Origin of the sequence: Acinetobacter wuhouensis (assembly GCF_001696605.3) — a bacterium.
GTDB classification, from domain to species: domain Bacteria; phylum Pseudomonadota; class Gammaproteobacteria; order Pseudomonadales; family Moraxellaceae; genus Acinetobacter; species Acinetobacter wuhouensis.
The window spans coordinates 1,095,757-1,211,099 of record NZ_CP031716.1; the positions used below are offsets into that span (position 1 = coordinate 1,095,757).

Genomic DNA, 115,343 nt, shown 5'->3' on the forward strand with positions numbered 1-115,343 from the left:
CGGAACTAACAACCAAGAAGTTGACTTTCAATTTTCAAATGGGAATTGGTCAAGATTTAAAAATGGTAGTTGGGATATTAGTCGCCCTGAGATTCTTGTTTTTGATTCTGATTTTGTTGAGCAGAATGTTTATGCAGGAGGGCAAGTATCAACAGATCAAAGGAAAAATTTATTAAAATTTGCTATAGGTGCAACAGCAGTTACTGCTCAACAAGAATATGATCAAGCTGATCAAGATTTGAGGAGTGCCATGGGGGTTGTTAGTAGTATAACTAACCAGTTGGCTCTCATTCATCAGGGACGTACTTTACTTCAGTTTAGACAGCTTCAAGATATACCTGATGCTAATGAGCAGATTATTGAACTTAATGGCAAAATTGCTGAAGCTCGTAATATTGTATTGATTCAAGCCAAAGCATTACCACAGTTACTTGAATCTCCAAGTATTGATATTAATCCCATTATTGAAATTATGGGAACTTCAATTGCTAACATTAACCAGACTGCTGAACAACAAGTAAAAGCACATTTAGATAAGCATCAGAAAAATGGTTTGGAGAAATGGATAAGTGATGGACAAGGTTATATAGAGTCGGATAATTGTCCGTTTTGCGATCAATCACTTGAGGGGGTCGAGATTATTCAAGCATATCAAAGCTATTTTAATCAAGAGTATAGAGGCTTAAAATCTGATGTGGCGCGGTTAGGGAGCTTAATTAATCAAGTCTGCTCGGATGGGATAATTGACAGATTGAAGACACGTTGTGAAACAACTAACGCTGTTATTGGTGGTTGGCAAGAACATCTAGAAATCGCCTATCCAATTTTTAATGAAGCAGAAGCCCGTGGAGCTCTTTCAAATATTAGATGTATATTAGAGACCTTAAAACAGCAAAAAGAATGTAATTTATTAGAATCAGTCGATATCGCGGAGCAGTCAAATCAAATTCATGATGAATGGCAGGTGATCATCAACGCTGTAAATTCATGCAATGACAACATTAATAGTGCGCTCCAACAAATTACTCAATACAAGGAAAGTTTGGGTGGGTTGAATATTGGGCTACTAGAGCAACAAATTAAAGAATTGGAATTAGTAAAAATTCGCTTTAGTGCACATACTATTGACTTATTTAATCAACTTGACACTAGTAAACAGGCTGAATCTACTGCTCAAAGTGTGAAACAAGCCAAAAAAGAAGCGTTAAATCTAGTCATGGAAACCACTTTAAATAGTTACAAAGACCGTATTAATCAACTACTGCGGAGTTTTGGAGCGCAATTTCTCATTCCAAGTATCGATTTTAATTATCGCAGTGGTTTGAGAAGTGACTACTCTTTGGAAATGCGTGGAGCAAACATTGCATTAAGCGGCGGTGTTCCAGACTTTAAAACATCACTAAGTGAAGGTGATAAGAGAACTTTAGCATTTGCATTTTTCATTGCATCAACGGAGTCTACTTCTGATCTGGCTAATAAAATTATCATTATTGATGATCCGATGTGTAGTTTTGATTTGAATAGAAAGCAGCAAACACGAACAGTATTAAAGAGATTGTTCAATAGCAGTAAGCAGCTAGTGATTATCGCTCATGATATTCATTTTTTGAGGAACTTACGTGATGATCTGATTCGCAGTAATATTCCATCTAATAACATTAAGTTTCTTACATTGAAAGCCGTTACTAATCGTTATAGTAATTTTGATCAGATAGATATTGATCAGGAATGTGAGAGTGCATATTTCAAAAGTCATCGGCTACTAGAGGAATATAAGGCTGGTAATGCTCAAAGTAGTATGGAAGTCGCAAGATCAATTAGACCTATGCTTGAAGGCTATTTGCACAGAAGATTCCCTGGACTTATAACTCAAGGTCATTTATTTGGCACTATCATTCAGCAGATAAACACTGCTCAACATCCTAATCCATTAGTTTATGCTCAAAATATTACCAATGAATTGAATGAAATAAATAGCTATGCTGGCCAATTTCATCATGACACAAACCCTGCTGCTGATCAGGTCCAAATTGTAGATGGTGAGCTGCTAACTTTTGTGGAACGAGCAATTAAAGTAGTCCATGCTGGTTTAGTTTAGCTTTCTGATATACAGATAAAGAGAAGTGTTGATTTCTAGTCCTCTCTTTAGTGTTTATTACCTAGTAAAGCTATAGGTATATTTGCGATTGGCTGTGGTTATAGATTTAGAATTATTGTTTATATTTAATTGATTATGTGCTATTGAGTCAACAGTTTGAATAGTTAATTCAAGAACGTCATCAAATTGAGAAGCATCAGGATTAAACATCAACTGCAAGTCAAGATGCAGCAGGCGGCAGTCTATCACTGCATCTGATACTTCGAGGCAAGTTATAATTCACTCCGCCTAGTAACGTCTGTAAAGATGTAGTTGAGTAAACTTGGTCATATATCTATATTTAAAACCCTGAGAGTCGAAACTTTCAGGGTTACACGAATGTTATTAATCATAAAATAATTGATTAATATGAACTTTTTTCGACTTTAAACGTTGTGTTGGTGTACTTGAACCGAACCCAATATTCCGGACCAATCAAACTGTATTTTAAAGTGGTAAGACGCATACCAATGTAGTTCTGATTTGTATCGTAAAAATTGGATTCTATACCATAAACTAAAGATTCTACCCCTGAGTTCATGCAGGCAATATCACTCCACGCAACACTGGTTTTCCCTTCTCGGAATTCAAAAGGTTCAACATCTGTATAAAGTTGAGATTCAGCAAAAGGGGTAAAGTCGGTATCTTCGCGTGCTACAAAAAATATGAGCCGAATACTCTTAAAACCTCGAATAGTCGTTTCCTGTTTCGACAAAATACCTAGAGTGTGATTTTCAGCATTGTTAGCCCAGACTGCTTCGATAATTTTACTCGACGTGGCCCGCAGCATATCCTCAACAGTTACAGGACTAAATGTTTTCTGATCCATTGAAAAATCATCAACATTCATAAACTCAGCAGAAACAAGCAATGAATGAACCTGAAACATTGGATTGTTACATAAGACAGCTTCTTCAAAACGATTATAAGCCTTCCTAGAGTTGCTAAATGAAGAATCCCAGTGATTTTTCAAGCTCACAAAGTCTCGTGTTTTAGACCTCACTTTCAAGTCCTGACAGAACCCATCAACAACTGCTTCAAACTGTTGATACAATCCAAGTGGAAAGTTGATGAGTGCATGCTTATACAGCAAATCAACCATCAGCTTGATCTCTGGTCTGATGATCACGTCTGAAAATTTACCCGTCAGAAAAGGATTAATCGGAATATCTTGAATAATCTTGAGTAAATTAACACCCTTGGGCGTTAGATAAACATGAGGCACCAGATAGTCGTAAGTTGGTTGTTTGGAGATAATCTTAAAAGTCTTATTTTCGGTAATCATGAGATACAACTTCAGATAATCATCCAAGCCAACAGGAGGGCGATTATTGGGTATATAGCCAATAAAAGGCTGGATATACGCTTGAGTGATATGGTGAGTACTGAGTAGAGATGCATAGGATTCGTCAGGCTGTAATCTAATCATGCTTCATCTCCCGCAAAGGCATTGAGTTCTAGGTGGTTTTTTCTCGGACGGCCACGAGTCTGTGGTTTTAAAGGCTGACTAATCTGGAAACGTCTTCCATTTTTCATATTGCTGAAAATGAATAACTGACTGGTTTTACAGTGATATTCAAAACTCTCTTCAAGCCACTTTCTTTTCTGCGTTTGGTTATATTCAATCGTGCCTAAAAAACAGTTTTCGTAAGTATGCTTCCGCATATTACAGATGTAGGCATAACCTTGATCATTGGTCACTTTTTTCCATAGTTTCTCAATTCCTTGTGCGAGGCTAATGTCTTCCTGATTTTTATTCCCATTGAAAAACCAGAATGTATGCAAGTGGAATCCACGTCTTGGCGTATATTCAAAACGAAAAATATAACCGATGGCTTGTTTCAACACAGGATTATGCCGCTTGTTTTCTAGTAGTTGTTCAACACACTTTTTAAATGCATCAAAATCATTTTTAGATAAACAATCTTCAGCTTTGAAACAGGTTTGCAGTAATGTTTCAGGTTTATGTTTGAGATATAAATCAAGTCGAACAACGACTACACGCGAATACCGTTCAATTAAAGAGTTGAACATTTCGATCATTCGAGACTTATTTTTTTTCAGATTCTTCCGCTCATCATAAACTTTGCGTCTGATGTTCGGGCGACGAAAAAAGGCACGAATTAATCCAATAAACTTATTTATTGCATTAATGTACGGGAGCAAATTCTCCTTTAGACTGGAAGGTAGAGGTGTGCCATTACGTAGAAGATCTAATTCATCCTCTGACATCTGGCTTAGTGCATAATCAAATGCTTGAATGTCAAGACCCTTTATAATGTCTGAAAGCGTAGAATAGTTTATAAGTTCTGCAATATCAGAAGGTAAATTACTCATTTGAGCAGGGTGTTTGACGGCAAAGCCATAGCGACCATTCGATAGTCTTTTCGTTTCAGTTGTGACTTCAGGGAAGTTACGTTTTTTGAACTGTTTGACCAGTTTAGCTTTCCCTATAGCAGGAGCTAGGATGTTATCCTGTGAATTTAATAAAAAGGTTGTTTTATAACCATTGTTGACTGGAGTAATTTGCAGTTCGGTTTCAAATTGCTGGAGCCATTGGTCATGTGTTCCCATATGCCGACCAGCATTTACATTTATAATGCGCATATAAATTAAACTCGATTTAAAGTTAAAAGCGCAACTGTGATCAGTATTCTGGGTATAAGCATCCAATGGATACTGTTTAGCGCAGTATCCATGATGGGATGTAAGTTGGTTAAGTTAACTTAGGATGAGTTTTAGTCATATTTACTACACCAGTACGTCTATACACCAACAACCTATATGGTCATATGAGTATTGATGTATCTGAATACTTTAAAACTACTGATCATCTATAAATCACAGAATATTCTATGTATTTATAGATATAGAGTAATAGTAAATATATAAGACCGTAATTCATTGAAAATTAAAATGATAGCCTAGCCATACTTATAATTTCAGAATGCATTGCACAGCTGCATTATGTTTTGAATTTACAAGTACAGTGTTAGCTCTCAGTATTTCCTTGATCGCGTGTTGAAATTTTGCTTTCAATCCACGCTTCAACTTCAGAGAGTAACCACCGTGAGGCATTGTTAAGCTTTAACGGCCGGGGAAATTTAGGATCATAGCGTTTAGACCGCCGGTTGAGTCGGTCATAAATGGATGACCGAGATAAACCGATCAGTTTAATCAGCTCAGGTAGACGCAGCATTTGAATTGTGTTTTGGATAGTAGACATTTAGATTTCCTTCTATAGAGTTGGTTCAATCTGGAAGGTGTTGAACCAACTAATAGACGGTACTTGATTGAAAATGCACTTGATGCAGGAAGTGCGTGGAGCCAATATATTTCTCAGTGTGAAATGATGAACTTAATCATTTAAAAGGTTTTTCAAAGACTGATAGATTTCATGATTCTTTTTGAGCATCCTTTTAGTATCACCAATAAAATTTCTTTTAGGCTGAGTAGTTGGATGCTCCTGATTCTGAAAACCTTTCTGCTTTTTAGCAGATTTATTTCGGGTGACTTTTGTTTTAAGTTCAGTTAGAGCATTTGTGCCATGGATAGATGCAGTAGGAGTAAATAAGTACGGGTCATAAACAGGCTCACTGCTTATAGTTCCTGTTGACGAATTTGTCAGATTTCGCACAATGTGCTCTTGCAGTTGCACTTTAAAATCAAGCTGTTGCTGTTTTTTCTCCTGTTTGTCTTCTAATATTTGTATTATTTGAGGTGTAAATTTAGTTTTAATCTTAGCAATAATTTTAGCCTGTTGTTTTCTGTTTAATATCTTTGTCTGATATTTTTTAAAGTTAGTCCGTAAAAGTTTGTCAATATTTCCTTGTTGTTTTATATATATTTTTTCTTTGTGATCATACGTTTGCATTAAAATCTCACGTACATATGCTGTCGCTTTTTTGTCCAGATACTCCATAAGTTGTTCGAACAGTATATTTTTTTTGGGTTTCAGGGACCGGATCTTTGAATTGCGTTGGCGTATAGCAAACTTATTTTTTAATGGACCAATGAATCGAAATGAAAGAAAAGACAATTCCTTGAGCGTATTCTGATCCTGTCTTGAAAAATTTAACGCATTCCAAAGTGACACATGATCATATTCGTATTTCTTGATAAATTCTTTAACAAAGTCGATATAAGCTTTTTCTTTGATTTCATCAGGTTCTTGTGAAAGATAGCTGAGTTGAATTTTATCGATCGTGTTTTGAAAGCTTTCAGGTAATAATTCGACTACGTAACAATCACGATGTTTTGAGTATTGCTGGAGTAAGCTTTTATAAATAATTTTTGCTTGCGTATGATTTTTAGTTTCGATGGCGGAACGATAGCTTTTTATGTCTGAAATGATTTCATGATAATGTTTAGGCAAATATTCAAAGTCCAGTTTTTCAACTTTATTATCACCTTTTTTACAAGGAATAGGTACTTGGACAGGATCCTTACATAATCTTTTTACTCGATCTTCATTCGATTCTTTAAATAGCCCTTCATCGTGTAATGCATATATTATTGTTTTAAGCATTTCGAAATCAACGGCCATCCTGATAGACTTGTTGAAATTGAAGGGTGGAGTAGAGTAGATTTTTTCAAATATATACCTTTCCAGGTCATATACGATTTTGATTTGATCCCCTACCGTGGTATTTTCAGAATGTTCCACTACGGTATCCATGATTTCTCTATCCTAATATTTTGGTTGATTATTCTTGTAAAATTTAGCCTACATGCTCCGATCCAAAGTGTACATACTTATGCGTTATTTCAGTACGGACTTTTTGGTAATTATTAGATATATCATTAATATACACGAATATAATATCCTGTAAATATACAGGGGTGAGTTGTAGTTGAATGGGTATTTTTATTGTGTGAATTTTCAAAAAAACTAATCGTAATTTACAAAAAAACAGATTCCAATCAGTCATCAATCCTTTTCTATTTTCAAGTTAAACTCCACGTAAATAAGCTGCTTCAACTTCATCAGGCAGTTTATGTGTAAGGACATGTTCGCAGAATTCGCGAGAGTAATTTATTTTGTCAGTTGACCAATCGCGGAAAGTAGAGCGAAAACCATATGTAGTAATCCCTCTATTTTGTTTAGGGTCCATATAGCCTATTCGTCTGAGAATTATATTATTCAATTTGATTTTTTGGATAGAACTGAATTTAAGAATATAGAATCAGATTTTATAACTTGAATAATAAGAGATTATTTAATAATCTAAGGCTAGAAAAGAATAATCATAAGGACAATTAAAAGGATGACACCATATAAAATTGCGATTGACGCCTTTATACGATCTATAGATATTAATAAAAAAAGGCCGATTTGCTTATTATTAGGTGCTGGAGCATCAATATCTTCTGGTATGCCATCCGCAGAGCGTTGTATCTGGGAGTGGAAGCGTGAAATATTTATAACTAAAAATCCACTTCTAAGGGATGAACCGTACCGGGTTTGTCGGAGAGTCAATATTCTGAGAGACTATCCCGATGACAAAATTAAAATATGCCCCTGAAATCAGAGAAAGAGCGGTTCAATTATTGATTGAATCTGAAAAAGATTATCCATCGAATTGGGCTGCGATCACCGCTATTGCTCCCAAGATAGGTTGTACTCCTGAAACACTACGTGTTTGGTATCAAAAATATTTAGATAAACTAAATCCAGTTAAAGTACAGCAGCTTTCAGACCAAGAACGTATCAAACAACTCGAACGCGAAAATAAAGAACTGCAACGCGCCAATGAGATTCTACGTAAAGCAGCCGCTTTTTTCGCCCAGGCGGAACTCGACCGCCCACACAAATAATGGTGGATTTTATCCATAATAATAAAGAGCTGTACGGAGTCGAGGCGATTTGTAGAATTTTACCGATCGCACCCTCAACCTATTACCGGACTCTAGATCTCTGCGAAAACCCAGAACATCGAGCAAAGCGAGATCTACATGACTTGCATCATGCTGAACAAATTAAACGAATTTGGAAGGAAAGTTCAGGTCGATATGGTGTACGTAAAGTTTGGCAAAAACTGAAACGTGAAGGCTATATTATTGCACGCTGTACAGTTGCTCGATTGATGCAAAAGCTAGGTATACAAGGTGTTTGGCGAGGTAAGAATAAACAAACTACCCATAGCCGAGATGATCAAAAACGAGCAGATGACTTGGTGAAACGCAATTTTAGTGCTGATCACCCTGACCAGCTGTGGGTCGCTGACTTTACGTATATTCAAACAAATTCAGGCTGGGTCTATACCGCCTTTATTATTGATGTGTTCTCGCGAGCAATTGTTGGATGGAAAGTATCAACACGGATGAATACAGACATGGTGCTCGATGCACTGGAGCAAGCATTGCATGATCGAGGCATGCCAAAGAACGTGATTCATCATAGTGACAGAGGTGTGCAATATCTTTCCATTCGTTATACCAATCGTTTAGAAGCAGCAAATTTACGAGCATCAGTCGGTACGACCGGTGATTCATACGATAATGCTTTGGCTGAAACAGTGAATGGCTTATACAAAACAGAGGTGATTGAATATTTAAAAGCAGATTGGCAAGGTTTAGCGGATGTACAACTTGCGACATTAAATTGGGTAGATTGGTTCAATAAAGAGCGTGTACATAGTGCACTAGGTTATGTGCCACCTTTTGATTTTGAAGCAATGTACTATGATAAAATTAATCCGTTAGGTCAGGTGGCCTAACTTAAATAAAAAAGTCTCCGACAAACCCGGTACGGTTCAGGAAACAGTTGGAGAGTTATCTCTACAAGGTACAAAAGATCGAATTCAAAAATGGTTGGATCAAAGAGGAGAATATCCCATTTTGAATAGTCCAGAAGAATACTCTTTTTATGCAAAAGAATGCTATATCACAGAACAGGATAGAAGAAGTTTCTTTCAGCAATATGTTGAGATGGCTAAGCCGCATATCGGGTATAAATTATTACCACTGCTTGCTCAAGCAAAAATAATAAAAACTGTGTGGACTACAAACTTTGATGGTTTGGTTGCTCGGGCTTGTCATTCGAATGATGTTGTATGTATTGAAATTGGGCTGGATAATACCCAACGTATTACCAGACAACATAGTGAGGGCGAGATAAGGGTAGTTTCATTGCATGGAGATTATCGTTACGATGAGCTTAAAAATACAGATGAACAATTAAGACATCAGGAAGAAAATTTAAAAAATAATATTGAACATGAGTTACAGGACTATGATCTTGTAGTTATTGGTTATAGCGGTCGAGATAAATCTTTAATGACAGTTTTAGAAAATATTTTTTCTAAAACGGTTAAATCAAGATTATTTTGGTGTGGGTATGGTGAAACAATAAGCCAGTCAGTGATGGAGCTATTGGAACTAGCAAGAAAAAACAATAGGGATGCTTTTTATGTCTCAACAGAGGGATTTGATGACACCGTAGAGCAAATTTCTAGAAAATTATTGAATGACAACATGTTGAGTAAAGCATTGTCAATGCTACAGGAAATTCCTTGTATTGCTAAGAAGCCAGCTAAATTTACAGCTCCAGAAAATGATATTTCTTCACTTATTAAAAGTAATGCTTACCCTTTTGTTAAACTTCCTAGCCAGTTTCTTAAAGTTACATTGAAATATCCTGAAGGGAGCTTAAATTATATTGATTGGCTTAATAGTAAAGTGGACTTTAAAGAAGTAGTACTTTCAAAAATAGGAAAGGAAATTATAGCTTTCGCGGATGTTGATAAACTTAGGAAATATTTAGGAGAGTTCTATCTAAGTACGCCAACGGTAGTAAATTTTTCAAAAACTGATGTATTGAACGATACAAGGATTCAGTCTCTCATTAGACGTGGGTTAATCCAAAGTATTGTCAAAAATTTAGAGTTCAGTTCAGATCAAAATAAACGGATATGGAATCCAGATGTAAGTTCTATCGAATTTCACAATGGGAAAAAATATAAGATAATAGATGCTTTGATTCTAAATTTAAATTTTATTAAAGATGATATTTATTTAACATTTAAACCTGATTTGCTTGTATTAAATTTAGATGAATCTTTGCCTGATCATGATGTTGTAAAAACTATAAAGAATAAAAAATTCGGTTATCAACATAATAAAGAATATAGTCAGATATTAGAAAAGTGGGCAGATATCATTACAAAAAAAGACCTTATAGTCAGTGGTGGCGGTATATTTAATTTAGGTAAAAAGCCACTTTATGCTGGTTTAGTTAATTATGCTACACGAAAGCTTCCTACTGATTTCAATAAGCATGCAACTCAAAAAGGCTTGATCATTCAGGATGCAAAATTAATTTTTGGTTCAAATTCTATATCTAATGAAATATCTCATATTAACCCTTTAAAAGGATTAGTTGAAAATCGCCCTTGGGATTATAAAAATACCAGTTCTGGTTTATGCCCTGAAATTTGTATCAATGTAATAAGTACACGTCAGGATGCAGGGATTGTAAATAATCTTTTACGGGGAATTCATGAAAAGTCATTACCAGAAAAATCAGAACAAGATTATTTACATCCATTTCATGGATTTACAAATGCATTTGGCGTACCGATAACCTTTCCTAAAATAGGTGAAAATACATGGCGATTTGTAGATGAAGCTCTTTCAGCACAAAAAGCTATTGATAATGCAAAAAGTTTAGCAAATAGAATTTGTTATGAGCTCGATGCTTTGAAAAAATTAGAATTGCGTACGGGTACAGTTGTAATTATTTATATTCCTAAAAGATGGGAATTATTAACTTCAATAAAATCAGAACATGAATACTTTGATTTACATGATTATATTAAAGCATATGCCGCTCAGCAGGGAATAAGTACCCAATTTGTAAGAGAGAAAACGGTTAATAGTTCCCAAAGTTGTAGAGTGAAGTGGTGGTTATCATTAGCATTTTATGTCAAAGCTATGCGGACACCTTGGCGATTGGAATCTATAGATAATCAGACAGCTTTTGTGGGGATAGGCTACAGTATCAATAGGAACACGTATCCTGAAAACTCTAAAAGGATTGTTCTAGGTTGTAGTCATATTTATAGTGCTAGGGGGGAAGGCATGCAATTTCAACTTGGTCGGATAGAGAACCCTATAATTCACCATCATAATCCTTATATGTCTGAAGAAGATGCAAGGAGAACAGGTGAGAAAATTAGACAAATGTTTTTTGATGCAAAAATGCAATTACCACGACGTGTTGTGATACATAAGAGGACAGCATTCACAGCAGAAGAACAGCGTGGGTTTATACAAGGATTAGAAGGCGTGGAAGATATAGAATTGATCGAAATTAACTTTGAGGATTCTTTTCGATATTTGTCATCTAAATTGGTTAATAATAAACTAGAAATAGATGGTTTCCCTATTGCTAGAGGCACGGTAATTGTCCAAAGTTCTGATACAGCATTATTATGGGTGCATGGAGCTACGCCAAGTGCTCAAAATCCAAGTTTTAAATATTTCCAAGGAAAAAGAAGAATCCCAGTTCCATTAGTTATTAAACGTTATGTTGGGCAATCAGATATTAGCCAGTTAGCGAATGAAATTTTAGGTTTATCTAAAATGAATTGGAATACTTTTGATTATTATTCTAGATTACCTGTTACTTTGGAATCGGCAAATGACATTGCTAGAATAGGAGTTTATTTTAATAACTTTAGCCCTATGTCGTATGACTATCGGCTTTTAATTTAGTAATCAGTTATAGGAAACATGATTTAAATATGTCTCAAGATAGAGAAAATTTAGCCAAAGAAAAATTAATTGAGATGTTAGGTGATCTCTTCTATATTCAAGAAGAAGTTGCAGGGAGATGGGTTATTGATGACTCTCCTTTAAGATTGGATTTGCTACTCCGCCCAAATGAAAAAGCAAAATCGATGGGATTTGATGTAGACGCTATAGGTATTGAGATTAAAGATCCTCAAAGTAAGGAGAGTGTAAAAAAGTTATTAAACTGTGTGATGCAAGCATATACATATAGCTTTTGTGAGTTTGATGGGGTGCGTCCAGCGTTTATTTTGATTTATCCTGATATTGAGAAATTTTTTGACTACGATTGGCATAATAAATACAACTCTGAATTTACGGAAGAGCCTACCAAACGTGAAAAAAATTTATTACGAAGATTGATGCAAAGAGCAAATGTTGGTGAACTCATAATTCAGCAGAGGGACTCAAAAAATTACGTTTTTAAATTTCATGGTGGCCCATACTTTTCCTCTACAAAAGGTCGTTCAAAGATAAAAGGTATCGGTCTAAATCGTTTTATTGGATCACAGAAAATTAGAAGTCAGGAATAGGTATAAAAAATAGTAACTAAATTTTGCGTAAAATATTTTTGTCTAGTTTCGTTTTTAACGAATGCAGTCTAATAAAACTGTGTACTACAGAATTTAGCCCAATCAGCCATTAAAGATTTACGTTTTTCAAGATAAGCTCCACGTAAATAAGCAGCTTCAACTTCATCTGGCAATTTATGGGCAAGCACGTGCTCACAGACTTCACGAGGATTATCTGTTTTATCGGCTGACCAGTCACAAAAAGTGGACCGAAAACCGTAGGTAGTGATTACTTGATTTTGTTTTGGATCAATATGGCCTAAGCTATTTTCTTTGATTTTTTATTTATGCATTGGTTTGATCAATTTTATTAAATATGTTTCAGACAGTATTTTCAGTCAAATATAGAAAGTATATGGAAGCTGATTGAACTATTTTAGCAAGTAAATGGAAAAGTAGTTAAATGTCATCTTGCTTAAATATAGGTAGTGTATGGTTCAGCCATCTTTAGATGGGTTGATGCAATGCTCGGTTCTCTTGAAAAATTCCAATTAAAAACAATCCGTGTGGCATGTATAAGTTTCAGTGCTTTATTGCTTACAGCTTGTCAAAGTACTGCGCTAATGCGAACTCAATCGACCCATACAGCACAACAGTTCCAACAACAAAAAGTCCAACAACCGAAACGTGTGGTGTTTTTCTTGGGTGATGGTATGGGCATGACCACACTTACCGCTTCACGTATTTATGCTGTCGGTGAAGATGGTCAGTTAGCAATTGATCGGTTACCTGAGTCTGCCTTTGTTCGTACCTTTTCTGAAGATGCGCAAGTCACTGACAGTGCACCTTCGATGGGTGCATACATGACCGGTGTGAAGATGAAAAATGAGGTGATCTCGATGCAGACAGGCACGATTGCAGTTGAACCTGATTCAGTAGGGAATAACCAGTGCGGGACTAACCCACAAAATAAAAATAAGCAAAACACACAAACTTTACTTGAATTAGCCAAAGCGAAGGGTTGGGGGACAGGGATTGTAACCACGACGCGTATCACGCATGCCACGCCAGCATCGACTTATGCGCATATTTGCCACCGTGATGCGGAAAATGACATTGCATCACAGCTGGTGCCGAGTTCAAAAGGGGATATCTATCAGCATTATAACCAAAAACTCAAAGATGGAGTGGATGTGGTTTTAGGTGGCGGCAAGCGTCAATTTTTGCCTAAAGATGCAGGTGGAGAACGTACTGATGGGCGCAATCTAATTACCGAGATGCAAAAGGCAGGCTACCGCGTGGTTTTTGATGAAAACCAACTGTCCCAAGTGCAACTGGCGAAAAATGAAAAATTATTGGGTTTATTTAATCACAGCCATTTAAATTACGACTTGGATCGCACCAAGAAAAACTTGGCAGAGCCGAGTCTCAAGCAAATGACGCTGTCTGCTTTAGACATCCTGACGCAAAATAAAAAAGGTTTTTTCCTGATGGTGGAGGGCGGGCGTATAGATCATGCGCTGCATGACACCAATGCCAAACGTGCTTTACAAGACACGATTGCCTTAAATGATGCTTTAGAAGCAACCATTCAAAAGCTTAAACAAAGTGATCCTGAACTTAAAAATACACTGATTGTAATCACAGCCGACCATGATCACACCTTGGTTTTAAATGGTTATGCCAAGCGTACAGGAAAATACGTCGAAGGTAAGGAAACCAGTGTGCTTGGATTGGTAAAAAACTATGATCAAGCGGGCTTTGCTCAAGATATTCATGGTCAACCTTATCCGATTATCGGTTTTGGTACGGGCAAAAAACGCCCCACTCAAAACCGTATGGATGACTTGGTACTGAACTTAAAAGACACTGATGTCTGTCATCCTGTACAAGGGCCAAAGGCACCACAAGGTGAAAAATATAGTTTCACCTATCCTTTGGCTGAAACGGGTTGGTGTACGGGCACTGCTGCGGATGATTTCCAACAAGAAGCTGTGATTCAAACGGGCTATAAAGATAAAGAAACGCATGGCGGTGCAGATGTGTTTTTAGGTGCGATTGGTCAGGGAGCCGATCAGTTCTCAGGTAGCCTTGAAAATATTGAGGTCAATCACCTCATTCGTAAGATCACAGGCTTATAGCAGAGGGATATCACATGAAACATACTTTAAAAACCATCCCATACATGATGCTTCTGCTTACAGCGTCGATTTCTTCAAGTGCTTTGTATGCTGCGGACACCACAGTTACACCGACGAAAAGCGTTATATTCTTTTTAGGCGATGGCATGGGACCAACCACAGTGACAGCAAGTCGTATTTATGCTGTGGGGGAAAATGGTAAACTGGCCATGGACCGCATGAAGCACGCAGCACGGATTAAAACCTATTCTGAGGATGGTCAAACCACAGATAGCGCTCCCTCTATGGGCGCCTATATGACTGGGCAGAAAAATAAAAATGAAGTGATTGCCATGACAACAGGAACGGTTGCGGTCGAACCTGAAGAAGGAAAATTGCCGAATGGCAAAAGCTTAGCGAAAGCCATCAATCGTTGTCCAGAACAGGGCAGTAGTATGGTCGCAGGGATGCCTGCGTTAAGTATTTTAGAACTGGCAAAAAAGCAGGGTAAAGCGGTTGGCGTAGTGACGACGACCGAACTCACCCATGCCACACCTGCGGCAACCTATGCACATATCTGTCACCGTGATGCGCAATACGATATCGCGCTTCAAGCTGTTCCAAAAGGTAAAGCTTATAATCCAAACTTATTGGATGGCATTAATGTCCTTATGGGAGGCGGCTTAAATCATTGGACGCCTTATGATGCAGTCTCTAACCCCAAAGGGCGCTTGGATGGTCGTGATTTATTGGCAGAGTTTAAACAGCAGGGTTATCAAACCGTTTTAAGCCAAAGTGATTTGGCACAGACGGTCAATACTCAGAAAATTTTCGGCGTATTCTCCACACAGTCGCATTTAAATTTTGATTTGGACCGACTCAAGAAGAATATAGAGACTGAACCGAGTCTGGCGGCGATGACCAGTAAAGCGATTGATGCACTGCAAGCACAGAGTCATGGACAAGGCTATTTCTTGATGGTTGAGGGTGGGCGTATTGACCATGCGCTACATGCCAATAATGCCAAACGGGCATTGCAGGAAACCAAGGCATTTAATGATGCAATTCAAACTGCACTGGATAAAGTGGATTTGAGCAATACCTTGATTGTAGTGACGGCAGACCATGACCATGTGATGACCTTTAATGGTTATGCCGCACGAACGGGTCAAACGACGGAAACTAATCCAGGTATTTTGGGGCTGAGCTATGACTATAATATTGCAAAAGAGCAAAATGCTTACAGCAAAGTGCTGGCTGATGGCCAAGTACATAATCCATACCGCGATGTAAATGGGGCAACAGGAACGACGCTTGTTTTTGGAAATGGTACGGGTAAACGTTTAGATATTCGTGACAGTATTAGCAACGAGCAAGCCTTTGCTGACGACTATAAACAAGAAGTCGGGGTACAACTGACGAAAAGCGAAACACATGGCGGCGGAGATGTGATGCTGTTTGCTGAAGGAAAGAATTCAAATCTATTCAAAGGCACACAAGAAAATACATGGGTATTTGAGCAATTGAAAAAGGCGTTTGGATTCTAATGGATACAAGATTTATACGGCCGTTCAAATTCAAAATGAAATTCTTAGCATTGTCTTTCAGTTTGCTCAGTCCATGGGTATGGTCGGCCGATGAATATCGTATTGATTATCAGATTGAACGGTTGGATGCCAATGGGGTCACGACCATTCAAAAATACAGTGAGAAAATAATTCGAGATGAGCAAAATATTTGGATTGAACGTTTAAACACACAAACGCATGCTGACGAAGCCCAGACACATAGCAACGCTCATGTGTCTGCCAAAACAGACACCCATGAGCATGTGAGTTTTGACAGTGCAATTCAGTGGATGCAGCGCAAAGATGTAGTCGGGCAAGCAAACGTAGAAAGTCCGTTTCAGCGTTTTTATATTTTGCCAGATGAAAAAATGCGGGTGCAATTGCAGGATGTCGATCAAGAAATGCTAGGGATGAAAAACTGTTGGCGCTGTGAATATAGTTTGATTCATCCTGACATTTTAAAGCGAGCACAATTGATTCAACGTGATCCGAAGTTAGCGCATTATCAAATACGCAGTGCTGGGCAAACGTTGAATATTATATGGAGTGAACAGGATCAACTGGTTCAAAAATATGAATTGCTCAAACCGACCTCAGGCTATGCCAAAACCTTTACCGTGCGCAAAATTGGCCAACATGTTGCTACACCTTGGACACAAACAGAAAAATACAGCGAACGTGACTATGCGGACTTTAGTGATTAGCCGATGAGTTTTTGACTTTTAATTTCGACGTTACAATAGAAATACCCGTGATTTTTTTGGGAAAAATAAGCGCTTAGGACTGTGCCGCTTGTACGGTTAAACCACTCCACCGCTTAAACGCACGTCGAAAATTAGTGGCATCGTTAATTTGTAAATACTGAGAAATCTGTTCAGTTTTAAAACCATGTACACGATATAAAATGATGGCAGTATGCAAACGACTTTGATCGAGTTGCGCCTGAAAATGGGTCTGATGCTTTTTCAGTTTACGTTTTAAGGTGGCAGAACTCATTTGAAAATAGTCAGCGGTTTGTTCAAGTTGAATATTATTTTGAATATTCTGCATTAAATATTGGTGCAAACTGAGCAAAAAACTCTGTTGAATATTTTGAGCTGTCATTTCTTTCAGTGCATGTTGATAACTGATTGCAGCTAAGGTCGAAGAGGCATTGGGAAGTTTTTCATGGACCAAGTCACGAGGTAGGCTCATCATGTTGATCGGGCGATTAAACTCTAAAGCACTGCCTAAATGCGTCCAATATTGTTCAATATAATCCGGTTCAGAAAAATTAAATTCGAATTTCCACGCTAACTTGGTTTGATACAGTTGACGGCTAAACGCTTGTATTGCACTCATTGCACTTTCGATTAAAAAGCGATTTTCAAGCTTGTTTTCATCTAACCAATAAATATGAATATGGCTTTGACTATACATGAGTCGAGGGCATAACCATGGTGAAACGGACGCGGAAAATTCTAAATAACGGCTAAGCGCCTCATCGAAGGTCGATGCATAAAGCATGGATTTAATGGCGTCATTAAAGGGAGTGGTTAAACTGCGCTGACCAAATAAGAAACTGATGTCCTGATTGCGAAAACACTGTTCAGCATTTTTTAAAACCTGTTGTAACTGTTGTTGACTAATTAGTTTTTGCCCTGAAAAAATATCTTCTAAGAAAATACTACTGCCACTGAGCAGGACGTGATGTTCGACTTCATGACTCGCTGCCAAATCAATTAAAATAGACAATTGATGATGCGCAGGAATGTAGTTGTAGTCGCATTCAAAGCTCATACCATGACTCGCTTCGGCGAATAGTACTGCTTCACTTGGAGCAATTGCTGATTTAAGGCACTCAAGAGTTGTTGGGCAGTTTGGTATTGTCCGACAGCGCAGCAGGTCGTGAGTGCATTTAGAGGAATGTGCATAGACTGATCACGTTGATAATATGCACTGACCATAAGCATGCGTTCAAGTTGAGCAGCCATTTTTTCAGCCTGTTGTAGCTTAGTCTCTGGTAACAGCATAATAAAACGATCTCCTGCGAAGCGGCAGAGCAGGTCATGTGGTCGTAAGTTTAAGCTAATCAATTGTGAAACATGCTGTAAAATAGATGTGCCTTCATCAAAGCCATGTGTTTGATTAATCTGATTAAAATTATGCATATCTAACAATATGACGGACATATCGCTGGGTTCATGCAAGTTTTGCTCAATTGCAGCTTTGAGCTGTGTTTTAAAATAATGAGCATCGGCCAAAGGGGTGAGTCCATCGAATAAGCGATGATCCCGATAAATACGTTCTCGTTTTTGCATGTGTTTAGAAATCGCCAGTTCTTCTTGATGCCAAAAATAAATCCCGATGGTAAATAGGCACAGTCCAATTGGAAAAGGAATGGACTCAAGCCATGCATCCCATATGATTTCTTTAGGCAGACGAATAAATTCATCTAAACTGTCCATCCACATATGGAAAAAAATAAAGCACAGTCCATAAAAGATATAATTAGTTACACGACCCAAAGGACGGCTTTTAATAATAAAGAAAATCCAGATGCCAATAAAAACAGTTGCCCCTCCTTCACCTAAAATATCGACCCAGTTCCATTCAGCGAATGATTTGACCTGACCAAGCAGAATAAATAGCCATAGAGATAAACTACAGGCAATCGCTATACAACATAGAGGCCAGCGGTAGTAAGCAAAGTATTTAGGCATAGCATTTGGGAAATGATTTATTTTCGCCCAAGCTAAACAGATTCAGATGACAGTTTCATGGCAAGGGCTGGAGTCAAAACAGATCAGACTATTTTTAATTCTGGTCGAGAGAAATACTGAAAAACCCTGCCTTTAAGGTGAATATGCATCATTCTGTCAGCTAAAAAAATTCTCTGTGCAGATCAAATCAGCTCATTAATTCAAAAGAAAGCCTCGAAAACCTGCAAATTGAAGGGTTTAAATTTTGACTGTCACATCATGTTCACATTCAGTTTTTATTGTGCCTCCAAACCATGCCACTTTGGCTTGAGGGGATACACAAAATGAAAAATGCGAATAACCGTTCAGTGAGAAATAAACGTGCGGCTTTCCAGCTCAGCACACTGGTCCTGTCAATGCTCAGCATGACTCAACTGTATGCTGACGATAATGCAGTGGAATATGTACAGGTCATTGGTCAAGCCGCAAGTATGGATAAAGCACTCAAAGAACAGAAACGTGCTGACCAGATCAGTAGTGTGGTACATGCTGATGGCATAGGACAGTTACCCGATGACAATGCAGCAGAAGCTCTGCAACGGATACCAGGGGTTTCTACAGAGCGTGATCAGGGTGAAGGACGTTTTGTTTCAGTTCGTGGTTTAGGGGCAGACCTGAATGCAGTGACCATCAATGGTACTTTGGTTCCTGCGCCTGAAAGTGACCGCCGTGGCGTGGCACTGGATGTTTTGCCCTCAGAGCTGGTGCAGTCTTTGGCTGTGGTGAAAACACTGACACCTGATATGGATGCCAATTCATTGGGTGGTACGGTTCAGGTCGAAAGTTTATCGGCCTTTGACCATGACGGTTTGTTTTATACAGGAACGGTTGAAGGTGGTTATGATGAAAAACGGGAAAAATATAGCCCGAAAGCATCTGGTGCCATCAGTAACCGTTTCAGTGTCGGTGAGGGAAAAGATAATCTTGGGGTAGCACTGGCACTCAGTTATCAAAACCGAAAATTTGGCTCAGACAATGTCGAGACAGGTGGTGCCTGGGATGGCGATGCACTTGAAGAAACTGCAATGCGTCAGTATGACATTGAGCGTGAACGTATCGGTGCGGGTTTAAACTTTGACTACCGCCCGAATGACACAGGCGAATACTATTTAAGAACTCTATACAGTCGTTTTAAAGATACCGAATCGCGTCAGGAAGTGTCTGCTGAATTTGCCGATCCACAACTTGCAGGGCAACAGGGTGATGCCGAAGCCGCTCGTGCTTTAAAAAGCCGTGTCGAAACGCAGGAAATACAGTCTTTTGTTCTAGGCGGCAAACAAGGTTTTGGCACATGGACGGTAGAAGGTCAGCTTGGTTATAGCGAAGCATCGGAAGAAAATCCAGGTGGTATTTCTGGAGCAAAATATAAAGGTGAGTTCAGCAATGTCGGTTTTAACAGTACCCAAAAACCTGTTATTTCCGCGGATCAGGATTTTTATGATGCTGCCAACTATGAGCTGGATTCGGTGTCATGGGAAAAGTCTAAAACCACCGATAAAGAATACAACGGTAAATTAGACTTTTTAAAAGACTATATGCTGGGAAATTATGCTGCTGCATTGAAGTTCGGTGGCAAGATCAGTCAGCGTGAAAAAACCAGTAATACTGATGAGTGGGAGTATGAAGATCTAAGTACATCCGGTTCAGACTTTAATCACAACAGTCATTATGAACTGGGTCAGTTTGGTCCCACGATCAATGAAAATGCCATCAAAGACAAAATCAGCGGATTAAATCCAAACGACTATGTTGTTGCAGACGGCTCAATCATTAACGATTTTAAGTCGAATGAAGACATTCAGGCAGCTTATGTCATGAATACGGTTGATTTTGATCAACTGCGTGTAATTGCGGGTCTGCGTTATGAAAACACCAGTTTTGAAGCACGTGGGTTTGAGTTTAATGATGATGTGATTACTGCAACCAGATATGAAAATGACTATGATCACTGGTTGCCAAGCTTACATTTGCGCTATCAGCTGGCAGATAACGCTTATCTTCGTGCGGCATGGACGAACAGTGTCGTGCGACCAAATTTCGCACAAAGTGCGCCAGGTGTTTATATAGATGGTGATGAAGCAGAATTTGGTAATCCAATGCTGAAGCCACTTGAGTCTTCCAATTTTGACTTAGGGGTAGAAAAGTATTTTGGCAAAGCCAGCATGGTGAGCTTCTATGCATTCTATAAAGATATTGATCACTTTATTTACAGTACCAATATTGCAGGTACGGGGCAGTGGGCTGACTTTGATGAGGCAATTACCTATAAAAATGGTAATCAAGCCAAACTGTATGGAATGGAGTTTGCTTACTCGCAAAAGTTCGAGCATTTAAGTGCGCCATGGAATGGTCTTCTGTTAGGTTTCAATACCACATTCAGCAAGTCAGAAGCAGATATTGATTCAATGAAAGATGGTGAGTTGTTGAGCCGTCGTATTCATATGCCAAATCAATCAGATATTGTGGGCAATGCCATGATTGGCTGGGAAAATGAACGCTTTGGTGTCCGTCTTTCAGCAAACTATAAATCAAATTATTTATATGAACTGGGTGACATTGATACACCTGAAAAAGACATCTATACCGATGATCAGGTATTCCTCGATTTGAGTAGCTATGTGAATTTATCGAAAAACTTACAGCTTAAGTTTGATGTGCAAAATATCACGGATGAACACTATTACAACTATGCGGGTTCTAAAGCTCATAACTCGCAATATGAAGAATATGGTCCAGCCTACAAACTGGCACTGACTTATACCCACTTTTAAACCGAATTAAATTTCAGTACTCAGGTTTTCTCTCCAGCAGAAAGCCTTGAGGATTTTTTTGCCAGATTTTGAGTATTTCTATGAATGTTTCATTGTTTAAACTGTCTATTTTAAGCAGTTGTTTGCTGCTGTTGACTGCATGTAGTCAACATAACATGCCTCAAGCTACACAGGGCAGTCATCCGCTCACATCCGCGGAAGTGCAGATTGACCTGCCGAGCGAACCTAAGCTGCAATTGCGTGAATTCGAAACGGATGAGGCGAAAACTGAGGATGTGCAATGGTTGAGCTTGAGTGAATGGCCTGAAGTCTCAGTTTTACTGAGTAGTAAGAACAAAGGACTACAGTTTTTAGATAGTGAACAGGCTGTACTTCATCAGATTCAGGGTCAGTTTGGACGCTTTGATTATCGGATCGGTTCGGAGCATTTATTGATTGCTGCATCGGATTTGCAACAACAGCAAATTCAACTGATGAGCATGAATTTAAAAAATAAAGCATGGGATAAACCAGGATTCATTCCAAAACGCTCATTTAAGTCTGAGGATGTCTGTCTGTATACCGATGTTCAAGGGCTGAGTTTTGCTTTTTTAGTGGGTGAGGAAGGCATTGGAGAACAGTGGCTTGTGGCAAAGCAGGAAAAAGTTCTGACTCAACCACAGTTGGTACGCCGTCTCAGTTTTCCACCTGCCAGTACTGTGTGCAAAGTGAATGATGCCACTGCGGAACTGTTCATTAATGAAGAGAATACAGGCGTCTGGGCATATCCAGCACATTCTGAAGCTGACATGGTGCGTCAGGCGGTGGATCTTGTGCAACCTTTTGGTTCGATTCAGGGTTCACCGTCTGCAATTGCAATCACAGATAATCAGATTGCAGTACTGGATGCAGAAAAACCTTTGCTTTACCGTTATCAAAAGCAGGATCAGCACTGGAAAGCTTTAACTCCTTTACAACTGGATCATTTAAAAGAAGCAGAGACGCTCAGTATCCGAGGTGATTTTAGCAATAAATCCCTGCTGATTTTAGATGATAAAACTGTAAAAGTGACAGAGGCAGAGTGGGAAACACAGGCAAATACGAAGTCTAAAAATATCATCACCATTCCTGCAGAAGTGCAGACAGAAGGTGTGCCGAGTACAGGTGACGCAGCTGATGATCCAGCGATCTGGCATAACGCAGCACAGCCGAGTCAATCGCGCATTTTAGCCACAGATAAACAAGGTGGCTTACAGGTAAATGATTTAGAAGGTAAAACTGTTCAATATTTGCCAGTAGGGCGCTTGAATAATGTTGATGTACGCCACGGTTTTAAATGGGGCAATCAAACCGTCGATCTGGCGGTGGCATCAAACCGAGATCATAACAGCCTGCATGTTTTTGCGATTCAACCGAAAACGGGCAAGGTGTCTGTGCTTGGCGAGCTTCCAACCACTTTGGAAGATATCTATGGCATTTGCATGTACCGTGATACTCAGGGTGAAATCTATGCAATTCCAAACGATAAAAACGGGACTTTCATTCAGTACCATATTACGGCAACACAACAAAAATTAAGTGCTGAAGAAGTGCAACGCTTTTCAGTGAAAACCCAACCGGAAGGCTGTGTTGTAGATGATGCTACAGGACGCATTTTCTTGGGTGAAGAAGATGTCGCGGTGTGGGTAAAAGATCTCAATCCAAAAACTCAGCTTCCTATGCAGCAGGTGATTGGTGTCGGAGACGTGATGCATGATGACATTGAAGGCATGGGGCTTTATCACGGCAAAAAACAAAGTTATCTGGTGGTTTCAAGCCAGGGCAATGACAGTTTTGTGGTGATGGATGCTGATGCGCCGTATACGGTTCGTGGTGTATTTCGTATTGGGATTAATACCGATAAAGGCATTGACGCTGTGTCTGAAACAGATGGACTGGATGTAAGTTCATTGAATTTTGGTGGCAAATGGAAGCAAGGCATATTAGTGGTACAGGATGGACGTAAACGCATGCCTGAAACCAATCAGAACTTCAAATATGTGCCGTGGGACAAAATCGCTCAAGCCCTGAACCTGGACTGAATAACGCTTCAGTACCTAGTTGAGTACATGGGCTGCTAAAAAATCTCAGCCCATTTTAAAAATATATGTGCTGCACAATGCAGTAAAAAAATTGGAGTGCGTTATGCAAGCAACAATGGATCAAATGTCAGTCTGGATGCTGATCAGTCATGCCAGTGTATTGGTTAAAGTGGTGATGTTGATTTTGGTTTTATCCTCAGTCGTAAGCTGGTATCTGATCGTGCGTCACGGCATGTTACTTCGTGGACAGGAACAGCTTTGGAACCGCTTTTTAAAGAATTTTAGACAGCAAAAAGATCTTAATCTTTTACATCAGGATTACCAGCAGCCTGAACAGCAAAAAGGTGTTGTCAGCATTTTTCATCATGGTCTGGATGAGTACAACCAATTGATCAAAGATGAACAACTCACCACAAGTGACGTGATTGATGGCGTAGAACGACGCTTACTCAGCAGCATCAGTGAAGAAGAAGAAAAGCTTCAGCAGAATCTGACCTTTCTCGCAACAGTGGGTTCAGTCAGCCCTTATATTGGTCTGTTTGGGACAGTCTGGGGCATTATGAATGCTTTCATTGGACTGTCTGGTGTTGAACAGGCGACTTTAAATACAGTTGCACCAGGGATTGCAGAAGCGCTGATTGCAACAGCCATTGGTTTATTTGCCGCTATTCCTGCGGTGGTGGCGTATAACCGTTTTTCGGCACGTGCTGATAAGCTTTCCAGCCGTTATTATGGTTTTGCCAATGAATTGCAGACACGTATTTATCGCTTGCTGGGGCACACTGAGCGCACTTCGCGTTAAGGAGCAAAAGCCATGATTAAGCGTCCTCAAAAATTAAAACTCAATGCTGAAATGAATGTCGTTCCTTATATAGATGTCATGTTGGTGCTGTTGGTGATTTTTATGGTGACTGCGCCAATGCTGACACAAGGTATTCAGATTGACTTACCCAAAGTCGATGCCAGTGTCATGCCTGCGTCACAACAGCAGCGTATCGTGACATTATCGATTCAGGCCAATGGTCAGTATTACTGGAATATTGGTACAGAAGTGAACACGGGAAAAGTCACTGATCAAGCCATTGATTTAGCTGGTATGCAACAAAAGCTGATTCCGATGATTCAAAAAGATAAAAGCCTGCAGTTTTATATACGTGCTGATCAGGATGCTGATTATCAACTGGTTGCTCAGGCGATTGCATCCTTGCAAAAAAGTGGTGTAACGAACTTGGGACTGGTGACAGAGGAACCACAATCATGATGGCAACCATTTCCAGAATCAGGTTCCGTGATCAGGGTCTGGCACTTTCGGTCACAGCTGGATTGCATATTGCGTTAATTGCATGGTTATGTACGGTTGAGATGCATGAAACATTGGCGGAACCCAAGCCGAAAACCATTCAATTGCAATTTGTGCAAATACCACCTCCTGCCAAACAACAACCTGAACCTAAAAAGCCTGAACCGATAGTCGAAGAAAAAGTTGTAAATAAGCCTGTCCCCAAAAAACAGAAAGAAATGCCTGCCGAAGCCCAGCAGAAAACCAGCAAAAAGTTTGTAGAGTCGCAGAGTAATAAGACTGCAACTACAGTAAAAAAACAATCACAGCAAGTTGTGACGGAAGAGCAAAGTACAACGACAGAAACAAAGAAAGTTGTTGAGAGCCAGGCGAAGACAGAAACCTTAACTCAGACGAAGACCCCGAAAACAGTAGAACCTAAAGCACAAACTCAGCCTGAATCATTTGATATTAAAAATTATCAACCTGTTTCAAAAATTGCACCTGCATATCCTGAATCGGCACTGGATCGTAAGCTGGAGGGGGATTGTACAGTGGTGTACAGCGTGAATGAAAAAGGGCGGGTAGAAAATCCAAAGGCACAAGGTGACTGTCATCCGATGTTTGTACGACCTTCGATTCAGGCTGCGCTCGCTTTTAAATATCAGCCTCGTTTAGTCGATGGCAAACCGATCAGCGTATCGAATGTTAAAAATACCTTCCAATATCGTATTGAAAGTTAATTTTATTGAATGAATATTCAGGGGGCATTGATATTTTAAGCATAGAATTTACCCGTGAAAATGAGTCAAATAAAAATGTTACTAATGCAACAACCCCCTTTATAACTATATTTTAGCTTATCATATCTAGTAGCAATTCCTCTGAATTGCTTCAACCCACAAAATGCATTTTTAACTAAGTGTCTGATTTTTTATAAATGCCAAACTATATGTTTATTATGTGATTTCCTTGGAATATTAGCTTTTGTTTCTAAAACAGATGGGGTGAAATAAGAACTAAAGTTTGGATACGGGGCAAACGTCTGTCAGGTTACTCCGTCCAAAAATTATCATCCCCTTTAGGCCCAAAATAATTCTTTATCATCTCTTTTGTACTATACCCAAGGTAACACAAAAATAACCTCTTGCCCAAAATGACGGCCCCCAATTTCATTTCTTAAAATCTAAAAAACGCTCAAACAATTTCTGTATATTTATCCTTATATTTATCGTCTGTAGATATAGTCTTTTAGAAGACTTCATGTCCCATATGCTTAGTACAATTAAATTTAATGGCCCTTAAAAGCATAAAAAACTAAAAACCCCTCCCCATATGGGGATATGTGCAAGCTACACAATTTCGATAATATAAGCAAATAACTTTGCAATTTTGTGGGGAAATGCAAATGTTGGCAGAACATGAGAATAAAATCATCGGCATGATTTACGATGCCGCGCTTAATCCGATGTTGTGGCAAGATGTCTTGTCTGAAATTGCAGATTTTACAAAAAGTACGACGGCTATATTTACTGCAACGGATCAGCTCAGTCCAAATTATGACTTTGTATTTACACATAATATTCCTGCTGAAAGTATTCATGCGTATCAGGATGAGCAAGTTAAAGTATTGGATATGCGTTTACATACACCATATTGGACGGAAAAAGCGTTAGGGGATACTGTGCTGAATTCCTTTGCCCATTATGCGAATATGCCAGAGGGGACAGATGAATTTCTTTTCTATCAGAAATGCGCCAAACCGACCAATATCAGTCACTTTGCAGCAGTGCTATTAGAGCATAGCGTATACAGTTGGGCTGTATTGGCTGTACATCGTGCGCCACATTTAAAAGAATATAGTGAAACAGAAGACCTGATTCTTAAGAGATTAGGTATCCACATGCGACGTGCATTGCAGATTTATCGTCAAATGACGTTTTTGAAAGATGATCGAGATAATATTTACCATGTCTTAGATCATTTTAAAGTAGGCGTGATTCTGCTAAATCAAGATTATGGTCTAAGTTATAGTAATGCCATTGCTCGAAAAATTTTGGAACGTTCAAGCTTATTACAGCTTGATCAAAAGAATCATTTAAAAACGTGCTTAGAATTTCAACAAAAATTGGCTGATTTGATTCGTAGTTCATTATTCGAAATAGGCGATGTAACTCATGAGTCTGGTGGTGTTTTGGCACTTTATGATCATAATAATACAGCGTCATTAATGTTGAGCATATTGCCATTCTCGGAAATAAATATCAGTCATCATCCTAAAAAAGTGATTATTTTTATAACACAAACAGATCAACCACAATGTTTGGCAGAAGATTATTTACAACAAAAATATAAATTGGCGAAAAGGGAAATAGAAGTCTGCAATTTATTTGTCAATGGTATGGATCTTGAGCAAATCAGTCTTCAAATGAATATTACCTATGGCACGGTTAGAATGTATATTAAAAATATTTTCGCCAAAACAGCATGTAGTTCTCAGACTGAACTGATGCAGTTGCTCATGGGACTTACACTTGATTTTGAGCATATTTAACCTTTTCTCATTTTATTATTTTCCTTAAAGCTTTGATATTAAGCGCAGTATGTATTCATGTGGGGGAAATGCTGAATAGCATACTGCTTAACTAAAAGAATTTAGTCTTAAGTACTGTAGCAATGTTTTTTTATGCATGACATTCCCATTTGGGAGTGTCTGAGAATTTGCATGGTGAATATACTTGTGATATTCCGCAACACTACAAAAATCAATGAAAAAGGTAGTTCATAATTCCATTTTTGGAATTGGAATAAAGTTATATCTTTCTGATATAAATATATATTTTAATTAATACTGTTTTTAAAAATATCAATGATGGATTTGAAAATAACTATTTAAAGGAACGTAATATGAATAAAAAATCAGATGTTGGCAATTATATTCAAAAGTTCAAAAATAAACTTTTAAGACAGTACATTATCCGTATTTTTACAATTTGTGGTTTTTTTAGCGTTTTGACAGGCTGTGCGGTTACAACAGGTATTTGGCCTTCAGAATGGAAGAGAATTACACCCCAAAATTTGAATATTGTTCGAGGACAGCCTTTAGAAATCTACTTTGATAGCATGTCTTATTTGAGTCAGGCAGATGCAGATATTGAAGCGTGGCAATCTACGCAGTTATTTTCTTCGGTGACCCGAACCAAGCTCGATCAGCCTTCAAATCATGGTTATTTTATACGTGTTGCTTGTGAAAGACAGACTACATATCCAGATGAGGATGGGTTAATCGTTTTTATGACCGCATTACTTTCAGCATTTATTATTCCATATTCTGAGACTGGAGGCGCATTTTGTAAGCAAACTCTATTTGAAAATGGGATAGAAGTTACACAGAGCAATGTAAACATAGAACATCAAACATGGAATAGTGGTTGGTTGCTTATTCCTCAATATTTACAACGTGGCAGTTTATATGCAACGCATGCAAAAACTGCTGCGCAAATTCGAGTACGTAGTCTCATGGCTGAGTTAACGAAGGGAGCTAAATAATGAAACAGAATTTGATTGTAATTTCGCTATTTGTATTGTTCACAGGGTGTACGACAACACCACCAGGAATTCCTGCATTCCCGCTTCAGGAAAAGAAAAAAGATGACGATGGTTATTATAAATATAGTACTTTTTGGTTTAATGGAAAGTTAAAAAACGGTGTTCCAGATGGGAAAGGACAGTGTCGTACGAAATATATGACTGGAGTTTATACAACGGAATGGTTAAAAGGTGCTTGTGAGTTTCGATTGGGTGAGCGTATAGATCGTTTAGATCAGAACCGTTCTGAGGCTAGTATGGCATTTACCAATCAAAAACGAGCTAAAGAATTGAAGGAGGAACGTGAAAAGCAAGATGAATATGAGCGTGCTGAAGCTGAGGAAAGGCGTGAGCGCGCACGTAGTAGAGCTGCGGCTGAACAGCAGCTCGCGGCATCAATTACGGGGATGAACCAACAGATGATACAGGATTATCAGCGTATGTCTGGTATGGTTCAAAAGGCGAGTACACCCCCAGTACGGAGTTACTCATCTACAAGTGTAACTCGATCATCAGCAAGCTCTACGACGAAACCATCTCCTGCTAAAAATAGTTCTTCGAGTACAACAACTGCGTCTAATACACGTAGTTCAAATAGCAAGCAAAGCACTACTCTTAACAATGATCAAAATGTGAAAAAAACAACGCAGTCGAAGTTAGACAAAACACAAGCTCTTAAATCAGATGATGTACAAAAGCAAAAACTTCAAGAGCAAGCGGAGAAAAAACATCAACAACAAGTTGCAGCTGAAGAAAAGCAACGTGAATTACAACTTGCCAAAGAAAAACGTGAAGCGGATCGAAAGGCTGAAAAAGAACGCAAAGAGCGTGAACAATTGGCACAGAAACAACGTGAGGAACAGGAGAAAAATAATTACCTGATGAATGTGAAAAATAGTTTACGGCTTAAAGCTGTGAGTTGCTATGGTAATAACTTTGCTGTAGGTCAGATTCCCAAAGGTCTAGGTTTTTCAAAACATGTTTCAGGTATTAATGTTCATTACCAAGCATCTTGTCCTGGTGGTGGTCGTTATAATGGGGTTTCTAGAAATTTTATCGGGATGACCACAGGATGTTTCGGTGGTGATACAAACCCTAATGAGGGGGCAGAAATTCCTAAAGATGTTTTGACTTGTGAAGCTAAGGATATGACAGTTGAAGTCACAGATGTAAGACCAACCCGTTAAAAATTGAGTCCTAAAAGTTTAGGGGGGAGATATGATAAAACAAGTGTTATACGAGAATAGTTTTCACTAAATATCTTAAAAAAGAGGTTGTGTCATAAGCCTTTAGATACTTGAAATTTACCGCAATAAGTTTAATTTAATAAGCATATTGCGGTTTTTATTTGAATAAATTTCTAGTAGTGAGACTCGCGCTTTTTATTTATAACGAATTGAAACTTTTTTGATTAAACTTTAATAAATAAAACTTTATAAAAGTCAACTCCTCATCTGAGGAATATTTTAATTACAAAAATAAATATAAAATTACAAACAAGAAATAATGAACAAACAATGGAAACAAGTAAATGAATACAAAACAATTAATCATTAAATTGGGGATGGCTTTAGTTACGTTTAGCTCAATGAATTTATATGCAAAAGATGTATTTACATCTGAAATCCAAGTCGATAACCAATCACAGGTGCTTGGTTATAGTAGTATTTCTGACGTGGCTGATCAGTATGATTCATACAATATGAAAGCTATGTTCCCAACATATACAGAAACTTCATTTGTAAATGCAAAAGTCAATTTACGTGATGTACCTGTGAATTTAAGCTATGCACAAAACTCTTCGACCTTAACATTTAAAATACCCTCACTTGGTATTGAACGTACTTATACAGGTGCAACTCGTGAAGAAAGTAAGGACATGTTCCTTGATGCGTTAAAAGGCGAAGATAAAGAATTATTAAAGAAACTTACTGCAGAATGGGTGAAAAACTCACCGATTGATCCAGTTGCAGGCAACCCAACCAGTTTACTTTCAATGATGGTAGGTTCTATGACCGATAATTTATCGGATATGGCATCTGATCAAATGTATGGATTAAAAGAAAACTCTTCATCAAATTTCGGCATGATGCCACGTTTTGGACGTTATACCCAGCAAGGACATGATATTAATGTCTATAACTTGCCACTAACTTATTCACATTGGTTTGAATCAAATAAAACAGGTTTAGTTTTAGATTTACCGATTACTGTTTCTAAAACATCGGATGGGGCATTATCAGGAAGTTTAAATCTTGGTGTCGGTTTAAATTTTAAATTAGCATCAACTGAATCAGTAAACTGGTACCTCATGCCACAAATTAGAGGTGGTGTAACTGGTTCTGAAGATTTTGGAACAGCGGCATTAATTTACGGTGGTGGTTTAAGTAGTAATGCTCAATTCCCTTTAAATGAAAATTCAGCAGTTTCAATCATCAATATGGTGTCTTATTATAAAACTGATTCAATCAAGGTCGGTGATTTTGACAGTGGATATGATTTGCAGAATACCATTTTGCGTAATGGCGTAGAATATAGTCATGTTTTGCATAAGTCAGTTGCAGGTAGTCCATTGATTGCAAAACTTGCATATGCACGTACTGATTTTAGCGGAGATCAACTATTTTCTGAATTGTCACATGATTTTTCTGGCTCTATAGGGTTTAAAAATAAGAAGCCAAAAGCTTGGATTGATGAATATCGTATCGGTTTTACTTATACCTATGCAGACAAAGATTTAAGAGGCTTTACTATAAATGCAGGTTATACTTTCTAAAGTTTGAAGAAGTTTATTTTTTGTATTTCCAAATAAATTTTAATCAGGCTCAGGATGCATCACTGATCGTATTCTGAATCTTTAATTAAAACTTAAGATGTGCTTTTGGCTACATTTAATCCTCAATGTGGCCTTTTTTTTTGAAATGGCCATTCATCGTATACATAATAATAGAGAAATTTGAAAACTTAATTTTAAAGTTTTGGGACTGTTTTATAGGCTTAAGCGATTATTGATAGATTTAAGTTGTGAATGACTGTTTGGAAAATGATTGTTATTTAAGATTTATAATAAAAATTCATATAGATTTTGCGGACATCTTTCATCTAAAACGATTCTGTAAATACATTTTTAATTTCAATAAGAGAAAATAATGTAAAAGGCTTATTCATAGAGAGTTATGAATAAGCCTTTTAAGTACAATTCAGTACCTTACATTTATTGTACAGCGTGAACGGATAGAGACTATCTAGCTAAGAAATTTTCCAAAGCTTGGTTAAATTCTTGAGGCATTTCTACATTGGAGATATGAGAAGCATCTATTTCAAATAGCTCTGCATTGGCAATACGATCGACCATGAATTGTCCATCAGCAACTGTGGTTACTGGGTCTTGTTGACCCGCAATCACCAAAACAGGCACGCTGATATTCTTTAAATCTTCACGTAAATCCGCCTTAGCCAAAGCCTCACAACAACTTGCATAACCTTCTGCGCTGCTAGCTGCGAGGTCGTTACTTAAAGATTGTACAATTTGAGTTTGGCTTTGGATAAAGCGTTCTGTAAACCAACGCAATGCTGCAGTTTCTGCAATAGGTTTTAAACCTTGTTCACGAACAAGTTTAGCACGGTCTAACCATGCTTGTTCCTGACCAATTTTTGCTGCGGTATTGCATACAATGACATGGTTAAAATATTCAGGTTTATGAATAGCAAGCCATTGACCTGTTAAACCACCCATGGAAATACCACAGAAATTGGCTTTTTCAATATTTAAATGGTCAAGTAAATTGATAACATCTTGTCCTAGTTGGTCAATTGTATATGGACCTTGAGGAGCAGAAGATTGTCCATGACCACGTGTGTCATAACAAATTACAAAATGATCTTTTTGAAAATGCTCAATTTGCACTTGCCACATGCTGTATTTTGTTCCAAGCGAGTTGGAAAATACAATCGCAGGGTTATTCGCATCACCAAAAGTTTGGTAATTGATTTCGGCATCGTTGGATGTAAATTTTGGCATGTATAAATCCTTCCCAACCTCCCTTTATAAAAGGGAGGGGATTATTAATTGTTTTAAACTCTTTCAATAATCAAAGCGATGCCTTGACCGACACCGATACACATTGAACATAGGGCATATTTACCATCAATAGCTTCAAGTTGATTCAATGCTGTTGTGACTAGACGTGCACCTGATGCACCGAGCGGATGACCAATGGCAATTGCACCGCCATTTGGATTGACGTGTGTTGCACCATCTTCTAAACCTAGATCACGAGTGACTGCCAAAGCTTGTGCTGCAAATGCTTCATTCAGTTCAATCACATCCATTTGACTTAAAGTTAAGCCTGTTTGTGCAAGTAACTTTTTGATCGCAGGTGCAGGACCAAAGCCCATGATGCGAGGTTCAACACCAACAGTAGTTGCACCAATGATTTTAGCGCGGGCTTTTAAATTGTACTTTTCAATCGCTTCATCAGAAGCAATCAAAAGTGCAGCAGCACCATCATTAATGCCTGAAGCATTACCCGCAGTCACTGTACCATCGGCTTTGACCACGGGTTTAAGTTTAGTCAAACCTTCAATCGTGGTAGATGCACGTGGATGTTCATCGGTATCCACCACAATAGCATCGCCTTTACGCTGTGGAATGGTCACGGCAATGATTTCTTTAGCAAAGAAACCTTTGGCTTGTGCAGCCGCTGTACGTTGCTGACTTTCTAAGGCAAATTTGTCTTGATCGGCACGATTGATATTAAATTGTTCAGCCACATTTTCAGCCGTTTGTGGCATGGTTTCAACACCATACATTTCTTTCAGCTTTGGATTGATAAAACGCCAACCCATCGTGGTGTCTTCAAGTTTTTGGCTACGACCGTATGCACTGTCAGATTTACCCATGACTAAGGGTGCACGTGACATACTTTCTACACCGCCTGCAATGATCAAATCCGCTTCACCTGCTTTGATTGCACGGGCTGCCATAGCGACAGCATCAAGTGATGAACCACATAAGCGGTTTACAGTGGTTGCAGGGACTTGGTAGGGAACACCTGCTAAAAGTGCAGACATCCGTCCCACATTACGGTTGTCTTCACCTGCTTGGTTGGCACAGCCGTAGATCACATCGTCAACCAATTCCCAATTAATAGATGGATTACGTTCCATTAGAGCTTTGATGGGTAATGCACCAAGATCATCTGCACGGATAGGGGCGAGTCCGCCTGCATAGCGTCCGAATGGGGTACGGATGGCGTCAATGATATATGCGTTTTTCATTGTTTATATAGTCCTTTTAACCTTAATCCCTCCCGACCTCCCTTTAAAAAAGGGAGGAGAACTGCATCTCAAATTTAGGATGTGGAAGTCCCCCTTTTTTAAAGGGGGGTTTAGGGGGATTCTATATATTTCTAAAGTGCCTTAAGCAGTTGCATCAATCAATTTTGCACCCGTCATCGACTGCAATTCGTCAAAGCTTAAACCATCCACTTTTTCTATGACTTTCATACCTTCAGCAGTCACATCAATCACGCAAAGGTCTGTATAAATACGATCTACACATTTCAAACCTGTCGCAGGATAAGACAGTTCAGCCACGATTTTCGGTTCGCCTTTTTTAGTGACATGGTCTGTTGTGATAAACACTTTCTTTGCCCCAACGGCTAAATCCATCGCACCACCCACCGCAGGAATCGCATCTGGTGCGCCTGTATGCCAGTTAGCTAAGTCACCATTTTCAGCAATTTGAAAAGCACCCAAAACAGCAATGTCTAAGTGTCCACCACGCATCATGGCAAAGGAATCACCGTGGTGGAAGAAGCAACCACCTGTGAGCATAGTGACAAATTCTTTACCTGCATTAATTAATTCAGGATCACGATCTTCTTCCGCAGGTGGTGGACCAAACGCTAATAAACCATTTTCAGAATGTAAAAATACGTCTTTATCCGATGGTAGGTAATTTGAAATTTTGGTCGGTAAGCCAATGCCTAGATTGACATAAGCACCATCTGGAATGTCTTGTGCCACACGTTCAGCAATTTGATCACGGCTTAATTTGGTATAACTCATTTTAAATTCTCCGTATCTTATTACTGTGCGTTATTGTCAGTGGAACCGACAGCGACAACGTGTTGAACAAAAATCCCTGGGGTAATGATATGTTCAGGATCTAGTGCACCGAGTTCAACCACTTCTGACACTTGTGCAATCGTCACATCTGCTGCCATTGCCATGATTGGACCGAAGTTACGTGCAGATTTGTTGTAGACTAAATTGCCCCAACGGTCGCCTTGATGTGCTTTGATTAAAGCAAAATCAGCTTTGATTGGATTTTCTAAAACAAAGTCTTTGCCTTCATAATTTAAGGTCGGCTTGCCTTCAGCAAGCATCGTTCCAAAACCTGTTGGGGTGTAGATTGGTCCTAAGCCCATGCCTGCAGCCTGGATACGACAAGCTAAGTTGCCTTGTGGAACAAGTTCGAGTTCAATTTTTCCTGCGCGATAGAGTTCATCAAACACCCAGGAGTCTGACTGACGTGGGAATGAACAAATGATTTTACGGACTGCACCTGTTTTTAGAAGTTTAGCTAAACCGTAATCGCCATTGCCTGCGTTGTTATTGATAATGACAAGGTCTTTCACACCTAGTTCGATCAAGCCATCAATGAGTTCAGCGGGTTGTCCTGCTGTGCCAAATCCACCAATCATGATGGTCGTACCATCTTTGATCTGGGAAAGTGCTTCTTTCAGTGAAGCTGAGCTTTTATCAATCATGTGATTAACCTTATCTGCATTTTCATGAATTTCTATGCATAAATATCGCTTCTGAATAGTTATGCGTAGAAATTGTGGTGTTGCGATAACTTTAGAAATTAAGCCTTAAATCTGAAGCATTGTTATTGAATCACTCAACTGACGTTACGTTCTAAAGTGGGTTCAAGCCACCCTAAGATGTTAGAGTGGCTTGATTTCTGATCAGGTATCATCTTCACGAATAGAAGACGGGTGACGGTTTAAGGCAGTCACCTGAATATCCATATAAGGGTAGAGGGGTAAGCCTTGTAAGATATTGTGTAATTCTTCATTACTTTCAACATCAAAAATACTGATATTGGAATACTGACCCGTTATGCGCCAAATGTGACGCCATTTCCCTTGTCGTTGCAAATCCTGAGAATATGCTTTTTCAACGGCTTTAATTTCATTGGCTTTTTCAGTTGGCATATCGAGTGGGATATGAACGTCCATTTTTACTTGGAAAAGCATGACGGCTCCTTCAATTATTGACGACGTAGGTTGTCGATTTTGTCTTCATCCAATTCAATCCCTAAGCCATGACCCGTTGGGATTTTTAGCTCAAAGTTTTCGTATTGAAGAGGTGTTTTTAAAATTTGTTCAGTAAGTAGTAATGGACCAAAAAGCTCAGTGCCATAAGCTAGGTTACTGAATGTAGAAAATACGTGTGCTGATGCAATTGTTCCTACAGGACCTTCAAGCATGGTGCCACCATAAAGGTCGATCCCTGCTAAATTGGCAATTTTTCCAACTTCGCAGCCTTCAATTAAACCGCCAGACTGTGCGACTTTGACTGCAAAAACAGAAGCAGCATTACGTTTAGCTAGTTCATAAGCGCTTTGTGGACCCATTAAAGATTCATCAGCCATAATGGCAATATCAAACTTACGCGTCAGTCGTTCCATTGCATCAATATTGTGAATGGCGCAAGGCTGTTCGATGAGATCAATGCCACCGTCTTGGAGCATTTGAATGCCTTTAATCGCAGTTAACTCAGACCAAGCACGATTGACATCGACACGAATTGAAATGTCATCGCCCAATGCTTTTTTAATCGCTAAAACATGTTCAACATCTTGTTCTACAGGACGAGAGCCGATTTTTAGTTTGAAGACATTGTGCCGTTTGCTTTCAATCATTTTTTGCGCTTCAGCAATGTCTTTTTCAGTATTGCCAGATGCAAGAACCCAAAGAACTGAAATGCTGTCACGTAAACGTCCGCCTAAGACTTCGCTTAAAGGTAAGCCTAAACGCTGTGCCTGGATATCCAGTAATGCAGTCTGAATTGCGCATTTAGCAAAACGGTTACCATTGATATTACGGTTAATCGTTTGCATCGTTTGTGCGACGTTTAAATTGTTTAAAGTTTTTAATAAGGGTGCAAAATAAGTTTCAATATTGGTTTTAACACTTTCTGGACTTTCTTCACCATAGCCTAAGCCACCGATTGTGGTCGCTTCACCCCAGCCGATAAAGCCATCTTCCGTGCTTACTTTGACCAGTACTAAGGTTTGTGTTTGCATTGTTGCAACCGCCATCTTGTGCGGACGGATGGTTGGAATCTCAACAAGCAATGTTTCTATGGATGTATACATTGCAAATTTTTCTTCAGTGTTTAACTATTTATATACCTTAATTTAATGTAATATCTTTAACTAGGCTGATAATGGTATTTTTAGATACTTATAAGGTATATAAAGGGGTTCTAGTCATGGAGTTAAGACATTTACGATATTTTGTTACTGTTGTTGAAGAGCAAAGTATTACCAAGGCTGCAGAAAAGTTGTGTATTGCTCAACCGCCTTTAAGTCGACAAATTCAAAAATTAGAAGAGGAGTTAGGCATTACCTTATTTGAACGAGGTTCTCGCCCAGTTAAAACTACTGAGGCAGGGATGTTCTTTTATGAACATGCTGTGCAAATATTGACCCATACTGCACAAGCAACTTCAATGGCTCGACGCATTAATGCGGTAGATAAAACGGTACGAATTGGCTATGTTAGTTCGTTGCTTTATGCCTTATTACCCCAAATAATTTATTTATTCCGACAGCGACACCCTGACATTCATGTGGAGCTTATTGAGTGCGGGACACGAGATCAGATCGAAGCTTTAAAAGCAGGAAAAATTGATATTGGCTTTGGTCGATTGAGATTAACGGATCCATCCATTAAGCGGCTATTCTTACGCAAAGAACGTCTTAAACTTGCTGTACATAAAAATCATCATTTGGCAGAATTTATTGATACAGGTGTGTATTTATCACAGATTTTAGATGAGTCGATATTCTCCTATCCAATCACGCCTAAACCGAACTTTTCAACATTAATTCAGTCTGTTTTTACAGAATTGGGATTAGTCCCGAAAAAGTTTACAGAAGTCCGTGAAATTCATTTAGCTCTTGGATTGGTATCATCGGGGGAGGGAATTTGCTTAATTCCTGAGAGTGCTAGTGATATTGGAATGAAGAATTTAATTTATATCCCAATTCTAGATTTAGAAGCATACAGTCCAATTTCTTTATCGGTTCGAAATATGGATCAAAGTGCATATATTCCCAATATTTTAGAGTGCATTAAGCAAGTATTTGAGGAAAATGAAATGCCAATTCAACTCAATGAGGATTAATACAGTTCATTGAGTTGAATAAGTTCATGATGATATTTACTCAATAATGATCATCTTTTATATCGTGATTAAATGCGTTTTTAATCCTTTATTCTTAAACAATGAGCAATCTGTTGTAAGGTTTGTTCATCATGGCTTAAGCCTTGTTGAATAACCTCAATTTGTATTTGAATATTGCTTAGCGTTTTTTGGCATTGTGAAATAACTTCATCTGTATGCACATCTAGTTTTTGCCATAAACTTTGTGAAATTTCAGTGTACAAACGATCATGTCCAATGGCTAAGATTTCTTTTGTATCATCAGCATAAATGACTTCATAGCTGAGATGCTTAGCAAATTTTAGAGGTTTAAATGGAAGACTCTGCAGTTGATAATCAACTAAGGTATCTGAAATCTGTTGAGACAGAAATTGCTCCGCCTGTTGTGTCAAAGTGTTGTAAAGCTCATCTACAGCTTGTTGCTCAGCAAATTGTTCCAATAGACTTGGTAGCGTTGCAATCATACCGCGCCAGGTTTGGGTCATGATTTGCTCTTTGCTTTGCACCAATGTATCACTAGCATGGTTCAGATTTTGTTGTAATTGATGCAATTGAGGGACAATTTCCACCTGTAATGGCATTAAAATCTGTTCTTGTAAATGGTGTAGTAAAGCTTCTGCGGGTTTACGTTGCTTATAAGCTAAAGCAGGTTGAATCAAATGCATTAATGCATTAAATAAACGATCAAAACCAGCACTTTGCATCGCTTGATCATTAAAGTCAGCATTTTTCAGCATCTGTGAGGATGTGGAAATCGGGGATTGTAGCAGGCTTGGATCAACGTGCATTTCTATGAGTTGATCCATCGCACGGGTATGTACATCGTTTTCTTGTAAATGACGTTGTCCAGGGCTTTTATTGCACAAAATCTGACAGATCTCACCATCCACCTCATCTTCTTCAAAATAATCACTGCGAGTGATCACAGGCAATAAAGGTTTATGTCGACGTAATTCTTGCCCCAGAGCGGCTAACTCTTTGACCTGACCAGGTGAAGATGAACTGCTTAACCACAGTACACCATCCGCACTGTCTAAAAAGCGCTGAGTCAAGTCTGCATTTTCAGGTGTTACTGAATGTAATCCTGGGGTGTCTAACAGGATTAAATTCTTACCTAAGCAGACACCTTGTAAACGTGTGGTGGTTTCTGTTGCACCTTCTTTAAAACGATCCTGGCTTTCAACAATTTCACCATCTTCAAGATAAAAATACTCAACACTTTGCTGATGTCTGTGAAAACATTCTGCCAATACATTGCATAATGAGCTTTTACCTGCATTGAATTTTCCAAAAATCAGCAAAATAATTTTGTCATCAAAGTGATCTGCAATGGATTGCGCAGCGTGTAAGGTATCTAACTGGGTTTCCCAATGGTTGAGGTAACGGTCAAGTTGAGCATTGAGTGTCGCAATATCCAGTGCTATTGAACTTTCTGAAGTTAGCCCATGACTGTTTAAACGCTGATCATTGAGATTGCGCGCCAGTTGTTGATGCCAGGCATGCATTTTATCTAAATGTGCAACAATATCTTTTTCAGGCTGATCAAAGGCTTCGGTGGCATGAATGAAAGTTTGAATTGAGTTATGGATCATGATGTTTGCTCCAGCGTCTTTGATGCCTGTTGAGCTTGCATGATGCGTTGAAGCTGTTGCTGTAAATCCTGTAATTGTTGTTTCAGATGCATTCGATCGGTGGATAATTCAAAATAATGGGCAAATTCATGGCGTAAACGTTCACGTCCTGATTCATCTTCAAAAATGAGCTTTAAGTCCTTACGAAGTTTGACTGAGATACCCAGTACTGCAACCATGACCGTGTCTAAACTACGCACATTACTTTTTTGTGTATCAGGTAAACCCACCACACCATAACGCACCAGATGACTGTTGATTTCAATACATGCACGGGAGTAAGCCACTTGAATGCGGTTACGATCACGTTTGCCAGCAGTTAACTTATACATATTGGCAAATGAATCTGGTTCTAATGAATCATCTAGTCCAGAAATATGCAGAATGGGTTGTAAGTCTTGACGTACTTTATCCAAGATTTGATTTAAATCATGTTCAAAGGCTTGGCGTTGCTGTTGTAGTGTATTGTCAAGTTGCTGAATATTCGTTTCGGTAGTTGCTTGTTGCTGTGACAGTTGTTTTTTGAGATCTGCAAAAATCTTACTTTTTTCGAATTGGCGTACGGTTGGAACTTTATCAACCATATTGCTGAGTTTTTGTTGTAACTCAGGGATACCACTACGCTCTACTAAAAGCTGTTTTGAGTTTTCTACACCTTGACGATGGCGTGTCGCAGATACAGGTAAAATAGTTGCAGCAGGGGCTTGTTTTTGAATACTGTCAATGATGTGAGCTAAGACAGTTTGATCTGGGATTTGGTCAATTTGTGTTAGTACCAAAATACTTTGGCGTTGTGTTTGCTCTGTATCTTGCTCGAATTGTTGAAATAATTGTAATTCAAAAGGATCAAATTCACCTTCACGCACAGAATGGATCATCAGGCGAATATCTGCTTTATTCCACATGGCATCTTGAGCATATTGATCATCAATAGCTGCAACATCGGCATCTAAGCCAGGTGCATCTAACCAACGAATATTATGTTGCAAATGTTCAGAGAGATTTACAGTTTCTCTTTTATCTGCCACAGAGAAAATATCGTTACCAATCAGTTCATTTAACAGTCGGCTTTTACCATGATTATACTTGCCAATAACGGTAACCGTTGGAATCTGACCTGCCTGTAATATGGCACGCAACCGAGCCAATGGCATATCGTATTCTGGGAGAATGGCTAAAATATCGTGGGTTGCAGCATCGAAAGTATGAATATCCATATTATTTTCTATCTTTCCATAAAATAAAATCAGGCTAAACTGTTACAGCCAGCCTGATTTTAATATTCAACAGATCAAGTTTGAGAATATCAAACTTCTAGGCGAGGACGGTCTACCACTTGGTTATCTACACCATCAACCAGACGACTCAGCTTAAGGTCAAATACCATTTCAGCAAAAGGACCTTCAACACCATTCGCTTGGCTTGCTGCCGCATCTGTATGTTCAATCGCATCTACAACAAGACCTTCACGCGTTGCATAAGCAAAGTCATCATAAGTGTACGGGTCGCCAGCAACGTTAATCTGCGTGGTAAGTTTACGATGACCATCTGCTGATACGAAGAAGTGAATATGTGCCGGGCGGTTACCATGACGACCTAACTGATTGAGCAACTGTTGTGTTGGACCATCTGGAGGGCAACCATAACCTGCTGGCAGAATTGTCTGTACACGATAATGACCTTGTGCATCTGTCATAATGGTGCGGCGCATATTGAACGGTGTCTGTTCGCCCGTTGGGTCAAAGTGTGAATAGAAACCTTTAGTATTGGCATGCCAGATTTCAACCTGCGCATTTGGAATAGGCTGACCATCTGCATTGTAAATTGTACCATGCAAAATCAGAGTATGACCATTTGGATCACTACCATCATCCATACGAGCAAAGCCTTGTGCAACAGGTGCGCCTGCAACATAAAGAGGACCTTCGATTGTACGTGGTGTTGGGTTGTCAATGCCTAAAGCAGCATCAGCAGCGTCCATACGTAGATCAAGGAAATGGTCGAAACCTAAACCTGGAGAAAGTAAACCAGCTTCATGACTTGTACCCAATTGGTTTAGATATGCAATCGCAGCCCAATATTCATCAGAAGTAATGTTTAAATCTTCAATAGTTTTAAATAAGTCAGAAACCACTCGATGAATGATTTGCTTAGTACGTGGGTTTCCACCTTCTTGCTCAAGTCCACTAAGCAAGTTGATGAAGTTTTGTACTTCTTCCGTCTCGAAAATTCTAACATTGTTGGCTGTCATGGCTATCTCCTTAATATTGCCATAATGCTGATTCACGTCATATTTTTAAAATCATCTTATGCGTTTGTTCAGCATTAATCCTGATATTGCTTTGTGAATAATCGTTATATATACCTTAATTTAATGTAATATCCTTAACCAGTCCGAATTCGGTATCTTTAGATACTTAAAAAGTATATTGTTGTGAAATTTAGCGATTTATACGACTTTGTGATAATGCCCGAAGAGTAAAGTATTACCAATGTCACATAAAAATGATGCCTGATCTAAATTTAAACAATTCATCAGATTTAAAAGTAAAAGATATTATTGAGAATTTAATGATTCTAGGACGATTTACGACCTGTAAAAATCAGAGAGTTAGGGAGAGTTCAAACAGTATATTGCACAGATTTGAATACAATCGTAGAAATTTGACGTGGTGGGGCGTAAGAGGGCTGTCAAAAAATCAAACATATGGTTTGGTGATTTATTGAAAATTACTAATACCATGAGAAGCAGTGAAAATTGAAATTAATCAATAAACACCACTAGAAATAACTTATAGATGTAATGATTTTTTTGACTGATTACAAGCATGTTGAAAGACTTAGGAAGAAGCATTGCGTTTATTTAAAATCAAATGTGCAAGTACACCAATACAAATGCCCCAAAATACAGAGCTTAGTCCTAGGAAATGCATTCCAGAGGCAGTCGCTAAAAAAGTAATCAGCGCAGCTTCACGTTGCGCTTCATTTTTCATTGCCACTGAAATATTCGTCGCAATCGCACCGAGTAGTGCCAAGCCAGCCAGTGCTGCCACCAATTCTTTGGGTAATAAACTAAACAGCATGACGATACTGCCTGCAAATAAACCCCCTAAAATATAAAATACTCCATTGGCAATGCCTGCAATATAGCGTTTGTCCTTTAATTCATGCGCATCTTTGCCCATACATAAGGCTGCTGTAATGGATGCCAATACAATGGTAATTCCTCCAACACATGCCACCGCAAAGGATGCAATACTGGTTACTGCAATGATGGGTTTTGCAGGTGTGTCATAACCACTCAAACGCATAATCGCCATACCTGGTAGGAATTGTCCCGTTAAACTCACAAGGATTAAAGGCAAGGCTAAATTTAACGTAGAGTTCAATGTCCATTCAGGCATAATAAATTGTGGAATGGCAAGGCTAAAATCAACCGTAACAGGATTCATTTTGCCCATGATTAAGCTAAGGGCAACACCTGAAACCAGTACCCATAGCATGGCATAGCGTGGTGTAAAGCGTTTGGCAATCAAAAATACTAACAACATGCCAAAGACGATGAGTGGCATGCTGTCCGTGGCTTTAAATAAGCCCAAACCAAATTGAAATAGAATGCCTGCCATCATTCCTGCGGCAACATCTTGAGGAATCCATTTCAATAATTTATCAAAATAGCCTGTAATCCCAATGATGAAAATCACAATGGCGGTCGTGAGATAAGCCGCGACAGCTTCATTCAATGAAACATGGGGAAAGAGTGTGACCAACAGTGCCGTACCTGGCGCAGACCATGCGGTGATTACAGGAACTTTAAACTTAATTGATAAATAAATTCCCGCAATCGCAGCGCCAATCGAAATGCCCCAAATCCATGAAATCATCATGGCAGTCGAAACGTGTGATCCTAGACAAAATAATGGACAGCACGTCCCTCTAAAGATAACGTAACTTTAATCTTTGGAGATTCAAGAAATGGCTAAACGTTTTAGTCCCGAATTTAAACAGCAAGCGATTGATTATGCACTTTCAAACTCACACGAGTCTGTAGCTGCAATCGCCCAGAAATTAGGTGTGGGTTATTCAACATTAGATAAATGGATTCGTGAAACCAATCCGGCAGGTTCAAGCAAACGTCAACTTTCACCAGAACAACAGCGGATCGTGGAATTAGAGAAAGAAGTCAAACAGCTCAAGGAAGCCAATGACATCTTAAAAAAAGCGCATGTGTACTTTCTAACAGATCATGCCAAGAAAAGTACACGGTAATTCAAGATCTAGATATGAATGAAGTCACCGTATCTTCTGCCTGTAAATACCTAGGTGTCAGCACTTCAGGCTATTATGCCTGGCGAAAACGTCAAGCCAATACGGCACAGAAATATAATGACTTAAAAGCCGTATATTGGCAGCATCATGCACGATTGGGTGCACCTTCATTAGTACATGACATGCATGATTTAGGTTACAACATGAGCGAACGTACTATTGGAAGGATGCTAAAAAAGCTTGGTTTACGTAGCAGGATTGCGCGTAAATACAAGCATACGACTGATTCAACCCATCGTTTGCCTACAGCACCCAACTTGTTGGATCGCCAATTTACAGTTACTCAGCCTAATAAAGTCTGGACAACAGACATTACCTATATCCGCACTAAAGAAGGTTGGTTGTATTTATGTGTGATGCTAGATTTATTTAGCCGTCGTATCGTGGGGTGGCAAACCAGCCATCGAATAGACCGCCAGTTGGTGTGTGATACGTTTAACTATGCAATGGCTCGTCAGGGTTATCCAACTGGTGTTATGGTTCATTCGGACCAAGGCTCACAGTACTGTAGTCGTGATTTTAGAGCGCTGTTACTGAAAAATGATTGTACTCAGAGTATGTCTAGACGTGGAAACTGTTGGGATAATGCAGTGACTGAAAGCTTCTTTCATACATTAAAAGGTCATGTGGTACATGGCAGTGTGTTTTCGACTCGAAAAGAGGCGAATGCGGTCTTGTTTGATTATATTGAGATTTATTACAATCGGGTCAGAAGGCATTCTGCAAACGGCTGGTTAAGTCCAGAAGCCTTTGAACAGAAATATTTCAAGAATTTAGAGGGATCGATTGTCCACGATACTGTCTAGGATCAGTGGGCTTGTTGTGCGGCTTGAAAGAAAATAATCAGTGGCCCTGAGTATGAAATCAGAACTGCTAAAAATCCTGCAACTGTGGCTGATAGTGACCAGTCTTCTTTTAAAGTCTGTAAAAGATTTGCCATTGTATGCATCCTTGCGTAATGGATTGAGTGATTGATTAAATAGATGAATTAACCTTGATCACCGCCACCGACTGGAACTACTGTACCTGTAATATATGAAGAATCATCGGAAGCTAGGAAAGTAATTGCATTCACTTGTTCTTGGATTGTGCCATAACGACCTAAGAAAGTACGATCTATGGTTTGATCAACCACTTCTTGCATCCATTGCGTTTCGTGTTCTGACATTGGATTACTGTTGCGAGGAACTTTACGTGGCGGTGCTTCTGTACCACCTGTGGCAATCGCATTCACGCGGATATTATCTTTGGCATGTTCAAATGCCAATGACGCGGTTAAACCATTCACACCACCTTTAGATGCAGAATAGGGAATACGGTTAATGCCGCGCGTCGCGATTGAAGATACATTGACAATCGTACCTTGTTGATTCTTGATCATCTCAGGCAAGACAGCACGACAGCACCACATAGTTGGAAATAAAGAGCGATTGACTTCTTTAATGATTTCTTCTTCAGTAAATTCCTGAAAAGGTTTCATCCAAATTGCACCACCGACATTATTGATGAGTACATCAACACGTCCATAGGTCGCAATGGCTTTTTCGACAACAGCTTGAGCGCCTGCGTAGGTTTCAAGATCTGCATTGATCGTAACTGCATTACCACCATTGCTTTTGATTTCTGCCCATACTTCTTCAACATATTCAGAACGATCTGCAAGTATGGCTTGCGCACCTTCTGCTGTGACTTGTAGGGCAACGCCACGACCAATGCCTTGAGCAGCTCCTGTAACGATGACGACTTTATTTAAAAATCTTTGACGATCTGACATTTTATTCTCCATTCCTTATATAGACCACGTGCGTAAGTCGATCTTTGAACTCTATTCAATTCATGATGGAAATCCCTTCTTTTGCGCTATATATGGCTCAGGGAGAAGGTTAGGATGAGGGGACACCCTTTATTTTACCCTCCTCATTTCAAACCATCTATGGCACAAGAGGAGGGAATTCCAATCTTCATTTGATTGTCAAGATTGATTAATTGATGTTACGCATTTGGAGAAGTGTTCACTCTAAAATCTTTTAATTCTCCTCGACGGAGTCTTACGTCAGAAGTCTTGATTTAGAGAGTTGCCTTCGGCTCGACCTACTTTTCTTTCGGGAAAAGTAGGCAAAACCATTGTCATCCACAAAACTCGTCCACTTCCGTCAAAATATTAAATACATCGCAAAAACATATCTAATTAAAAGTAGTCTTGCCTCAAACACTTGTGGATGACGTTATCGCGTATCCAATTTCATCGAGAAACAAAAGCTATTTTTATGTTACTGCGTAACATTAGTGATTAATCAATCTAAAAAACTTTAAAACCCCGTTCTAGGATTAAAACGGGGTTTGTTGGGATGACTCTATTTAATTCGCAGAGAATTTTTCAAAGAGGAAGTTTTTCGGTTTAACACCTTCAGTATCTAACCAACCACGCACTGCTTCAACCATTGGCACTGGACCACATAGATAGATGTCGACATCACCTTGGTTTAACCAGTCATTTTCGATGTGACTAGTGACATAGCCTTTACGTTCATGTTGGCTATCTGCATGTGCAACAACGGTACGGTATTCAAACCATGGTAATTTGTCTTGAAGTGCATTGAGTTTTTCAATCGCGACTAAGTCAAAATCATTGGTCACACCAAAAACTAGACGTACAGGTTGTGTTGAACCTTTTTCTTCAAGAACTTGGAGCATTGACATAAATGGTGCAATACCTGTACCACCTGCGAGCATGAGGATAGGGCGCGCAACATCACGTAAATAGAAGCTACCAAATGGTCCTGTAAAGGTCATTTTGTCGCCGGATTTAACTGTTTTACTCAGAAACTCACTCATTTTTCCATTTGGCACATTACGTACCACAAAACCAGTTAAACGATTGCCTGGTTTAGAACTAAATGAATATGAACGTGTTTCTGTTGTTCCTGGAATGCCGACATTGACATATTGACCAGCAAGGAAATTGATGTCTGGCTGACCTTCATCCAACTGAATATCAAAAGTAATGGTTGAATCAGACAGATTTTCAACGCGAGAGAGTGTGCCTTGGAATTGGTGAATTTGTGTTTTACATACATCCGATGATGCTGCAATTTTAAATACAGCGTCCGAAGTCGGTTTACATTGGCAAGCTAAAATATAGCCTTGTTCAGCTTCTTCTGGTGTAAGTGCATCTTCAATATAATTTTCTTCTGGCATGTCATAGCTACCAGATTCACAAAATGCACGACATGTTCCGCAAGCGCCATCACGACAATCCAGTGGAATATTAATTTTTTGACGATAAGCTGCGTCAGAAAGGGTTTCATCTTGTGCAACGGAAATAAAGCGAGTGACGCCATCTTCGAACTGAAGTGCAACATTATGGTTTGACATGGCAGAATCCTTTTAATGTATCTAAATCTTCTGCCGCCCAGTCAAATTTCCATATGGCTGAACGGCGACCTTGCTGAGTTGATCAACCCAGTCTTAGAGGTGGTTTTTGAAACGATTTTTGAGAAGAATCGCGTTCTAGAGGTGGTAAATATCAATCACTTGATTGATATAGTCATTTTTCAGTACGACATATTTACTGAGGATTTTTGGTTGTTCACCTGAAAAATCAATTTCGTATTTCGAGGTACCAAAGTAGCTGTATGAAGCTTTATAACGGAAACTGAGCGTGTTCCAATTGAAGCGTACCGTCACTTTATCACCATCACGTTCAATCACTTCTACATTGGCAATGTTGTGTGAAGTTCGTGTATCAGGCATGGTTGCAGATGAGCGTTCAGTTTTGATACGGAACACACGATCTTCAAGCCCTTGGCGATCTGGATAATAGATGAGTGAAATTTCAGACTGTGGGTCTTCTGTTAATTTGTCATCATCATCCCAAGCTGGCATCCAAAATGATGCACTTGGTGCATAACATGCCAACCAATCATCCCATTGTTCATCATCTAAAAAGCGAGCTTCACGATAGAGAAATTGACAGATATTCTCCAAAGAAGTTTTATCTTGTGTACTCATGCCACTTCTCCTTGTGTTGTCGCTTCTAATTCAGCCAGTTCTTTTTCAGCAGAAATTGCATGTTTCATGGTTTTTAACCAATACTGATGCTGTGCCAAATAAAGCCCTTCATCTTCCGTTTTGATACAACTAATTGCAGGTTTTAAACCAATTTCATTGGCTGCATCATCAGGTCCTTGAATCCAATGTTTAGAACCACGACACATATCGTTCCATTCCAATTCGATGCCTGCATAGCCCGCTTGGCATGCGCGGAATTCTTCTAAATCATCAGGCGTTGCCATACCAGAAGCATTAAAGAAATCTTCATATTGGCGGATACGACGTGCGCGCGCTTCAGGTGCTTCGCCAACAGGTGCGATACAGTAAATTGTGACTTCAGATTTGTTGACAGAAATCGGGCGAACCACACGAATTTGTGAACCGAATTGATCCATCAAATATACGTTTGGATATAAGCAAAGGTTACGTGAACGTTCGATCATCCACTTCGACATTGGCGCACCGAATTTTTCTGTATATTCATCCGCTTTGGCAAAGTTAGGACGGTCTTCAGGATTGCCCCATTGAGTCCATAACAACATATGACCATTGTCAAAACCGTAAGAACCACCACCTTGTTTGCCCCAAGAACCAGCACTCATGGCACGTACATTGTCACCGGCTTCTTTTTCTTTACGCTGTTGCGTGGTTGCTGCATAGTTCCAATGCACCGCAGAAACGTGATAACCATCTGCACCATTTTCAGCAGTCAATTTCCAGTTGCCTTCAAAGGTATAGGTCGATGCACCACGTAAAACTTCTAGACCTTGTTCAGATTGATCGACAATCATGTCAATCACTTTGGTTGTTTCACCAAGGAATTCTTCAAGGCTTGGCACATCTGGGTTTAAGCTACCGAATAAGAAACCTTTATAGTTTTCAAAACGAGCCACTTTTTTAAGATCGTGTGAACCATCTTTATTGAAACAATCTGAATAACCCGCGTCGGCAGGGTCTTTCACTTTCAATAATTTACCCGAGTTATTAAATGTCCAGCCATGGAAAGGGCAAGTATATGTTGCTTTATTGCCACGTTTATGACGACAAAGTTGTGCACCACGATGTGAACATGCGTTGATCATCGCATTGAGTTCACCATTGCGATTACGCGCAATCAGAATTGGTTGACGACCGATATAGGTAGTGTAGTAATCGTTGTTATTTGGGATTTGACTTTCATGTGCCAAATATACCCAATTGCCCTCGAAGATATATTTCATTTCAAGGTCAAACAGACTTTGGTCTGTAAATACTGAACGATGTAATTTAAATTCACCTGTTTCAAAATTATCGACAAGTAATTCATCTATACGATCAAGGTGACTGGTGTTTATCACTGGAATACGAGGCATGTCCGTTCTCCGACTATCCATGTGGTGGGCAATTCAAAGGATTTTTTGAGCGATGAATTGACAACGCTTTGAGTTTTGTTAAATGCTTTCGCGACTTAAATTCTGTGAGTATCGTTACTTTGCTAGCGGAGGGTGTGTAGCGAGCAAATAACGCATCCCTGTTTAAAAGACATAAGGTTTTCAGTTTCGAGTGATACTCAGTTGAGTCATATTTCAGCGTTAATTCTCAGACTGGAGCAATCGACTACGAACAAACTTGATTTACATCTTGTGTTTGATATACCTTAAAAGAATGGATGGTCGCTGTCTAAGATCAAATTTGCATTTTTTTATATCTTAAAGGTATGGTGTTGAGATGGAACTCAGGCATTTACGCTATTTTGTTGCTGTTGTGGAAGAGCAAAGTTTTACCAAAGCCGCTGAAAAACTCTTTATCGCGCAACCACCACTCAGCCGACAGATTCAAAACCTTGAAAGTGAGCTTGGAATCTCATTATTTGAGAGAGGAAGCCGCCCGTTGAAAACCACTGAAGCTGGGCAATTTTTCTATCAACATGCGGTTAAACTTTTGTCTAATGCGGAAGAGGTCAAAACCATGACCAAGCGCATTGGATTGATTGAAAAAGCTGTGACGATGGGCTTTGTCGGGTCATTACTTTATGGATTATTGCCCAAAATTGTCTATATGTTTCGTCAGCTACAACCACAACTGAAAATTGAATTGGTGGAAATGAGTACCAAAGATCAGATTCAAGCACTCAAAGAAGGACGGATTGATGTTGGATTTGGACGCTTACAAATTTCAGATCCTGCGGTACGACGGGTATTGCTTCGAGAGGAACCATTGATGTTGGCAGTACATACCAGTCATCCTTTGGCAGATTCAGAAGGTACATATTTTGCTGATATAGAAGATGAAAATTTGTTTCTGTACCCAAGCCATCCAAAACCTAATTTTTCAACTCAAGTACGAAATCTGTTTTCGGAACATGGTTTAGATCCTAAAAATCTAAAAGAAGTGCGTGAAATCCAGTTAGCTCTTGGCTTGGTCGCAGCAGGTGAGGGCGTCTGTGTTGTTCCTGAAAGTGCTAGAACTATTCAATTGCCCAATTTAAAATATATTCCGTTACGAGATAGTTCTGCGAAAAGCCCAATATTTATGGCGATTCGTTGTATGGATAAAAGTGAGGATATTCTTTCTTTATTTGATTGCATTTATCAAGTTTATGACTTGGAAGGCTTTCAATATGATCGGGCAAAGATTTAAATATCATTGCCAAGAATGATCAAACAATTGTTAAATCTTCATCAATTGATAAAGTAGATTTATTTAGCGCACTTAGTTACTCATCATGTAAATAAGAGTGACTAAATTGTGCGTTCAAAATTATATTCAATAAGATAATTTATGTGAAAATTAACATATTGAAAATTCAGAAGATCTAGTAAATTTCTATTTCAACAGTAAATATAAACACCAATTAAAAATAAATAACAAAATAATGATAGAAAAATAAGCATCCAAATTATGAATTATTTTTTTTAAAATACTGTTTCTTCAATATTTTTTAATAAACCGACCTTTAAGGTATGGATTTATATGTAATCGGTTTTGGACAAAAAAAAAGGCTTCATCCATTGTTTGGGAAATTTTTATCACGTTTCTCAGCAGGAGGCTGATTATGCAAACGAATAAATTAAATATAAATAGCATTGTGGATGACGCTAAATTTACACCATTTCATTGGAGTGTTTTATTATGGTGTTTGAGTATTATTATTTTTGATGGCTATGACTTGGTGATTTATGGAGTCGCTTTGCCATTACTCATGCAAGAATGGGGATTAACAGCAGTTCAAGCGGGATTGCTTGCCAGTACAGCACTATTTGGCATGATGTTTGGTGCAATGAGTTTTGGGACGCTGTCAGATAAATTGGGTCGTAAAAAGACCATTATGATTTGTGTCGCTATTTTCAGCGGTTTTACTTTTCTGGGTGCATTTGCTTCTACACCGATTGAGTTTGGAGTTTTACGTTTTCTCGCAGGGCTTGGAATTGGCGGTGTGATGCCGAATGTTGTTGCCTTAATGACTGAATATGCACCGAAAAAAATTCGTAGTACCTTGGTTGCAGTGATGTTCAGTGGTTATGCGATTGGTGGGATGACTTCTGCATTATTGGGTGCATGGTTGGTTGCGGATTATGGTTGGAAGATCATGTTCTATATTGCCGCTATTCCAATGATTTGCTTACCTTTGATTTGGAAATTTTTACCTGAATCATTGATGTTTTTAACTCAAAAAGGTGAAAGAGATAAAGTCGCTGAAATTGTTCAAAAAATTTCACCACAGCAAAATATCACAACAAGTACTGAATTTAGTTTAAATGAAGCAAGTAATGAAGATGAAGCACCGCTCAAAGCTTTATTTCAACAAGGTCGTACTTTTAGCACCATGATGTTTTGGGTGGCATTTTTCATGTGTTTGTTAATGGTTTATGCGCTTGGAAGTTGGTTACCGAAATTGATGATTCAAGCTGGCTATTCACTTGGCGCAAGTATGCTTTTCCTTTTTGCTTTAAATATTGGTGGCATGGTTGGAGCAATCGGTGGTGGCGTCTTGGCAGATCGGTTCCATTTAAAACCTGTACTTACGATTATGTTTAGTGTAGGTGCTGTGGCATTAATTTTACTCGGTTTTAAGAGTCATCAAATTTTATTGTATAGCCTGATTGCGATTGCGGGGGCTGCAACGATTGGATCACAAATACTACTTTACACTTTTGTCGCACAATTTTATCCAGCAGCAGTACGCTCAACAGGCATGGGCTGGGCTTCTGGTATTGGACGTATCGGTGCAATCGTTGGACCTGTCCTAACTGGTGCTTTATTGACTTTACAATTACCACATCAAATGAATTTTCTCGTAATTGCGATTCCTGGTTTTATCGCAGCACTCGCAATTTTCTTGGTGAATTTAAAAGCTTCAGTCGAAAAGCAGACAATTGAAAGTATAGATTACTCGAAAAGAACAGTGAGAGAGTTGTCTTGATTAGCCATTAAAAAAACAGTGTGAATTTGGCGGTCTGAATGATATTGATTTGAAGTATGATTTGCCCCCCAAAATTTTAAAATAGAATATTATTGAATTGATGTTCTGCAGTAATATTAATTCAATAATTAGGTTTTCCTGAAAAAATGATACACGAAAACGTATCCCAAAATTTCAAAGTATGAGTTATTTATGGTACAAAACTCTGATTGTAAATGTTTCTATGAGTGATTGAATAACTTAGAAAATCTGGTCGAGTGCGCTGTTTATTTTAAATAAAAACTTAATATTATGTTTAGTTGATATTAAAAATAAACATTATTATTCAAATATATATTTTATAAAATTGTTTTAAATTAAAACGAATTGTCTATAATATTTTTTCGCACATCATTAAACTTTCAATAGCGAAGAATATGACCTTAGAAAATGAAGTTGAAGATATTCAGAAAGAACGACATGAATTTGAAACTTTATTGGGTCATCAAAAAAAACAAATCGCATCACAATTTTCAGAAGAATTAGAAGAAAAGTTCTGGAATGATCGACAAGCACGAATTTGTAAGTTGATTATCAGTGCATTCATTCCAGCCAGTATTTTTTATTTGATTTTTGAAATCATTAGTTTACCGATCAATTATTTTACCACCGAAGCTCAATTTAGAAATCATGATGTATTCATGACCTTGATTTCATATACAACAGGATGGGTGGCTTTGTTGTGCATTTATATCATGGCGAAGCATCCGATTTGGAAAAATAATTATAGTGCTATCGTGAGTACCGTCATTTGTATCAGTTTAACTATCGTTCAAAGTGTTTTATTTTTAACGCAATCACTGGCTATGACATGGCGTGGTACGCTGATTATCATTTTCGCGTTGATGTTTGCTTATATGTGTTCTGGGCTAAGACCATTACATACTTTTGTTGCAGGGATTATTGCCGCGGTTTTGACATGTATTGTTTTGGGATTGACTGCTAAGCATGTCCCACCATGGGTATTATTTAATGTCATGATCTTGGGAAATTTAGTGGGCTTAGGGCTTGCTATTTTAACGGTCTCCACAGAACGAGTACGCTTTTTACAGTCACGAATTATTGAACTAGATAAAAAATTGTATGAAATTTTAAATAAACATCTAACCACGATTAGTCAACAAGATACTTTAACATTATTGGGAAATCGGCGTAGTTTTAAGTATCAAATGGAAGAAATGATTCAATGGACACAGCAATCTCAGAGTAGTTTAGCTGTACTGTTTATTGATGTAGATTTTTTTAAAATGTTTAATGATGTCTATGGGCATCAACAGGGTGATTTGGCTTTAGTACGTGTTGCTCAAACCTTAAAAAGACATATTTCAGAAGATGATTTGGCGATTCGTTATGGAGGAGAAGAGTTTGTCATTGTTTTGGTGAATACGAATTTACAAGAATCAAAACAGATTGCTGAAAACATTTTACAAGACATACGAGACCAAAAAATAGTTCATGAGAAATCAGAAATTTCTGCATATTTAACATTAAGTATTGGTATGACCTTATATAAAAATAAACAGATGGCGTATGATGAGATTTTAAATGTCGCAGATAATGCTTTGTATGAATCAAAGCGTTTAGGTCGAGATCGTTTGACCTACTTAGAAATTTAATTGGATATGATATTCAACACTTTTATTCGTAGAAAATCAGAGCAATTACAGCATCGATTTTAGAAGAACATCGCTTCTACATAGTTTTCACGTCTACAAAGCGGTATCATAGTTGCATCAATACCTTGGGCTATACTATGAAAATTGTTGCAGATGAAAATCTCGCATTTACCGAATATTTTTTTGCTGAATTTGGCGATATTCATCAAGCAGCAGGGCGTAGTTTAAGTCATGACAATGTGATAGATGCTGAAGCATTATTGGTACGGTCAGTCACAAAAGTGAATGAACAACTGATTCAAAATACACCACTTAAATTTGTGGGCAGTGCCACAATTGGTACCGACCATCTCGACATATCAGCAATCGAAGCACAGCAAATTGCTTGGTCAAATGCAGCAGGGTGTAATGCACAAGCTGTGGCAGAATATGTCATCACTGCATTATTAAAATTGAATCCAACACTTTTATCGCAGAATAACCAATTTACTTTAGGCATTATTGGTTTGGGGAATGTGGGTTCACGTTTGGCTTATATGGCGAAACTTTTGGGTTGGAATGTCATCGGCTATGATCCTTTTGTACAGCATCATGATATTCAACAGGTTGAATTAGAAGAATTACTCAAAAATTCAGATGCAATCACGACACATGTGCCATTAACAAAATTAGGTGATTACCCAACCTATCATTTGATCAATGCAGAAACTTTGGCAATGGTAAAGCCTGAAACTATTCTGATTAATTCAGCACGTGGCCCAGTTATTGAAGAAGCTGCTTTAATTCAAGATATTCTTCAAACAAAACGTAAAGTCGTACTGGATGTGTTTGAACATGAGCCTGAAATTTCACAACAATTATTAGATTTAGTGACCATCGTGACACCACATATTGCAGGTTACAGCTTGGAAGGCAAGGCACGTGGTACACAAATGATTTACGAAGCCTTTTGTAAAACTTTTGATTATCCTGCACATAAAAAATTTGAATCACAACTTCCTGCATGTGATCAGTATTTCTATGGCAATAGTATTAAACAAACTTTGAAGCATCATTTGTCTGATATTTATAATATTTCACGTGATGACCAAAATCTACGAGCATGTTTAAAAGATGGCAAGGTTGATCAAAAAGCTTTTGATTATCTCCGTAAAACCTATCCTTTGCGCCGTGAATGGGCAGCGCACGGAGGTCCTAAAGCATGAGTGAATCTGTAAATTATCAGCCGACTTGCGATTTAAAAGCATTAAAAGCCCGTGCCAAAATGTATGCTCAACTTCGTCAGTTTTTTGCGGAACGTGATGTGTTGGAAGTGGAAACACCTGTACTTTCGCAAGCAGGCGTGACCGATGTGCATTTGGCTTCTGTGCAGGCACAGCGTCATGTACAAGGCAAAAAACAGATGCATTATCTACAGACTTCCCCTGAATTTGCCATGAAGCGTTTGCTTGCAAGTGGCAGTGGGGCGATTTATCAAATCTGTAAAGTCTTTCGTGATGATGAGCATGGGCGTAAGCACAACAGTGAATTCACCATGTTGGAATGGTATCGTCCTGAGTTTTCATTGAAAGATTTGATGTTGGAAGTGACCGATTTACTCAATGTGGTTTTGGCTGAGCGTTTTGGTGAAGTTCGCCCAACGATTTACAGTTATAAGCACGCCTTTATGGATCGTTTGGATTTAAATCCATTGCAAGCGACTTTAAAGGAATTAAAAGATGCTTGTCGCCGTGTCGGTTTAAATTTGGATTTGGGTGATGATCGTCTAGGCTACATAGACCTATTATTTTCTCACATGGTTGAGCCAAGTTTAGGTTTCGATACACCTGTGTTTTTAACGGATTTTCCACCTGAAATGGCGTCACTTGCCAAGACACGTATTGATGAAGATGGGGAATTGGTTGCAGCTCGTTTTGAGTTGTATATCGAAGGTTTGGAACTTGCCAATGCTTATGATGAACTGATTGATGCAAATGTATTGCGTGGTCGTTTTGAAGTGGATAATGCTGAGCGTGAAAAGTTGGGCTTACATGTGATGCCGATAGATGAGTATTTGCTTGCCGCATTACCAAATATGCCTGAATGTTCTGGAATTGCTTTGGGGATTGATCGTTTATTGATGGTGGTGACCAATCAAATGAAGCTCGAAAAAGTGGTGAGTTTTACAGCGGATGTGTCGTGAGGGATTGAAATCTAAAAGGCATTTTTGTGGTAAAATAGATTAAAAATAAAGCGACTTTTTTCAAGTCGCTTTTTTGATCATAAGTGGCGATATTTATAATAATTAAGATATTGAAAAATAACAAATATTTAATTTATTGTTATTCACCAATTAAAATGTCTATGCGATAAACCATTTAAAATGTCCTGTTTTTAACCACAAGAGTCAAGCACAGGATTTAAGTTTCTTTGTTCAACAACAGCTTTCTGAGCTTTACGACTTGGCATACTTTTCTTGGCCCGGGAACGTTTATTCTGTTTTTCTAGTTCTTCATGCTGCTGTTGAATATGCGCCAGGACTGAACCTAACCGTTTATTCTCAACAATCTCATTTTGCTGTAGCCCAGCCAATTTATTGAAGATGCTGTAGTTGAGCTTTCGTCCTTCATGCATGAGGGCCACAGTGCCATCCGGATACTCCAGAAATGCAATGTATTGCCCAGCAAGCTTATGATTCAGCTCTGTCGGTTCAAGCAGATAAATACATTTGTCATAGGTAATCGTCAGGTTCTTGGTGACCTTACGCGGTTCCTGCCAGGTAAAAATATCATCCAGTTCAAGATCAGATTCGGTTAATGGACGATGCAGGTTCTTTGAGTTTCGCGCACATTTGGCGAACTTCTGATTGAACTGCTCAATAAAGCAGGGCAACCAGGCATTTGCTTCTGCAATCGAACAGATGCCTTCCAGGCGCATCTCCTTGATCAAACGGTCCTGAAGGGTTCTATTCGCTCGCTCTACGCGACCCTTCGCCTGTGGGGAGTTGGCGAAGATAATATCAATGTTTAACTCATTCAGAATCCGCCCAAATTGCGTGATCTTGCTGTCTTGGCTGGATTTCTGATTCACTCTGAATACCGAGTGTTTATCGCTGTAAAAGGCCAAGGGCTTGCCGTATTGCTCAATGTAGGCTCGGGTTGAAAGCATATAGTCAAAGGTCGTTTCAGCCTCACAAAAGCGCAGATGCAACAGCTTGCCGGTAGCATCATCGATATAAACCAGCAAACAGCATTTGGTGGCTCTTCCTTCAAACCAGTCATGATATGAGCCATCAATCTGGATCAGCTCACCGAAGCAATCACGGTTATAGCGTGGCTGGTATGGGCGTTTTAGACGTTTGGATCGCGGAATCCAAAGGTCATTTGCAGTCATCCAGCGCCGAACCGTTTCTACCGGGATATTCAGGTCAAACATGCTGCTGAGCTTCTCATGCGCCAAGGTAGGTCCAAAGCCCAGCAGATGTTCAGAAATAATGGAAAGACATTGCGATTTTAATAAATCGTCATGGCGATGATGGCCCGGTTGACCACGACTGGCATGCGTCATGCCTGAAACACCATCTTGATTGAGCTTCTGCAATAACCGGGTAATTTGACGGGTGGAAAGATTCAGGATTTCAGCAGCACGGACTTGGGTAATACGATGATCTCGAACGTCTTGCAGAACTGCAAGACGTTGAATTTCTTTGTCAGACATAGTGATCAGCATCTATATTTTATATCCAGTCCATGGTGATAAAAATCATCATAAACCAGACATTTTTATTGGTGAGAATATAGACACTTTAAATGGGTTCTAACATTTATACTTCGTATAACGCCCATTATGTTAAATAGAGGGCTATTTAGTAGATAACTCAAGTATTAGTGATTTTATTTTAAATAATAAGGGAATAAGTCTATGAAAATATTTAATATAGAATTAGTATATAAATATTTTTTTAATTTCAATTATTTATTAAATTTTATTGAGGGCTAAATGGATATTCTTGAATGGATTAATGTGGGTAAAGTGGCTGCTGAGAGAGATGATTTGTTGTCAGAATACTTCTTTGATAACGGAGTTTTAGATAAGGTAATTGATAGTCCTTCATCATTTTTAGTGCTAGGCCGAAAAGGGGCTGGAAAAACTGCAGTATTTAAATATCTATCAGAAAATGCGCACAACTTTATAAGTCAAAAAGATATATTAGTTTCTTTATCATTTGAAGATTATAATTGGAATATTCATTCACTTTTATTAGATGAAAAAAAAGCTGAATCATTAGCATATAAACAATCATGGAAGCTTGTAATTCTTATTGAAAGCATCAAAGCCTATAGAGAATGGTTTATTAGTGAAAAAAAGAAGGTGCCGAAAGAGCTTGAAAAATGTAATACACTTTTAGAAAAGATCTTTGACTCCCCAATTCCATCGATATATCAAGTTATTGGTAAGAAGATTTTATCGTTATCTGGAGTTACTTTACCGAAAGCTGGATTATCAATTGAAGACGGTGGACTTGAAGGGTTAGAACTTAATGTTGGAGAGGTTTCCTTTCAAGATGTTCAAAAAAATCAATCATTAAAGCAACATCTATCAGAAAATATTGAACACTTAATAGATTTCTTAGATAAGTCTTTACAAAAGCTATTAGCTGAAAACAATCTTCCTGTTGTGTATTTGTGCTTCGATCGTATTGACGAGGCTTGGGATAATGTTTCTTACAGCTCATCTAAACGAGTTATTGCAGGCTTAGTAAGTGCTAGTGACTCTATTACTAGTCAATACAAAGAAAAAATAAGACCGATTATTTTTTTGAGAGAAGATATCTTTGATGTTCTCAGCATTAATGATGCTAATAAATTACGCGAAGATTGTGGAGCCTTACTGCATTGGAATAAAGCTTCTTTGGCTAGTTTAAGAGATGGATCCGTAAATTTGAACAACTCCTATAAGTGATATTCTGCTCCTCAAATGATGTTATAAACATCAATATATGGAGTATTTTATGGCACGTAGACCAAGAAGAAATCATTCAAATGATTTTAAAGCTAAGGTAGCACTTGCTGCGATTAAAGCAGAAAAAACACTTGCTGAATTGAGTGCTGAGTTTGATGTTCATCAAAACCAAATTATTGACTGGAAAAATCAATTGATCTCAGCTTCCTCGCAAGCTTTCGATCAATCAAAAGCTCCAACAGAACCACCCATCGATCTAAAAAAACTACATGCAAAAATCGGTGAGCAGGCATTAGAAATTGATTTTTTAGAAGGTGTGTTGAAGAAACTGGGCCGCTTCAACCACAAAAGTTAATCGACGACTCACTTCAGATTTCAGTATCTAAGCAAGCTAAGCTGCTGAAAGTCTCCCGTGGTTGTTATTACTATCGCCCAAAACCTGTGAGTGCATCAGATCTGAAGCTGATGCGATGTATTGATGAATTACATATGCAATATCCTTTTGCAGGCAGTCGTATGATGCGTGATTTGTTGAATCGTCAAGGACATCATATAGGACGACGTCATACACGTACTTTAATGAAGAAAATGGGTATTCAGGCGTTATATTGCAAACCAAATTTAAGCCAGGCTAATCAAGCTCACCGTAAATATCCATATCTGCTCAAAGGGTTGGCTATTCAGCGCAGTAATCAAGTGTGGTCTACGGATATAACGTATATCCCTATGGCAAAAGGCTTTGTTTATTTATGTGCTGTGATTGATTGGCATAGCCGCAAGGTACTTGCGCATAGGGTATCGATTAGTATGGAGGTGGATTTTTGTATTTCGGCTTTAAATGAAGCGATTGAAAAATATGGTCGACCTGAAATATTTAATACAGACCAAGGCAGCCAGTTTACCAGTGATGCATTTATTGATGTATTGAAATCAAATGGCATTCAAATCAGTATGGATGGTAAAGGTCGATGGGTAGATAATGTGATGGTTGAACGATTATGGCGGAGCGTTAAATATGAAGAGGTGTATCTCAAAGCTTATAGCAGTGTCACAGATGCGAAAAAGCAATTAAGTGCATATTTTGAGTTTTATAATTTGAAACGACCTCATTCGAGTCTAGACAAAATGACACCAAATGAGTTTTACTATGATCAGCTACCCCAACAAAACAAGGTGGCTTAACTAGAGCGGAATATCACTTATAAATACGCTTTTAGTTGTTCAAACAAGTGGGACCACCTCTTTTATTACTCCGTCGTATAAATTATTTTGCAAAAGAAAATAATATTCCAACTATAGATAATTTAGATGATTTATTTGATAAAAATGAAATGAGGCAACGTACAAAACCTACTAATTACTTATTAAAACGTACTATGATGAGACCTCGAGATTTGATTTCAATAATGGGAAGAATTATTGAAACTATGAAAGACAAACAAAATGATCCATTCAATGATGAAGCTATTATTTTTGAAAAATTAGAGTCTCAGTCTATTTATGATGCAGAACCAGGTTATTCTGATTGGCTAAAGAAAGAAATTATTGATGAATGGGCTGTACAGAAACCGATTATCCACAATTTATTAAATGCTCTTCAAAATAATGGTTCAACAAATTTCACTAAAGAAGCATTAGAAAAGGAATTAACAATCTTAGAAGAGGAGTTAAAATCTGGAGATATAACTGATCATTTACGTTTCCTTTTCGATAACTCGATCATTGGGTTTAAGATAGGTTCATCTAAAGAATGGCGTTTTAAATGTTTTTACCCTACCCAAGGCTTTGTTGATTCTGATGAATATCGTGTTCATGAAGGTTTAGTTAGAGTATTAAATTTGAGAGAGAATAGAGAAGCTGAATGATTCCGTACTTTTTCTGTTATAAATTTTAGTGTATTTAAAATTAACAGAATACACCTTATGCGAAATACCAATATATTGTTAAATAATTTCAACAACTTGTAATACATGAAAAGCCTGACTTAGACAAGTTAGGCTTTTTTATATGAAATTTCATTATTCCACGTAAACCATCATTAGGTAGTTTTTAGTCGTTACCAATAATGAATGTAATCCTCCCATTTCTGAGAGGACTTTTCATTTATGCTGTATGCGTATGATGCCCTAATTCATGCTTTAAATGCCCAATCGCCTCAATCCGTTTCTGAATCAACATCTCACCAATATCTGCACCTTGAATTTCAGGTGGGAGGTCAGAAGCCTTAATGGTACGAACAGTTTTCATCGCATCTAAAACATAGTTTGCCTGAGGATAGTCACGATCCTCTAAACCCAAACGACCACGCGCATCACATTCACACGCCTGCACAAAAGCTTCGACACGCTCAGGGCGACGCAAAACATCCAAACGCTGTAACAAACGCCATAAAGTACCAGCTTTTAATGTAAAAGCTTGATGACATTTCAAATGCTCTTTACACACTGCCAAAGCAAGTTGCTTGGTTAACGTAGGAACTTTTAAACGATCACAGACTTCAGTCACAGGTTTAATTCCACGTTCTTCATGCATGATATGACGCGGTAATTCTGCTTCTGGTGTTAATGCTTTACCTAAATCATGAACCAAGACAGCAAAACGCACATCCAAAGAATAATTGGCTTTACAGGCTTGTTGCAAAGACATCAGGGTATGAATACCGCAGTCTATTTCAGGATGATATTCAGGACGTTGTGGAACACCAAACAAGGCATCAATTTCAGGGAATAAAACTTTTAAAGCACCACATTCACGTAATACTTGAAAATAAACATCAGCACGATCTTCCATCAAAGCACGTGAGGTTTCTTTCCAAACACGTTCAGGGGTTAGCGCTTCTAATTCACCTGACTCAGCGAGTTGACGCATCAATGCCAAAGTTTCATCGGCTATTGAAAAGCCATATTGCGCATAACGTGCAGCAAAGCGGGCAACACGGAGTACACGTAAAGGATCTTCAGCAAAGGCAATAGATACATGACGCAGGATTTTATTATTTAAATCATCCTGACCATGATAGGGATCAAACACTTGACCATCGGCATCCATAGCAATTGCATTAATGGTTAAATCACGACGAATTAAATCTTCTTCTAATGTCACCGCAGGATCGGTATAAAACTCAAAGCCATGATAACCATGCCCAGATTTACGTTCGGTTCGGGCAAGTGCATATTCATCTTTGGTTTCAGGATGCAAAAAAACAGGGAAGTCTTTACCCACAGGTTGATAACCTTGGGCAAGAAGTTGTTCAGGTGTTGCACCGACAACAACATAATCTTTTTCGTGATAGGGATGACCGAGTAAATGATCTCTGACAGCACCGCCTACTAAATAAACTTGCATGAAAAAACCTCTATTCTTAATGCCATCATGCAACAGAATAGAGGTTTTCTCAAGTACAGATCTTTAGTTTACTAAAGATTCATGTATTAACTTTCAGCTTGTTGAATTTCAGCAACTGTTAATGCAGTCATATTCACCAAACGACGAGTTGTTGCAGTCGGTGTTAAAATATGAACTGGTTTAGAAGCACCTAGCAAGATAGGACCAATGGTCACATTATTGCCAGATGTTGATTTTAACAAGTTGAATGAAATGTTTGCCGCATCAAGGTTTGGCATGATCAACAAGTTTGCAGAACCTTTGAAACGTGAGTTCGGGAATGCAAAATGACGAATATTTTCATCCAAAGCCGCATCGGCATGCATTTCACCTTCAACTTCAAGTTCAGGTGCAATTTCGGACAAAATTTCAAACACTTTACGCATTTTTTGAGCGCTAGGGTCAGTTTGATCTGAGCCAAAACTTGAGTGAGACAATAATGCAACACGCGGTGTCATACCGAAACGACGTACTTCTTCAGCCGCTAAAATAGTCATTTCAGCCAATTGTTCAGCCGTTGGGTTACGGTTGATATAGGTATCAGCAATAAATAAATTGCGATCTTCAAGCATCAATGCATTCAAGGTAAAGAAGTTATTACGACCTTCTTTTAGCCCGATTACATTACTAACGAAATCCAAATGGATGTCATAGCTTGAATAGGTACCACATAACATACCATCAGCAAGACCGTGACGAACTAACATTGCAGCAATCAAAGTAGAACGACGACGTGATTCACGTTGAGCATACTCAGGTGTTACGCCTTTGCGTTGCATAATGCTGTGATAATCTTCAGCAAATTTTTCATAATCAGGATTATTTTCTTGATCAACGATGGTGATATTCACACCATTGTCAAGACGTAAGCCTAATTTTTTGATATTTGCTTCGATTACAGCAGTACGACCCACAAGGATCGGATGCGCTAAACCTTCATCAACTGCAATTTGAACTGCACGAAGTACACGCAAATCTTCACCTTCTGCATAAGCAATACGCTTAGGAGCAGATTTCGCTTGCGCAAAAATAGGCTTCATCATCAATGCTGAGTTATAAACGAACTCAGAAAGACGTTGACGATATGCAGAGAAATCAGTAATCGGACGGCTTGCAACACCAGAATCCATTGCAGCTTGTGCAACAGCAGGGGCAATTTCAAGAATCAAACGTTGATCAAGCGGACGTGGAATTAAATAGTCACGACCAAAAGATGCAGATTTTTCACCATAAGATGCAGCGTCTGCTTCAACGTGCGCCATACGTGCAATCGCATGTACACATGCAATCTTCATTTCTTCGTTAATGGTAGTTGCACCAACGTCCAAAGCACCACGGAAGATATATGGGAAGCAAAGTGCATTATTCACTTGGTTTGGATAGTCAGAACGCCCTGTTGCCATGATTACGTCAGGACGAACTTCATGTGCATGTTCAGGTAAAATTTCTGGATCTGGGTTTGCCAATGCAAAGATGATTGGATCAGCTGCCATCACTTTAACCATTTCTTTGGTTAAAATACCTGCCGCAGAAAGCCCCAAGAACATGTCCGCACCTGCGATTACGTCTGCAAGTTGAGTACCTTCGATGTCTTGCACATAACGCTTTTTAGACTCATCCAAACCTTCACGTTTAGTGGTCAATAAGCCACGTGAGTCAGCCACGATGATATTTTCTTTCTTCGCACCAATCGCACAAAGTAAATCTAAGCAAGAGAGGGCCGCAGCACCTGCACCTGAAGCGATGATTTTGATTTCTTCAATTTTTTTGCCATTCAATTGCAAAGCATTGATTAATGCAGAACCAACAATAATTGAAGTACCATGTTGGTCATCGTGGAACACAGGAATATTCATGCGTTCACGAAGTTTTTGTTCAATGTAGAAACATTCTGGTGCTTTAATATCTTCTAAGTTGATACCGCCAAAAGTAGGCTCTAATGCTGCAACAATATCAACAATTTTATCTGGATCATTTTCAGCAATTTCGATGTCAAATACATCGACACCAGCGAACTTTTTAAATAATACGCCTTTACCTTCCATCACAGGTTTTGAAGCTAAAGGACCAATATTTCCAAGACCTAAAACAGCAGTACCATTACTGACCACAGCGACCAAGTTACCACGTGCTGTATAAAGAGCCGCTTTTGATGGGTCTTTCTCGATTTCCAAACATGGCGCAGCAACACCAGGGGAGTAGGCAAGTGCAAGATCATGTTGGTTAACGAGTTGCTTACTAGGAGTGACGCTGATTTTTCCTGGAGTTGGAAATTCATGATAATACAGAGCTTGCTGTTTTAGTGATTGATCGTCCATTTACATCTCGTTTGTTACAATGTACCAGCGGGCGCTGGTGATTTTGGCTAAATTTTCTTGAATATACCATTTGTTGAGCAATATCGACAGTCAAAATGTGCTTATTTCAAACAAAGTTATAGCTTTGAAATCTAAATATCCTAACAAATAGTGATAAGTTTATGTTGTTCTAAATATTTCGTGCTATCCGCAGAGGACAGCGCTTTAGAGAAATAGAAGCCTTGTAAAATATAGCAACCGTGTTTTTCTAGGAACAACATTTGTTCTCTAGTTTCAACACCTTCTGCAACAAGCGTAATCCCGATCGCATTGCCCATTGCAATGATTGCATTTACGATCGCTTCATCTTTTTCTTGTCCAATTTTAGAAATAAAAGCTTTATCAATTTTTAAAATATCAAAAGGATAACTGGTTAAATAGGCGAGCGATGAATAGCCTGTACCAAAATCATCCAAAGAAATAGAAATATGGCGTTCTTTGAGTTGCTGTAGAAGAATATTTACATCCTCTGATTTATCAAATAATGTAGATTCTGTCAGTTCGAGCTCTAACATGTCCCCAGAAATATTATATTTTTGAAGTGCATAATCAATTTCATCGACTAACTCACCACGATAAATTTGTTGCGCAACGATATTGATTGAAACTCTAAAGTGATCAAAACCTAAGCCTTGCCATTCTTGAATTTGCTTACAAGTTTCATGCAGCACGAAAAGCCCAATGTCTGAAATCAAACTGGTTTCTTCTGCAAGCGGAATAAAGATGTCGGGTGAAATATAACCATGAATAGGGTGTAACCAGCGAATTAATGCTTCAAAGCCGTATATTCTATTGGTTCGAATACAAATTTTAGGTTGATAATGTACTGCAAGCTCTTTGTTTTTTATGGCTTTACGCAATTCATTTTCTAAGTTGACTTCTTGATTATGAATGGCTGTTTTCTTGTTTGAATAGAAATAAACCGTATTTCCACCTAAACGCTTGGCTTCATTCAGTGCGGATTCAGCATGCCCATTTAAGCTATCTAACTGTAGACCATGTTCTGGATAAATAGCGGCACCAATAGAAATGGTAATAATCTGTTCTTGTCCATTGATTTCGAAGAGTTGTTTAAAATCTTCTAATAGTTTTTGAGTTTGTTGGTGAATATCAATATTACAGCTACTTAGATTATAGATAACTGCAAAATCATCATTATTCAGATAAGCAATTAAGGACGCGTGAGTACAACTGAGTCTTAAACGATTGGCAACTTGTTTGAGTAATTCATCTCCATCTTTGTGACTTGTAAACTCATTAAATAGTTTAAAACGGTCGATATTGATTCGTAAAACAGCAAAGCTTTTAAATGAATCAGAATAATGTGTCAGATAATTGTGGAGTTGTTGTTTAAAATAAAAACGATTTGGTAAATCGGTCAGAATATCATAATGTTCTAAGTATGATAGCCGTTGCTCTTGTTTTTTACGATCAGTTAGATCAGTAATAATGCCAACATAATTTGCAACTTTATTTTTTTCATCATAAATCGCATTGATATGAACCCACAGAATGACTTTTTTACCTGAAGTGAAATCGACCTGTATTTCAGACTCGTATTCTCCATCGCGGATTAATTCTTGAGTGATTAGGGTATATTCTTGTTGAATTTTCGGGTTGTTATTTATTGTAATATCAAATAGATGTCGTCCAATAACTTCTTCTTCTTTATAATTTAAGAGTTTTTCAAAATAAGGATTAACCTCTAAATAACATAGGTTATTATCTAAAACAAAAACACCTTCCGCAACTTGATCTAGTACATTCGCTGCAAGTTTTAATTTTTCCTGATCTGTTTTTTCTTTTTGAATGTTACGTTGAATGCCAACCATTCTTAGCGGCTTATTTTTTGAGTTTTTAGAAACGACTTTACCAATGTCTTGAACCCAACACCATTGATCATCATGTTTAATACGGTAAATAGCTTCGAAACGTCCACTTTTTCCTTTGAGATGCTGGATGAGTAAGGTTTTATAGTTCGCAATATCTTCAGGATGGATATAGTCATTGATACTATTTGGTTTTAGATTTAATTGTCTAAACTCTACATCACTTTTTGAGTTGGCAATTTCAAAGGTGCGCTTTTCAATATTCCACACCCATGAGTGGATTCCAGCCGTTTCATGTGCAAAAGATAAATTGGCTTGATGATTCTCCAAACGGTCATTGATTTGCTTAAAATCATAAATTCTTTCTTTCACAGTTTGTTCAAGTAGATGATTATGCATTTGCAATTCATCTTTCATTGCTTGAGTTTTTGAAATCTCTGATTTGAGTTGTTGCTGCAAATATTGTGATTCTTCAAGTCGTTCCTGTGATTGTTTAAACAGAAATTTATTTTTAGTGTTTAGGTTTTCTGCACGAATATAAATTTTATGTGAGACATAGGCGCAAAAAAATAAAAGTAAGAACCATATAATAAAAATTGTACTGTAGATCTCATTTGTATTTGTGGGGAAAAGTAGCGGCACACTAAAAATTGGGGTAACAGCAGGGATATAAAAAGCTAAAAAGTAGCTGAATCTTTGATTTAGAAAGTTCATAGCCATCATGGATGGGAAACTTAATAAAAATCCAGATAATAGAAAAGAGTAAAAAGGAGCAACTATATTTGGCATCAACGAGATTTCTAAATTAAGTATATAAATACCTAGACCCAGTAGACTACCTAAAATTAAACAAAAAACCTGAAATAATGTATTGATATATTTGAATTTTTTTATTTTATGTTGATATGTGACGTAAGTATTAAAAATAAAAAAAGACAAAATAAAAAAACTTGAAAGTGCCAACCAAATCGTTAATGCACTCGACGTTTTATGAAATAGACAAAAATAAATGAATACATCAGAAACACAGCTAAAAAGTAGCCATAGAAAAAAAATTCTAAGCTGTTTTGCGATCTTTCTTATATTGGATGAGTTGACACCATATGAAAGAAGCTCTTCCTGAACATCATTCATTTATCATTACACCTTTGTCATTTTAAGAAAAGCATTGAAATAATAATTTATTTTTTAGTTTTATTAATCAATAGGCTGTTTTAAAGCTAAAATACCGTGAAATGTATCAGATTGCAATAGTGATATGTGACTTGTTTTGCTTTTTTATTTGTAATAATTCAAAATGGATAATGCGACAACTGGAGCTGTTTCAGTTCTCAATACACGGTTCCCGATGCACCAGTTTTTAAATCCGTAATCATTTGCCTGGCTGATTTCAGCTTCACTGAGTCCACCTTCTGGACCAATCAATAGCACAATATCCTGGCTTGCATCTTTAAGCACTTCCGTCTGTTCTTTTTCAGGTGCGAGTACAAGTTTAGTTGTCGGTAATGCTGTTTGTAACCATTGCTCAAGACTGAGTGGTGCAAGTATTTGAGGAATAATATTCATGCCGCATTGTTCACAGGCTGCAATTGCGATGCCTTGCCAGTGATCAATTTTCTTCTGATCACGGTCGTATTTTAAACGCATTTCACAGCGTTCAGAAGTCAACAGCTGAATTTTGGAAACACCAAGTTCGACCGCCTTTTGAATTGCATAATCCATACGGTCACCTTTACTCATCACTTGCCCAAGCAGTGCGGTGAAGTGAGGTGTACGGTTGTCAGGATTAAAGGTGTCAATATGAACTGAAGCAGATTTTTTCGCAACATCAACTAATGTCACAGCATATTCACCACCTTGTCCATTGAACAAAGTGGCTTTTTCACCAATCTGCGCACGTAAGACTTTGACCCAGTGATGGAAAACTGTTTCAGTCAGTTCAACCGTAGTATCAACAGCTAAATCAGTTTCAATATAAAAACGGGGCATTCAGTCTTACTCGCAAAATAGGTGATTTAATTTTGAATTATGCTAAACCAAGGTCAAGTACAAGCTGACGGTTTGGTTCAGTGTGGTTCATGGTGTAGAAATGCAGACTTGGCGCACCACCTGCAATCAGGCGTTCACAGAGCTTCACGACCACTTCATGACCAAAGGCTTTGATACTTGCAGAATCATCACCATAAGTCGCCAGCTGCTTACGAATCCAGCGTGGAATCTCCGCACCAGTACCATCAGCAAAGCGAATCAGATTGCTGGCATTGGTAATCGGCATGATCCCTGGCGCAACTGGAATATCAATGCCTTCTTTTTGAATGCGGTCTACAAAGTAGAAATACGCATCTGGATTGAAGAAGAATTGAGTCAGTGCTGCATTTGCACCTGCGCGGGCTTTATCACAAAAACGTTGAATGTCTTTGTCAAAGCTGTCGGCTTGTGGATGCATTTCAGGATATGCGGCAACTTCGATATGGAAATGATCACCTGAATGTTCACGGATAAAGCGAACCAGATCAGTGGCATAAGGCAGTTCACCCAAGCCAACCTGACCTGATGGTAAGTCACCACGCAGTGCCACAATACGGTCAATACCTTGTGATTTATACAAATCCAGCAATTCAGCAATACGTTGTTTGCTGTCACCAATACAAGACAGGTGAGGGGCAACAGGTGTACCTTTGCCGTTGAAATCGTCCAGTGTAGACAAGGTGCGTTCACGGGTTGACCCCCCCGCACCATAAGTTACAGAGAAAAATTCAGGATTCAGTAACTGAAGTTCTTGATGTACAACTTTAAGCTTTTCCGCACCTGCATCGGTTTTGGTCGGGAAAAACTCAAAAGAAATCGGGACACGTTTGGTCATGGTTAAATCCTTTTTTATCAATATTTTTGATTGATTTTACCTCTCCTAAATCCTCTCCTGAAAGGAGAGGACTTACCCTCGATGACATACATTTGATAATGAATGTTCCCTCTCCTGAGCGTGCTTTAAGCATTGCTTTAAAGTTCAGCGCAAGAGAGGGCTAGGGAGAGGGTTAATATCAATTAATATTTATAAGACTCAGACTTAAACGGACCTTCAACAGTTACACCTAAGTAATCTGCCTGTACTTGAGTCAATTGAGTCAGGACACCGCCGAAACCTACAACCATTGCCGCAGCAACTTCTTCATCCAGTTTCTTCGGAATAAGTTCTACACGGATCGCAGCTTGTTTTTGATCTTCAGGAAGATCAGCAAATTTCTCAGCGAATAAATGCATTTGACCTAAGACTTGGTTAGCAAATGAACCATCCATAATACGTGAAGGGTGACCAGTCGCATTACCAAGGTTGACCAAACGACCTTCTGAAAGAAGGATTAAGTAATCGTTTTCATTTTCTGTACGATACACTTGGTGTACTTGTGGCTTAACTTCAACCCATTTGTAACCACGTAAGTAGTTCGTATCGATTTCAGTATCGAAGTGACCGATGTTACACACCACTGCACCTGCTTTTAATGAATCAAGCATTGCAGAATCACATACGTGATAGTTACCTGTAGTCGTAACGATTAAGTCAGTGCTTTGAAGAAGGTCAAGATTGATGTCTTCTTTCTTACCAGTTTGTACGCCATTTTTGTATGGAGAAACAACTTCATAACCGTCCATGCATGCTTGCATTGCACAGATTGGGTCGATTTCAGTTACACGTACAATCATGCCTTCCTGACGAAGTGATTGAGCAGAACCTTTACCTACGTCACCATAACCGATTACAAGCGCACGACGACCAGATAAAAGCATATCTGTACCACGTTTGATGGCATCGTTTAATGAATGGCGGCAACCATATTTGTTGTCGTTTTTAGACTTGGTTACTGAGTCATTTACGTTGATTGCAGGCACTTTTAAAGTACCGTCACGGTGCATTTCATACAGACGTTGAACACCTGTAGTGGTTTCTTCAGTAATACCGTGGATTTTCGCAATCACTTGAGGATATTTTTCATGAACAAGGGCAGTTAAGTCGCCGCCATCATCCAGAATCATGTTGGCATCCCAAGGTGTGCCATTCACATTGATCTGTTGTTCTAAACACCAGTTGTATTCTTCTTCCGTTTCGCCTTTCCAAGCAAATACAGGAATACCCGCAGCAGCGATTGCAGCAGCAGCATGGTCTTGAGTAGAGAAGATGTTACAAGATGTCCAACGAACTTCTGCACCTAACTCAACCAAAGTTTCGATGAGAACCGCTGTTTGGATTGTCATGTGGATACAACCCAAAATTTTTGCACCAGCAAGTGGTTTTGCAGCAGAATAGCGTTTACGCAAACCGATTAGAGCAGGCATTTCTGCTTCAGCAAGTTTGATTTCTTTACGGCCGTAGTCAGCAAGTGAAATATCGGCAACTTTATAATCTGTAAATGAAGCATTAACCGCGTTCATCACGATCTCCTTAAAATAAATAATTGATCATTATGCTCGCGGATGCCGTTGTTGGTGATTCTAAGTTGATAACTTTGAGCAGAATACCGATGGTCGAGCCTAGCGATCTTACATTTAGTGCCTGTAAGAAAGTCGCAGCATCCCTCGACTGGCGACTATTGTACCGATATTTTAATTTTGTTCCAATGTAGATTGTATAAAAACGTATCAACTAAGGCATAAACTATTCTAAATCCTTTAAACTTGGATTAATGATTAAAACAATGAATTTAACACCTTATGGATGATAAAATTTGAATAAATTAAAAGAAAATCTAAGTCTCATTTTGGGAATTCCACTTGTTGCTTTTGGGCTTTGGTTGAGCCTATTTGATAATGAAAATCTTCGAGTAGTTCCTTATAGTCTTGTGCTTTCTTTGATTATTTTATTGAGCAGTCATTTTTATTTTAAGAAGAAAGTAGCTTGGTATCTGCTTTTGGTATTGCCATTTGTTCTGTATTTCTTTTTACAGATTATTTTCCGATCTTCGCCTTTGTTGCAGTTAAAAGAATTTGAATGGACACATCCCAGCTGGCAACGAGGGAGCGATGTCCAGTTGATCTCACTTGAGCTAGATGCTCATCGAGGTTCGAGAAGTATTAATTCGACCTACGGGATTCTGATTTATCAGTATCAGTTTAATGGGCAAATTTATAGTACTGAACAGAGTGATGTCGCACGGCAGTATACTTTGTGGATGAGTGATGATGCTTCGGATCTGTATCAGCTGACTGAATCTAAAATTCGGCAGTCATTTCAACAGGGGCAGAATATTGTATTGATAAACTCAAAAGACCCATCGCAGTCCATCTTTTTTTACAGTCAGGACATCGTTGATATTCGTGGTTCGTGGATTTCTGAGTTTTTAGTGATTTTTCAAGTTTTACTAGGGTTGGGTGTATTTGCTGTTATCGGTATTGGAGTGAAAAGAATTATTAACCCACATAATACGATTCAAACATGGTCTAAACCTAAAAGATATTTATTTATTGCTATATTCTTTATCATCACATGGAGTGTTTTATTTGCTGGTTGGATTTTATTTATGTATCTTAAAAATGCACCTTAAGTTTAGTATTTTAAATGCTTTAATATTTGAAATTAAAAAAATGGAACATGATTATGAAAAAAATAATTTTACTCTCAGGCTTATGTTGTTCAACTTTGGCACTTGCCAATGATTCCACTGGCTATGTCAGTACAGGTGGAATCGAATATCTAAAAAATAAGAATATCGCGATGCAAAGTGAAGATTTATTTATCAGCAAGAAAATTATTAAGGTCGATTATCAGTTTAAAAATCTCAGTAAGCAGGATGTGACAGAAACCATCTTATTTCCTTTGCCTCAGTTGGATAATTATCGTGATGGAGACTTTGCCCATACCGAAGAATTATTAAAAAGTTTTAAAGTTCAGGTGAATGGAAAAACTGTAGTGCCTCAAATGCATGTCAGAGCGTTTATGAAACCATTGAAAAATGGTGAAGTCGATGAGCGTGCAAAAGAAATAGATGTGACAGAAGAATTTAAGCATTGTGGCTTTTCTGAAAAAGATTTGTTGACGCCTTGGATGGATGCTTCTGAAAGCAAGTTTTTTTCATCTAAAATTTTTAATTGTAAAATGCCAAAAATTCAGAAACTGGTACAAGGTTATACAAAAGATCAGGAAATTTATTGGACAGGGCAAGTCATTTATAGCTGGAAGCAAACATTTAAAGCCAATTCAGTTACACAAGTGAAGCATCAATATAAACCACTGGTTGGTGGTTCAGTTGCACTGTATGAAGATGAATATAATCAACAATATTGTATGGATGCTAACTTTAAAAAAGGTTTGAAAAAAGCGCAGTCAGAAAATTCCTCATTCAGTGCGTTGGGCTATATTTTAACGACAGGGGCGAATTGGGCAAAACCGATTGAAAATTTTAAATTAACCATTGAACGTGATCCAAAAGAATTGGTGTCATTTTGTTGGAAAGGGAAAGTCAGTAAAATTAGTCCAACACAGTTTCAGATGGTGGAGAAGAACTTTGTTCCTAAACAGGACTTAGATATTATTTATGTAAACTTACGCAATTAAAGAAAGTGAGCATCAAACTCATTTAATATAAGTTTGATGCATTTATATTATTCGGCAGAGTCTTCAGCAGCATTTGCTTTTTCAGCCCAAAAATCCGCTTTTTCTTCATCTATATCGACACCTAAACCATGTTCATAGATTGCAACAAGATCACGCATAGCTTGGACTTCACCTAATTTAGCTGCTTGTTCAAGCATTTCAATGGATTTAGCCACATCTTTTTCAACCACGTCACCACGACGGTAGAAATTTGCCAATTCAAAAATTGCCGCAGGGTGTTGATGTTTGACCGCTTGTTCTAACCAACGATGCGCATGTTCAAAGTAGGTTTTTGCCTCTTCAGGATCTTCTTCTAAAACGTCTTTGGCATAGACGGCATAACCTTCACCTAACCAATACATCGCCTCAACATGACCCAATTGAGCTGCTTTGAGCGCCCATTCTTCAGCAAGTTGAACATATTCTTCATCATCACTTTCCATATAAATTTCAGCCAATTCAAACTGAGCAGCAGGATTTCCCATTGCAGCACGATTGAGAAGTGCAGGAGAAATAGAAAGTGGTTTAGACATAGACGTACCAATAAAATCAAAACAGTGACAAGACACTTAGAGTATAGCTGATTTTAAAACACTATTTTGCAATGAAAGCTTTGAAATAATCATCAACGAAACTAAAAATATAAGTTGCTTTCGATGGATGGAGATTTACTTCCACACAGGATGATGGGCAATTTCAACCAAGCGATCATTTTTCATCAAATAATAAACTTTTTCACATTGTTCTATCTTTTCTGAACGACGACCCATGGCGATCAGTAACTGGCTGTTAGCTTGATACTCATAATCATTCATTTGAAAACCATGCTTCTCAGAATAGCAGTCTGAAAAGCTTTGTTTTAAATAGCCGGCATGACCATTTTGTGCATTATAAAAAGCTATATTCGAACAACCGCCCCCACAACCAATAGGAGACAATACATATTTTCCTGCAAAATTGATCTTTTCATTTTTTAATTCAGTTAAGAGGGATTTATAGAGCTGGTTTGAACGGTCGATTTTTATCGCTTTGTATTTTCCTGTAAATAGCGCAGCGGGATAATTTTTGAAAGCGGGTAATGCAAAACTTAACTGTGGTAATAATGCAATGCTAAATAAGGTGGGTATTGTAAATTTCATTATTATTTCTCATATCTAATGATGCTAAAACAGTACACAAAATGTACATCAACTTTTGAATTTTGTTTATATCTTGAAAGAAATCAAAAATAAATTATATAGGTGTTTTATGTTCATTCATGCTTTGGAGGCTAAAAAAATGGCAGCCAATTCTAATTTAGACATTGAACTTTATAAAACGCGTTTAGCGCAATTAATTATTGAAAATGCCAATCAGGGCAATACGGCAGTCTTTACGGTTTTACCGAAGCATTTAGCACTCGAAGATATTCGTGCATTATCTGCTGAGTTGACTCAATTGGGGTATCACATCAAATTTGAAGTAGATGAATTTTTTTATACATTCAATGTGTTTTGGAATTGATCCTGATCTTCGTTTGAAAATTAATCTTTGTTGGAAAATAGGAAGCTCAAGTTGAACTTCCTATTTATGTTTATACCTTTAAAAGTTATTCAGCCTTTTGGTATTCATTAATCACTTCTAGCGCAGCACGAAATGCTTCCTGTGTTGCGGGCGCACCACAATAGGGAAGGCTATGTAAAAGCACTTCCTGTATTTCCTCTACAGTTGCACCGTTATTTAAAGCGCCACGAACATGACCTTTTAGCTCTGTTGGGCTTTTTTGTGCAGTTAAAAATGCGATGGTAATGAGTGAACGATATTTACGAGGTAGAACGCCTTCCCGTTGCCAAGTTGAGCCCCACGCATGCTCATTGATCCAGTCTTGGAGCGGTTGGGTAAATGGCACAGTATTGTCTTGTGCACGTTTTACAAAACTTTCGCCCATCACTTCGGTACGAACTTTTAAACCATTTTCATAATCTTGTTGTGACATAGATGTACTCATAATAAATTTTAATGATGTCAAAAGCAGTCTAAACCTGAAACTTTAAGATGCGTATCAGTGATTAGTCTATATTATTTGCAAATGCTTGATGATTTTCATGTAGAATGCGGGCTTGAAATTTCATGCATTTGACCAAATAAATACAATAAGACTTAAAGAATGCAATTTTTTTCACAATAAATGTGAATTGTGAGTATTTTGATCATAAATGTGCAGTATTTATGATGTACCATTTTTTTTCGAAATGTCGTTATCACAGATCTTACGTTGACTGTGAAACGTTGAGGGCTGATACTCTCAGGGTTAATTTTAAGCAATTCGGTTCGTAAGGGATGGGGCCACAAGTTCTATCCTCTCAACACACTCTAAAGCAAGGGGCTATATATGGCTGGTGGAAAGTCAACAATCATTTACACACTGACTGACGAGGCGCCATTATTGGCGACTTACTCGCTACTGCCGATCATTGAGACCTTTACTAAACCAGCTGGCGTAGAAATTGTCAAAACTGATATTTCTGTTGCTATCCGCGTGCTCGCAGAATTCACAGATTACCTCAGTGATGAGCAGAAGGTTCCAAATAACCTCGCAGAGCTAGGTCGTCTCACTCAAGATCCAGACACAAACATTATCAAACTTCCAAATATCAGTGCTTCTGTAGCGCAATTGACTGCTTGTATCAAAGAGCTTCAAGCAAAAGGTTATGCGCTTCCTGATTATCCAGAAAATCCGACTACTGAAGAAGAAAAAGAAATCAAGGCACGCTATAGCAAATGTCTTGGTTCAGCAGTAAACCCTGTACTTCGTGAAGGTAACTCTGACCGTCGTGCACCTGCTGCAGTTAAAAACTATGCGAAAAAACACCCACACTCTATGGGTGAATGGAAACAGTGGTCTCAAACTCACGTTTCACACATGGACGAAGGTGACTTCTACCATGGCGAAAAATCAATGACACTTGATCGCGCGCGTAACGTGAAAATGGAATTGATCACAACTGCTGGCGAAACAATCGTACTTAAGCCAAAAGTTGCACTTCAAGATGGTGAAGTGATTGATTCAATGTTCATGAGCAAAAAAGCACTTTGCGACTTCTATGAAAAAGAATTAGATGATTGTAAAGAAGCGGGCATTTTGTTCTCTTTACACGTTAAAGCAACCATGATGAAAGTTTCACACCCGATCGTATTCGGTCACTGTGTAAAAATTTACTACAAAGAAGCTTTTGAAAAACACGGTAAATTGTTCGACGAACTCGGCATTAACGTAAACAACGGTATGGCTGGTTTATACGAAAAAATCGCAACTTTACCGACATCTTTACGTGAAGAAATCATCGAAGATTTACACGCTTGCCAAGAACATCGTCCTGCATTAGCGATGGTTGATTCTGCTAAAGGTATCACTAACTTCCATTCACCAAACGACGTGATTGTAGATGCTTCTATGCCTGCAATGATCCGTGGTGGTGGTAAAATGTGGGGTGCTGACGGCAAACCTTACGACTGTAAAGCTGTAATGCCTGAGTCTACATTCGCGCGTATTTACCAAGAAATGATCAATTTCTGTAAGTGGAATGGTAACTTCGATCCACGTACGATGGGTACTGTACCTAACGTTGGTTTGATGGCGCAAAAAGCTGAAGAATACGGTTCACATGACAAAACTTTCGAAGTTTCTGCTGCGGGTGTTGCGAACATCACTGACTTAGAAACTGGTGAAGTATTGATGTCACAAAACGTGGAAGAAGGCGATATCTGGCGTATGTGTCAGGTGAAAGACGCACCGATCCGCGACTGGGTGAAACTTGCTGTAACGCGTGCACGTAACTCTGGTATGCCTGCAATCTTCTGGCTTGACCCGTACCGTCCACACGAAAACGAATTGATCAAGAAAGTACAAAAATACTTGAAAGAACATGACACTGCTGGTTTAGACATTCAAATCATGTCTCAAGTACGTGCAATGCGTTATACACTTGAACGTGTAGCGCGTGGTCTGGATACCATTTCTGTAACGGGTAACATTTTACGTGACTATTTAACAGACTTGTTCCCAATCATGGAATTGGGTACTTCTGCGAAAATGTTGTCTATCGTTCCGTTAATGGCGGGCGGTGGTATGTACGAAACTGGTGCTGGTGGTTCTGCGCCTAAACACGTACAGCAACTTGTTGAAGAAAACCACTTACGTTGGGATTCTTTAGGTGAGTTCTTGGCATTGGCTGTTTCTTTAGAAGAAATGGGCATCAAAGAAAACAATCCACGTGCGAAATTGTTGGCGAAAACATTAGATCAAGCAACTGGTCAGTTGTTGGATAATGATAAGTCACCATCACGTCGTACAGGTGAATTGGACAACCGTGGTAGCCATTACTTCCTAGCGAAATACTGGGCTGATGCACTTGTTGCTCAAGACGAAGATGCTGAATTAAAAGCGAAGTTTGCACCTTTAGCGAAAGCTTTAGATGAAAACGAAGCTAAAATTCTTGAAGAGCTTGCTGCTGTTCAAGGTCAATCAGTAGATATCGGTGGTTACTATGCAGTAGATACTGCAAAAGTAAGCGCAATCATGCGTCCAAGTGCGACATTTAATACAGCACTTGAAGCAATCTAATGATACTTATACAAAATTGACAGTGTCAGTGATGTAGAAAAAGCCGATGCAAATGCATCGGCTTTTTTATTTTGAAAATTTACCTAACTTTTATTTGGAATCATTCGTGAGACACCTCGGAACTCAGCAATAATTTCAGCATTTTGATTCGTCACGGTGATGTCATAAATTTCCGATCGCCCACTAGGGGCTTTAAATATGGCTTTGGCAGTTAATGTGTCACCCACTTTCCCAGGCTTGATATAGCTGATATTGCAATGTTGTCCAACAGCTGTCATTTCTGAATTGCAGGCGAGGGCAAAAGCACCGTCAGCAAGAGTGAAAATAACGCCACCGTGGCAAGTGCCGTGACCTTGAGTATGTGCTGAAGTGACTATAAGAGAAAGTTGTGCAGCTTTATGTGAGTAATGATCGAGTTGGATACCTAAGTTTTGCATCACGGTATCATTGTCAAAAATGGCTTGTTGTAAATCTTGAGTCATAGCAAATCCTTTTATTGATACTAAAATATTTCTAAAATAAAAATAATGTATCATAATTATCATTTTAGAAATTTTTTGGCAAGCGTTATATTTTTATAAAAGCAATAAAAAAGCCCACTTTCGTGAGCTTCATTTAATTATATGGTCTGTTTTATGTGTGATTCAATGTATTGCCTCTAGGTGAAAAAGAAGTAGTTCGAGTATAGCTTCCTGATCGATCAGCATTGTCTAATTTCAGATTATATGAATGTAAAGTGTTTTTACCATTATAAATAGTAGTGGTTTTGACCTTTGAAAAAATATGTTGTACGAAGATAATCATTGAAATTTTTTGATTAAAAACGTTATCAATAGTAATTTCTTCACCTCGCTCCAAGGTGAATACTTCTGAGTTGAAAATTTCAAGTGGTTCAAACTTTTCAGATTGAACTGTCAATTCGCTTGTAAATTCATCTGTTAAAATTACATTCTCATACTTTTGAATAGTTTCATAAACTTGTTGGTGTTCTTCCGAAGTGAAATAAACTGAGTTGTCAAAACATACATCTCTTTTTAAAATCTTACACAATTGCCTACAGTGGTGGGTGTAATGCAATATAGTGGTAATTCCTTCAAATATTTCATCCTTAAGTTCATTTTTAGATTTAAAAATTTCATGACCTTCAACATATATTTTTATATAGAACCCCTCAGATTTGGACAGATTCTTATATAACTTATATACTTGATCAAAATATTTCAACATAAGTAAGTTTTGATCTTCCCAAACTTGGAAGTCCAAAGTCATAGTAGTTTCTCTCTTACCACCTTTCATATTAATTGGTGCTTTATCAATTTTAAACTTAACTGCACCATCATACTTTTGTGATTCAAAAGAAAAGGTTGATTCACCAATGTAGAAATCATCTTCAAATGAAATAAGTGTATTCTCGTCAGTGTCTTGAATTTCTACCATGGCTTTCATTTGGTTCAGTGGATTTATTGTGACCGCACCTCTTTCTATTTGATTAGGCAAAATGAGATTAAGACCATCGGAGTTAGAGGTGAATTCATTTACATCGATAGTCACTGCTTTCCCATGCCTAAATAATTCTGATCCTAGACAGTATCGTGGACAATCGATCCCTCTAAATTCTTGAAATATTTCTGTTCAAAGGCTTCTGGACTTAACCAGCCGTTTGCAGAATGCCTTCTGACCCGATTGTAATAAATCTCAATATAATCAAACAAGACCGCATTCGCCTCTTTTCGAGTCGAAAACACACTGCCATGTACCACATGACCTTTTAATGTATGAAAGAAGCTTTCAGTCACTGCATTATCCCAACAGTTTCCACGTCTAGACATACTCTGAGTACAATCATTTTTCAGTAACAGCGCTCTAAAATCACGACTACAGTACTGTGAGCCTTGGTCCGAATGAACCATAACACCAGTTGGATAACCCTGACGAGCCATTGCATAGTTAAACGTATCACACACCAACTGGCGGTCTATTCGATGGCTGGTTTGCCACCCCACGATACGACGGCTAAATAAATCTAGCATCACACATAAATACAACCAACCTTCTTTAGTGCGGATATAGGTAATGTCTGTTGTCCAGACTTTATTAGGCTGAGTAACTGTAAATTGGCGATCCAACAAGTTGGGTGCTGTAGGCAAACGATGGGTTGAATCAGTCGTATGCTTGTATTTACGCGCAATCCTGCTACGTAAACCAAGCTTTTTTAGCATCCTTCCAATAGTACGTTCGCTCATGTTGTAACCTAAATCATGCATGTCATGTACTAATGAAGGTGCACCCAATCGTGCATGATGCTGCCAATATACGGCTTTTAAGTCATTATATTTCTGTGCCGTATTGGCTTGACGTTTTCGCCAGGCATAATAGCCTGAAGTGCTGACACCTAGGTATTTACAGGCAGAAGATACGGTGACTTCATTCATATCTAGATCTTGAATTACCGTGTACTTTTCTTGGCATGATCTGTTAGAAAGTACACATGCGCTTTTTTTAAGATGTCATTGGCTTCCTTGAGCTGTTTGACTTCTTTCTCTAATTCCACGATCCGCTGTTGTTCTGGTGAAAGTTGACGTTTGCTTGAACCTGCCGGATTGGTTTCACGAATCCATTTATCTAATGTTGAATAACCCACACCTAATTTCTGGGCGATTGCAGCTACAGACTCGTGTGAGTTTGAAAGTGCATAATCAATCGCTTGCTGTTTAAATTCGGGACTAAAACGTTTAGCCATTTCTTGAATCTCCAAAGATTAAAGTTACGTTATCTTTAGAGGGACGTGCTGTCCATTATTTTGTCTAGGATCATTCTTCTAATTTTTGGCGATGTTCCTCTGGATCACTTGGAGTGATTTTAAATGATATTGGATCATCTTTATGTGATGAGGTTGTACGTATTTCGAAGTGATTACATCCATTGATGTATGAATATTTTACTTCAACGCGAGGGTCAAGAATTCGTATGTACTCATTAACTGCTTTAGCAACTTCTGTTAAAGAGCCTGTAAATTTTTCAGGAATGCTGAGTCCTATGTTTTGAAACATAGAATGAGTTACTTTATCGGTTACTTCGTTCTCAGTATAAAGCTTTTTGTTGGAATTTTTTCGAAGACGATTTTCTGAAGTTTTTTTCCATTGCTTTAAAAGTGATACTGGATATGCAGCAGTCTCTCGATCGATCTTTGTAGCGCAATGAGAGCATAGCCAAATTGCATTGCTAATATGCTTCCTATCTTTTTCAGTCATTGAACCATCATAGCGAGGACCATTTGAAGCCGCAGCACAAATATGTGCTGCAATACCTGTATCCGTAGTTTTCTCGTCATTTGTAATTTGTGGTTCTAATGTCTGTTTGTGGCAGTCAGGGTTTGAGCATAGATTCCCCGCTCTGCGACGTAATTTATCTATGGTATCTTTAGTAAAGTTATCGCGAGAAGTTGTCTTTTTAGGAGAATTTGTAGTAACCCGAGGCTTAGTTTTAGGTGTTGCTTTTGCTTGAGATGGTGTAGTCATGTACGCTGTGAAACAAGTTTGGATAAGTCGATTTTGAACCATTTAATATTGAAGTCAATAATTTCTAATCACATAAAATAGTTGGTTAAATAAAGTAATAGATAAGACAAACAAATAAAAAGCCCACTTTCGTGAGCTTCATTCAATAACTATCAATATTTCGGCTTAACGACCATTACGTCCGCGACCACGCGGTGCTTTGGTATTTGGACGAGTTGTACCATTGGTACGACGTTTCGGTTTCTCAGAGTCATCCATCTGCCAAATACGTTTAGTACCAGATTTTTTCACAGAACCATCTTTATTCTTACGCACCATTGGCTTACCACCAGTACCGCCTGGTTTTTTCACATAAGAACGTGAACGATAAGGTTCTTCGGCAGGCACATTTTGGAAGTCTGGGTAAAGTAAAGGTTCAATTTCTTTAGTTTCACCAGGTTTTAAACCCATTTGAACTAAATCAATAGCGCCAATCTTGGTGCGGATTAAACGTAAAGTTGGGAAACCAACAGCAGAGGTCATACGACGAACTTGACGATTACGACCTTCACAGATTGAGATCTCAACCCAAGATGTTGGGATATTGGCACGGAAACGTACAGGAGGATCACGATCCCACAACCATTCAGGTTGTTCAACTTTCTCTGCTTTTGCAGGAAGTGTCATACCATCTTTAAGTTCAACACCTTTACGCAACTGCTCTAACGCTTCTTCTGTTACATCACCATCAACTTGAACCAAATAAGTTTTAAACTTTTTATTGGCTGGGTTGGTAATAAACTGATTTAAACCACCATGATCTGTTAAAAAGACTAAGCCTTCGGAATCCATATCTAGACGACCCGCTAAACGCAAAGTCGAGTCATTGACATAGTCAGACATTGTCATATGTGCTTCGTCTTTACGGAACTGGGAGAGGACTCCGTATGGTTTATTGAGAATGACGATTTTCATAAAAAATGACTACTTAAATTACATAAAAAAGGTGTAAGTTGAGTTTTATTCAAAAGGGAAATGTGGTTATTCCCTGTATAAATCTCAAACAATACTAGAATTCGATTAGACTATTATGCGTGAAGTACAGTCGAAAGTAATGTGAATTGGTAAATATTTTTTAGAATGAGCCAGCAATAATAAAAGGGAGAGCCTACTCAATGGGTTATCAAAAGATCGTTGTACCTGCAGATGGAGCTAAAATAACTGTAAATGCAGACTTATCACTGAATGTCCCTAATCATCCGATTATTCCTTTTATAGAAGGCGATGGGATTGGTGTAGATATTACTCCAACAATGAAAACTGTAGTCGATGCAGCAATTTTAAAAGCGTATGGTGGCAAACGTTCGATCGAATGGATGGAAGTTTATTGTGGTGAAAAAGCCGATAAAATATATGGCAGTTATATGCCAGAAGAAACTTTTGAAGCTTTACGTGAATATGTTGTGTCAATTAAAGGGCCATTAACCACACCAGTCGGTGGGGGTATTCGTTCGCTAAATGTTGCACTTCGACAAGAATTAGACCTCTATGTTTGTGTGCGTCCAGTGCGTTGGTTTAAAGGTGTTCCATCACCTGTACAGCATCCTGAACAAACAGATATGACGATTTTTAGAGAAAACTCTGAAGATATTTATGCAGGGATTGAATGGAAAGCGGATTCTCCTGAAGCGAAAAAGGTGATCAAATTTCTAAAAGAAGAAATGGGTGTTACCAAGATACGTTTTGAAGAAAACTGTGGTATCGGGATTAAACCTGTATCCAAAGAAGGGACGCAACGTTTGGTTCGTAAAGCCATTCAATTTGCCATTGATAATGATAAGCCTTCAGTGACGTTGGTTCACAAAGGTAATATCATGAAATATACCGAAGGTGCATTTAAAGAATGGGGCTATGAGCTTGCAATTGATCGCTTTGGTGGTGAGTTGATTGATGGTGGTCCTTGGGTGAAAATTAAAAATCCAAAAACAGGCAAAGATATTGTAATTAAAGATGTTATCGCGGATGCTTTTTTACAACAAATTTTGATGCGTCCTGTGGACTATTCTGTGATTGCAACATTAAATCTCAATGGTGATTATATTTCCGATGCACTTGCTGCTGAAGTTGGGGGAATTGGGATTGCTCCGGGTGCAAATATTGGTGGAGCTGTTTCTGTTTATGAAGCAACACATGGCACAGCACCTAAATATGCAGGGCAGGATAAAGTAAATCCAGGTTCGATTATTCTTTCTGCTGAAATGATGCTACGTGATATGGGCTGGATTGAAGCTGCTGATCTGATTATTAAGGGTATTTCTGGTGCAATTGCAGCAAAGACAGTGACCTATGATTTTGAACGCTTAATGCAAGGCGCTAAGTTGCTTCGTTGTTCTGAGTTTGGACAAGCCATAATTCAGCATATGGAAGATTGATTAAAATATTGATTTTAATATCATGGTTTTTTTAGGGCTTGCGATGTGCAAGCCTTTTTATTGATCGGGTTATAGCACGTAGGATATTTACAAGTACATCAACATATAAGATAAATTAAGACACTATTCCATTAAAAATGGATACCCTAATTGATCCAGTAGAGGTAGGATGAAATAGTTGTAAGTTTAAAAAGTATGTTCAAGGTTTAATTTATGAATGAAATGCAAAAAGCAGCAGCTGGGCTTCTTTATGATGCAAATAATAATGCTTCTATATTGGAAATGCGACATCAAGCTAAAGTGAAATTGCATGAATTTAATCATTTAAGCCCAGAAAAAAAGAATGAAAGAGAGGAAATTTTAAAAGCATTATTGGGGGAAATTGAGGATAATTTTATTATTGAAGGTCCATTTCATTGTGATTATGGTTTCAATATTGAAATTGGTCGTAATTTCTATGCCAATGTAAACTTGGTGATTTTAGATGGTGCAAAAGTCACGATAGGTGACAATGTTTTATTGCGCCCAATGTGGGGATTTACACAGCAGGACACCCAATTGATAAAGTGCAGCGAAATCAAGGTTTAGAATATGCCTATCCAATTAGCATAGGAAATAATGTTTGGATTGGTGCAGGCGTATCAATCATGCCTGGGGTGACAATTGGCGATGATACTGTGATTGGGGCAGGCAGTGTAGTAACTAAATCTATACCATCAAAAGTTGTGGCAGTAGGAAATCCTTGCAGAGTGATTCGAGCAATAGAAGGTTGATATAAAAGAATTTGTTTAAAAGGATGAGGTCTAAAAGAAAAGTTTTAAACGAATAGCAGAATCAAGTGTTCAAATAGTGATTGATTTTACAATTGAACGGTCGGATGGTTTTATTCGGGTACTTTGGTTTTTTATCCAAGTGTTTTGCTTGAGTACAAAATTGACCTCTCAACATTTGTGCTATTTATTTGATATAAAAAGTTTTATGACAAAATAATGCCTAAGTTGCCAAAAAAAGTCATTTTAACTCACATATTGTTAGTCAAAATTAAAAAGAATAATGTAAATAGCAGCTTAGTCTATTTTTTGATATTTTGACGAAACTTATAGGGAGTTTCGGCAGTGAAAAAAATATTATTCATTGGTTTGAGTTTGGCTTTTTCACACAGTATTTTTGCAAAAGATGTGCATAAATGTATTGTGAATGGTTCTGTGACCTATCAATCACGTCCATGTGCTGGAACCATTACGCCTAATCAGCAACAACAAATGCAACAAAAGTTGGTGCAGAGAACAGCAACTCAAAATGCAAAAATGCGTGAACTCCAAAAGTTGAATCAAGCTCAGGCTCAACCTGTACATCAGTATTCGCAATCACAACATCTACAACGCCGTTCAGATAATGGTACAAGCAATCAGATTCCAGATAGTGTTGAAGGTAAAAAGAAGAGTTTGGCACTTGCTCAAGATGCTTATCAAAAAACCAAAAATCGTTAATAGACCTCAAATATAGTTAGAGCTATTTTAAAACAAGCATTGCTAGGTTAAACAACGCGATGCTTTGTCATTACACTTCTGTTATATTAGTCGAAATGGTGATTGATTGAAGACAGAAGCTGATGACGCAAGTAGAAGCAAAGAAGAAGAGGAAGTTGTTTATTTTAGCAACTTTGGGTTTGTTGATTCCTATATTTATACTCTCGATGGCTTTTTTTGCTGCTAAAAGTGATGCTGAAACCAAGAAAGAATACGATAAGTTACGCTTAGAACAAGAAGCCAAAGTAGAACTTCGCAAGCAAGAGCAAAGAAAAAATGAACAAGCTAAGTTGCTAGAAGATACTCAAAATCAAAGTTAATTTATCATTCTCATTTCTTTTGATTTTTAATCTGAATATATTTTTCACATTGAAAATAAAAAACCGCCAATTTGGCGGTTTTCTTTTTGTTCTAAAAGTTAGAACTTATTTGTTTTTGTCTTTTAACTGAGGAACAGCAGAACCTGTACCTACAGCCAATAAACCTGAATTTGTATAAATACCAAGTTTTGCGCGTGTATCCGTAATATCAAGGTTACGCATGGTTAACTGACCGATACGATCCATAGGTGTAAACATTGAATCACCTTTTTCCATCGTTAAACGCTCAGCTTCATAAGTGAGGTTTTCAGATTCAGTGTTCATAATAGTGTAGTCATTACCACGACGAAGTTCTAAAGTCACAGTACCTGTGATTGCTTTAGCAACCCAACGTTGAGCGGTTTCACGAAGCATCAATGCTTGAGAATCGAACCAACGACCTTGATACAATAAACGACCTAAACGTAAACCGTTGATACGGTATTGTTCAATGGTATCTTCGTTATGAATACCAGTCACAAGACGTTCATACGCAATATGAAGAAGTGCCATACCTGGAGCTTCATAGATACCACGAGATTTCGCTTCGATGATACGGTTTTCAATTTGGTCAGACATACCTAGACCATGACGACCACCGATACGGTTCGCTTCAAGAATGAACTCAACAGGATCTTCGATACGTTTGCCGTTTAATGCAACAGGGAAGCCTTCTTCGAAAGTCACTGAAACTTCTTCAGCGTCGATTTTTACATCGTCTTTCCAGAACGCAACGCCCATGATTGGGTCTACGATTTTGATACCTGCATTGAGGTATTCAAGATCTTTCGCTTCATGAGTTGCACCAAGCATATTCGAGTCAGTTGAATATGCCTTTTCTTTTGACATTTTATAGTCAAAACCATTGTCGATAAGGAATTGTGACATTTCTGCACGACCACCCAATTCGTCAATGAATTGTTGATCTAACCATGGTTTGTAAATTTTAAGCGCAGGGTTGGTCAATAAACCATAACGATAGAAACGTTCAATATCGTTTCCTTTATAAGTAGAACCATCACCCCAGATGTTTACGTCATCTTCTTTCATTGCGGTAACAAGCATTGTACCTGTTACTGCACGACCTAATGGAGTCGTGTTGAAATAAGGAACGCCACCTGTGCTGATATGGAATGCGCCACATTGAATCGCAGCAATACCTTCTAATGCAAGTTGTAAACGGCAGTCAACTAAGCGAGCTTTAACAGCACCGTAAGCTTCAGCTTTACGTGGAATTGCATCGTAGTCATCTTCATCAGGTTGACCTAAGTTTGCTGTATAAGCATAAGGTTCTGCGCCTTTTTGTTTCATCCACAATAAAGCTGCTGAAGTATCTAGACCACCAGAAAAGGCGATACCAACTTTTTTGCCTACTGGTACATTCTGCAAGATCGTTGCATTATCAGTCATTGCTAGTCCTAACTATTTAACATAGGCACCACAAAAGCGGGTCGCCCGAAAGAATTTTATAAACGCAGTATTATAGCACTTCTCACAGCGATTTTTTTCACGTTCTGAATGGAAATTATTTTTTTTCATTTGAAAATTAGATTAATATCGCTGAAATATACGTTTTTACGATAAAAATAATCCTTGGAAAATTTGATGCTCAATCTTAAAAATAAATATCTCTCATATTTGCACATCCTTGTTGCTGTGATCGTGGCGATGGATACTTTTTATTTAATTTACCTGTCCATCAGTAATGGTGTTCAAGATGCAGCTTATTTAACAGGTGGCTTGGTTGGTAAGTTTTGCCTTATTGTTATTCATTATATGTGTTCGAGAGAAGTGCAACATGGAAGTACGATTGGGCGTATAGCCTCTATTTTCTTCACATTATTTGTCTTAGCTGCATTTCCGATTGGAACAGTAATTGGTATTTTCATGTTGTTTTTCTCTATTTTTAAATGGGAGAAGAATTAACGATTCTTAAAAAAGGTGAATAGTAATATAAATTTTAACAATAACATCACGCTTTATTGCTCTTGATTTAAGGGGAATACATTTGCAATAAGCGGATAAAAGATAATTCAACTTGAATTTTATCTTGATTTTTCTTATGTTTAATAAAGTCTTTATTAAATTATGCCTATAATTTTCAAAAACGATTTGATGATCAATCTTCGTTTAAATCTATGATAGCACTAGACCCTTAGCCTGAATCCTAATTGAAGGAAAATCATGAATTATTCTCCACCACCGTTATATACATTACCGAAAAGTAAAAATGAAACATTGAGTTTAATTCATGGCATTTATGCAGGGTTGTTGTTCTGTGCTTTAGCAATTGTTTGGTATTTAGAGTATCAACAGAAGACCATGGCAGAGATGCAGTTATGGGGATTGAGTGCCATCATGTTGTTGATGTTTGGTTTAAATATTTTGGCATGTATTCGTGTTAAAAAAGGCAATAATCAAGGTAAAATTTTATCTCGCGTGATGGCTGTTTTGATGTTGCCATCTTTTCCGATTGGAACTCTATTGGGATTGTTTTCTTTATGGAAAACCACAAAGACCCAATGGGAGTAATGGTGTTGTTCAAGATGATTCAAGTGATATTAAGTGAACTTTTTTAGCTTGCTAAGTGGCTAAATTGAATCTTGTTTTATTCAGACAGAGTTGCTTGCTGAAGTCTGCTTTTGAACATGATCAATAATTTTTGAGTAGGGCGTAAAATATCATTGTTAAGCCTTATTTTATCTGATCATTTAACCCAATAAACTGTTTTTCAATTGGGGTAAATACATGCTCATTCCTCGCAATTAGATATAGCCCTATGTGGCGATATTGTTCAGGAATTTCCATCTTATATTGAACATTGTATTTCTGAGCCAATGATCGAGTGACTAAAGAAACGCCCATGCCTAACTGTGTGAAATTCACCAACGCTTCATAATCATTAATATGAATCATTTCACCTTTATTTAATGTGTGATCTAAATAAATTTGATCAAGCATTGTCGAATAGCAACATTCTAATGAGGTAAATAATAAATTTTGCTGATTCAATGCTTCATATAAATTTTCATAGTTGATGACATCTTTGCCAATAAGCACCAATTCATCTTTACCTTTTTGAATATATTGTAGATTTTTTTGTTCGGGATGTCCGAGTACATAAGCAAAATCAATATTTCCCTGTAAAACCTCTTGTTCCAAAAAGCCTGTAGCACCAGTTTTGATGGAAAAAGATAAATCGGGGTAAGTTGTATATAACTGACTGATTGAAGGGTAGAAGCGCATGCCTCCTAAACTGGTATTGGTGCCAAAACGTAAAAATTTTTCTTGTTGATGAATTTTGTTTTCAGTTTCTTCCCAAGTAAACATCATTTTTTTGTATTGTTGATATAAATTGATCCCTGACTCAGTGAGCTCAACACCTTTCGGTTTTCGAATAAACATTTGACGATCATAATGATTTTCAATTTTTTTAATTTTAGCGGTCATATTTGACTGTAAATAATTCAGCTTATTGGCTGCTGCTGTAATGCTTTTCATCTCCGCCACAGTAATGAATGAACGGATATCACTCATATCAATATTCATGTGAACTCCTCAACAATGGACTTCTTGCAAAAGTTAATTTCAGATTGATTTAGGTCAATTTAAAATGTTCCCTCTCCTTGTAGGAGAGGGTTAGGGAGAGGTTTTTTATTTAAAAATCCCTTGATCCTTTTACGGAGTTACCTCCTTATCCCTGAGCCATATATGGCGTAAGAGAAGAAACTTCCGATACATTTTTAAATAAGCCTGTTAATCGAAAATTTGAACATTTACGCAAGACGGCGAATAAAATGAAAAAATAGCTACATTAAAAAAAATGATGTATCTATTAAAACATAGCATTATTCATGATGTCATTAATTTTCTACACTAGAGAAACATTCCATCTGTTAGAGTACAGAAAAATGAACATTCGAGTTGTGAGTGCAATCACTGTGTTATGTCTGGTGTGGGGATCTTTATGGGGATTGATTAAGTTCAGTTTACATATTTTCCCACCATTTCAATTTATCTCAGTACGCTTAATCATCGCTGCCTTAACATTGTTAATTGTCCAACGGCTTTTAAACAGATCAATCCTGCCTGAGAAAGGCGATTGGGGGAAATTACTGATTTCTAGCTTAATGCTATGTGTTGGCTTTTATGCAACTCAAACTTTTGCCATGCAATTCGTAGATTCAGGGTTATCAGCCGTATTGGTATTTACCATGCCGATCTTCATTGGTGTCTTGGCGCATTACATTTTGAAAGAACGATTGAATGCCCAGAAACTTGTAGGTTTGTTTTTTGGTGTTTTGGGATTAGTTTCAATTCTTTGGACACAGCTACATGATATTCATATGAATGTTACATTACTTGGTGAACTTGGGCTGATTTTTGTTGGCTTTATGTGGGCGGCGACCACGATCTATATCAAGAAAAATTTTGCATCTTATGACAAAGTGAAACTGACGATTTGGCAAATGTTGATTGGTGGCATCATTATATTATTCGGCGCTTTACTGGTTGAGCCTATTGATCTGCATATTTGGGTGAATCCATTTAATGATTCGATTTTATTTTATGTTTCAATCATAGGTACAGGTGCTGCTTTTGCATTGTGGAATTGGATTGTCACTCAAGTTGATACCTTTGTTGCTTCAATTTCGATCATGAGTATTCCAATTTTAAGTTTGTTCTTTGGTTATGTGTTTTGGGATGAACCATTAACCTTGAATATTATGATTGGTGCAGTCTTTATTTGCATAGGCATTATTTTGAGTTCATTTAAGCTCAAAACCAAGCAAAAAGTTCAAACGATATCTTTGGATCATCAACATTGATGAGTTTAAGTAGAAAGCTGTTTTGGATTATTTTTAGACCAGTTTATTTTTTGTCAAAAACTGCTTAGGACTTTGGTGCTAGCAGTTTTTGGCAGATTTACACTTAATTTCTAAATGCGTTGAATGTCATAAGATTGGTGTGACTTTGAAATGATCAGACCAATATTTTATTACCATTGAGTTTTAAGTCTTTGAAATATGTTTCGCACATTATAAAATTGTTTAATAAAATAGCCAGATACGACTAAAGTTTTATAAAAACTTGCTTTAAATAGAAAATATAAACAAAAACAGTGGTTTTTAGTAATTGTTGAGTTCAGAACCAATTAAAAATAGTGATTAAATAGGCGAAAAACATGCTTTTATTGGTCTGACCAATATTTTATTTTTAATAATTTGTTGATCTTTAAAATGCCAGATTTTATTATTAAGGCGCACAAAGTGCTATTTTTTTGTTTTAAATTTTTAATTGGTCATACCAATTGTTGTGAAATACTTGGCTGATCAGACCACATTCGACGTTTTAGCAAGCATTTCAAGGAGATGACAATGCTTCAACATTGGCAACAAATTTACGATCCGATGGGCAATATCTGGGTATCCAGTGCCATCGCACTTATTCCAATTGTATTTTTCTTTTTAGCCCTTGCTGTATTCCGCATGAAAGGAAGCGTTGCGGGAACAATTACAGTTGTATTGGCTTTATTCGTTTCGCTTTTTGCCTATCAAATGCCAATCGCAATGGCTTTGGCTTCAATGGTCTACGGCTTTCTTTATGGTCTATGGCCAATTGCATGGATCATTATCGGCGCAGTATTCCTGTATAAAGTTTCGGTAAAAACAGGGCAGTTCGATATTATTCGTTCTTCGATCATGTCGATTACTGAAGATCAACGTTTACAGATGCTGTTCGTGGGTTTTGCTTTCGGTACTTTCCTTGAAGGGGCGGCAGGTTTTGGTGCGCCAGTTGCAATTACGGCTGCATTATTGGTCGGGCTTGGATTTAAGCCACTTTATGCTGCGGGTCTTTGCCTGATTGTGAATACTGCACCTGTGGCATTTGGTGCAATGGGTATTCCAATTATTGTCGCAGGGCAGGTTTCAGGTGTAGACACCATGGAAATCAGTCAGATGGTGGGTCGTCAGTTGCCATTCATGGTACCGATCGTATTGTTCTGGATCATGGCGATTATGGATGGTTGGCGTGGCGTAAAAGAAACGTGGCCAGCAGTGATTGTGGGCGGTGGTTCTTTTGCTTTGGCACAGTATTTAACCTCAAACTTTGTCGGTCCTGAACTTCCAGATATTACCGCTGCAATTGCATCATTGGTATCTTTGACGATTCTTTTAAAATACTGGCAACCTAAACACATTTTCCGTTTTGAAAATGAAGAAGGCACGCCTGCGATTGATTTAGCTGAAGAACGTAAGAAGAAATTCACCATCGCACAAATTGCGAAAGCATGGTCTCCATTTGCAATTTTAACGGCAATGGTGACGGTCTGGAGTATTAAGCCATTTAAAGATTTATTTGCTAAAGATGGTGCATTAGCTGACTTGGTGATTTCAATCAAAGTGCCATTTTTGCATCAGATGGTGCAAAAGATGCCGCCTGTGGTTCCTGAAATTAAGGACTACGATGCGATCTATAAATTTGACTGGTTCTCTGCAACAGGGACTGCGATCGTGATTGCAGCGATTATCACCATTATTTTCCTCAAAATGAAACCGAAAGAAGCAATCGTAACATTTGGTGAAACTGTAAATGAGTTAAAAATTCCAATTTACTCCATTGGTATGGTGTTGGCTTTTGCTTTCATCGCAAACTATTCAGGGATGTCTGCAACACTTGCTTTGGCACTTGCCCATACAGGTCAGGCGTTTACTTTCTTCTCACCATTCTTAGGATGGTTAGGGGTATTCCTGACAGGTTCGGATACTTCTGCAAATGCGTTGTTCTCAGCATTACAGGCAACCACTGCACAGCAAATTGGTGTGCCAGAAGTGTTACTTGTTGCTGCCAATACCAGTGGTGGGGTAACAGGAAAAATGATTTCTCCTCAGTCAATTGCGATTGCCTGTGCGGCAGTAGGTTTAGTGGGTAAAGAGTCTGATTTATTCCGTTTTACGGTAAAACACAGTATTTCATTTACCGTGATGATTGGTATTATCATTACTCTACAAGCCTATGTGTTCCCGTGGATGATTCCATGATCTTGATGATTATGAATTTTCACGGTATTGCACAAACCTGATGCAAAACTAAGGACAGCAGATGAAAGTCTCCGACAAAGTGGTACAAAACCTTCGCATGTTGATTGAAGAAAAAAATATGCAAGTCGGAGATCGTCTGCCAGCAGAACGTAAGTTGTGTGAGCAACTCGGTGTATCCCGTTCCTCTTTGAGAGAGGCCATTTCGCAACTGACCAGTACGGGCATGCTGGTCAGCAAAGTCGGAGCGGGGACTTTTTTACAGCAATTGCCTGTGAACTGGTCACAGAATCAGATTGTTGAGCCATTAAGTAATTTGATTGATGAAGATCCTGCTTATCGTTTTGATGTGCAGGAAGCTCGAATGGTACTTGAGGGTGGAACAGCTTGGTATGCCGCTAAGCGGGCAACTGAACAGGATCTGGAAAAAATTCGCTATTGCTATGATCAGATTACCCATTTTCAATCTTTGGGTGATGATGATAAAGCCTCAATGGCAGATGCTGAGTTTCATCTAGCGATTGCAGAGGCATCGCATAATCTGGTGCTGATTCAGATGATGCGTGGTTTATTTGATCTGTTGCAATTCAACGTGGTTTTGGGACGACGAAAAGTCTATACCGAAGCTCGTCGTTATGATCAGTTGCGTGATCAGCACTTTCAGGTGATGGATGCAATTGAACGTCATGATCCAGAAGCTGCGCGGAATGCAGTCTGTGGACATATAGAATTTGTAGTACAGCAGGTGCGGATGATTGATGAGGAAGAAGCCCGTCGTCAGCGTGCCAGCCGATTGAACAGGATATAGTTATGATTATTTCTTCTGCGAATGATTACCGTGAAGCCGCGCGTCGTCGTTTACCGCCATTTTTATTCCACTATATCGATGGTGGTGCGTATGCAGAATATACCTTGAAGCGTAATGTAGAAGATTTATCAAAAATTGCGTTAAGACAACGTGTTTTAAATGACATGTCACAACTCAGTTTAGAAACCAAACTGTTTGATGAAACTTTGTCGATGCCTGTGGCTTTGTCACCTGTGGGTTTGACAGGGATGTATGCACGTCGTGGTGAAGTTCAGGCGGCAGTTGCAGCAGATAAAAAAGGTATTCCATTCACTTTATCAACCGTATCTGTGTGTCCAATTGAAGAAGTTGCTCCTGCAATTAACCGTCCGATGTGGTTTCAGTTATATGTGTTGCGTGACCGTGGTTTTATGAAAAATGCCTTGGAGCGTGCTAAAGCAGCAGGTTGTTCAACATTGGTTTTTACTGTGGATATGCCTGTACCAGGTGCACGTTATCGTGATGCACACTCTGGTATGAGTGGTCCAAATGCAGCGATGCGCCGTTATATGCAATCTTGTTTCCATCCACATTGGGCATGGAATGTCGGCATGATGGGTCGTCCACATGACTTGGGTAATATTTCTAAATACCTCGGTAAACCAACGGGTTTAGAAGATTATATTGGTTGGTTAGGTAATAACTTTGATCCTTCTATTTCATGGAAAGACCTTGAGTGGATTCGTGAATTTTGGGATGGTCCAATGGTCATCAAAGGTATTCTTGATCCTGAAGATGCGAAAGATGCAGTACGTTTCGGTGCAGATGGTATTGTGGTGTCGAACCACGGTGGTCGTCAGTTGGATGGTGTTTTATCTTCTGCGCGTGCGCTTCCTCCGATTGCCGATGCAGTCAAAGGCGATATTAAAATCCTTGCGGATTCGGGTATTCGTAACGGTTTGGATGTGGTGCGTATGCTTGCTTTGGGGGCGGATACTTGTATGCTCGGTCGTGCATTTGTTTATGCTTTGGGTGCAGCAGGCGGTGCGGGTGTTTCAAATCTACTTGATTTGATTGATAAAGAAATGCGTGTAGCGATGACTTTAACTGGTGCGAAAACAATTGCAGATATTACTGAGGATTGTTTGGTGAAGTTAGAGAAAGAGTTAGCTGAATAATCTGATTCTATAAGTTGTAATTTTATTGGCTTGCACTGCCCCAAGTGGTATTAAAAGTTTAAATTGATTTGTGTAGGCTATGCCTTACTTTTGAGGGATCAAAAGTAACAAAAATCCTTTGTTGGGCGAGGGGTATGTCCTATACCCCCGCCCAACGGCGGCATCCATGCCGCCACACGATAGCAACTATAGTGATTAATTCAGTTTCAATTAGTGTGTTATTTAAAAGTAAAGCTTTATTGAAAAGCCTAAAAATCAATGGGCAGGAAATAATATGCAAACCCAATCAGCTTCAAACACCATTCAAAACCTTATTCACATCGTTGGGAAACAATATGTTTTAACTGACGATGCTGATACGCGTCTATACCGGCAAGGGCGTCGTTATGGTGCAGGACAAGTGCTTGCTGTTGTTGCACCTAGCAGTTTATTGGAGCAATGGCAGGTTTTAAAAACGGCTGTTGAAGCGGATTGTGTGGTGATCATGCAGGCTGCTAATACAGGACTGACCGGTGGTTCAACGCCATTCGGTGATGACTATGACCGTCCTGTGGTGTTGATCAGTACCCGAAGATTGATGGGTATTCAGGTTATTAATGAGGGTAAACAAGTGATTTGTTTACCAGGTGCGACACTGGATAAACTTGAAAAAGATTTAGCACCATTTAATCGTGAACCGCATTCTGTGATTGGTTCTTCATGTATTGGTGCATCGGTGCTTGGTGGAGTGTGTAATAACTCAGGCGGTGCATTGGTGCGCCGTGGTCCTGCTTATACAGAACTGGCTTTATATGCACGAGTCAATGATTCAGGTGAATTGGAGTTAGTGAATCATTTAGGCGTGAATTTGGGTGAAACGCCTGAGCAAATTCTAACTTCGCTTGAAAATAAAAATTATCAAAGCAATGACATTATTAACAATACAAGTTGCTGTGCTTCCGATCAACGTTATTCACATGATGTGAAACAGGTCGATGAAAATACCCCTGCACGTTTTAATGCAGATCCATCACGCCTATTTGAAGCATCAGGTTCGGCAGGGAAAGTCTGTGTATTTGCGGTGCGTCTGGATACCTTTGAAAAGATTCCGAGTCAGGTGTTTTATGTAGGTACAAATTTACAGGATGATTTGACCGAAATTCGTCGTTTTTTATTGAAAGATTTGCCACGTTTGCCGATTGCAGGTGAGTATATCCACCGTGTTGCCTATGATATTGGTGCGGAATATGGCAAAGACAGCTTTATGTTTATTGAAAAATTCGGTACGGCAAAAGTGCCTGCTGCATTTGCCATGAAAGATAAAGTTGATGGTTATCTGGAAAAAGTCGGTTTACGTGGTTTATCTGATAAGGTTTTGCAGATATTTACCAAAATGTTGCCGAATCATTTACCACAGCGCATGAATGAATTCCGTGATCTGTATGAACATCATTTGATGATTCGTATTGAAAATCAGGATGTTGATCAGGTTGAGCAATATTTAAAAACGTATTTTTCAGATAAGACTTCGGGCAATTATTTTAGATGTACTGATGAAGAAGGTCGTAAAGCATTTTTACATCGTTTTGCAGTCGCAGGCGCAGCAATTCGTTATCGTGATACGCATCGTTCAGAAGTGGAAGATATTGTCGCGCTCGATATTGCACTTCGCCGTAATGATCGTGAATGGGTTGAGACTTTACCGAAAGCAATGGATGAGCAAATTATTCATAAATTGTATTATGGTCATTTTCTTTGTCACGTGTTCCATCAGGATTATATTGTCAAAAAAGGTGTAGATCCTTTGGCAATGGAGCATGCAATGTGGCATTTACTTGATGATCGTGGTGCTGAATATCCTGCGGAACATAATGTCGGGCATTTATATGTGGCAAAACCTGCACTGAAAAATCATTATCAAAAACTTGATCCGACCAATAGTTTTAATGTCGGGATTGGGCATACATCAAAGTTAAAAAACTGGAAATAGTCGTTCATTAAGACACGGTTGTATAAAAGTTGAAGCAGTCTGATTAATCAGGCTGTTTTTTTATTTATGTGATGATAATCGGAAGAGCAATATACCGATGAGGAATGCACTCACACTAAAAGCCAAGACTGTATACAAAGTAGAATGGGTTTTGAACCAAACGAAGATAGCGGGGATTGCTATGATTATAGCGAGTAGCCATGATAACCATTCGGGCAGTTCATTCTTTTTAGATGCAGGTTCAATATAATATTGGTTTTGAATATATTGAAGTTGCTCGATTTCTTCGCCTGAATAGCGTGTACCTAACAGAAAATATCTTAAATCGCTTTCCCAATGTGATAGATCAGTTTGAACTGTGTCCCAATAATTTTGATGAGCTTCGATCTGCATGGATTCTAAGGCTTCATAAATAAAAAGTATATCTCGAAACTCTTGTTCTGATTGCTCAGATAAATCTAAATAATTGGGTCTGAATAAAATATAGTTCGGATAATATATTTCAATGAGCTGATAAAAATCATCATAATATGCTGAGAAATCTTGCCCGAAAATACTTAAAAATCCCTGTTTACGTCGTATAAGATTGTGTAAAGCCTGAGATTGAGAAATAACAAAATAGGGATAGGTTGCATCACCATAATCCTCGATACATTCCTCACGAGCCATATCGGATTGTGGGTCATCTATATCAAATTCATCGACATAGCGTGCATGTTGGATACTATCCTGTTGATAGAGTAACCACCACATCAGTGGAATAAAAGACTTACATTCCAATGAAAATGCATTCGGCTTTAAGCTGTCCCACTCGTTCAGACTGCCATTTGGCATATGATCCAATTCACAGCTGTCTAAAAATGCATACAATCCCATCTTATTATTCTCATATTGATTTTGAAATTCACATTGAGTTTATTTCGAATCACTACTCATGTTTTGGATCAATTTTCTTTGTTCCCTATTTTCGATGAAATAAAACCTAAAATAAATGCACTGACAAAGAATACAACAGCGGAATACAGCACCGACTGGCTTGTAAAATAAACCGCTAAAGTGGCTAAAACAACAATTGCTGTGCAGATCCAAATCGCCCAATTTGATGATTCAGTCGTGGTGTTAATATTCTCAATTTCTTCTAATTCATCAACATTTTCTTTGAGAGTGGGTGTAATCATCTCCATCGGATTTGAGCCATGAAAATAATAAGGATGATCATCAAAACAAGCTAAATCTTGGCGTTGAAATTCCGCAAAACCTAAGTGCTGTGATGGATCTTGCTGAAAATATTCAAGTTGTTGTAATGGTTGTATGAGAAAGTCGGCATCATTTAAATCTAGAGCCAAACCACTTGGTCTAAGTAAAATATATTGTGGGAAATGTTGTTCGATGAGTGTATTAAACTGTTCAAAATGTACAATATTCTCAGCACCAAAAATTTCTATAAATACAGGTTTTTGTTCAGTTAAATTTGCCAAAGCTTGTTGTTGATCAATCACCAAATAGGCATATTGTGCATCGCCAAATTGATCGTGGTATTCTGCTAAATCCACTTGAACATCGGCATTAGAAATATCAAATTCATCCGTATATTTTGCCCATTTTAAATTTTCCTGACGAAATAGCATTAACCATAAAATCGGAATAAAAGCATCGGCTTCCAATTCAAAGGATGCAGTATGAAAAAAATCATGCCACTGATTTTCACTGCCCATTGGCATGTGGTTAAAGATTGAATGTGTTAAAAAAACAGGATGGCTCATCGGGAAGATCTTCTCATTTCTAAGTTTTATTCGTGTGTTTAGCCTAACTGAACTTTTATATGTGATTGTTGTAAAGCTGTATTGATCTCTTTGATAAGACTGCGATTGGACTTGACAGGATTGGCTGAATTGACACAATCAACCATGAAAATATCATAAATAGTCATCACAAAATTTTTAAAACTCGATAAAGTAATATGCAACAAGTTGCAAAGCCAAACTAAAAGGATTCATCATGACAACTAGCTATGCACATATTTTAAAACCATTGCATTTGGGATTTACGACCATTAAAAACCGTGTCGTGATGGGTTCGATGCATACAGGTTTGGAAGACCGTTTTTATAATTATCCAAAACTTGCAGCCTATTTTGGTGAACGTGCCAAAGGTGGCGTTGGCTTGATCATCACAGGTGGTATTTCGCCAAACCGCCAAGGTTGGTTGTTACCCGCAGGTGGTACGATGAATACCTTGGGTGATGTTGCACCACATCGCCTTGTGACGCATGCAGTTCATAAGCATGGTGCGAAAATTCTGATGCAAATTTTGCACTCAGGACGTTATGGCTACCAACCTTTTGTGGTGTCTGCAAGCCCGATCAAATCACCGATTTCGATGTTTAAACCACGTCAAATGAGCGATAGTCTGATTTTGGATACTATTCAGGATTATGCAAAAACAGCGAGTTTAGCGAAAAAAGCCGGCTATGATGGCGTGGAAATCATGGGTTCAGAAGGCTATTTACTGAACCAATTTTTAAGTCGCCATGTCAATCAGCGTGAAGACCGTTGGGGTGGTCCGATTGAAAACCGTATGCGTTTTGCTGTTGAAATTGTGAAAGCGATCCGTGAAAAAGTCGGTGAAAAGTTTATTATTTGTTTCCGTCTGTCATTGCTTGATTTAGTCCATGATGGCAACACCATGGATGAAGTGATCACTGTTGCGCAGGCTTTGGAAAAAGCAGGCATTACCTTGTTAAATACAGGTATCGGTTGGCATGAAGCGCGTGTTCCTACAATTGTCACCTCTGTACCTCGTGCCGCATTTGTTGATTATACCGCAGAAGTGAAAAAGCATGTTTCTGTGCCTGTAATTGCATCTAATCGTATCAATATGCCTGAAACTGCTGAAGAAATTTTGGCAGCAGGCAAAGCGGATATGGTGCAAATGGCACGTCCATTACTTGCCGATGCATTTTGGGTGAATAAAACTGCGACCAATCGCGTTGATGAAATTAATACCTGTATCGCCTGTAATCAAGCTTGTTTAGATCACTCATTCCAAAATAAACGTGCAAGTTGTTTAGTGAACCCTCGAGCAGCACATGAAACTGAATTGGTTTATTTAAAAGTTAAAAAACCGAAGAAAATTGCAGTTGTTGGTGGTGGTGTTGCAGGGTTGTCTGCGGCAACTGTGGCGGCTGAACGTGGTCATCAAGTGACTCTGTTTGAAGCTTCCAATGAAGTGGGTGGTCAGTTTAACTTGGCGAAAGTTGTGCCAGGCAAAGAAGAATTCCATGAAACTATTCGTTATTTTAAAGTTCAAATCGAAAAAACAGGTGTGGACTTACGCTTAAATACCAAAGTGAATCGTGAACAATTGGAACGTGAAGGTTTTGAGGAAGTGGTGATTGCAACAGGTGTTGTACCGCGTGGTTTGAAAATTGAAGGCAGTGATGCACCACAAGTGTTGTCGTATGCAGAAGTATTGCGCGGTGCGCCTGTGGGTCATAGTGTTGCTGTGATCGGTGCAGGTGGGATTGGTTTTGATGTATCAGAGTTTTTATTGAAGCCTGAACATCAGCCACAACCACAGCCTTTGGCAGATTGGCAACGTGAATGGGGCGTTGATCCTAATCCAAACTATATGACCGAAGGCGGTTCTGTGCCTGCTGAAGTTGAAGCACCAATTCGTCAGATTTATTTGATGCAACGAAAAACTACGCCATTGGGTATTGGCTTAGGAAAAACCTCTGGTTGGGTACATCGTGCGCAGTTGAAAAAGCATGCAGTCCGTATGATGCGTGGTGTGCAGTATAAAGCAGTGACCAATGAAGGTTTATGGATCGAAACCAATGGGCATGATCAATTGCTTCGTGTAGACACAATCGTGGTGTGTGCAGGACAGGAATCTGTAAAAGATTTAATGCCGCAAGAGGGTGAATTAACCTTGGCACAGTATCATATTATTGGTGGTGCGAAGTTAGCCGGTGAGCTTGATGCAAAGCGTGCAATTCGTGAAGGTGCTGAAATAGCAGCCAAACTTTAAGAAAAATCGAGGCATTTGATGAAACATTATGCATTTGAATGCTTTGGCTGTAATTTTTACTTGTCATAATCGAAAAAGCTTCGTATTATGGCGCACATGGAAGCGTGGCAGAGCGGTTTAATGCACCGGTCTTGAAAACCGACGAGGGCGCGAGTCCTCCGTGAGTTCGAATCTCACCGCTTCCGCCAAATTCAAAAACCCTTGTGAAAACAAGGGTTTTTTATTGCCTGATTTTTTTTTATGCTAGAAAAATGATCATTTTCAATATTAAAATTAGAAAGTACTTTGTGTTGTGATTTGTCAAACCGTGACAATTGGTCGTTATAAAGTAGTAAAAGAAGCAGTAAGATTTTTCTTACTGCTTCTTTTATGTGTATCTTTTATGGTTACGCGTGCAATAAATAAATTGACTGCGTTACAAGTTTAGAAAGAAAAACCTAAGCCTAATAAAATGTATAAACTTTCAGATGGTGGGAATCTTTATTTACGAATAAATTCTAATGGTAGCAAATATTGGATCTTTAATTACACGCGAACATTCATGAGTTGAAAATGGCTTATTTCTCGGGACATATTCTGAAATCACATTAGAATAGGCAAGAGAAATTCGCAATGATTATAAAAAGCAAGGTTCTAGACTAATAAATTGATTATGTTAGCCTAGAATTATGATAGGAAAGAGTAAAATATAATCAGCATATTTTGCAACACCATCAACAGATGATGCTTTTTCCATTCAGTTATCAACTCCTGAAATTCTGACTTTTGCAAGCTATTTAGTTTTCATCAAAACTTTATGCGATGAGATGTACACCAGTAGCCGCTTGTATTTGCTCAAGACTTACATCATCAGCTAATTCTACTAATTTAACTCCTTGTGCTGTAATATCCATTACACCTAGATCTGTGATGACACGGCTCACAACGCCTTTGCCTGTTAAAGGCAAACTACATTGCGATAAGATTTTAGGATGACCATCTTTAGCATTATGCTCCATTAACACAACAACTTTTTGAACACCAGCAACCAAGTCCATTGCTCCGCCCATACCTTTTACTTTTTTCCCAGGAATCATCCAGTTGGCAAGGTCACCTGTTGCAGAGACTTCCATTGCACCTAAAATGGCGATGTTGACGTGCCCACCACGGATCATGGCAAAAGATTCTGAGCTTGAAAAAAATGAGGCACCTTGACGCGCAGTCACCGTTTGTTTTCCTGCATTGATGAGGTCTGCATCTACTGTTTCAGCTGTTGGAAACTCATCAATGCCAAGTAAGCCATTTTCTGATTGCAACCAAACATTAATATCTTTAGGAATATAATTTGCGACCAAAGTAGGTAAACCAATTCCAAGGTTGACATAGAAGCCATCTTCAAGTTCTAGAGCGGCACGCTGTGCCATTTGATTACGAGTCCAAGCCATGATTTAAGCCTCCGTTGCTTTTAAAGTCATTTGTTCGATGCGCTTTTCAGGATGAGGGTTGAGTACAATACGATCGACATAAATTCCAGGGAGATGAATATCGTCAGGATCAATCTCACCAATTTCAACAATCTGTTCAACTTCTACAATGGTGAATTTTCCTGCTACAGCACAGTCAGGATTAAAATTACGTGCGGTTTTACGGAAGACTAAATTTCCTGCTCTATCCGCTTTATAGGCTTTGACCAAAGCAACATCGGCAGTTAGAGAATGCTCTAAAATATATTCTGTTCCTTCAAATTCACGTATTTCTTTTCCTTCAGCAATTAGAGTTCCAACACCCGTTTGAGTGAAAAATGCAGGAATGCCTGCACCACCAGCACGTAGTTTTTCTGCTAAAGTTCCTTGTGGGGTAAGTTCAACTTCAAGCTCACCATTTAAAAATTGGCGTTCAAATTCTTTATTTTCACCGACATAGGACGAGATCATTTTTTTGATTTGTCTTTTTTCGAGTAATTTGCCTAAGCCAAACCCATCGATACCTGCATTGTTGGAAATACATGTTAAGTCTTTAACGCCAGTATTCATTAAGGCATCGATTAGCACTTCAGGGATACCACATAATCCAAAACCGCCCACTGCAATGGTTTGATTATTTTTAACAACATCAGCAAGGGCGATGTGTGCATTGGCTACAACTTTATTCATGGGCTGACTCCAAATCTTCTCTATGATTGCAATTTAAGAAAATCGAAATAGCATGTGCTACTTCTTATAATTTTGTGACTTCAATGTATTTGAAATTAAAGTCTTGGAGGGAAAATGATGAACCATGCAAAAATAGTTCATCATTTGATCTAGATTGAATCTGAGGAAAAGCTAAAAATAATGTGTTAAATTAATATTTAAACATGTAGGTTAAATAAAAATTATTATTTTCAGGCTTGTTTTCCGCAACAATATCTTTTTGCCATGATGCAATTACAATCGAATGATTCGGAAATTGATATTGCAATGTTGGACCGACCCCAAAGCCTTTGGTTTTAGAATCTTTTAGTTTTTTCCCGTTTAATTCATCTTCTTCAAGTTGGTCAGCATAATAACCACTCACACCTGCTTTCCATGGTCCATGCTTATAGGCAGCCATGTACTCTATGAAATACTCAGTGCCTGTTTTATAGTCGGTTTCATCATTCTTAAAGTTATAGGATAAACGTGGTTCGATACCAAGTTCAAAACCCTGTGGACTTTCATATCTCAATGCAACGATTGGTTGTATGGAATAACGGTTATTGGAAATATTTAAAGCACGGTTTTTAGAATATGAACCGATAGGGATGATGTAATCCGCTGCAAGTACGGCATGCCAATTTTTCTTTTCACCCAAATCCCACTGGAATAAAAAGGGTCCAAAAATAAGATCACCTAAACCTTCTTGACTGTCTGAAAATGGACCATAAGGTGTATTCATTGAGTTTTTGACATGTGCATATGTGCCGATGAGTTCAGAGGCAACACTATCTGCACCAAAAATATGACTATCCCAAACCGTAAAGAAACGTAAGGTTTCAGAGGTCACTTTTAAGTCAAAGTCACTGCCTTTAATTTCATCACCTTTTGAGTTGTTCAAACGAGATGAGTTGGTATGTGCGGTAAGTGATTGTAAATAATTCCCCGGTACTGGTGGAAAACCACCAATTAAAAATAGAGATGACCCGCCTGGAAAAGAGGAGTTTCCGTTTTCCGCAGCGTAAGTGGACATTGCTGACAACAACATTAAAGCAGGTGCAAGCAGAGTTGCATTGCGCATTTTTTGATTTAGCATAAGTCTATCCATAGTGTTATTGCTTATTTTTTCCATTTCAATAAGCAGGATTTTTAATCAACAAAATTCATTTTTGCTTGAGTTAAAAAAGATAAGTTTTAAGGTGAGGGAAAGGCTTAAAACTTATCAAACTGATCAATTATTTAGAGAAATAATTTCCAAGTTCATTGTCATAAGTTGCATCTGTCAAAATAAATGCCATGCGACATACTTGATCTGTTCGGTTTGCCCAAGCATGGTTTGTACCACGTTGCACAACGACACTATTTTCATGCACTTCAATTTCTTCATCATCCAGTAGGAGGGTAATTGACCCACTGATTACGATGCCATAGTCAATGGTTTCAGTTCGGTGCATCATTGGATGTTTAGATTCAGACGTAGAAGTCGCTGCTTGAACTTCACCCATGTCCTTAAATGATGATTTTTCAGGGTCGAGTGATAGTTTGTGTATATATTCGCTGTCTGGTGGAAAATCGACAAAACGGAAACGTGTACCTGCAACAGTTGGACTCAGGGTCACAGCGCCAGTGGCAACATCCTCCGTTTTTGCAGTAATAACTTGATGTTCACCTGTATTCCATACTTCATGAAATACCATGCCCGGTGCATGTTCTAAATGATGAATATTATTTAACTGACCACTTTTTAGAATGATGGCTTTACCATGTTCATCATGACCAGTAACAACGCGATTAATTTCCTTTAAACTCATTTTATTGCTTCCTTATACAAAAAATTTCATCAGAAATAACTTCAAGATGAATTGCGGTTAATGTCTTACCTAAACATGGACCTTGCACGCAAAGCCCTGTTGCTATTTCAAACTTAGCGCCGTGCCCAAAACACATTAAAAATTGCTGATCTGGACACATGTATTGATCTTTCTTTAAAGCCATCGCAGGTCCATTTGCATAATGTGGACATGCATCCAGCCAAGCGTATAATTCTCCATTGCGTTGAATGATGAGAATTTTTTTACCAAATAAATCAGAATAAATTGCAGTAACATCTTTCTGATTTAATTCAGTAATTTTGCATAGATATTCACGTTTCATAATTTCTCAGGGGGAGAGAAGATTTATGGAAGAACGCGTTCTGAGTACTTCAATAAAAAACGCTGTGTGGTGTCATTTGCATAGCGTGAAGTACGTGGAACCCAGTGGTCATCGTGCTTATCCATATCTGCGTCATACTCAACATGACAACCTAATGGTGAGTTGAAATACCAAAACCAATTTGAACCAAAAATGTGGCGTCCAGGACCCCAATACGTGGTATAGCCAAGCTCTGTAAATCGAGAACCTGCGATCATGAGTTCATTTGGACCTGCTAAATGGAATGCAAAATGGTCAATGCCTTGTGCTTCAGGTGGAGTTTGAATAAGCAGAAGAGTATGGTGGTCGTCATTGACTTTTGGTCGTAAAAAACTGCCAGCATCCTGTAGGATGTCGGATACTCGGAAACCTAGACGATTACAATAAAAATCATTTGCTTTTTTAACGTCTGGCACAAATAGGACAATATGGCTGAGTGTACGTGGTAAAGGTGTCGTCAGTGCTGTGACGGCAGTTTCATTCACAGCTCTTTGAGGTTTAGCACCAGGTGAGTTGATTTTTTCAGGCGCTAAGTTTAATTCTTTACGAATGCTAATCTGAAACTTCAGTGCAAAACCTGATTCATCAACAGTTTCCAATGTACCGTCACTGTTGATCTGTACTGTACGGTCTTGAGAAAGATTCTGATAAATTTCATCTAAAGCAGCTTGATCGACAACGCCATAGACTTGTTGTCTTAAAAAACTTCCTGTAGCCAAAGCTGCGGGAAGATCACAATTTTTTTCATCATGAACTTCAATCGCTGTACCATCTAAAGCTGAATAGATTGCTTTAGTTTCACTTAAATACGTTTCTTGCAAACCATAATCTTTTAAAAATTGGCAAGATTCTTTAAATTGTGCTACTGCAAATACAAGTGCATCTGGACCGATAATATTCATAAGTATTTTTCCATAAACTTCTTTTTCCCTTTTTTGATTATTTTAATTTTTTATTATTTACACAAATGATTATTAACAATACTATGTATTGATGAGATCAATGCATTAAGGGATTATTATGCGTTATAAGAATTTGGATTTAAATTTGTTGGTTGCTTTAAATCACTTTTTAACAGAACAAAGTGTAAGTAAAGCTGCTGATAAAATGTTTATTACTCAATCATCAGCCAGTAATGCATTATCTAGATTGCGAGAATATTTTGATGATGAAATATTAATTCCAGTTGGAAAGAATATGACGCTTACTACGCGTGCTAAAACTTTGGTAAAACCAGTAAAGGAAATTTTATTTTCAATTGATTCTAAAGTGATTCAAAAACCTTTTTTTGATCCGCATACTGATTTATTAAAATTTAAAATTTGTGTGTCAGACTATACATTATCTACGGTTTGCCCAGTATTGATCAATTATATTCGAGAAAACAACTACAACATCCATATTGATTTTATTGCACAGACGTCTAAACCAGAGTTTGCACTGGAGTATGAGGATGTTGATCTATTAATTATTCCGGAAGTTTATTCGGTAAAAAAACATCCTTTGGAACATGTTTTTGAAGATGATTTTGTCTGTATTTCTTCTAAAAAATATTCAAATATTGGCTCAAGTATTGGTTTGGAAGATTTTGAAAATACACCACATATTATCATGCAGCCCTCGTATACCAAGGGTTCTGTTGAATCGATCTGGATGAATGATATCGGAATACAAAGAAAGGTTGCGGTATCTTGTGATAGCTTTTCTATGATTCCTGTCTTTGTCGCAAATTCTAATTATATCGCTACAATTCATCGTCGTTTAGCGACCCAATATGCTGAAAACTTCGATTTAAATATTTCTGAATTACCTTTTGAGTTTCCTAAGTTTAAACAAACAGTACAATGGCATAGATATAAGGAAAAAGACCAAGAACTATTGTTTTTAATCGATATTATTAAGATTTGTTATCAACGAATGGTAAATAATAAAGTGATTTTATAAATACAAAATTTATGAGGTATTGATTTCATAAATGTGACTCATTGATAAGTTTGGCGAATTCAAACATGAGGTGCGACAGTTTCAAAAGCCATATGATAATCAACAAGCTGAGCAAATTTCTCTAATGGTGTAAGCCAATCTAACGCCTTTCTAGGACGAGTATTCAGTGACATGGCAACTTGATTTAAATAATGCTGATCTGCCTGATTTAAATCAATCCCTTTAGGTAAATATTGCCTAATTAAACCATTCATATTTTCGCATGTGCCTTTTTGCCAGGGTGAATGTGGGTCACAGAAATATACATCTATGCCTAAATCTTCTTCGAGTATTTTATGTTCTGACATCTCACGTCCACGGTCATAGGTCAACGTTTTACGCAGTTCTGCAGGTAAATATTTCAGAGCTTCAGTTAAAGCCTTGCGCACTGATTCTGCCTTTGCATCAGGTAATGTTGCCAAGATACAGAGCCGTGTATTTCGTTCAATAAGTGTTGCTATCGAACTTTTATTGTCTTTACCTTTAATTAAATCAGCTTCCCAATGACCCGGTATTTTTCTTTCTTGAACTTCGGCTGGGCGCTCATGAATAGTTTTAATATCCTGTAATATAGAATCTTTTTTAGGTTCACCGTTAGCTTTTCGCTTTTTATTTTCATGACGTAGACAGGATAATAAGTCTTTTTTCAACTCACCCTTTGGTAATGCTCGTATCGTTGAATAAATCGTTGTATGGCTTACATTCATTGTTTGATCCAAATCAGGAAATGTCTTTAAACGCTTTGCTATTTGCTGAGGAGACCATAAACAACGGATCGCTTCAACAATAAATTTCCAGAGGATTGAATCGATTTTGAGTTTTCTGTGACCACGTCTACGTCTAGCGAAGGTGTTATCAGAAGCATATCGAGCTTGATAAACGTCATTGATGCTATTTCTTTTAAGCTCACGATAGATCGTACTAGGATGTCTTTTAATGAGTTCAGCAAATTTTCTGGCTGAAAAGCCTTCTTTTCTTGACTCAAGCATTAATGCAGTACGATCTTCAAAGTTAAGATGATGGTATGACAATTTTATATACTCCATAAACCCTTTAAATTAATTAGGTGGTTTATGTCGCACTTCAAGTTTTACTCTGCCTTTAATTTGAATTGTTTTTGGCAACTATCTAGATTTAATCCATTGGCAAATAAAATAGTTTGATTGATTTTATATTAATTACTTGGATTATTTTATTTAATTTTATAGGTTTAAAATGGATTTAGAGCCAAAGGGATTAAAATATTAAAATATAATGGATTATTTTTATATCTAAGATACAAACTAAAAATAATTTATTTATTTTAATTTTTTGGTTTTACAGCTATTTAAATTAAATAAATAATGAGGTTTTATATGTTTCATTACTTCCCCACAAATTATGTATGGAGTTTATCAACCTTAATCGCACTGGGTTATGGTGGTAATATCGGTGAAATTGACGAGATTTGTAAACCTATTCTTGATGCATCTAAAAATGGTGAAGATGTAAATACAATTGCATTTATGGAAGCTTGGAGAAAGTTTGCAGATAAGTTGGTTGAACTTGCCAATGAAGATTTATCACGAGGGCGTGGTTTTTCAGCGGGTGAGAAATTGCATCGTGCAGGTTTGTATTATATTACCGCAGAACGTATGCAAGAGCATGGTGAGCCTGAGCGTAAAATTATCTATTCCAAAGCGTTAGAATGTTATGAACTTTCTCGCAAATATAAAAAAGAAAATGTCACTCGAGTCGAAATCCCTTATGGCGATAGTCATATCAGTGCAATTTATATGAAGGCTGATACAGGCAATGCTAAAACACCTGTCGTGGTGATGATGAATGGATTGGATTCAACCAAAGAGCTTTTATATGGTACGCCAGTTGCTGAAAAATTGCGTAAACGTGGAGTATCTGTTCTCTGTGTTGATCAGCCTGGAACGGGTGAGGCATTACGTTTACAAAACTTGACCGCTGTATATAACACTGAAATTTGGGCGGCTCCGATCATTGATTGGCTTTATCAGCAACCTGAAATTGATACCCATAATATTGGTGCATTAGGTGTGTCTTTAGGTGGCTATTACGCACCACGTGCTGTGGCATTCGAACCACGCTTTACTTGCGGTGCTGTTTGGGGTGCAAACCATGATTGGCGTGCAGTACAGCAAGCACGTTATAAAAACGAAGGTGAACGACCAGTTCCGCATTATTGGAAACATGTGGAATGGGTATTTGGTGCTACAGATTTAGACGACTTCTTCAAGAAAGCTGAAAACATGCATTTAAATGGTGTATTGCAAAATATCAAAGTGCCATTTTTAGTAACGCATGGCGATAACGATAGACAAATTCCTTTGAAATATGCCTATGAAACATACGAGCAACTTGTGAATAGTCCAAAACGCGATTTAGTGATTTTTACAGCACGAGAAGGCGGTGTCGAACATTGTTCTTTAGATAACCCATATAACGCTGCGGATACACTTGCAGATTGGTTGGCTGAACAGTTGAACTGCCGTGTAGCTTAAAAAAAACGAAAAGGGATGAATATGAAAGGGATAAACAAAGTTGCCATCATTGGTGGTGGTATTGCGGGTATGACTGCAGCGATTTTATTGGGTAGACAAAATCTAAATGTCGATTTGATCGAAGAAAAATCTTCGTTAACACCAATCGGTGCAGGAATTACCCTAAGTGCACCTACATTACGAGTCTTTAAAGAGATTGGTATTTTAGAAGAGTTGGAAAAATATGGTGGTTGCTTTAATTCTGTAGATCAATATACCTCGCAGGGTGAGTTATTGAGAACAATTCCAATTTTCGCTGGTATTGCATCAAATAATTTACCTGGTGGTATCGGGATTATGCGCACTAAACTGGCTGAGATTTTAGCGAATAAAATGAAAGAATATAAAGTTAATGTTCTTTTAAATAATTCGATAGAAAGTATGGTGCAGTCTGCGGATCATGTCAGTGTGACTTTATCTGATGGTCGTCAAGAGCGTTACGATATGGTGATTGGTGCAGATGGTGTGCGCTCACATATCAGAAATTTACTCTATCCAGAATTTAAAGGTTCGACCTTTACTCATCAAGGTGTGTGGCGTGTTGTTGTGCCAAGATTCGTTGATCAATGTTCAATTTTCTTCGGTGATGAAATTAAAACGGGTTTCACACCAATCAGCTCAACACAATGTTATATGTTCTTTAATGATCATATTGAGAAAGAAGAACATATTCCTGAAGAACGTTTAACAGGATTATTGGCGGAGTATCTCAGCGGATTTGGTGGTCAAATTCCATCCATTGTTAAATTGATCAAAGATGGAACGATCACTGCAAAAGACATTATTTTTAGACCACTTGCTTATCACATGTTGGAAGAGGATTGGCATAAAAATCGTGTTGTTTTAATCGGTGATGCGATTCATGCAACAACACCACACTTGGCAACAGGTGCAGGGATTGCTGTAGAAGGCGCTTTGATTCTTAGTCAAGAGATAGCCAAAGACCAAAGCCTTGAAGATGCGTTTAAAAATTACAAGCGTCGCCATTATGCACGTGCAAAATTGGTGGTAGACAACTCAGTGAAACTCGGTCAATACGAAATTAACCATGAGTCAGATGAAAAGCGTGGCTTGTTAATGAAAGAGTCCTATGAAGAGTTAAGTAAGCCAATTATGGAATAGTCGCGCTGAATTTAGCAGCTAAATAGCGGATTTGAACTCGTTATTTAGCAGGCTATTTCGGTATCTATAGCGCAAATTTCCAATTCTAAAAGGAACTTAAAATGAACGAGAAAACGTTATTAAATATTCATAGCAAACGTATTTTAGTGACAGGTGGTGCAAGTGGAATTGGACTAAGCACAGCAAAATTACTGATTGATCTGGGTGCTCAGGTTACGATTTCTGATATTCATGAAGACAATGCAAAAGCGGCATACCAAACTTTAGGCGCAAGTGCGTATACCGTTGGTGATATTGCCAACGAAGATCATTGTAATCAAATGGTTCAAGACACAATCGCAGCAACAGGTGGGCTCGATGCCGTAATTAATGCGGCGGGAATCAGCGATAAAGTATCTAAAGCACTTGATCTGGATATAGCAGATTGGCAACGTGTTGTAGACATTCATTTACGTGGTTCATTTGCAATTTCACGGGCAGCTGCCAGACATATGATCGAGCAAAAATCGGGTTCGATTGTGCATTTGGCTTCTGCTTATGGACTGATGGGAACGCCGTTCCGTTATGCATATAGCCCTGCAAAAGCTGCCATCATTATGCTCACTAAGGATTTGGCATGTGAATGGGGACGTTTAGGTGTTCGTATCAATGCTATTGCTCCAGGTTATGTGAATACCCCCATGATTGAGCGTTTGGCAAAAGAAGGTAAAGTCGACATCGAACGTCTTGAGGCACGTACCGCAATGGGACGTTTAGCAACGCCAGAAGAAGTTGCAAATGTTGCAGCCTTTTTGGTTTCAGATTTATCGAGCTATGTACATGGCAGCGTTGTTTCTGTGGACGGTGGTTGGACAGCTTATGGTGGTCCTGGTGATATGACTCAACCTTAAATCAACACAACAATGTTAAAGCAAAGTAATGAGTGAGAACTTATTGAATGATAAGTACTCATTTTTAGTTAAATCAATGGGTAAGCATACAGCCCATGACAGCTTAGGACAGACTCAATGACTGAATTAAATTATACTCACGAAAAAAACCGTAAAAGTTGGTTAACTCAAGCAAATCAAAGTGACTCAGATTTTCCGATTCAGAATTTACCATTTTGCGTATTTCGTAAGAAAAATAGTCAATCTCCTTGGCATATAGGTGTCGGGATTGGTGATCAAATTTTAGATTTATTTGAATTAAATCAATTAAAAATAGTGGCTGAAAAAGATCAATTCATCATGGATGCTGCTTCAAATGAAAGCTTAAATGCTTTGATGACATTGGGTCCTGATGCTTGGAGAATTTTAAGATTTACTGTATTTGATTTGTTGGAAGAAGGGTATTCTGCTGAGGAAAAAATACGTCAAATTTTGGTACCACAAAGTGAAGTAGAATATAGTGTACCTGCTCAAATTAATGATTATACAGATTTTTATACATCAGAACCTCATGCTGTAAATGTCAGTAAGCAACTAGGAATTAATGTTGGTGACAATTTTTATTGGTTGCCAATTGCGTACCATGGGCGTAGTTCTTCCATTGTTGTCAGTGGTGAGCCTGTCTTTAGACCATATGGGCAGTTAAAAAGTGCAGACTCAAATACTCCTGTTTATGGGGCTTGTCAGAAACTGGATTATGAGCTTGAGCTCGGTGCATTTATTGGTCTTGGCAATGAGCGTGGTAAATCGATTGCTCTATCTGATGCACCCAAACATGTATTTGGTCTATGTTTACTCAATGATTGGTCAGCACGAGATATTCAAGGCTGGGAAATGCAACCATTGGGACCATTTTTAGCGAAAAATTTTGCTACCACCATTTCTCCATGGATTGTGACCAGTGAAGCACTGTTACCTTATCGTTGTCAGTGGTCACGCAATGTGGATCATCCTCAACCACTGGATTATTTGGATTCAGACAATAATCGTGAGTATGGTGCTTATGATATTCAGTTGGAGGTTTCGATTCAAAGTGAACATCAAGCGTCTACAGGTCAGTCTGTTAAACCGATTACACTGACCAGTTTTAAACATCAGTATTGGACAATTGGACAAATGATTGCACATCATTCTGTTGGCGGGTGTAATTTTAGAGCAGGTGATTTAATTGGAAGTGGAACGATTTCTGGTCCATCGGATAGCGAAGCAGGTGCTTTGATTGAACTGACTCAGTCTGGGAACCGTCCTGTTGATATTGGTGATGGTGAAACACGTGGTTTCTTGCAAAATGGTGATACTGTTATTTTTAAAGGTTGGTGTGAAAAAGAAGGGTTTGTCAAAATTGGTTTTGGTTTGAATTTTGGGAAAATCTTTTAAGCTCTAGACTAGCAAAATTACTCTTAATTTTGCTAACGGGTTGACTTGGTGGTGTGTAATTTGTTCTATAAAGTGTACTAGCTCAGACCTGATCTGACAGTTACCCATTTTTAATGTTGGCTGTCAGTTTAAATTTGAGCTAAATTCTTCTCAGCCCAAATTCGTTTTCCATCAAGTAATGTTTCAAATGGTGTACGACCATTGCACATTTTGCCCTGATGGGTTCGTTCAGTATTATAAAACTTTAACCATTCGTCTAGGTCTATTTGTAAGTTTTCCAGCGAACTATAAAGTTTCTTCCTGAAAGTGATTTGATAAAACTCCTGTAAAATTGTCTTATGAAAGCGTTCACATATACCATTGGTTTGTGGGGATGCAGCTTTCGTCTTTGTATGGTCTATATCATTGACTGCTAAATATAATTCATGATCATGATGTTCTATCTTTCCGCATGAGCAGCATTGCTGCGCAAGTGTTCCTCTATTAAGGCATGATATAGAACATTAAGTGACATTTCTAGTGGCTACACATCGGCTACAGGAAGAGTTTTAGAAGAGTGTTTAATGGAGTTTTGAAATATTGGTTTTCTTTAAGTTGTTATTATTTATTAAAATAAAACACTCCGAAGATGCCGCTGCATGGTCGTTACCCTGAACCCGATGAGTTCAAGGTGGACACGACGCGTACTTAATGGGTTTCCCACTCGGGGTGGGCATACACTCAAAATACACAGAACGCATCCGTAAGTTTAAGTATCGGCAGGGGAATAGACGTACTGGCGAACATCCCAGAGTTATATTAAGTATACATAATCTGAGGGATGAGGCAAATCATTAGCACCCATATTTCATGATATTGAAGCTAAAACTCATATCATTTGCATGAAAAAAAAGCGGTTTATCCCGCTTTTTCAACATCTTCCAACATACTTTCAAGCAAACGTTCACATTGTGCATATTCTTGTAACGTTTTATTCATGGTGAGCACTTCTTGCATCAATTCAAGTGCAACCATGATCACCAATTTATTATGCTCAACATTCGGAGCTTTACGACGAAATTCTTGAAATTTATCATTCAACAATTGTCCAGCTTTTTCCAAATCAGGCTTTTTATCTGAAGTCGTTGCCAAACGAAAAATTTGTTCAATCAGACGAAGCTCTACAGTTACTTGTTCTGACATGATTAAACTTCCTCATTGTTTTCGGATGGATGAGCAAGCTGTTGAATTTCTTGCGCATGATGGTCTTGTTCTGTGCCTAAAATAGCCAAGCGTTGGATAATCGCTTCTACTTTTGATTTTGCATGTTCATTTTTCTGAATTAAGCGTTCGCGTTCATCTTGAAGGCTTTTAATATCGTGTAAGTGATGGCGATTTTCATTTGCCATTTTTTCTTTCGATACACGTAACTCGTTCCGTTCAGCTAAAATTTCCTGAAAACGATTTTTAAGATCTGTACAGCTTTTTTCTAAACGAGAATAACGTTCAGCCAAGGCAGTAGCATCAGTATTGAGGGAAGCATGCTGACTTTGTAACTGTGTTAGTTGTTCAGTCAGATTTTCAATTTCATCTTGCTTTTGTGTAATCAGACTATTTTTATGACTAATTTGAGAGTGAGCTTGCTCTTCGCTGTTATCTTTTTCTTTTAACAACGATGCATTTTCTTTCTCAAGTATTTCGATTCGTGTTTTTAAAACACCAATATGCGTCTGTAGACGCTGTAATTGTTCTAACATAACGGGTCGCACAGATTTGCAATCAAAGGTAATATATAGAGAAGTATAGAGATTGGATAAGCGAATGCAAGACGATATTTCAGGTTGGTCAGATTGGAAGCAAAATTTTGAAGGGATTGAAGAAATTTCAAGCCCGAGTGAGTTACATGGTTTGTTGACAGGTATAGTTTGTGTTACAGAAATACCAACTCCTGATGAATGGTTACAAATTTTATCTACACTCGATGTACCAAAATTAACCGATCAAGCTTTAGAAATCTTAGCAGATGAAACAGAAGATGTTTCACATGCGCTTTCAGAAGATGAATTGGACTATTTACCGATGCTGCCAGATGATGAACATACCTTGGCAGAACGTGTACAAGCGCTCGCAGATTGGTGTGCAGGTGTCGTACTAGGTTTTGGTTTGGCTTCAGGTCATATCCGTTCAGATGAGCAAGAATTGATTGAAAGTTTACAAGATGTGGCTTCTGTCGAATTTGATGAATCTGACGATGATGAAGAAGGCGAAGAAAGCTACCAAGAATTATACGAATTTGTACGTTTAATTCCGGTGTCATTGTCAATGGGACGCAAAAAAGTTGCTGTTGCGGAAAGCCCATTATTGAAAAACTTTCATGGCAAAATGAAACAAGCGATTGATGCCACAGAAAGTAACAGCGTTGTGGAAAT

At 38.3% G+C, this 115,343-nt stretch carries 96 protein-coding genes, 1 tRNA gene, 1 other RNA gene, 8 pseudogenes and 1 other annotated feature (2 of these 107 only partly in view); of the genes and pseudogenes, 51 read left to right on the plus strand and 55 right to left on the minus strand.

What is annotated here, in order from left to right:
- Positions 1-2,098, plus strand: the 3' portion of a protein-coding gene (locus BEN71_RS05855; RefSeq protein ID WP_068975522.1) for an AAA family ATPase. The gene continues 188 nt to the left of window position 1, outside the view; 2,098 of the gene's 2,286 nt are visible here — the last part of the coding sequence; its start codon lies beyond the left edge, outside the window; its stop codon occupies positions 2,096-2,098.
- Positions 2,099-2,501: 403 nt separating this feature from the next.
- Here the strand turns inward: BEN71_RS05855 and BEN71_RS05860 are convergent, their stop codons facing one another.
- From BEN71_RS05860 to BEN71_RS19525, 5 genes and pseudogenes are all read right to left on the minus strand, one after another.
- Entirely contained in the window at positions 2,502-3,566 is a 1,065-nt protein-coding gene (locus BEN71_RS05860) for a hypothetical protein (protein WP_068975521.1), read from the minus strand.
- Positions 3,563-4,744, minus strand: coding sequence for a YagK/YfjJ domain-containing protein (locus BEN71_RS05865; RefSeq protein WP_068975520.1), 1,182 nt, complete (start codon positions 4,742-4,744; stop codon positions 3,563-3,565). The genes BEN71_RS05860 and BEN71_RS05865 overlap by 4 nt, the downstream gene beginning before the upstream one ends.
- 385 nt (positions 4,745-5,129) lie before the next feature.
- Positions 5,130-5,363: a helix-turn-helix transcriptional regulator gene (locus BEN71_RS05870; RefSeq protein ID WP_086322807.1), complete on the minus strand. Its 234-nt coding sequence runs from the start codon at positions 5,361-5,363 to the stop codon at positions 5,130-5,132.
- A gap of 132 nt (positions 5,364-5,495) precedes the next feature.
- On the minus strand, positions 5,496-6,815 hold the full coding sequence (locus BEN71_RS05875; RefSeq protein WP_068975519.1) for a hypothetical protein: 1,320 nt from the start codon (positions 6,813-6,815) through the stop codon (positions 5,496-5,498).
- A 274-nt stretch (positions 6,816-7,089) separates the two neighbouring features.
- Positions 7,090-7,302: pseudogene (locus tag BEN71_RS19525) on the minus strand (hypothetical protein); the annotation flags it as partial.
- 334 nt (positions 7,303-7,636) lie between these two features.
- Between BEN71_RS19525 and BEN71_RS05885 the strand changes: the two are divergent.
- The 3 genes from BEN71_RS05885 to BEN71_RS05895 all read left to right on the plus strand — a co-directional run bounded on the left by BEN71_RS05885 (position 7,637) and on the right by BEN71_RS05895 (position 12,462).
- Positions 7,637-8,856 (plus strand): IS3 family transposase gene (locus BEN71_RS05885; RefSeq protein WP_100249712.1). Its coding sequence is split into 2 segments (ribosomal slippage): positions 7,637-7,913 and positions 7,913-8,856, totalling 1,221 coding nucleotides; the frame shifts between segments, so codons are not numbered across the junction.
- Positions 7,912-8,028: a sequence feature (AL1L pseudoknot), on the plus strand. Its footprint overlaps the gene before it by 117 nt.
- Before the next feature lie 121 nt (positions 8,857-8,977).
- The gene (locus tag BEN71_RS05890) at positions 8,978-11,854 is read left to right on the plus strand and encodes an SIR2 family protein (protein ID WP_227542658.1); all 2,877 of its coding nucleotides are present in this window, start codon (positions 8,978-8,980) and stop codon (positions 11,852-11,854) included.
- A 29-nt stretch (positions 11,855-11,883) separates the two neighbouring features.
- Positions 11,884-12,462 carry a hypothetical protein gene (locus tag BEN71_RS05895; RefSeq protein WP_068974790.1) on the plus strand — a complete coding sequence of 193 codons (579 nt, stop codon included), beginning with the start codon at positions 11,884-11,886 and terminating at the stop codon, positions 12,460-12,462.
- Positions 12,463-12,530: 68 nt separating this feature from the next.
- Here the strand turns inward: BEN71_RS05895 and BEN71_RS05900 are convergent.
- Positions 12,531-12,815, minus strand: a pseudogene (locus tag BEN71_RS05900) (tyrosine-type recombinase/integrase); the annotation flags it as partial.
- 150 nt (positions 12,816-12,965) lie between these two features.
- Between BEN71_RS05900 and BEN71_RS05905 the strand changes: the two are divergent.
- From BEN71_RS05905 to BEN71_RS05915, 3 genes are read left to right on the plus strand one after another with little or no spacing between them, the layout of a single operon-like run.
- Positions 12,966-14,582 carry an alkaline phosphatase gene (locus BEN71_RS05905; RefSeq protein WP_068974788.1) on the plus strand — a complete coding sequence of 539 codons (1,617 nt, stop codon included), beginning with the start codon at positions 12,966-12,968 and terminating at the stop codon, positions 14,580-14,582.
- Positions 14,583-14,596: 14 nt separating this feature from the next.
- Positions 14,597-16,108 (plus strand): alkaline phosphatase, encoded by a 1,512-nt coding sequence (locus tag BEN71_RS05910; protein WP_049590879.1) that lies wholly within the window; start codon positions 14,597-14,599, stop codon positions 16,106-16,108.
- A gap of 35 nt (positions 16,109-16,143) precedes the next feature.
- Positions 16,144-16,833: a hypothetical protein gene (locus BEN71_RS05915; RefSeq protein ID WP_227542659.1), complete on the plus strand. Its 690-nt coding sequence runs from the start codon at positions 16,144-16,146 to the stop codon at positions 16,831-16,833.
- A 73-nt stretch (positions 16,834-16,906) separates the two neighbouring features.
- On the opposite strand, the gene BEN71_RS05920 is transcribed toward BEN71_RS05915, so the two are convergent.
- Together BEN71_RS05920 and BEN71_RS05925 are read right to left on the minus strand one after the other, a co-directional pair.
- The gene (locus BEN71_RS05920) at positions 16,907-17,908 is read right to left on the minus strand and encodes a helix-turn-helix transcriptional regulator (protein WP_068974786.1); all 1,002 of its coding nucleotides are present in this window, start codon (positions 17,906-17,908) and stop codon (positions 16,907-16,909) included.
- A complete protein-coding gene (locus BEN71_RS05925; RefSeq protein WP_068974785.1) occupies positions 17,905-18,831 on the minus strand; it encodes a diguanylate cyclase domain-containing protein in 927 nt (308 codons plus the stop codon). Before BEN71_RS05925 ends, BEN71_RS05920 begins: the two co-directional genes overlap by 4 nt.
- Before the next feature lie 323 nt (positions 18,832-19,154).
- Between BEN71_RS05925 and BEN71_RS05930 the strand changes: the two genes are divergently transcribed.
- The 5 genes from BEN71_RS05930 (at position 19,155) to BEN71_RS05950 (ending at position 25,723) form a co-directional block, all read left to right on the plus strand.
- A complete protein-coding gene (locus tag BEN71_RS05930; protein WP_068974784.1) occupies positions 19,155-21,641 on the plus strand; it encodes a TonB-dependent receptor in 2,487 nt (828 codons plus the stop codon).
- 80 nt (positions 21,642-21,721) lie between these two features.
- Complete coding sequence (locus tag BEN71_RS05935; protein WP_068974783.1) at positions 21,722-23,701, plus strand: phytase; 1,980 nt, start codon at positions 21,722-21,724, stop codon at positions 23,699-23,701.
- Between the two features lie 103 nt (positions 23,702-23,804).
- Positions 23,805-24,503, plus strand: a complete 699-nt coding sequence (gene tolQ / locus BEN71_RS05940) for a protein TolQ (RefSeq protein WP_068974782.1) — start codon at positions 23,805-23,807, stop codon at positions 24,501-24,503.
- 12 nt (positions 24,504-24,515) lie between these two features.
- Complete coding sequence (gene tolR, locus BEN71_RS05945) at positions 24,516-24,962, plus strand: protein TolR (protein WP_068974781.1); 447 nt, start codon at positions 24,516-24,518, stop codon at positions 24,960-24,962.
- On the plus strand, positions 24,959-25,723 hold the full coding sequence (locus BEN71_RS05950; protein ID WP_171404987.1) for an energy transducer TonB: 765 nt from the start codon (positions 24,959-24,961) through the stop codon (positions 25,721-25,723). The genes tolR and BEN71_RS05950 overlap by 4 nt, the downstream gene beginning before the upstream one ends.
- A gap of 65 nt (positions 25,724-25,788) precedes the next feature.
- Here BEN71_RS05950 and BEN71_RS05955 read toward each other — a convergent pair.
- Together BEN71_RS05955 and BEN71_RS19530 are read right to left on the minus strand one after the other, a co-directional pair.
- Positions 25,789-25,971 (minus strand): annotated as a pseudogene (locus BEN71_RS05955) (IS5/IS1182 family transposase); the annotation flags it as partial.
- Between the two features lie 62 nt (positions 25,972-26,033).
- Positions 26,034-26,188 (minus strand): annotated as a pseudogene (locus tag BEN71_RS19530) (transposase); the annotation flags it as partial.
- Between the two features lie 200 nt (positions 26,189-26,388).
- On the opposite strand from BEN71_RS19530, the gene BEN71_RS05960 reads away from it, so the two are divergent.
- The 4 genes from BEN71_RS05960 to BEN71_RS05975 all read left to right on the plus strand — a co-directional run bounded on the left by BEN71_RS05960 (position 26,389) and on the right by BEN71_RS05975 (position 31,344).
- A complete protein-coding gene (locus BEN71_RS05960) occupies positions 26,389-27,534 on the plus strand; it encodes a helix-turn-helix transcriptional regulator (RefSeq protein WP_068974780.1) in 1,146 nt (381 codons plus the stop codon).
- Between the two features lie 353 nt (positions 27,535-27,887).
- On the plus strand, positions 27,888-28,529 hold the full coding sequence (locus tag BEN71_RS05965) for a hypothetical protein (protein WP_068974779.1): 642 nt from the start codon (positions 27,888-27,890) through the stop codon (positions 28,527-28,529).
- A complete protein-coding gene (locus BEN71_RS05970) occupies positions 28,529-29,755 on the plus strand; it encodes a cell envelope integrity protein TolA (protein ID WP_068974778.1) in 1,227 nt (408 codons plus the stop codon). The genes BEN71_RS05965 and BEN71_RS05970 overlap by 1 nt, the downstream gene beginning before the upstream one ends.
- Before the next feature lie 344 nt (positions 29,756-30,099).
- Positions 30,100-31,344 carry a hypothetical protein gene (locus BEN71_RS05975; RefSeq protein ID WP_068974777.1) on the plus strand — a complete coding sequence of 415 codons (1,245 nt, stop codon included), beginning with the start codon at positions 30,100-30,102 and terminating at the stop codon, positions 31,342-31,344.
- Between the two features lie 465 nt (positions 31,345-31,809).
- Here BEN71_RS05975 and pcaD read toward each other — a convergent pair whose 3' ends face one another.
- The 6 genes from pcaD to BEN71_RS06005 all read right to left on the minus strand — a co-directional run bounded on the left by pcaD (position 31,810) and on the right by BEN71_RS06005 (position 36,960).
- On the minus strand, positions 31,810-32,589 hold the full coding sequence (gene pcaD, locus BEN71_RS05980) for a 3-oxoadipate enol-lactonase (protein WP_068974776.1): 780 nt from the start codon (positions 32,587-32,589) through the stop codon (positions 31,810-31,812).
- Between the two features lie 53 nt (positions 32,590-32,642).
- A complete protein-coding gene (gene pcaF, locus BEN71_RS05985) occupies positions 32,643-33,848 on the minus strand; it encodes a 3-oxoadipyl-CoA thiolase (protein ID WP_068974775.1) in 1,206 nt (401 codons plus the stop codon).
- A 141-nt stretch (positions 33,849-33,989) separates the two neighbouring features.
- On the minus strand, positions 33,990-34,640 hold the full coding sequence (locus BEN71_RS05990; protein WP_068974774.1) for a 3-oxoacid CoA-transferase subunit B: 651 nt from the start codon (positions 34,638-34,640) through the stop codon (positions 33,990-33,992).
- A gap of 20 nt (positions 34,641-34,660) precedes the next feature.
- Entirely contained in the window at positions 34,661-35,344 is a 684-nt protein-coding gene (locus BEN71_RS05995; protein ID WP_068974773.1) for a 3-oxoacid CoA-transferase subunit A, read from the minus strand.
- A gap of 201 nt (positions 35,345-35,545) precedes the next feature.
- On the minus strand, positions 35,546-35,836 hold the full coding sequence (catC, locus tag BEN71_RS06000; RefSeq protein ID WP_065992825.1) for a muconolactone Delta-isomerase: 291 nt from the start codon (positions 35,834-35,836) through the stop codon (positions 35,546-35,548).
- A gap of 14 nt (positions 35,837-35,850) precedes the next feature.
- A complete protein-coding gene (locus tag BEN71_RS06005; protein WP_068974772.1) occupies positions 35,851-36,960 on the minus strand; it encodes a muconate/chloromuconate family cycloisomerase in 1,110 nt (369 codons plus the stop codon).
- A 116-nt stretch (positions 36,961-37,076) separates the two neighbouring features.
- On the opposite strand from BEN71_RS06005, the gene catM reads away from it, so the two are divergent.
- Positions 37,077-37,994, plus strand: coding sequence for a cis,cis-muconate-binding transcription regulator CatM (gene catM, locus BEN71_RS06010; protein WP_068974771.1), 918 nt, complete (start codon positions 37,077-37,079; stop codon positions 37,992-37,994).
- Positions 37,995-38,074: 80 nt separating this feature from the next.
- Here the strand turns inward: catM and BEN71_RS06015 are convergent, their stop codons facing one another.
- The 4 genes and pseudogenes from BEN71_RS06015 to benE form a co-directional block, all read right to left on the minus strand.
- A complete protein-coding gene (locus BEN71_RS06015; protein WP_171404988.1) occupies positions 38,075-39,625 on the minus strand; it encodes a dynamin family protein in 1,551 nt (516 codons plus the stop codon).
- Complete coding sequence (locus BEN71_RS06020) at positions 39,622-40,881, minus strand: GTPase (RefSeq protein ID WP_068974769.1); 1,260 nt, start codon at positions 40,879-40,881, stop codon at positions 39,622-39,624. The genes BEN71_RS06015 and BEN71_RS06020 overlap by 4 nt, the downstream gene beginning before the upstream one ends.
- An 89-nt stretch (positions 40,882-40,970) precedes the next feature.
- The gene (gene catA / locus BEN71_RS06025) at positions 40,971-41,915 is read right to left on the minus strand and encodes a catechol 1,2-dioxygenase (protein WP_068974768.1); all 945 of its coding nucleotides are present in this window, start codon (positions 41,913-41,915) and stop codon (positions 40,971-40,973) included.
- A gap of 589 nt (positions 41,916-42,504) precedes the next feature.
- Positions 42,505-43,569: pseudogene (benE, locus tag BEN71_RS06030) on the minus strand (benzoate/H(+) symporter BenE); the annotation flags it as partial.
- 70 nt (positions 43,570-43,639) lie between these two features.
- Between benE and BEN71_RS06035 the strand changes: the two are divergent.
- Positions 43,640-44,799, plus strand: a protein-coding gene (locus BEN71_RS06035) for an IS3 family transposase (RefSeq protein ID WP_117276768.1) whose coding sequence is annotated in 2 segments (ribosomal slippage) — positions 43,640-43,874 and positions 43,874-44,799 — 1,161 coding nt in all. Because the reading frame shifts where the segments join, the coding sequence is not laid out codon by codon here.
- Between the two features lie 5 nt (positions 44,800-44,804).
- On the opposite strand, the pseudogene BEN71_RS06040 reads toward BEN71_RS06035, so the two are convergent.
- The 5 genes and pseudogenes from BEN71_RS06040 to benA form a co-directional block, all read right to left on the minus strand.
- A pseudogene (locus BEN71_RS06040) lies at positions 44,805-44,933 on the minus strand (benzoate/H(+) symporter BenE family transporter); the annotation flags it as partial.
- 48 nt (positions 44,934-44,981) lie between these two features.
- On the minus strand, positions 44,982-45,767 hold the full coding sequence (locus BEN71_RS06045) for a 1,6-dihydroxycyclohexa-2,4-diene-1-carboxylate dehydrogenase (RefSeq protein WP_068975465.1): 786 nt from the start codon (positions 45,765-45,767) through the stop codon (positions 44,982-44,984).
- A 584-nt stretch (positions 45,768-46,351) separates the two neighbouring features.
- A complete protein-coding gene (gene benC, locus BEN71_RS06055) occupies positions 46,352-47,368 on the minus strand; it encodes a benzoate 1,2-dioxygenase electron transfer component BenC (protein ID WP_068975466.1) in 1,017 nt (338 codons plus the stop codon).
- 135 nt (positions 47,369-47,503) lie between these two features.
- Entirely contained in the window at positions 47,504-48,004 is a 501-nt protein-coding gene (gene benB / locus BEN71_RS06060; protein ID WP_068975467.1) for a benzoate 1,2-dioxygenase small subunit, read from the minus strand.
- Positions 48,001-49,398 carry a benzoate 1,2-dioxygenase large subunit gene (benA, locus tag BEN71_RS06065; RefSeq protein WP_068975468.1) on the minus strand — a complete coding sequence of 466 codons (1,398 nt, stop codon included), beginning with the start codon at positions 49,396-49,398 and terminating at the stop codon, positions 48,001-48,003. Before benA ends, benB begins: the two co-directional genes overlap by 4 nt.
- 355 nt (positions 49,399-49,753) lie before the next feature.
- Here benA and BEN71_RS06070 point away from each other — a divergent pair, with 355 nt between their 5' ends.
- The 5 genes from BEN71_RS06070 (at position 49,754) to epmA (ending at position 56,285) form a co-directional block, all read left to right on the plus strand.
- On the plus strand, positions 49,754-50,665 hold the full coding sequence (locus BEN71_RS06070) for a LysR family transcriptional regulator (RefSeq protein WP_068975469.1): 912 nt from the start codon (positions 49,754-49,756) through the stop codon (positions 50,663-50,665).
- Between the two features lie 415 nt (positions 50,666-51,080).
- Positions 51,081-52,448 carry an MFS transporter gene (locus BEN71_RS06075; RefSeq protein WP_068975470.1) on the plus strand — a complete coding sequence of 456 codons (1,368 nt, stop codon included), beginning with the start codon at positions 51,081-51,083 and terminating at the stop codon, positions 52,446-52,448.
- Positions 52,449-52,864: 416 nt separating this feature from the next.
- The gene (locus BEN71_RS06080; RefSeq protein ID WP_068975471.1) at positions 52,865-54,103 is read left to right on the plus strand and encodes a GGDEF domain-containing protein; all 1,239 of its coding nucleotides are present in this window, start codon (positions 52,865-52,867) and stop codon (positions 54,101-54,103) included.
- 137 nt (positions 54,104-54,240) lie between these two features.
- Positions 54,241-55,308 carry a 4-phosphoerythronate dehydrogenase gene (locus tag BEN71_RS06085; RefSeq protein ID WP_068975472.1) on the plus strand — a complete coding sequence of 356 codons (1,068 nt, stop codon included), beginning with the start codon at positions 54,241-54,243 and terminating at the stop codon, positions 55,306-55,308.
- Positions 55,305-56,285: an EF-P lysine aminoacylase EpmA gene (epmA, locus tag BEN71_RS06090; protein ID WP_068975473.1), complete on the plus strand. Its 981-nt coding sequence runs from the start codon at positions 55,305-55,307 to the stop codon at positions 56,283-56,285. The genes BEN71_RS06085 and epmA overlap by 4 nt, the downstream gene beginning before the upstream one ends.
- A 191-nt stretch (positions 56,286-56,476) precedes the next feature.
- Here the strand turns inward: epmA and BEN71_RS06095 are convergent, their stop codons facing one another.
- A complete protein-coding gene (locus BEN71_RS06095) occupies positions 56,477-57,811 on the minus strand; it encodes an ISNCY family transposase (protein ID WP_039255483.1) in 1,335 nt (444 codons plus the stop codon).
- Between the two features lie 270 nt (positions 57,812-58,081).
- Here BEN71_RS06095 and BEN71_RS06100 point away from each other — a divergent pair, with 270 nt between their 5' ends.
- From BEN71_RS06100 to BEN71_RS06110, 3 genes are all read left to right on the plus strand, one after another.
- Positions 58,082-59,044, plus strand: coding sequence for a P-loop ATPase, Sll1717 family (locus tag BEN71_RS06100; protein ID WP_068976127.1), 963 nt, complete (start codon positions 58,082-58,084; stop codon positions 59,042-59,044).
- A gap of 49 nt (positions 59,045-59,093) precedes the next feature.
- A protein-coding gene (locus BEN71_RS06105) for an IS3-like element ISAba14 family transposase (RefSeq protein WP_223155595.1) occupies positions 59,094-60,226 on the plus strand; the annotation gives its coding sequence in 2 pieces (ribosomal slippage) (positions 59,094-59,346 and positions 59,346-60,226; 1,134 coding nt in all).
- Between the two features lie 47 nt (positions 60,227-60,273).
- The gene (locus BEN71_RS06110) at positions 60,274-60,909 is read left to right on the plus strand and encodes a P-loop ATPase, Sll1717 family (RefSeq protein ID WP_152033032.1); all 636 of its coding nucleotides are present in this window, start codon (positions 60,274-60,276) and stop codon (positions 60,907-60,909) included.
- 238 nt (positions 60,910-61,147) lie between these two features.
- On the opposite strand, the gene BEN71_RS06115 is transcribed toward BEN71_RS06110, so the two are convergent.
- From BEN71_RS06115 to ahcY, 6 genes are all read right to left on the minus strand, one after another.
- A complete protein-coding gene (locus tag BEN71_RS06115; protein WP_068975273.1) occupies positions 61,148-62,389 on the minus strand; it encodes a multifunctional CCA addition/repair protein in 1,242 nt (413 codons plus the stop codon).
- Between the two features lie 86 nt (positions 62,390-62,475).
- Positions 62,476-64,746: an NADP-dependent malic enzyme gene (locus BEN71_RS06120; protein WP_068975272.1), complete on the minus strand. Its 2,271-nt coding sequence runs from the start codon at positions 64,744-64,746 to the stop codon at positions 62,476-62,478.
- Between the two features lie 140 nt (positions 64,747-64,886).
- A complete protein-coding gene (locus BEN71_RS06125) occupies positions 64,887-67,748 on the minus strand; it encodes a sensor domain-containing protein (RefSeq protein ID WP_068975271.1) in 2,862 nt (953 codons plus the stop codon).
- A 144-nt stretch (positions 67,749-67,892) separates the two neighbouring features.
- Complete coding sequence (locus BEN71_RS06130; protein WP_068975270.1) at positions 67,893-68,603, minus strand: 16S rRNA (uracil(1498)-N(3))-methyltransferase; 711 nt, start codon at positions 68,601-68,603, stop codon at positions 67,893-67,895.
- 37 nt (positions 68,604-68,640) lie between these two features.
- Entirely contained in the window at positions 68,641-69,477 is an 837-nt protein-coding gene (gene metF / locus BEN71_RS06135) for a methylenetetrahydrofolate reductase [NAD(P)H] (RefSeq protein ID WP_068975269.1), read from the minus strand.
- Positions 69,478-69,659: 182 nt separating this feature from the next.
- Complete coding sequence (gene ahcY / locus BEN71_RS06140) at positions 69,660-71,042, minus strand: adenosylhomocysteinase (RefSeq protein WP_068975268.1); 1,383 nt, start codon at positions 71,040-71,042, stop codon at positions 69,660-69,662.
- Positions 71,043-71,335: 293 nt separating this feature from the next.
- Between ahcY and BEN71_RS06145 the strand changes: the two genes are divergently transcribed.
- Together BEN71_RS06145 and BEN71_RS06150 are read left to right on the plus strand one after the other, a co-directional pair.
- A complete protein-coding gene (locus tag BEN71_RS06145) occupies positions 71,336-72,151 on the plus strand; it encodes a hypothetical protein (protein WP_068975267.1) in 816 nt (271 codons plus the stop codon).
- A 53-nt stretch (positions 72,152-72,204) separates the two neighbouring features.
- Positions 72,205-73,161: a DUF4424 family protein gene (locus BEN71_RS06150; RefSeq protein WP_068975266.1), complete on the plus strand. Its 957-nt coding sequence runs from the start codon at positions 72,205-72,207 to the stop codon at positions 73,159-73,161.
- A 47-nt stretch (positions 73,162-73,208) separates the two neighbouring features.
- Here the strand turns inward: BEN71_RS06150 and BEN71_RS06155 are convergent, their stop codons facing one another.
- A complete protein-coding gene (locus BEN71_RS06155; protein ID WP_068975265.1) occupies positions 73,209-73,733 on the minus strand; it encodes a tetratricopeptide repeat protein in 525 nt (174 codons plus the stop codon).
- A 135-nt stretch (positions 73,734-73,868) separates the two neighbouring features.
- On the minus strand, positions 73,869-74,339 hold the full coding sequence (locus tag BEN71_RS06160; protein WP_068975264.1) for a hypothetical protein: 471 nt from the start codon (positions 74,337-74,339) through the stop codon (positions 73,869-73,871).
- A 109-nt stretch (positions 74,340-74,448) separates the two neighbouring features.
- On the opposite strand from BEN71_RS06160, the gene BEN71_RS06165 reads away from it, so the two are divergent.
- Positions 74,449-74,703, plus strand: a complete 255-nt coding sequence (locus BEN71_RS06165) for a hypothetical protein (protein ID WP_068975263.1) — start codon at positions 74,449-74,451, stop codon at positions 74,701-74,703.
- An 85-nt stretch (positions 74,704-74,788) separates the two neighbouring features.
- Here BEN71_RS06165 and BEN71_RS06170 read toward each other — a convergent pair whose 3' ends face one another.
- On the minus strand, positions 74,789-75,175 hold the full coding sequence (locus tag BEN71_RS06170) for a carboxymuconolactone decarboxylase family protein (RefSeq protein WP_068975262.1): 387 nt from the start codon (positions 75,173-75,175) through the stop codon (positions 74,789-74,791).
- A 396-nt stretch (positions 75,176-75,571) separates the two neighbouring features.
- Here BEN71_RS06170 and BEN71_RS06175 point away from each other — a divergent pair, with 396 nt between their 5' ends.
- Positions 75,572-77,803, plus strand: coding sequence for an NADP-dependent isocitrate dehydrogenase (locus BEN71_RS06175; RefSeq protein WP_068975261.1), 2,232 nt, complete (start codon positions 75,572-75,574; stop codon positions 77,801-77,803).
- 83 nt (positions 77,804-77,886) lie between these two features.
- Here the strand turns inward: BEN71_RS06175 and paaI are convergent, their stop codons facing one another.
- The 5 genes from paaI to BEN71_RS06200 form a co-directional block, all read right to left on the minus strand.
- On the minus strand, positions 77,887-78,285 hold the full coding sequence (gene paaI / locus BEN71_RS06180) for a hydroxyphenylacetyl-CoA thioesterase PaaI (protein WP_068975260.1): 399 nt from the start codon (positions 78,283-78,285) through the stop codon (positions 77,887-77,889).
- A 151-nt stretch (positions 78,286-78,436) separates the two neighbouring features.
- A complete protein-coding gene (locus tag BEN71_RS06185; protein WP_068975259.1) occupies positions 78,437-79,354 on the minus strand; it encodes a hypothetical protein in 918 nt (305 codons plus the stop codon).
- A 29-nt stretch (positions 79,355-79,383) separates the two neighbouring features.
- Positions 79,384-80,543, minus strand: a protein-coding gene (locus BEN71_RS06190; protein WP_117276768.1) for an IS3 family transposase whose coding sequence is annotated in 2 segments (ribosomal slippage) — positions 79,384-80,309 and positions 80,309-80,543 — 1,161 coding nt in all. Because the reading frame shifts where the segments join, the coding sequence is not laid out codon by codon here.
- A 70-nt stretch (positions 80,544-80,613) separates the two neighbouring features.
- Positions 80,614-81,321: a hypothetical protein gene (locus BEN71_RS06195; RefSeq protein ID WP_227542661.1), complete on the minus strand. Its 708-nt coding sequence runs from the start codon at positions 81,319-81,321 to the stop codon at positions 80,614-80,616.
- A gap of 165 nt (positions 81,322-81,486) precedes the next feature.
- Positions 81,487-82,275: a pseudouridine synthase gene (locus tag BEN71_RS06200; protein WP_068974939.1), complete on the minus strand. Its 789-nt coding sequence runs from the start codon at positions 82,273-82,275 to the stop codon at positions 81,487-81,489.
- A 200-nt stretch (positions 82,276-82,475) separates the two neighbouring features.
- Here BEN71_RS06200 and icd point away from each other — a divergent pair, with 200 nt between their 5' ends.
- The 5 genes from icd (at position 82,476) to BEN71_RS06220 (ending at position 85,581) form a co-directional block, all read left to right on the plus strand.
- Positions 82,476-83,732 carry an NADP-dependent isocitrate dehydrogenase gene (gene icd, locus BEN71_RS06205; protein ID WP_068974940.1) on the plus strand — a complete coding sequence of 419 codons (1,257 nt, stop codon included), beginning with the start codon at positions 82,476-82,478 and terminating at the stop codon, positions 83,730-83,732.
- 213 nt (positions 83,733-83,945) lie between these two features.
- Positions 83,946-84,320, plus strand: coding sequence for a maltose acetyltransferase domain-containing protein (locus tag BEN71_RS06210; RefSeq protein WP_264757107.1), 375 nt, complete (start codon positions 83,946-83,948; stop codon positions 84,318-84,320).
- Positions 84,299-84,505, plus strand: coding sequence for a DapH/DapD/GlmU-related protein (locus BEN71_RS19430; protein WP_319922633.1), 207 nt, complete (start codon positions 84,299-84,301; stop codon positions 84,503-84,505). Before BEN71_RS06210 ends, BEN71_RS19430 begins: the two co-directional genes overlap by 22 nt.
- Positions 84,506-84,847: 342 nt before the next feature.
- Positions 84,848-85,222 carry a hypothetical protein gene (locus BEN71_RS06215; protein WP_068974941.1) on the plus strand — a complete coding sequence of 125 codons (375 nt, stop codon included), beginning with the start codon at positions 84,848-84,850 and terminating at the stop codon, positions 85,220-85,222.
- 122 nt (positions 85,223-85,344) lie between these two features.
- A complete protein-coding gene (locus BEN71_RS06220) occupies positions 85,345-85,581 on the plus strand; it encodes a hypothetical protein (RefSeq protein ID WP_068974942.1) in 237 nt (78 codons plus the stop codon).
- 105 nt (positions 85,582-85,686) lie between these two features.
- Here the strand turns inward: BEN71_RS06220 and argG are convergent, their stop codons facing one another.
- On the minus strand, positions 85,687-87,030 hold the full coding sequence (gene argG, locus BEN71_RS06225; RefSeq protein WP_068974943.1) for an argininosuccinate synthase: 1,344 nt from the start codon (positions 87,028-87,030) through the stop codon (positions 85,687-85,689).
- A 195-nt stretch (positions 87,031-87,225) separates the two neighbouring features.
- Here argG and BEN71_RS06230 point away from each other — a divergent pair, with 195 nt between their 5' ends.
- Together BEN71_RS06230 and BEN71_RS06235 are read left to right on the plus strand one after the other, a co-directional pair.
- Positions 87,226-87,546 carry a hypothetical protein gene (locus BEN71_RS06230; protein ID WP_068974944.1) on the plus strand — a complete coding sequence of 107 codons (321 nt, stop codon included), beginning with the start codon at positions 87,226-87,228 and terminating at the stop codon, positions 87,544-87,546.
- Between the two features lie 258 nt (positions 87,547-87,804).
- The gene (locus BEN71_RS06235) at positions 87,805-88,152 is read left to right on the plus strand and encodes a hypothetical protein (RefSeq protein WP_068974945.1); all 348 of its coding nucleotides are present in this window, start codon (positions 87,805-87,807) and stop codon (positions 88,150-88,152) included.
- Positions 88,153-88,314: 162 nt separating this feature from the next.
- On the opposite strand, the gene BEN71_RS06240 is transcribed toward BEN71_RS06235, so the two are convergent.
- Positions 88,315-89,169: a LysR family transcriptional regulator gene (locus BEN71_RS06240; protein WP_068974946.1), complete on the minus strand. Its 855-nt coding sequence runs from the start codon at positions 89,167-89,169 to the stop codon at positions 88,315-88,317.
- Positions 89,170-89,531: 362 nt separating this feature from the next.
- On the opposite strand from BEN71_RS06240, the gene BEN71_RS06245 reads away from it, so the two are divergent.
- The 5 genes from BEN71_RS06245 to dld all read left to right on the plus strand — a co-directional run bounded on the left by BEN71_RS06245 (position 89,532) and on the right by dld (position 96,594).
- Positions 89,532-90,449 (plus strand): DMT family transporter, encoded by a 918-nt coding sequence (locus tag BEN71_RS06245; RefSeq protein WP_068974947.1) that lies wholly within the window; start codon positions 89,532-89,534, stop codon positions 90,447-90,449.
- Between the two features lie 543 nt (positions 90,450-90,992).
- Positions 90,993-92,663, plus strand: a complete 1,671-nt coding sequence (lldP, locus tag BEN71_RS06250) for an L-lactate permease (RefSeq protein ID WP_171404989.1) — start codon at positions 90,993-90,995, stop codon at positions 92,661-92,663.
- A 61-nt stretch (positions 92,664-92,724) separates the two neighbouring features.
- Complete coding sequence (gene lldR / locus BEN71_RS06255; RefSeq protein WP_068974949.1) at positions 92,725-93,468, plus strand: transcriptional regulator LldR; 744 nt, start codon at positions 92,725-92,727, stop codon at positions 93,466-93,468.
- A 2-nt stretch (positions 93,469-93,470) separates the two neighbouring features.
- Positions 93,471-94,625 (plus strand): FMN-dependent L-lactate dehydrogenase LldD, encoded by a 1,155-nt coding sequence (gene lldD, locus BEN71_RS06260; RefSeq protein ID WP_068974950.1) that lies wholly within the window; start codon positions 93,471-93,473, stop codon positions 94,623-94,625.
- Positions 94,626-94,899: 274 nt separating this feature from the next.
- Complete coding sequence (gene dld / locus BEN71_RS06265) at positions 94,900-96,594, plus strand: D-lactate dehydrogenase (protein ID WP_068974951.1); 1,695 nt, start codon at positions 94,900-94,902, stop codon at positions 96,592-96,594.
- A 60-nt stretch (positions 96,595-96,654) separates the two neighbouring features.
- Here the strand turns inward: dld and BEN71_RS06270 are convergent, their stop codons facing one another.
- Together BEN71_RS06270 and BEN71_RS06275 are read right to left on the minus strand one after the other, a co-directional pair.
- Positions 96,655-97,470 carry a calponin homology domain-containing protein gene (locus BEN71_RS06270; RefSeq protein ID WP_068974952.1) on the minus strand — a complete coding sequence of 272 codons (816 nt, stop codon included), beginning with the start codon at positions 97,468-97,470 and terminating at the stop codon, positions 96,655-96,657.
- A 68-nt stretch (positions 97,471-97,538) separates the two neighbouring features.
- Positions 97,539-98,357, minus strand: a complete 819-nt coding sequence (locus BEN71_RS06275) for a hypothetical protein (RefSeq protein ID WP_068974953.1) — start codon at positions 98,355-98,357, stop codon at positions 97,539-97,541.
- Positions 98,358-98,592: 235 nt separating this feature from the next.
- Here BEN71_RS06275 and BEN71_RS06280 point away from each other — a divergent pair, with 235 nt between their 5' ends.
- The 3 genes and pseudogenes from BEN71_RS06280 to BEN71_RS19310 form a co-directional block, all read left to right on the plus strand.
- Entirely contained in the window at positions 98,593-100,626 is a 2,034-nt protein-coding gene (locus BEN71_RS06280) for an NADPH-dependent 2,4-dienoyl-CoA reductase (RefSeq protein WP_068974954.1), read from the plus strand.
- Positions 100,627-100,724: 98 nt separating this feature from the next.
- Positions 100,725-100,814, plus strand: a tRNA-Ser gene (locus BEN71_RS06285).
- Between the two features lie 194 nt (positions 100,815-101,008).
- Positions 101,009-101,219, plus strand: a pseudogene (locus BEN71_RS19310) (Arm DNA-binding domain-containing protein); the annotation flags it as partial.
- Between the two features lie 201 nt (positions 101,220-101,420).
- Here BEN71_RS19310 and BEN71_RS06295 read toward each other — a convergent pair.
- The 6 genes from BEN71_RS06295 to BEN71_RS06320 all read right to left on the minus strand — a co-directional run bounded on the left by BEN71_RS06295 (position 101,421) and on the right by BEN71_RS06320 (position 105,874).
- Entirely contained in the window at positions 101,421-102,050 is a 630-nt protein-coding gene (locus tag BEN71_RS06295; protein WP_068974955.1) for a 3-oxoacid CoA-transferase subunit B, read from the minus strand.
- 3 nt (positions 102,051-102,053) lie between these two features.
- Entirely contained in the window at positions 102,054-102,758 is a 705-nt protein-coding gene (locus BEN71_RS06300; protein ID WP_068974956.1) for a CoA transferase subunit A, read from the minus strand.
- A 190-nt stretch (positions 102,759-102,948) separates the two neighbouring features.
- Positions 102,949-103,875, minus strand: coding sequence for a SphA family protein (locus BEN71_RS06305; protein WP_086322798.1), 927 nt, complete (start codon positions 103,873-103,875; stop codon positions 102,949-102,951).
- Positions 103,876-104,014: 139 nt separating this feature from the next.
- Positions 104,015-104,590: a cupin domain-containing protein gene (locus BEN71_RS06310; protein ID WP_068974958.1), complete on the minus strand. Its 576-nt coding sequence runs from the start codon at positions 104,588-104,590 to the stop codon at positions 104,015-104,017.
- A 1-nt stretch (position 104,591) separates the two neighbouring features.
- Positions 104,592-104,933, minus strand: coding sequence for a Rieske (2Fe-2S) protein (locus BEN71_RS06315; protein WP_068974959.1), 342 nt, complete (start codon positions 104,931-104,933; stop codon positions 104,592-104,594).
- A gap of 23 nt (positions 104,934-104,956) precedes the next feature.
- Positions 104,957-105,874 (minus strand): VOC family protein, encoded by a 918-nt coding sequence (locus BEN71_RS06320; protein ID WP_068974960.1) that lies wholly within the window; start codon positions 105,872-105,874, stop codon positions 104,957-104,959.
- Positions 105,875-105,992: 118 nt separating this feature from the next.
- Here BEN71_RS06320 and BEN71_RS06325 point away from each other — a divergent pair, with 118 nt between their 5' ends.
- Positions 105,993-106,916: a LysR family transcriptional regulator gene (locus BEN71_RS06325; RefSeq protein WP_068974961.1), complete on the plus strand. Its 924-nt coding sequence runs from the start codon at positions 105,993-105,995 to the stop codon at positions 106,914-106,916.
- A 59-nt stretch (positions 106,917-106,975) separates the two neighbouring features.
- Here the strand turns inward: BEN71_RS06325 and BEN71_RS06330 are convergent, their stop codons facing one another.
- Positions 106,976-108,001: an IS30-like element ISAba125 family transposase gene (locus BEN71_RS06330; protein WP_004994718.1), complete on the minus strand. Its 1,026-nt coding sequence runs from the start codon at positions 107,999-108,001 to the stop codon at positions 106,976-106,978.
- Between the two features lie 309 nt (positions 108,002-108,310).
- On the opposite strand from BEN71_RS06330, the gene BEN71_RS06335 reads away from it, so the two are divergent.
- The 4 genes from BEN71_RS06335 (at position 108,311) to fahA (ending at position 112,935) form a co-directional block, all read left to right on the plus strand.
- The gene (locus BEN71_RS06335; protein ID WP_068974826.1) at positions 108,311-109,468 is read left to right on the plus strand and encodes an alpha/beta hydrolase family protein; all 1,158 of its coding nucleotides are present in this window, start codon (positions 108,311-108,313) and stop codon (positions 109,466-109,468) included.
- 21 nt (positions 109,469-109,489) lie between these two features.
- Positions 109,490-110,629: an FAD-dependent monooxygenase gene (locus BEN71_RS06340; RefSeq protein WP_068974827.1), complete on the plus strand. Its 1,140-nt coding sequence runs from the start codon at positions 109,490-109,492 to the stop codon at positions 110,627-110,629.
- A 101-nt stretch (positions 110,630-110,730) separates the two neighbouring features.
- Positions 110,731-111,519: an SDR family NAD(P)-dependent oxidoreductase gene (locus tag BEN71_RS06345; protein ID WP_086322796.1), complete on the plus strand. Its 789-nt coding sequence runs from the start codon at positions 110,731-110,733 to the stop codon at positions 111,517-111,519.
- A 117-nt stretch (positions 111,520-111,636) separates the two neighbouring features.
- Positions 111,637-112,935 carry a fumarylacetoacetase gene (gene fahA / locus BEN71_RS06350; RefSeq protein ID WP_068974828.1) on the plus strand — a complete coding sequence of 433 codons (1,299 nt, stop codon included), beginning with the start codon at positions 111,637-111,639 and terminating at the stop codon, positions 112,933-112,935.
- Positions 112,936-113,063: 128 nt separating this feature from the next.
- Here the strand turns inward: fahA and BEN71_RS06355 are convergent.
- The 4 genes and pseudogenes from BEN71_RS06355 to BEN71_RS06370 form a co-directional block, all read right to left on the minus strand.
- Positions 113,064-113,387: pseudogene (locus BEN71_RS06355) on the minus strand (integrase core domain-containing protein); the annotation flags it as partial.
- A gap of 163 nt (positions 113,388-113,550) precedes the next feature.
- A non-coding RNA gene (gene ssrS / locus BEN71_RS06360) (6S RNA) lies at positions 113,551-113,732 on the minus strand.
- Between the two features lie 100 nt (positions 113,733-113,832).
- Positions 113,833-114,117, minus strand: coding sequence for a cell division protein ZapA (locus BEN71_RS06365; RefSeq protein WP_068974829.1), 285 nt, complete (start codon positions 114,115-114,117; stop codon positions 113,833-113,835).
- A 2-nt stretch (positions 114,118-114,119) separates the two neighbouring features.
- Positions 114,120-114,671: a hypothetical protein gene (locus BEN71_RS06370; RefSeq protein ID WP_068974830.1), complete on the minus strand. Its 552-nt coding sequence runs from the start codon at positions 114,669-114,671 to the stop codon at positions 114,120-114,122.
- Positions 114,672-114,735: 64 nt separating this feature from the next.
- Here BEN71_RS06370 and BEN71_RS06375 point away from each other — a divergent pair, with 64 nt between their 5' ends.
- On the plus strand, positions 114,736-115,343 hold the 5' portion of the coding sequence (locus BEN71_RS06375; RefSeq protein ID WP_068974831.1) for a UPF0149 family protein. The gene runs 25 nt beyond the window's last position; only the first 608 of its 633 coding nucleotides appear in the window; its start codon is at positions 114,736-114,738; its stop codon lies off the right edge, out of view.

What these genes read in the sequence shown, in the direction of transcription:
- BEN71_RS06095 (WP_039255483.1), bottom strand. Translation starts at nt 57,811, where the DNA reads ATGCTGATCACTATGTCTGACAAAGAAATTCAACGTCTTGCAGTTCTG.
- BEN71_RS06270 (WP_068974952.1), bottom strand. Translation starts at nt 97,470, where the DNA reads ATGGGATTGTATGCATTTTTAGACAGCTGTGAATTGGATCATATGCCA.
- icd (WP_068974940.1), top strand. Translation starts at nt 82,476, where the DNA reads ATGGGTTATCAAAAGATCGTTGTACCTGCAGATGGAGCTAAAATAACT.
- BEN71_RS06300 (WP_068974956.1), bottom strand. Translation starts at nt 102,758, where the DNA reads ATGAATAAAGTTGTAGCCAATGCACACATCGCCCTTGCTGATGTTGTT.
- fahA (WP_068974828.1), top strand. Translation starts at nt 111,637, where the DNA reads ATGACTGAATTAAATTATACTCACGAAAAAAACCGTAAAAGTTGGTTA.
- metF (WP_068975269.1), bottom strand. Translation starts at nt 69,477, where the DNA reads ATGACCAAACGTGTCCCGATTTCTTTTGAGTTTTTCCCGACCAAAACC.
- BEN71_RS06210 (WP_264757107.1), top strand. Translation starts at nt 83,946, where the DNA reads ATGAATGAAATGCAAAAAGCAGCAGCTGGGCTTCTTTATGATGCAAAT.
- BEN71_RS05990 (WP_068974774.1), bottom strand. Translation starts at nt 34,640, where the DNA reads ATGAGTTATACCAAATTAAGCCGTGATCAAATTGCTGAACGTGTGGCA.
- BEN71_RS05925 (WP_068974785.1), bottom strand. Translation starts at nt 18,831, where the DNA reads ATGCCTAAATACTTTGCTTACTACCGCTGGCCTCTATGTTGTATAGCG.
- BEN71_RS06170 (WP_068975262.1), bottom strand. Translation starts at nt 75,175, where the DNA reads ATGTCACAACAAGATTATGAAAATGGTTTAAAAGTTCGTACCGAAGTG.
- BEN71_RS05865 (WP_068975520.1), bottom strand. Translation starts at nt 4,744, where the DNA reads ATGCGCATTATAAATGTAAATGCTGGTCGGCATATGGGAACACATGAC.
- BEN71_RS06130 (WP_068975270.1), bottom strand. Translation starts at nt 68,603, where the DNA reads ATGCCCCGTTTTTATATTGAAACTGATTTAGCTGTTGATACTACGGTT.
- lldD (WP_068974950.1), top strand. Translation starts at nt 93,471, where the DNA reads ATGATTATTTCTTCTGCGAATGATTACCGTGAAGCCGCGCGTCGTCGT.
- argG (WP_068974943.1), bottom strand. Translation starts at nt 87,030, where the DNA reads ATGACTGATAATGCAACGATCTTGCAGAATGTACCAGTAGGCAAAAAA.
- epmA (WP_068975473.1), top strand. Translation starts at nt 55,305, where the DNA reads ATGAGTGAATCTGTAAATTATCAGCCGACTTGCGATTTAAAAGCATTA.
- BEN71_RS05960 (WP_068974780.1), top strand. Translation starts at nt 26,389, where the DNA reads ATGTTGGCAGAACATGAGAATAAAATCATCGGCATGATTTACGATGCC.
- BEN71_RS06370 (WP_068974830.1), bottom strand. Translation starts at nt 114,671, where the DNA reads ATGTTAGAACAATTACAGCGTCTACAGACGCATATTGGTGTTTTAAAA.
- BEN71_RS05870 (WP_086322807.1), bottom strand. Translation starts at nt 5,363, where the DNA reads ATGTCTACTATCCAAAACACAATTCAAATGCTGCGTCTACCTGAGCTG.
- BEN71_RS06280 (WP_068974954.1), top strand. Translation starts at nt 98,593, where the DNA reads ATGACAACTAGCTATGCACATATTTTAAAACCATTGCATTTGGGATTT.
- BEN71_RS06045 (WP_068975465.1), bottom strand. Translation starts at nt 45,767, where the DNA reads ATGTCAGATCGTCAAAGATTTTTAAATAAAGTCGTCATCGTTACAGGA.
- catM (WP_068974771.1), top strand. Translation starts at nt 37,077, where the DNA reads ATGGAGTTAAGACATTTACGATATTTTGTTACTGTTGTTGAAGAGCAA.
- BEN71_RS05965 (WP_068974779.1), top strand. Translation starts at nt 27,888, where the DNA reads ATGAATAAAAAATCAGATGTTGGCAATTATATTCAAAAGTTCAAAAAT.
- tolQ (WP_068974782.1), top strand. Translation starts at nt 23,805, where the DNA reads ATGCAAGCAACAATGGATCAAATGTCAGTCTGGATGCTGATCAGTCAT.
- BEN71_RS06015 (WP_171404988.1), bottom strand. Translation starts at nt 39,625, where the DNA reads ATGATCCATAACTCAATTCAAACTTTCATTCATGCCACCGAAGCCTTT.
- catC (WP_065992825.1), bottom strand. Translation starts at nt 35,836, where the DNA reads ATGCTTTTCCAAGTAAAAATGGACGTTCATATCCCACTCGATATGCCA.
- BEN71_RS06305 (WP_086322798.1), bottom strand. Translation starts at nt 103,875, where the DNA reads ATGCTAAATCAAAAAATGCGCAATGCAACTCTGCTTGCACCTGCTTTA.
- BEN71_RS06345 (WP_086322796.1), top strand. Translation starts at nt 110,731, where the DNA reads ATGAACGAGAAAACGTTATTAAATATTCATAGCAAACGTATTTTAGTG.
- BEN71_RS06325 (WP_068974961.1), top strand. Translation starts at nt 105,993, where the DNA reads ATGCGTTATAAGAATTTGGATTTAAATTTGTTGGTTGCTTTAAATCAC.
- BEN71_RS06100 (WP_068976127.1), top strand. Translation starts at nt 58,082, where the DNA reads ATGGATATTCTTGAATGGATTAATGTGGGTAAAGTGGCTGCTGAGAGA.
- BEN71_RS06330 (WP_004994718.1), bottom strand. Translation starts at nt 108,001, where the DNA reads ATGGAGTATATAAAATTGTCATACCATCATCTTAACTTTGAAGATCGT.
- BEN71_RS06125 (WP_068975271.1), bottom strand. Translation starts at nt 67,748, where the DNA reads ATGAATGATGTTCAGGAAGAGCTTCTTTCATATGGTGTCAACTCATCC.
- BEN71_RS06005 (WP_068974772.1), bottom strand. Translation starts at nt 36,960, where the DNA reads ATGTATACATCCATAGAAACATTGCTTGTTGAGATTCCAACCATCCGT.
- BEN71_RS05935 (WP_068974783.1), top strand. Translation starts at nt 21,722, where the DNA reads ATGAATGTTTCATTGTTTAAACTGTCTATTTTAAGCAGTTGTTTGCTG.
- lldP (WP_171404989.1), top strand. Translation starts at nt 90,993, where the DNA reads ATGACAATGCTTCAACATTGGCAACAAATTTACGATCCGATGGGCAAT.
- BEN71_RS06150 (WP_068975266.1), top strand. Translation starts at nt 72,205, where the DNA reads ATGAAAAAAATAATTTTACTCTCAGGCTTATGTTGTTCAACTTTGGCA.
- benA (WP_068975468.1), bottom strand. Translation starts at nt 49,398, where the DNA reads ATGCCTCGTATTCCAGTGATAAACACCAGTCACCTTGATCGTATAGAT.
- BEN71_RS05915 (WP_227542659.1), top strand. Translation starts at nt 16,144, where the DNA reads ATGAAATTCTTAGCATTGTCTTTCAGTTTGCTCAGTCCATGGGTATGG.
- BEN71_RS06160 (WP_068975264.1), bottom strand. Translation starts at nt 74,339, where the DNA reads ATGAAATTTACAATACCCACCTTATTTAGCATTGCATTATTACCACAG.
- BEN71_RS06320 (WP_068974960.1), bottom strand. Translation starts at nt 105,874, where the DNA reads ATGAATATTATCGGTCCAGATGCACTTGTATTTGCAGTAGCACAATTT.
- BEN71_RS06155 (WP_068975265.1), bottom strand. Translation starts at nt 73,733, where the DNA reads ATGTCTAAACCACTTTCTATTTCTCCTGCACTTCTCAATCGTGCTGCA.
- BEN71_RS06230 (WP_068974944.1), top strand. Translation starts at nt 87,226, where the DNA reads ATGCTCAATCTTAAAAATAAATATCTCTCATATTTGCACATCCTTGTT.
- BEN71_RS05895 (WP_068974790.1), top strand. Translation starts at nt 11,884, where the DNA reads ATGTCTCAAGATAGAGAAAATTTAGCCAAAGAAAAATTAATTGAGATG.
- BEN71_RS05970 (WP_068974778.1), top strand. Translation starts at nt 28,529, where the DNA reads ATGAAACAGAATTTGATTGTAATTTCGCTATTTGTATTGTTCACAGGG.
- BEN71_RS06240 (WP_068974946.1), bottom strand. Translation starts at nt 89,169, where the DNA reads ATGAATATTGATATGAGTGATATCCGTTCATTCATTACTGTGGCGGAG.
- BEN71_RS05950 (WP_171404987.1), top strand. Translation starts at nt 24,959, where the DNA reads ATGATGGCAACCATTTCCAGAATCAGGTTCCGTGATCAGGGTCTGGCA.
- tolR (WP_068974781.1), top strand. Translation starts at nt 24,516, where the DNA reads ATGATTAAGCGTCCTCAAAAATTAAAACTCAATGCTGAAATGAATGTC.
- benC (WP_068975466.1), bottom strand. Translation starts at nt 47,368, where the DNA reads ATGTCAAACCATAATGTTGCACTTCAGTTCGAAGATGGCGTCACTCGC.
- catA (WP_068974768.1), bottom strand. Translation starts at nt 41,915, where the DNA reads ATGACAGCCAACAATGTTAGAATTTTCGAGACGGAAGAAGTACAAAAC.
- paaI (WP_068975260.1), bottom strand. Translation starts at nt 78,285, where the DNA reads ATGACTCAAGATTTACAACAAGCCATTTTTGACAATGATACCGTGATG.
- BEN71_RS05905 (WP_068974788.1), top strand. Translation starts at nt 12,966, where the DNA reads ATGCTCGGTTCTCTTGAAAAATTCCAATTAAAAACAATCCGTGTGGCA.
- BEN71_RS05920 (WP_068974786.1), bottom strand. Translation starts at nt 17,908, where the DNA reads ATGAGCTTTGAATGCGACTACAACTACATTCCTGCGCATCATCAATTG.
- BEN71_RS06220 (WP_068974942.1), top strand. Translation starts at nt 85,345, where the DNA reads ATGACGCAAGTAGAAGCAAAGAAGAAGAGGAAGTTGTTTATTTTAGCA.
- BEN71_RS06235 (WP_068974945.1), top strand. Translation starts at nt 87,805, where the DNA reads ATGAATTATTCTCCACCACCGTTATATACATTACCGAAAAGTAAAAAT.
- BEN71_RS06020 (WP_068974769.1), bottom strand. Translation starts at nt 40,881, where the DNA reads ATGGATATTCATACTTTCGATGCTGCAACCCACGATATTTTAGCCATT.
- BEN71_RS06080 (WP_068975471.1), top strand. Translation starts at nt 52,865, where the DNA reads ATGACCTTAGAAAATGAAGTTGAAGATATTCAGAAAGAACGACATGAA.
- BEN71_RS05875 (WP_068975519.1), bottom strand. Translation starts at nt 6,815, where the DNA reads ATGGATACCGTAGTGGAACATTCTGAAAATACCACGGTAGGGGATCAA.
- BEN71_RS06335 (WP_068974826.1), top strand. Translation starts at nt 108,311, where the DNA reads ATGTTTCATTACTTCCCCACAAATTATGTATGGAGTTTATCAACCTTA.
- dld (WP_068974951.1), top strand. Translation starts at nt 94,900, where the DNA reads ATGCAAACCCAATCAGCTTCAAACACCATTCAAAACCTTATTCACATC.
- lldR (WP_068974949.1), top strand. Translation starts at nt 92,725, where the DNA reads ATGAAAGTCTCCGACAAAGTGGTACAAAACCTTCGCATGTTGATTGAA.
- pcaF (WP_068974775.1), bottom strand. Translation starts at nt 33,848, where the DNA reads ATGAAAAACGCATATATCATTGACGCCATCCGTACCCCATTCGGACGC.
- BEN71_RS06075 (WP_068975470.1), top strand. Translation starts at nt 51,081, where the DNA reads ATGCAAACGAATAAATTAAATATAAATAGCATTGTGGATGACGCTAAA.
- BEN71_RS06365 (WP_068974829.1), bottom strand. Translation starts at nt 114,117, where the DNA reads ATGTCAGAACAAGTAACTGTAGAGCTTCGTCTGATTGAACAAATTTTT.
- BEN71_RS05975 (WP_068974777.1), top strand. Translation starts at nt 30,100, where the DNA reads ATGAATACAAAACAATTAATCATTAAATTGGGGATGGCTTTAGTTACG.
- BEN71_RS06200 (WP_068974939.1), bottom strand. Translation starts at nt 82,275, where the DNA reads ATGAAAATCGTCATTCTCAATAAACCATACGGAGTCCTCTCCCAGTTC.
- BEN71_RS05910 (WP_049590879.1), top strand. Translation starts at nt 14,597, where the DNA reads ATGAAACATACTTTAAAAACCATCCCATACATGATGCTTCTGCTTACA.
- BEN71_RS06245 (WP_068974947.1), top strand. Translation starts at nt 89,532, where the DNA reads ATGAACATTCGAGTTGTGAGTGCAATCACTGTGTTATGTCTGGTGTGG.
- BEN71_RS06310 (WP_068974958.1), bottom strand. Translation starts at nt 104,590, where the DNA reads ATGAGTTTAAAGGAAATTAATCGCGTTGTTACTGGTCATGATGAACAT.
- BEN71_RS06085 (WP_068975472.1), top strand. Translation starts at nt 54,241, where the DNA reads ATGAAAATTGTTGCAGATGAAAATCTCGCATTTACCGAATATTTTTTT.
- ahcY (WP_068975268.1), bottom strand. Translation starts at nt 71,042, where the DNA reads ATGAACGCGGTTAATGCTTCATTTACAGATTATAAAGTTGCCGATATT.
- BEN71_RS05860 (WP_068975521.1), bottom strand. Translation starts at nt 3,566, where the DNA reads ATGATTAGATTACAGCCTGACGAATCCTATGCATCTCTACTCAGTACT.
- BEN71_RS06295 (WP_068974955.1), bottom strand. Translation starts at nt 102,050, where the DNA reads ATGGCTTGGACTCGTAATCAAATGGCACAGCGTGCCGCTCTAGAACTT.
- BEN71_RS06315 (WP_068974959.1), bottom strand. Translation starts at nt 104,933, where the DNA reads ATGAAACGTGAATATCTATGCAAAATTACTGAATTAAATCAGAAAGAT.
- BEN71_RS06275 (WP_068974953.1), bottom strand. Translation starts at nt 98,357, where the DNA reads ATGAGCCATCCTGTTTTTTTAACACATTCAATCTTTAACCACATGCCA.
- BEN71_RS06070 (WP_068975469.1), top strand. Translation starts at nt 49,754, where the DNA reads ATGGAACTCAGGCATTTACGCTATTTTGTTGCTGTTGTGGAAGAGCAA.
- BEN71_RS05995 (WP_068974773.1), bottom strand. Translation starts at nt 35,344, where the DNA reads ATGATTGATAAAAGCTCAGCTTCACTGAAAGAAGCACTTTCCCAGATC.
- pcaD (WP_068974776.1), bottom strand. Translation starts at nt 32,589, where the DNA reads ATGCCAAAATTTACATCCAACGATGCCGAAATCAATTACCAAACTTTT.
- BEN71_RS06120 (WP_068975272.1), bottom strand. Translation starts at nt 64,746, where the DNA reads ATGGACGATCAATCACTAAAACAGCAAGCTCTGTATTATCATGAATTT.
- BEN71_RS06115 (WP_068975273.1), bottom strand. Translation starts at nt 62,389, where the DNA reads ATGCAAGTTTATTTAGTAGGCGGTGCTGTCAGAGATCATTTACTCGGT.
- benB (WP_068975467.1), bottom strand. Translation starts at nt 48,004, where the DNA reads ATGAGTACACAAGATAAAACTTCTTTGGAGAATATCTGTCAATTTCTC.
- BEN71_RS06340 (WP_068974827.1), top strand. Translation starts at nt 109,490, where the DNA reads ATGAAAGGGATAAACAAAGTTGCCATCATTGGTGGTGGTATTGCGGGT.
- BEN71_RS06195 (WP_227542661.1), bottom strand. Translation starts at nt 81,321, where the DNA reads ATGACTACACCATCTCAAGCAAAAGCAACACCTAAAACTAAGCCTCGG.
- BEN71_RS05930 (WP_068974784.1), top strand. Translation starts at nt 19,155, where the DNA reads ATGAAAAATGCGAATAACCGTTCAGTGAGAAATAAACGTGCGGCTTTC.
- BEN71_RS06175 (WP_068975261.1), top strand. Translation starts at nt 75,572, where the DNA reads ATGGCTGGTGGAAAGTCAACAATCATTTACACACTGACTGACGAGGCG.
- BEN71_RS06165 (WP_068975263.1), top strand. Translation starts at nt 74,449, where the DNA reads ATGTTCATTCATGCTTTGGAGGCTAAAAAAATGGCAGCCAATTCTAAT.